Source organism: Glutamicibacter sp. AOP38-B1-38 (assembly GCF_052377485.1).
Taxonomy (GTDB): Bacteria; Actinomycetota; Actinomycetes; order Actinomycetales; family Micrococcaceae; genus Glutamicibacter.
The window spans coordinates 1-115,343 of record NZ_JBQSWU010000001.1; the positions used below are offsets into that span (position 1 = coordinate 1).

A 115,343-nucleotide genomic window follows, 5' to 3' on the forward strand; every position below is an offset into this window, starting at 1 on the left:
CGTGGTTTTGGCCCATCTATTGGCGCGATCTCATAGAAGAGTCGATTTGCCTGATTAATCAAGAATACGGGCGAGCCTGAGTGGCTTGAGGGTTCCCAACCTGCGGGCGCGGTTGGGGACCGCAGTCCGCGTCTCTCCATTGGGGCATTCAAACACCGTAGATGACCAGAATTTCTTCTCCGACTTCTCGCTGAACTTCTAGGGCGAGTTGCCTGCCGGTCTCGTTCCATTTGTTCTCGTCAAAGCCCTCAGGCCAACCATGTTCCCAATGAATATGCTTTTGGAAATCCTCGTTCCAAGTTGAGAGCTTGGAACTCAGTTCTTCTGACAATCCATAGTCCTCCGCGGATTGGAGCCCAAATTCCCACAAGGGCCACTCTGCGCCGTAGTCGCAGAAGATCCTCAAGACACGCTTCGACTCTCTTTCTTGTTCGGGCTTCATTTCCAAAGCTTACGATCCAGATGGTGGTCGGCAACAGAAGAGGAAGCCCGTTGTGCCTGTGGCAGCGCAGGCAGGAAGTTCGTAGGGGGAACCTTGTGCGGGACAGCTGACATGAGAAATTGATCCGCGTAATCATAGATGTGCACGTTCTCGGATTCAGCCAACATTTCTGGAGGCCTCTGACTCGGTCCTCCAAAAGATCGTTCCATCCGTTTCTCAGTTTCATTCCGGGATATTCAACAAAACACACCGATAGCATCGATCAGTACACCCTCATTCACCAGGTACACAGGAGTACACTGAGTACATAGCTATTCACAGGAGAAATCGTGACCAGTCAGCAAATAACTCAGAATCCTTTCCGTCCCACGGCAGGAGCCGAGCCACCACAGCTCATCGGTCGAACCGGACTACTGGACGAGTTCTCCTACGGTCTGCAGATCCGATCCGGTGCCCCTGGCTTGCTCACTATTTTCACTGGAGCCCGCGGTATCGGCAAGACTGTCATGCTCGGCGAGGCTGAAGATATCGCGCGCGCCCAAGGATGGCTGGTGGTCTCGGAGACTGCAACGACAGGTTTCTTGGGGCGAATAGGTGAAGCCATGCGTTCAGCGGCTGAAGAGCTGGGAGAAGGGCCGAAAGGCCGTCGGATTACGGGCATCGGAGCCGCAGGCTTCTCGATCACTGCTCAGTTGCCTCCGGCGCAGCAACTGGGATGGAGGCAATTGGGAGAACAACTGTTGCAATTGCTGGATGAGAAGCGCACCGGGCTGGCTATCACCCTAGACGAGATTCACGGCGCCAACCGTGATGAACTTGCTCAACTGGCCGCCTTCGTTCAGCACTTCATCCGCCAAGGACTGCCAATTGCTCTGTTATTTGCAGGCCTGCCCGCCGCCGTCTCCGATCTGCTCAATGAGGGCGTCGCAACATTCCTCCGCAGAGCCGACCGAATCGACTTACATGCCGCGGCAATCCGCGAGGTTGAGGACTCTTACCTAGAAACGTTTGCAAGCCTAGAACACCCAATTTCGTCGAAACTCATTCGGAAGGCAGCCGAATCAACCGGAGGCTACCCATTCCTCATACAACTGGTGGGGTACCACTTGTGGCAGATAGCGGAGTCCAAAGAAGCCCCGCTGACAGCAGCAGGCGTTGATCTGGCCTTAGCTGCCGCACACCGGAAAAACACTCGCGTAGTCCTAGCCGCGGCATTGGCCACGGCATCGCCCAAGGATATCGAGTTCTTACAGGCAATGTCTGAAGATGATGGGCCATCGAACACGGCTGATATCGGCAGGCGCCTCGGGGACGCAAAAAATACCATCGGGAACTACCGAGCCCGGCTCATCGACGCCGGGCTCGTCCAACCCGCAGGACGTGGACTGCTTAACTTCGCCATCCCCGGTCTGCGTGAGTATATCGCCGGGATTTGATGCTGAAAGTGTGCAAGTAATCAATCACAACCACCCTTTGCTCTCCAGGGAGAAGCACGAAAAGCCCGAAGATTAGGACTCAGTTCAGACCCACGATGAGTGCTTATTCCGAAAATTGCGGGCTTTGGTGGTCGAACAAGTATCGCTGTGTCGTTAGCGGAACCCTCTATGGCACACCACCTATCACTGACTGGAGAGCAGACTCGTTGTGCTCAGCAGTCGATCATCAATCGTTCGTTCGTTGCGACAACCTGATTGCAGAATCTAGCCATACCCAACCTCAGATATCGATGAGATCAGCAGGGTACAGCACAATCAGCGAAGGCCGTCCTCGAATGATTCAATGAACTGTTCCCGTTGTTTCGCGGTGTGTATGCCGCGTGCACGCATGAAAATACACCCTGAACGTTGGTATTAATTCTCAGTCCAACTTTCGGGGAGCATTTCACATATAGGAGTGGTTTTCGCCGTCCACTGATGCACAGTTCGTGCAAGCGTGTATTGATCCTTATTTGAGCAGACTATTCACAAGCTGCGTAGGAGTGGACTCTCCAAGGAGGGAGTGCAAGTAGATTTTCAACAGTAAGCTATCCATTTCCTCGGAAGCGATAAGGCAAGCTTCGGGGGCACGAAGCGAAACCATTATGGAAGCGACATTCACTCGCGCTCTTCGAAGAGCAGTGCGCTGGCCTCGGGGTTGCGTGCGGCGCTGCGGCGCAGCAGGGCCCCGATGGTGTTGTGCGAGTCCGCCACGGCGTCGGAACGCGGGCTCGGCCGTTCGCTGGCCGGCAGGGAACCGTTCACAAGCGGGAATCCCTAGTCGAGAAATCGTTGGCCCGGTCGAGGCCTAGAGCCGTTCGAGGATGGTGACGTTCGCTTGCCCGCCGCCTTCGCACATGGTCTGCAAACCCCAACGGGTATCGCTGCGTTCCAGCTCATGCAGCAACGAAGTCATCAGCCGGGCGCCGGTGGCGCCGATGGGGTGGCCCAGCGCGATGGCGCCGCCATTGACGTTGACCTTAGCCATATCCGCCTGCGTTTCTTGCTGCCAGGCGAGGACCACCGCGGCGAAGGCCTCGTTGATTTCGATGCGGTCCATATCTTCCAAGCTCATCCCGGCGCGGGCCAGCGCATGCCGTGTGGCGTTGATCGGTGCCGAGAGCATCATCACCGGGTCATCGGCGCGGGCCGAGATGTGGTGGATCCGGGCGCGCGGTTTCAGGCCGTAGCGTTTGACCGCGGCTGCCGAGGCGATCAGCAGCATCGCGGCGCCGTCGGACATCTGCGAGGCGCTGGCGGCGGTGTGCAGGCCGCCAGCGATAATCGGCGGCAGCGAGGCCATCTTCGCCCGGTCCGGTATGCGCGGTCCCTCATCCGCGCGCAATTCGGCCAGCGGCAGGATCTCCCGCTCGAAGTAGCCTTGCTCCTGGGCGTGCAGGGCCTTTTCATGGGAGGCGGCGGAGTAGTCCTCGAGCTGGGCACGGGTGAGTCCCCACTTCTGAACCATCATCTCCACCCCGCGGAATTGCGAGATCTCCTGGTCCCCATAGCGTTGGGTCCACCGGGCTGAACCGGTGAACGGGTCGGGGAAGCCGAACTGCGCGGCGGCCGTATTGGAGTAGGACAGCGGAATGCTGGACATCGATTGCACTCCACCGGCGACCACCAGGTCGCTGGTCCCGCTGAGCACCGCCTGAGCCGCGTAGGACACCGCCTGCTGCCCGGAGCCGCACTGGCGCTCGACGGTGGTTCCCGGAACTTGTTCCGAGAGGCCCGCAGCCAACCACGCGCTGCGGGCGATGTCCATGGCGTTGGGTCCTACCTGGTCGATGCAGCCGAGGATGATCTCGTCATATTGCGTCGAATCGATGCCGTTGCGGCGCACCAGTTCCGCCAGCGGCGCGGCCGCGAGATCCAGCGGGTGCAATGCCGCCAGGGACTTGCCGCGGCGCCCCACGGGCGTGCGCAGCGCATCGATAATGTAGGCCTCGGCCATGGGCTCTCCTCCAGAGATCGGTGGTTCGCGGACCGCTGATCACCGTGTTTTCAGTGGTGAAACCGCGTAATCGAATGATCATTGATGCTATGACTAGGATGTCGAACTAACCTTGCGTTGTCTAGATCACATTAGTCGGCCCGGAGTCACGAAGTGCCACGCCAGCGACCTGCGAGGGGACACAAGGCGATTTGCGCTTGAACACAAGGGCCGGGAAGCGCTAAGTTACGAATCAGTAGGCTGCGTGGTGCACCTGCCGGAGGAGGAGCAGCAATGGATTCGCAGAGCCCCGAGATGAACCAGCTTCCCTCCGCGCATTCCTTGAGCATCCGCCCATGGACGGGCATCGAAGAGGTCCCGGAACTGCTGGACGTGTGGCGATCCTCCGTCGAGGGGCGCCTCGATTTCCTCTCCGCCAGCGACTTGACCTCCGTTGCCTCGACCTTGGAAACCGTTTATGCGCAGCGTGCAGAAGTTTTCGTGGCGCACTTAGGCGCTCAGGTCGTTGGGTTCATGGCCATGGGCGATCGGCGCGTGGAGCTCTTGTGGGTCCACCATCAGCATCGCCAGCACGGCATTGGAAGGGCGTTGGCCGACTTCGCCCGCTCCCGGTGCGCGGAGATCGAGATGGTGCTCAATGCGCAAAATGCCGCCGGTTTGGAATTCTACAAGCACTGCGGATTCGAGCCGGCGGAACAGGCTCATGCCAGCGGCGCCGATGCCATGAACCCTAGCGTGTCACTGCGTCATGCGAAGGTCCGTGAGCAAGCCGTGGAACGATAGACGCATGACAGAAAAAACCCGATCCCTGCGTGAAGTATCCATCGAACGTCTGGCCTCGCGCCGTTACCAGGCGACCAGCTCCGAGAGCGGTGCGAGCATCGAATTCGGCCAAGGCGAGGGCCTGCTCTCCCCGGTCGAACTGCTGCTGGCGGCGATTGCCGGCTGCTCCTCGATTGATGTCGATGCCGCGACGACCAGGCGTGCCGAGCCAGAAAAATTCGAGGTCACCGCGACCGGCTACAAGGTCGAAGAAGGCGGCGCGAGCCAGATGGAAGACATAGATATGTCCTTCAACCTGAAGTTCCCCGACACCGCGGAAGGCCGCAAGGCAGCCGGAATGGTCCAGCGCATCGTGAAGCTCTCCCACGACAAATACTGCACGGTCTCGCGCACCGTCGAGCTGGGGTCCAAGGTCACCAGCACCATCGAGGGCACCGACTCGGCCTCCTGATCGGCCGGCGCTAGAGCCACGCGTTCCAAGAGCGCACTTGGAGACCAATTCCGCGGACCCGAACCAGGGCCGCGTTGATTCTGACCGGCCATGCCAGCTGCCGCGCTGGCATGGCCGGGATGATGAATTCTTGGTGTGCCTGTCCGCACGGGAAGTCGGGCGCATGTAACCGGGAATTCAGACTCTTACGCGTCATCCAAAGTCAAGCCCGGAAAAGCGAATTTGTGACCGGGGTCGAAACGAAAATATTCAAGTACAGTGGTTTCGTTTCAAATCTTGTGATCTACTGCTCTATCCGTTGAGTTTGCTCGTTTTAAGTGCGGATTTAGTTCCTCGATGTGGGTATTTGTCATCCTCTAGGGCTGCTAGTTCTCTCCTTGCCCTAGTCAGCACAAAATCCTCGTCGTAGTGTCTAAATTATCCCCACGTTGAAGGAGCAGAGATGCAAACTCAGAACGTTCTAGGAAACATTGACTGGGCGTCGATGCTGCAAAAAGTTGCCATCGCGCTTGTTATTCTCATCATCACCTGGCTGGTGGCCAAGGTTGTCAAATGGGCCGTCGCCAAACTCGTCACCAAGATCAAGTTCCTCCAGAAGGAGGGCACCGATGGCAAACAGATCGGTGATTCGCTAGGCAAGGTCGCGTCGCTGGTCGTTTGGCTCTTCGGCTTGATCGCTATTCTCCAGGTCTTCTCGCTGACCGAGGTGCTGACACCGGTGCAGGACTTGCTCGCCGGAATCATGGGCTTCCTGCCTAACCTCATCGGTGCGGCATTCATCTTCATCATCGGCTATGTGATCGCCAATGTGATCAAGCAGCTGATCCAGACCGGTTTGGGGACCGTCGATTTCAGTTCTGTTGTTCGCAAGCTGACTCCCGGCGACGGCGAAGAAGTTGACCCCGAGACCTCGCTGCGCACGCAGCGGACCATCGTGGATGTCATCGCAAATATCGTGTTTGCGCTGATCCTGCTGGTTGTGGCTATTTCGGCACTGCAGGTGCTGGGCATCGAGGCCATTTCGGTACCGGCTCAAGAGATGCTGCAGATCGTCCTGACCGCAATTCCGCAGGTGATCATGGCCCTGATCCTTCTGGCTGTGGGCTTCCTGATTGCCAAGTTTGTCGGCAAGCTGCTCGAATCAACGCTGCGCGGTGTGGGGACCGACCGGGTTGTGGCAGGCTGGGGAGTTGTTCCCGAGGGGCAGAGCGCATCGGGAATCATCGCCACCATCGTGAAGATCGCAATCATCCTGTTCTTCGCGGTCATGGCAGCAAGCATGCTGAACTTCCCGGCAATCACCAACATCCTCAACGAGGTCTTGGAATTGGGCGGCAAGGTCATCTTCGGTGGAGTCATCATCGCCATCGGCTTCGTGCTGGCAAGTGTGATCGGTCGACTGATGGGCGATACCACCGCCTCGAAGATCATCCGCTACACGGCCATCGCACTGTTCATCGCGATGGGCCTGAAGTACATGGGTCTGGCCGATTCGATTATCAACATGGCCTTCGGTGCCATCGTGATCGGTGCGGCTCTGGCAGCGGCCCTGGCCTTCGGCCTTGGCGGCCGTGATGCTGCGGCTCGCACGCTGGAGAAAATCGACATGAGCAAGATGGACGGTCCCGACACCACGGGCACCGCGCCAACCCGTCGGGCGCCGGCGACACCGCCGACGCCTCCAAATGAGTTCTAGTACTTAGAACCAGCACCAGCAAAGAGTGGGACCGGGCAACCGGTCCCACTTTTTGTCTTTCCGTTCCGCTGCGGCCCCGAGGAAATTCAGTCTCCCGCTGGTTCTGCGCGAAGCGCCAGCGGACTGATCGGCGGGATGGGATCGGTGGGCAACCGCGCATAGTTCAACACATCGATCCGCTGGCCATCGATCAGGAACTTGCCGCGTTCGCGTCCTTCGAGAATGAACCCGCAACGCTCGGCGACCTTTTTCGAGGCCGGATTGTTCACGCGTAAACCCAACTCCAGACGCTGCAAACGGTAGCTGGAGAATAGCTCCGCCGAGAGGGCGGCCAACGCCCGGCTGCTCAGCCCGCGGCCCCGATGCTCTGCGTGCAGCCAATACCAGACCCAGGCGCTCAGATTTGTTTCATCGATGGATCCGCACACCAGGCCAACGAGCGCAGAATTCTCGACGACGGCCAATGGCACCTGCCGGGCGGGGTCCTTGAGCAGCATTCGGACATAGGTTTCGGCCTCGGCAAGCGTACTCACCTCACCTTGCCGGGCCATATCCGGATTCGAGAGGAAGGCCGCTAAGACGTGCGGTGCATCCGTTGCGCGAAGCGGACGCAGAGATGCCGTCGTTTCGCTCACAGCGCCGAGCCGCCCGCCGCCGATCTGGGAGGAGGCGGCTTGGGCGGTGCCTTGATGGAAAAGCAATTGCCAGCCCTGGGCCGAGCGAACCCAGAGCGAGGTGCGCTGGCTTGGATTCTCCGGCTTGGTTCGCCACCGCAGCATCAGCAGCGAATCGCTGAGTCTGCGCACGCGCGGATCATGCACTTCGTCCCTAGACGATTCAACGACTGGTTCGGTGCACAGCTGCTCGATAATTTGCGCGCGGGAATAGCACCTGCCCGAGGCGCCAACCTCTTCGAAATCTTCGTGGAGCAGTCGCAATAAGGCCTGCCGATCCTGGCGGACGATGGGAGACAGGAGTTGCCGTTCGCCATCTATGACAACTTGTGCCTGCCGATGTTCGGTAGATAAATCCTCCGGACCACTGAATTCGCTCATGCCAACGAGTAAAACACAGGCAGAACCACACGGTGAAGTCATGAAGTTCGCCAAAGCGCGCCGAGGCATGCTTATAATCCAAGTACTCCGCGGGAGCCCAACAGTGAGATTGGGCTGAGAGGGCCTTGTGCCGACCGCTACACCTGATGCGGGTCATGCCGCCGTAGGAAGGAAATGCCTTCGTGCATATAGTCATTGTCGGCGCCGGAATCATCGGGCTTGCCACGGCCTTCGAACTGCGCGCCCGCGGGGCCGAAATCACATTAGTAGATCCTGCGCCTGGTATGGGCGCCAGCCACGCAGCGGCAGGAATGCTCGCACCGACAGCCGAAACCACCTGGGGCCAGGGCGCACTGCACCGCCTGATGGCCACCTCGGCCAAGGAATACCCCGCATTCATTGACCGCGTGGAAGACTCCATCGGCAACAAACCTGCGTACGTAGAAAACTCTACGCTGGTCGTCGCCGCGGAAACCGCGGATATGGACGCACTGCTTGCGCTCATGGAGCTCCAAGCCTCATTGGGGTTCAGCGCCGAACGGCTGCTGGGCAGCGCGGCCCGCAAACTCGAGCCGGCACTTGCCACCAGCATCGCCGGCGCCGTTCTCTGCGCCGAAGACCAGCAGCTGGACCCGCGGTCCCTGCTGCGCATCCTGATCGATGAGCTTGACCGGTCGATCGTGCGCGAAACGGCGGTGCGGCTGCTGCACCAGGGGTCACGGACCAGTGGGGTGATTACCTCAACCGGGCAAGAAATCCAGGGCGATCAGGTACTGCTTGCCAACGGGTTGGGCACGCTCGAAGGTGCGCCAGCTCTGCCCTTGCGCCCGGTCTACGGAGACATCCTCAGGCTCCAAGGTCCGCTGGGCGCGCCGCTGATCAAGCACACCGTGCGCGGAATCGTGCATCGGCAACCGGTCTACCTGGTGCCACGCACCGATGGAAGCCTCGTACTCGGTGCGTCGAGCCGCGAGGACGGCCAAGAGCAGGTGAACGTGGGAGAAATGCACGCCCTGCTGGACAATGCGCGCAGGCTCGTGCCGGGCATCGTCGACACCACCTTGAACGAGGCGATCGTGCGGGCCAGACCGGCAACACCCGATGACCGGCCGCTGATCGGACGCGTGGACGAGGGACTGGTGGTCTCCACCGGTTATTCGCGCCACGGGGTGCTGCTGACCCCGCTCGGCGCACGGCTGGGGACCGAGCTGCTGCTCGGGGACCCGGTGGATGCGCAAGAGCTGACCAGCGTTTCACTCGACAGGTTTGGCGCGCAACTCGCCAACAGCACACCATTCTAGGAGCCAGAGAAGATGCAACAGATCGAATTTTTCCTCAACACCGAGGCGGCCACCGTGCCGGCGGGAAGCACCGTGCGCGAGCTGCTCGCGGCGCACTTGGGCAAGAGCATCGGAACGGACGGGCGGGCCAGCGACGGGTCGCGTTTAGGCGTGGCCGTGGCCGTGGACTCGGCGGTTGTCCCGCGCAGCGGCTGGCATGATTTCGAGCTGAAGCCCGGCCACCGGGTTGAACTGGTCACCGCGGCTCAGGGAGGCTGAAGATGGAAGAGCTAACATTTGAAACCGATGGCTTCGAGGTCGCCGGGGAACGCTTCGACTCCCGGCTGATTCTCGGCACCGGCGGGGCGACCTCGATGCATACCCTCGAGCAGGCCCTGCGGGTTTCGGGCACCGCGCTGACCACCGTCGCCATACGCCATTTCGCCGCGGCCGGTTCCGGATCTGTGTACGAGCTTCTGGCGCGCAACGGGGTGCGCCCGCTGCCCAATACCGCCGGATGCTTCACCGCGCGAGATGCGGTGCTCACCGCCCAGCTGGCGCGCGAAGCGTTGGAAACCGACTGGATCAAGCTCGAGGTGATCGCCGATGAGCATACGCTGCTGCCGGATCCCATCGAATTGTTCGCCGCGGCTGAAGAACTCGTCGCCGACGGTTTTAAGGTGTTCGCCTACACCAACGATGATCCGGCCCTGGCCATGCGGCTCGAACAGCTCGGCGTGGCAGCGGTCATGCCGGCCGGATCCCCGATCGGCTCCGGAATGGGGATCCTGAATCCGCACAACATCTCAACGATTACCGCACGCGCCGGGGTTCCGGTGATCCTGGACGCCGGGGTGGGGACCGCCTCGGATGCGGCCAAGGCGATGGAGCTCGGCTGCGATGCGGTGCTGCTCGCCAGTGCGGTGACCCGAGCGCAAAACGCGCCCTTGATGGCCGCCGCGATGCGCGACGCCGTCCGGGCCGGGCGCGCGGCATACCTTGCCGGGCGCATTCCGCTACGAGATCTCGCGCTGGCCTCATCTCCGACGGCCGGAATGATGCAAAGACTCGTCGGAGAATTCTGATGACAATCAAGTCGGCTCCACCACGCGCACCGCGAAGCCCCGCACAACTTGCCCGGTACACCCGCCATCTGTCCCTGCCCGGGGTGGGTGTGGAAGGCCAAGAACGCATCGCGAACGCGAAGGTGCTGATCGTGGGCGCCGGGGGATTGGGAAGCCCTATCGCCAGCTACCTGATCGCGGCCGGCGTCGGAGAGCTGAGCGTGGTCGATCCGGACACCGTTGAACTCTCGAATCTGCAACGCCAGACCGTGCACCGTGAAACGGACCAGGGCCAACTTAAAGTTGAATCGGTGCGGCGGCTGGCCGAAGAGCTGAACAGCGAAGTTTCGGTGCGGCTCTACGCACAGCGACTGGACACCAGCAACGCGTTGGAACTTTTTGCCGAACACGATGTGGTGATTGACGGCAGCGATAACTTCGCCACCCGGTATCTGTCAAACGATGCCGCGGAGCTGACCCAGACGCCGCTGGTCTGGGGCACCATCTTCCAATTTTCCGGTCAGGTCTCGGTGTTCGACCCTCGGGTGGGCCCAATGCTCAGAGATATTTTTCCCGACCTGCCGGAGGCGGATTCGGTGCCTTCCTGCGCCGAGGGCGGAGTATTCGGAGCCCTTTGCGGAGTCGTCGGATCGCTGATGGCCACCGAGGCACTGAAACTGATCACTGGAGTCGGAGAACCTTTGAGCGGAAAGCTCTGGCTCTACGACGCGTTGGAAGCAAGCGTCCGCATCTTGACCTTTGCCCGGGATCCGGACCGTGCTGCGGTCACCGAGCTCGGTGAATATACCGTTGCGTCCTGTGCGGTTTCGGCCGCCGCTCCTGAGCTAAGCGCAAGTGAATTTGAACTGCTTCGGGCCGATCGGGAAGTCTTGCTGGTCGATGTCCGCCAGGGGTGGGAACGCGAGCTGGCGGTCATTCCCGGCAGTGTCCACCTCCCGCTGGAAAGGCTCGCCAACGAAGGATGGCGGGAGATTCAAAGGTTCCCTGCAACCGAGGTGGTTTTTGTGTGCAAAACGGGAGTTCGTTCGCTGCGCGCCGCCACGGAATTGAATCAGTCGCTTCCCCAAGGCAGAGCCCGGGTGCGCAGCCTGAGCGGGGGCACCTTGGGGTGGCTTGCCGAAATCCGCCATGAAATCGTGACTTACTAGCCGGTGCTGACATACTGAGGTTATGCAGCGTTCTACGAATCTAGTGATCAGAGAGCTTGTTCCGGATGATGAAAGGCAGGCTATCGCCGCTCATCACGACTTGCTGGACGATGACTTTGATTTTCTTCCGACGTGGTCCGCACGCCAAAACTGGGAGGCGTACATCGAGCGCATGGCCGAGGGGCGCAGCGGCGAGTTCGTTCCCGAGGGATGGGTGCGCAGCGGACTATTCGTTGCCGAACGGGACGGCCAACTCGTTGGCCGCGTTTCGGTGAGGTATGAACTCAACGATTTTCTCAGCGAAGTCGGCGGACACGTGGGATATGGTGTTGTCCCGAGATTCCGCGGACAGGGATTCGCCACCCCACTGTGCAGATTCGCCCTCGCCGAGTTGCAATCACACGGTGTCGACTCGGCTTTGGTAACCTGTGATAAGCAGAACGCCGCCTCGCGCGCAACGATTATCGCGTGCGGCGGCCAAATAGATCAAAACCGGCCCTCGGTTGAAGAAAACGGCGGAAATACGAAGCTCCGCTATTGGATTTCAACACGCGGCTAGATCCCGTTAATCAAGTAATTTCTGTATGTTGCGCCACAGATAAACAAAGCAATTGCATCAAGCGCGTAAAATAGTATGTTGGGTCGCCTGTGGCCCCGCCTCCGAGACCCTAAATTCTCTACACGAAGTGAGCCTTCCCGTATGTCAGATACAACTCTCATCCGTCGCGACGACCTGCGCAACGTAGCAATCGTTGCTCACGTTGACCACGGCAAGACCACCTTGGTCAACGCAATGCTCCAGCAGACTGGTGCATTCGACAGCCACGGTGAAACCGAAGATCGCGTGATGGACTCCGGCGAGTTGGAACGCGAGAAGGGCATCACCATTCTTGCTAAGAACACCACGGTGTTCTACAGCGGTCCAGCCGCCGAGGGCAAGAACATGACCATGAACATCATCGACACCCCGGGTCACGCTGACTTCGGTGGCGAGGTCGAGCGCGGCCTTTCCATGGTTGATGGCGTGGTTCTGCTGGTTGACGCTTCCGAAGGTCCACTGCCACAGACCCGTTTCGTGCTTCGCAAGGCCTTGAGCGCCAACCTTCCGGTGATCATCGTCGTGAACAAGACCGACCGTCCGGACTCGCGCATCGAAGGGGTCATCTCTGACTCCATGGATCTGCTGCTGGGTCTGGCCTCGGACCTGTCTGATGAAGCTCCGGATCTGGATCTGGACGCGATCTTGAACGTTCCTGTTGTCTTCGCTTCGGGCAAGGCCGGTTACGCTTCGAAGAACCAGCCAGAAGACGGCACCCTGCCAGACAATGAGGACCTCGAGCCATTGTTCGAGACCATCATCAAGCACGTGCCGGCGCCGACCTACAACGAGGGCGAAGTTCTCCAGGCCCACGTCACCAACCTCGACGCTTCGCCATTCCTTGGCCGTCTTGCCTTGCTGCGTATCTTCAACGGCACCCTGCGCAAGGGCCAGGTTGTCGCATGGGCCCGCCAGGATGGCACCATGAAGCAGGTCAAGATCACCGAGCTGCTGGCCACCAAGGGCCTGACCCGTGTTCCGGCCGAAGAAGCCGGTCCGGGCGAGATCGTCGCAGTCGCCGGCATCGAGGACATCATGATCGGTGAAACCCTCACCGACCTTGAGAACCCAAAGCCATTGCCGCTGATCACCGTTGATCCACCGGCCATCTCGATGACCATCGGTATCAACACCTCGCCGCTGGCCGGCAAGGTCAAGGGCGCCAAGGTGACCGCGCGCCAGGTCAAGGATCGCCTGGACAAGGAACTGATCGGTAACGTTTCGTTGAGCGTGCTGCCAACCGAGCGTCCGGATGCTTGGGAGGTTCAGGGCCGTGGCGAATTGGCACTGGCAATCCTCGTTGAGCAGATGCGCCGCGAAGGCTTCGAACTGACCGTTGGCAAGCCACAGGTTGTCACCAAGATGATCGACGGCAAGGTCAACGAGCCAATGGAGCACATGACCATTGACGTGCCTGAAGAGTACCTCGGCGCAATCACCCAGCTGATGGCTTCGCGCAAGGGCCGGATGACCAACATGGCCAACCACGGCACCGGCTGGGTCCGCATGGAATTCATGGTTCCTGCCCGTGGCCTGATCGGCTTCCGTACCCGCTTCATGACCGAAACCCGCGGCGCCGGTATCGCTGCCTCGTTGGCTGAAGGCTACGAGCCATGGGCCGGTCCGATCGAATACCGCATCAACGGTTCGATCGTGGCAGACCGCGCTGGCGTGGTCACTCCGTTCGCGATGATCAACCTCCAGGAGCGCATGAACTTCTTCGTGCGTCCAACCGAAGAGGTATACGAAGGCATGATTGTTGGTGAGAACTCGCGCGCCGATGACATGGACGTGAACATCACCAAGGAAAAGAAGCTCACCAACATGCGTGCGGCTTCCTCGGACTCCTTCGAGAACCTGACCCCACCGCGCAACCTGACTCTCGAAGAGTCGCTGGAATTCGCTCGTGAAGACGAGTGCGTTGAGGTGACCCCGGAAGCAATCCGTATCCGCAAGGTGCTGCTGAACGCCAATGACCGTGCCAAGGCAACTCGTGCACGAGCAAAGAGCTAACCAGCCGCTCACCGTCGGTGGCAACCTGGGCGCGCTGCTGCGTGGCCTGGTTGCCGCCGTCGTGGCAGGTTTGCTCGGTACGGCAATCCACGCTTCGCTGAGCTACGCGGGAGATATCCCGCTGGTCTGGGGAGTGCTGCTGGCTTGGCTGCTGCTGGGACTGCTCGTTTACTGGTCGGTGATTGCCTCGGGCAAGCTCTGGGCCGGAGCGATAGGATTCATCGGCTGCTACCTGGTCGTCGGCTCGATTTCCTATTACGGAAACGACACGCTGATCTTGCCGCTGCAATACCTCCAGTACCTGCCCGGTCCGACCATCGCGTCCCTGTTGTGGATGTATGGAATGATCGTACCCGCCGTGATCGCGTTGATCGCTGCACTGCGGGTGCTGCGCAAACGCCGGCGTTAAGCCAAAAAATCCCCAGCCAATGGCTGGGGATTTTTTCGTGCAAGAACTATTTATTGCCTGTCACATCGAGGTGGTGGGCCAGGAATAACGAAGTGGCAACGCCGTCAACCTCCGGTTCGCGCATCGCATAGTCTTCGATAACCGAGCGAATGCGACCCATCATCTCCTTCTGCGTAGCTTCGGATAGTTTCAGCCCCACGCGGATGACCTGAATTTCCTCAGGCTCCAGTCCGTTGATTTCCTGCAAGAACGTGTCCACAAGCAGGGGAGCGGCATCGGGAATGCGGGTACCCCACGATTGGCGGGTGCTGCGATACGGGACTTCCTTCGCCCCGCGGTTTCCCCGGCGGGGTTCCTCTGCACTGAGAAAACCGCTGCTCACCAGCGTGCGTACGTGATGCAACGAGGTAGCTGGGTTCAACTCGAGAATGTCAGCTATTTCCTTGTTGGTGCGAGGCTCATGCAGGCAAAGGCGCAGAATTCTAAGCCGCAACGGCGAGCTCAATGCTCGAGCGCGGGCTTGGACATGTTCGTCGGACGGCATATGGCCAGCATACGCGAAACTGGCCCAGTGATTGGTATCTTCAAATCACATGTCGCAAAGCCAGCGGTCTGCGGGCGGCGGCACCAACGCCTCAGATGCTCCTCGGGACTCTGCGGACTCTCTGCGGGCCTGCCGGAGCGTTGGCCTGCGCGGAGCGGTTACTTCAGGGTTGGCGGACGAGAACGGCGCACCGGTGGCGGGGGAACGCGCTTGGCATGGGTGATATTCTCACGCTCCACCTCGACCGGGCCGCGGCGAGTGCTGATGCGGATCCTGTCCGCATTCACCTCGATGACCTCTCCAAGCACGTCGCTGCTGGCGCGGTTGCCGGTGACCTCAGATGACTCGGTAAGCCGGTAGCGGACCACAATGCGGTCACCGGGAGTAAGATCTTCAAATTTGAGCATATTTTCCGTCATGTAAATGTAAGAAGAGTTCACTTTCGCAGTCGCGCCACGAAATGTGAATGGTCGATTACGTCACAGGATGAGTGTGCGAGATCGCTTGCATGGGTATCAGGACTAGACTGTAGCTAGAGCTTATTGCGGATTCAACGAGCAGTTGTTAAATCCGTGAAACTGAAGTGAAATCTTGAAATTGCGCTAGGAAAGGTCTCAGCACCCGTGACTTACATCATCGCCCAGCCGTGCGTCGACGTTAAAGACAAGGCGTGCGTCGAAGAGTGCCCGGTAGATTGCATTTACGAAGGCGAACGCTCGCTGTACATCCATCCTGATGAGTGCGTCGACTGTGGTGCCTGCGAACCGGTGTGCCCCGTCGAGGCCATCTACTACGAGGACGATGTTCCGGACGAGTGGGCCGACTATTACAAGGTCAATGTCGAGTTTTTCGACGAACTTGGTTCACCCGGCGGCGCCGCTAAGATTGGGAATACAGGAAATGATCACGCGCTGATCAGCGTCCTGCCTCCGCAAAACCAAGGCTAGGTTCCCCCTTTTATGCTTGAGCTCCCCGATTACCCCTGGAACCAGCTCGCACCGTACCGTGAGTTGGCTGCCGAATATCCAGGCGGTGTTGTCGATCTTTCCATCGGCACACCTGTCGATGACACGCCGCAGGTAATCCAGCAGGCTCTGGCAGAAGCCGCAAACTCCCATGGATACCCGACCACGCACGGAACACCCGCGGTGCGTCAGGCAATCGTCGACTGGTACGCCCGGCGGCGCAACGTCACCGGGCTCGGCATTGACGATGTCATGCCTACCGTCGGTTCCAAAGAGCTGGTGGCCTGGCTCCCGCTCTTGCTAGGCATGGGCGCAGACGACATCCTGGTGCGTCCGAAGATCGCTTACCCCACATACGATATCGGTGCTCGCTTGGTCGGAGCCACGGCCATCGCCGCGGACGACTTGAGCGAACTGACCGAGGCGGAACGCGCTCGCGTGAAGCTGGTCTGGGTTAATTCTCCGGGCAACCCCACCGGCAAGGTCCGCGACGTGGAATCACTGCGCCAACTGGTCGCCGAGGCGCGCGACCTCGGTGCGGTCGTGGCCTCCGACGAATGCTACGCCGAGCTGGGCTGGGATGAGTTCGACGGTCAGGTGCCCAGTGTTCTGGACCCGCGGGTCAACGGCGGAAACCTCGATAATTTACTCTCGCTGTACTCGCTGTCCAAGCAATCGAACCTCGCCGGCTACCGGGCCGCATTCGTTGCCGGTGCCCCGAATTTGATGCCAGCGTTGGTCAATAGCCGCAAACATGCCGGGATGATCGTCCCGGGTCCCATTCAGCATGCAATGGTCATCGCCCTGGGGGATGACGAGCATGTCGCCGCGCAGCGTGAGCTGTATCGGGCGCGCCGCGAAGCGCTGCGCCCGGCCCTGGAAAACTTCGGGTTGACCATCGAGGATTCGGTGGCCGGACTCTACCTCTGGTGCACGGAAGGACGCTCCAGCTGGCAGACGCTGCAGCGGCTGGCGGAGCTCGGAGTCGTCGCCGGCCCAGGTGCCTTCTACGGAACGGCCGGGCAGTCGCACGTACGCGTGGCCCTGACCGGTTCCGATGAACGGATCGCCACGGCCGTTGAGCGGTTGAATTCATCCGCCGCCCGGTAAAGATGACCGTCTAATTAGCGTGAACGGGTCAATTAGCGGTATGTTCTACCGTGACGACTGACCTTTCGGAACTAAAGCCTTTCCGGTTAGGAGATGCAATGACAGATACTAAATCTGCACAGCTACATTTTGGTGAATCCAACCTAGAGCTACCGGTTATCCCGGCTGCCGAGGGCAACGATGGTTTTAACGTAGCGCCACTATTGAAGACCACCGGGAACGTAACCTACGATCCCGGCTTCATGAATACCGCGGCCACTAAGTCCGCGATCACCTACATCGACGGCGACGCAGGCATCCTGCGTTACCGCGGTTACCCAATCGAGCAGCTGGCACAGCACTCGAGCTTCACCGAGGTCAGCTACCTGCTGATCAACGGCGAACTGCCTTCGGCGACCGAGCTGGAAACCTTCGATGGTTCCCTGCGTCGCCACACCCTGCTGCACGAAGAGCTCAAGGGCTTCTTCGGCGGCTTCCCCCGCGATGCACACCCAATGCCGGTGCTGTCCTCGGCCGTTTCGGCCCTGTCGACCTGGTACCAGGATTCACTGGATCCGACCGATGACGTGCAGGTCGAGCGTTCGACCCTGCGCCTGCTGGCAAAGCTGCCGGTCCTTGCCGCCTATGCGCACAAGAAGTCCATCGGCCAGGCATTGCTGTACCCGGATAACTCGATGAACATGGTCGAGAACTTCCTGCGCCTGTGCTTCGGCACTGCCGCTGAGCCTTACGAGCTGGACCCGGATATGGTCAAGGCCCTTGACCTGCTGCTGATCCTGCACGCAGACCACGAGCAGAACTGCTCGACCTCCACCGTGCGCCTGGTCGGCTCCTCGGATGCGAACATGTTCGCCTCGGTATCCGCAGGCATTCATGCCCTGTCCGGCCCAGCACATGGTGGCGCCAACGAGGCAGTGCTCAAGATGCTGCGCGAGATCCAGTCTTCGGGCATAACTCCTGAGGCCTTCATGGAGAAGGTCAAGAACAAGGAAGACGGCGTACGCCTGATGGGCTTCGGCCACCGCGTGTACAAGAACTACGATCCACGTGCACGCATCATCAAGCAGACCGCACACGATCTGCTGGCCAAGCAGGGCAACAACCAGCTGCTTGACATTGCGATGAAGCTGGAAGAAACGGCGCTGAACGATGAGTACTTCATCTCGCGCAAGCTCTACCCGAACGTGGACTTCTACACCGGCCTGATCTACACCGCGATGGGCTTCCCGGAGAAGATGTTCACCGTGCTCTTCGCCATCGGCCGCCTGCCGGGCTGGATTGCCCAGTGGCGCGAACTGATCAAGGACCCAGAAACCAAGATCGGCCGTCCACGTCAGTTGTACATGGGTGAGACCGAGCGTAACTACCCGGGCGTCTAAGCTGCGGAGAGACGATTGAGTCATGGCGAAACGGCCGGGCAAGCACGAAAGTGTTTGCCCGGCCGTTCCCTGTTTTAACGCGGAATTTCGGCGTATCCTAGGGTTCTAGGGCGCAATGATGCGTGGAAAAGTCAGGTGGTGCGCGTGTATTTTCGTCGTGGCAATAATTGGACTTTGGCCATAAATACAAATCCGAGCATGGTGCTGGCTCTTTACCTGCGCGAGTTGGGCGGGCTGGACCCGGACGAGGTGGGGCCGAACTCCGGACTTGCCCCTGGCATCAAAGCACGGGGCAATCGGCAAGTGGCGGCCGGGCAAATCAAGCAGGAATGGTCTTCCTGGTGGGATTCGCTCATTTCCCGGAATCCAACAAACGATGCCGACGGCACCGTGGATCTGCTGGCGGACCTAGGCGCCGGCTGCTATCCGGAATTAGCGAAGCTGGCCAGCGCGCACTACGGGCAGGCCACCTTGTACGCTCATCAACACCGTGCGAAATTCAGCGAGCAGTCCAAAGACTATATTCCGCAGCGCATGGACGAGGTCGAACGGATCCTCATCGACCACGGGGTAGAACATGCCCAAGAGGTGGAAGAAAGGCAGATTCAGGTCATCGACGTGCCGCTCACCGAGCCGCGGGCCTGGCTGATCGGCGGCGCGACGATCGTCGCGAGCACCTCGCTGTTGCGTGATGGGCGGGCCTTTCACGGTTACATACAACCTATGGTGACCATCATCTTCCCCTGAGCGCGGTACACAAAGGCCGAGGGGCGCACCAGCTGGTGCGCCCCTCGGCCTTTGCGTTGGGAGAGTTAGTTAGCGTGCAGCGCGCTGTTCAGCTCGACCTGCTGTCCGGCGCGGGCCAGTGCCTCCACGGCGCCGCTGACCGAATTGCGGCGGAAGAGCAGGTTCGGGACGCCGGAGAGTTCCAGGGCCTTGACCGACTTCTCACCGAGCTGCACTCGGGTGCCGGCGGTAACATACAGACCCGCTTCGACCACGCAGTCATCTCCGATGGAGATGCCCACCCCAGCGTTGGCTCCCAGCAGGACGCGCTCGCCAATGGTGATGCGTTCCTTGCCGCCGCCGGAAAGCGTGCCCATGATCGAGGCGCCACCGCCGACATCGGAGCCGTCACCGACAACCACGGAGGCCGAGATGCGCCCTTCGACCATCGAAGCGCCCAGGGTGCCGGCATTGAAGTTCACGAAGCCCTCGTGCATCACCGTGGTGCCTTCGGCCAGGTGCGCCCCGAGACGCACGCGGTCCGCATCGGCGATCCGCACGCCGGTGGGCAGCACGTAGTCGACCATGCGCGGGAACTTGTCGACACCGAAGACATCGACGTTGCCGCGGGCACGCAGCTTCAGTCGAGTCATTTCGAATCCCGCCACCTGGCAAGGGCCGAAGTTGGTCCACACCACGTTGGCCAGGTGTCCGAACACGCCGTCGAGGTTGATCGAATTCGGGGTGACCAAGCGGTGCGAAAGCAGGTGCAGGCGCAGCCACACATCGGCGGTGTCGGCAGGCGCCACATCGAGGTCGATGGTCAGCGAAATGACCTTCTGCGTGGTGCCACGCTGGGCGTCGTCAATCGCTGCGGCGGAAAGTTCGCCGGAAAGTTCTGGAGCCTCGGCGAGCACACCGAGAACGGGGGCCGGGTACCAGACATCAAGTACGGTGCCGTCGGTCGCGACGGTGGCCAAACCATGACCGGAGGCCAAACGCACTGAGGAGTCAAAAGAAGTTGCTGCAGGTTCAAAAGTCATTCTCTGATCGTAGCGTTTGCACTGCGAGTAATGTTGATAAATGACAGCGGTATGAACTCAAAAAGTGTAGAACGATGGGTATTGTGAACGAATTAGACCTTCGAGAAGACGTCGCCAGCTTGACCGAACGGATCATGAATATCGAATCCGTCTCCGGAAACGAAAAGGCGTTGGCAGATGCGGTCCATCAAGCGTTGCTGGTGCTGGAGCACCTGGAGGTGCACCGGGATGGGGACTCCATCGTCGCGCGCACCCGGCTCGGCCGCGAGCGACGGGTGGTACTGGCCGGTCACCTGGATACGGTGCCGTTGCCGCATACCCAAGGAGCGCGCGGCACGGTGCCGGCCACGGTAGTCGACGGGGTGCTCTACGGCCGCGGAGCGACTGATATGAAGGGCGGCGTCGCGGTCCAGCTGGCGCTTGCCGCCGAACTGACCGATCCACGCTATGACGTCACCTACATCTTCTACGACCACGAAGAGGTCGCCGCGGCGAAATCCGGGTTGGGGCGCCTGGCCCGGAACGCACCGGAGCTGCTGTCCGCAGACTTTGCGATTCTGCTTGAACCGACCAACGGCACGGTGGAGGGCGGCTGCAACGGCACAAGCCGTTTCCTGGTGCGCACCACCGGCGCCGCGGCGCATTCGGCTCGCGCCTGGATGGGGGAGAACGCCATCCACAAGGCCGCTCCGATCCTGGCGCGCTTGGCAGCCTATGAGCCGCAGACCGTCGATGTCGAAGGCCTGGCCTACCGGGAATCGATGAACGCGGTCCGGATCTCCGGCGGCATTGCCGGGAACGTGATTCCGGATTATTGCGAGGTGGAGGTCAATTACCGCTTCGCCCCGGACAAGGATCTGGCCCAGGCCGAAGCGGCCGTGCGCGCGCTGTTCGAGGGATTTGAGGTCGAACGCACCGATGGTGCCGAAGGCGCCCGCCCGGGTCTGGATCAGGCCATTGCGGCCTCGCTGGTCGAGATTCTTGGCCAGGAGCCCAAGCCGAAATACGGTTGGACCGATGTGTCGCGTTTTTCTGCGCTGGGAATCTCGGCGGTGAACTTTGGCCCGGGCGACGCCCTGCTGGCCCACACCGATGACGAGCATGTCACGCAGCAGGCCATCCGTGATTGCCTCGACACCTTGCGTGCCTGGTTGAGCGAAACCGAATAGTACCGGGACCTCGGACCCGGCGGTTAAAACAGTAGTTGCCTCCCCAAAAGGAGAGGCAACTACTGGCGAGGAGCAATCCGGCTAGCTCCGCGGATTCGGTTCGTCCTTGATGTTCGAAGTTGGTTCCACCGGCAGTACCGAGGGGGCTCCGATGACTGCAGCCTGCGGCGGCTGACCGCCGGTCTTGTCCTTCTTCTCCCTGCTGCCCAGACGGCGCGAGACGATCTCGGCAATCTTGCCCAGGGTGAAGTTGATCAGGATGAAGATCGCCGCGGCAACGATCAGTGCCTGCAGCACGTTGCCGTTGGGAGACGAGTAGGTGCGTGCGAAGAACAGCAGCTCGTTGAAGCTGATGATGTAGCCCAGCGCCGAGTCCTTCAAGATCACGATGAACTGCCCGATCAGGGCCGGCAGCATGGCCACCAACGCCTGGGGGATTTCAATGAATCGCAATGACTGCCCGCGGGTCAGGCCGATCGCAATGCCTGCCTCGCGTTGCCCCTTGGGCAGGTTGTGCACGCCGGAACGCACCAGCTCGGCGACTACCGAACCGTTGTAGAACACCAGGGCGGCGACCACAGCCCACAGCGCGGTATCTCCTGGCAGCTGCAGGGAACGGGAGAAGAACACGTTGAAGAACACGATCATCAGCAGCACCGGCACGGCGCGGAAGAATTCCACGACAACGGTGCTGAACCCGTTGATGAGCTTGTTCTGCGAAAGCCGTCCGACGCCGAAGATCAGGCCGAAGATCACCGAGCCGACGATGCCCAGCACGGCTGCCTTGAGCGTGTTCAGCAGGCCCGGCAGCAGATAATTGGCCCAGGTGCTGCCTTCGATGAAGTCATCCCATTGGGAAGGCTGCATCTGGTCCTTGTTGGCCAGGCCGAAGATGATCCAAGCCAGGAGTCCGGCCGCAATCAGCGCGCCGACGACGTTGATGGCCAGGATGTTTCGTCGGGCCTTAGGCCCTGGGGTATCAAAGAGAATCGAGGCGCTCATCGTGCCACCGCCAGTTTCTTGGAGAGCCAGGTTGTTAGCAGACCCACCGGGATCACGATGATCACAAAGCCGACGGCGAAGGTCAGGAAGATCGGAATCACGATGTCCGCGCGGAATTCGATCATGGTCTTCATGGTCGAGGAGGCCTCGGTTGCCACCGAGCCGACGGCTGCTACGGTCGAGTTCTTGATCAGCGCGATCAAGGTGTTGCCCAACGGGACGATGGCGCCGCGGAAGGCCTGCGGCAAGATGACCTCGCGGGCCGCTGGCAAGAAGCTCAGCCCGATGGCGCGAGCGGCCTCGGCCTGCCCCAGCGGCACGGTGTTCACGCCCGAGCGGATGGCCTCGCAGACGAATGCTGCGTGGTAGAGGGCAAGTCCCATGACCGCCAAGCGGAAGAAGTTCCCCTGGAAATCTCCACCCAGGTTGAAGCCCAATTGCCCGTAGAGCGCCAGCACTCCGAAGAGGATGATGATCGTCAGCGGAGTGTTCCTGATGAGGTTCACATAGCTGGCGCCTATCGCACGGAAGCTGGCGACCGGCGAAATGCGAAGGAGCGCAAGAACCGTGCCCAGGAGCAGGGCGCCCAGAGCGGCCCAGAAAGTTAATTGGATGTTGACCCAGAATGCTCCGGGTACGTCGTATTCAGTGAATATCGATAGATAGTTGTCCACTGCAAGCCTCTATCTCGATGGCCGCACCTGCGGCCAAGCGGCTATGGGTGTGGTGCCCGCTGCAAGGGGCACCGCGAAACATGAAGTTGTGCAAAGGGGCCAAGGGCAATGCGCTTGGCCCCTTTGCTACGGATGCTGCTAAGCGCAGGTATCCGAGAGTTCCGGTGGGTTGGTTTCCGAGTTCGGCGTGTAGCCGGTGCCCTCGGTGTTTGCCGTCAAGGCTTCTTGCCAGGCGCCGGATTCGATCATCTTGGTGATCGCCGCGTTGATGTCGCCGCACTTGTCGGTTCCGTCGGGAAGGCCCACTCCGTAGTTTTCCTCGGAGAATGGTGCACCGGCAACCTTGAACTTGCCCTGGTAGGCAGGCTGGGCCGCCAATCCGGCGAGGATGATGTCATCGGTGGTCACCGCGTCAATGGTGCCGCCGCCCATCTGGGTCACGCATTCTGCATAGCCCGGAAGCTCCTGCAGGTTGGTGTTCTCGGCGTAGTTGTCCTTCACCTTCTGGGCCGAGGTGGAACCCGTGACCGAGCACAGGTTCTTGCCGTTGAGGTCTTCAGGGCTGGCGATATCCGAATCCGTGGCCACCAGCAGATCCTGGCCTGCAACGAAGTATGGTCCGGCGAAGTCGACAACCTTATTGCGTTCCTCGGTGATCGAGTAGGTTGCGAAGATCATGTCGACCTGGTCATTCTGGAGCATGGTTTCGCGGTTCGCCGAAGGGGCCGAAACCCATTCGATGTTCTCCTCGGCGTAGCCCAGCTCGTTGGCAACGTACTTGGCGACATCTACGTCGAATCCGGTGTAGTTGTTGCCGTCCTTGAAGCCGAGGCCCGGCTGGTCGAACTTGATGCCGATGCGGATGCTCTCGGCATCGCCTTCGCCGCTCCCGCCGCCACATGATGTGAGGGCCAAAGCCGCCACGGCTGCCATTGCAGCGACAGCGCCTAAACGATTCTTACGCATGATTCCTCCTGATTTGCAGAATGCGGTGATGGAATTAGTGGTTGGTAATGAGCTTGCCCAGGAAGTCCTTGGCACGGTCGCTCTGCGGGTTGGTGAAGAACTCGTGCGGAGTGGCCTGCTCGACGATCTGGCCGTCGGCCATGAAAATCACTCGGTCGGCGGCCTTGCGGGCGAAGCCCATCTCGTGGGTCACCACCAGCATGGTCATGCCTTCCTTGGCCAACCCCACCATGGTGTCTAGCACCTCATTGATCATTTCCGGGTCCAGCGCACTGGTCGGCTCGTCAAACAGCATGACCTTCGGCCTCATGGCCAGCGCACGGGCAATTGCCACGCGCTGCTGCTGGCCGCCCGAAAGCTGCGCTGGCAACTTGCCGGCCTGGTTGGCGACGCCCACTCGCTCCAAGAGCTGCATGGCGAGCTTGTCCGCCGCGGCCTTCTTCAGCCCCTTGACCTTGATCGGGCCAAGAGTCACGTTCTCCAGGATGGATTTGTGCGCGAAGAGGTTGAAAGACTGGAAAACCATTCCCACATCCGCGCGAAGCGTCGCCAGTGCTTTGCCCTCTTCGGGCAGGATCTTGCCATCGATGCTGATTTTGCCGTCGTCAATCGTCTCCAGACGATTAATGGCGCGGCAGAGCGTCGACTTACCCGAACCGGAAGGTCCGAGAATGACTACAACCTCACCCTTGGTGACCTGAAGATTGATGTCGTTCAGTACATGGAGTGCCCCATAATGCTTGTTGACCCCAGTCAGTTCAACGATGGGGCCGTCTGAAGAAGCATGAGCCTGCTGATCGCTTTTCATAATCTAGACATTACTTCATGTGACGCACATAATGCGAGGCTACGAATGCGTCACAAAAAGTTGTTATCAAACTGTTCCGTAATCGTGCATCGGGCAATGCGCTGGATGCTGGGTGGTTACCGATAGAGTGAGGTCATGGTCCATAAGCGTAAAAGCGAAGAAAATGCGCATGCAGGGCGCAAGGTCCACGTTGAAGCGAACTGGCCGAATAAAGAGCCAGCCGAGCAACTTGACCGCTATCTGCTGGAGAGTCCGCAGGAAGACGTCACGCATAGCGATGTGTGGCGCGTGCTGCGCATCCAATCGGAATTCGTCTCCGGTTTCGGTTCGTTGGCAGGGCTGGGACCAGCGGTGTCGGTTTTCGGTTCGGCGCGCACCGATCCGGACAGCCTGTACTACAAGCAGGCCTATCGCATCGGGCAACGACTAGCCCAGTCCGGGGTCATCACCATCACCGGTGGCGGACCCGGCGCGATGGAGGCTGCCAACAAGGGTGCCAGCGATGCGGAAGGCTCCTCGGTGGGGTTGGGAATCGAATTGCCCTTTGAAACCGGGCTGAATTCCTGGGTGAACCGCGGCATCAACTTCCGCTATTTTTTCGTGCGCAAAACTATGTTCGTCAAGTACTCGCAGGGATTCATCGTGCTGCCTGGCGGTTTTGGCACCTTGGACGAACTTTTCGAGGCACTGACCTTGGTGCAGACGCAGAAGATCACCGGATTCCCGATTGTCTTGGTTGGCACCGAATATTGGGGTGGGCTGGTGGACTGGCTGACGGATGTGGTTGCCAAGGAACGTGCCATTTCACCGAAGGACCTGGATCTCTTCCACCTCACCGACGATCCCGACGAAGCCGTGGACATCGTGTTGCGTAATATGGTGGAGGACCTGGAAAAGAAGCAATCGAGCCGGAGCTAGCCATGCCATTTTTTCTCATAGCACTGGCAATCCTGGCCGTGGGCGGTGTGGCGTTGCTGATTTCGAGCCAACGGAAATCGGTTCCGGCCGGCCGGCATTTTGAATCCACGAGCGAGCCAATTGTGGGGCTCGTGGAGCATGAAGCGTCGTTGCCGCCGGTGTTGTTGCCGGAGCATCCGCGCGCCAACGATATTGACTCCGTGAAGTTCTCGCTGGGGCTGCGCGGCTACCGCTGCGATCAAGTAGACGACACCCTCGATGTGCTCGCTGCCGAGATCACCCGACTGGAAAATACAATTCGTGACATGGAGTCCCGGCGTGTGATTAGCGACACGACGCAAAATTAGCAATAATAGAAGATAAGTGTCCCTTATCAGCGACGAATCATCGCAGAAGGTGGACTTAGACATTGGGTTGTGCGCAAGGCAAAAAATGTTGCGCGCGTTAGCCACGGACGAAGGGAACAGCTCATATGGCTGCGATGAAGCCACGTACCGGTGACGGGCCGATGGAAGTCACCAAAGAGGGTCGAAGCCTGATTCTGCGACTGCCAATCGACGGCGGAGGTCGTCTGGTGGTGGAGCTGAACAGTGCGGAAGCAACTGAACTGCGTAACTGTCTAGTTGGGGTCACCGAATAATTCTTTAGCAAACCGAGGGCCGGCATATGCCGGCCCTCGGTTTTTCTACCCGCCGAACGCGCCGCTAGCGCGCTTTGTGTGCGGGCAGCACCGTGGCGACGAATAATCCCTGTTCGCTGGGGAAGAGGTGGGTCTGCAGTTTCGGGTCCTCGCGCAGCAGGCGGAGGGCATCGCGCGTGGCGACGGTTGATGCGCGGCGTACCGCGGGACGGGCCAGGCGGTGTTCATCGAATGCGTTGTTCAACACGATCACCCCGCCCGGACCCACCAGGCGCTTGGCTTCGGCGACGTAGTCCAGCAGCAGTTCCGCGCTGGCATCGATGAGCACCAGGTCATAGGCGTGGTCGGCCAAGCGGGAGAGCACGCTCTCGGCGCGCTCGTTGATGATGCGCACGCGAGCCGAGAGGATTCCGGCGTCGCGCAGGCCCTGGCGCATGGCGTTGGCATGCTCCAGATCCGATTCGATGGCCGTCAGCGTTCCGGTGGCGCCCATGGCTTCGAGCATCGCCATGGAGGCGACGCCTACTCCGGAGCCGATTTCGACGATGCTGTGCGGGGCGCGCAGGGTGCAGAGCAGGGCGAGCATCGAGCGCCCGGCCGGATCGATGCATCGAACACCAAGATCCGCGGCCCGCTCGCGTGCGGCAAGCACATGATCGCGCTCGGGCAGCTGGTTTTGGCTGAAGCCCCAGCTGGCGAGGAGTTCTGGATTCATCGAAGGCATGAGTGTGAGGTCCTTGGGATTGTCTGTCGGGTGGTCCGGAGACCATCGTACCTACCGAGTTGGGCCGATCTTGGACGAACTGCTGGCAGGTGCGCAGGCGATTCTTAGCTTCAGCTCAGCTTCCCGGGTCACAATTGAAGAGTGAACACTGCAAGTAGCCAGCTAATTGCCCCCGTGGACGGCCCCGAGACCGAGACCCCCTCATGGGACTCCATGGTGCACGACCATGGCGAACGGGTCTTCCGTTTGGCGTACCGCCTGACCGGCAACCGCCAGGATGCCGAGGACCTTTCGCAGGAAGCCTTCGTGCGGGCGTTCAACGCGTTGGAGAAGTACACGCCCGGCACCATGGGCGGATGGCTGCACCGCATCACCACCAACCTGTTCCTCGACCAGGCGCGGCGCAAGTCCAAAATCCGTTTTGACCGTTTTGCCGAAGGCGCCGAGGACCGCTTGCCGAGCAACGCGGTGACCCCCGAGCGGGACTTCGAATTCAATAATCTGGACGTCGACGTGGCCAAGGCGCTCAAGGCGCTCGCCCCCGACTTCAGGGCGGCGATCGTGTTGTGCGATATGGAGGGGTTCTCCTATGAGGAAGTCTCGCAGATCCTGAATGTGAAGCTGGGCACCGTGCGCTCGCGCATCCACCGTGGGCGCGCCATGCTGCGCGACGCGTTGGCGCACCGCAACCCGGCGAACCGCGCCCCGTTGACCGTGAGCCTGCCGCGCATCCCGTTGGGGCTGCGCACCGCCAAACAGGGCTGACGCATAAGTCATCCGCCGTGGCGCGGTGACTTCGACCATTCGAAGCCGACAAGGTAATCTTTCATACGTGGAGTTAATTGGAATCAATGGCGGAGAATTCATTATTCTCGCCATCCTCGCAGTGGTGATCTTGGGTCCCGAGAAGCTTCCGGAGTACGCCAAAAAACTGGCTAACCTGGTCAAGGAACTACGCCGCATGGCCAATGGCGCCAAGGAGCAGCTGCGTGAAGAGGTCGGCGACGAGGTCGCAGACATGGACTGGCGCAAGCTGGACCCGCGGCAGTACGACCCGCGGCGGATCATCAAGGAAGCACTCGTCGATGAATTCGACGAGGCGGTGAACGCGGCCAAAGCGCCGCCGCACCCCGCGCAGGCCCCGGTGCGAACGGCCGTTGAGACCGCCAAGCAGCAACCGCTGGCGGCCGACGAGCTGGCCCCCTTTGACACGGAAGCCACCTAGAACTTCTAGAAGGACATTGGCAGCGATCGCCCGGCAAGCCCGCGCGGTCGCTGTCCTAATTTCTGCGCCAGCTGGCGCAAGGAGCCTGCCACCGGCGAGTCCGGGGTACCCAGCACCACCGGGACCCCTTGATCCGAGCCCACCCGCACCGCCTCTTCCAGCGGCAGCTGGGCGAGCAGCTCCACCGGATATCCGAGCTGTTCGCTGAGCGATTCGCTCAGCCGCTGCCCGCCGCCGGTTCCGAAAATCTCCATCTTGCCGCCGTCGGGCAGGCTCAGGTAGCTCATATTCTCCACCACGCCGATGACCTGCTGCTTGGTTTGCAAGGCGATGGTTCCGGCGCGTTCGGCCACCGCGGTCGCGGTGGCCTGCGGGGTGGTGATCACCAGCAGTTCGCTATTGGGCAGCAGCTGTGAAACCGAGATCGCCATATCCCCGGTGCCCGGGGGCAGATCCAGCAGCAGCACGTCCAGATCCCCGAAGTACACGTCGGTCAAGAACTGTTCCAGCGCGCGGTGCAGCATCGGTCCGCGCCAGATCACCGGCTGGTTCGAGTCCAGGAACATGCCGATGGAAATGACCTTCACCCCGTGGGCCACCGGAGGCAGGATCATCTCGTCCACGCGGGTAGGTTTCGCGGTGATGCCCATCAGCGCCGGGATCGAAAAGCCGTGCACGTCGGCATCGATCAGTCCGACCTTCAGCCCGTCCGCGGCCATGGCGGCCGCCAGATTCGCGGTGATCGAGGACTTGCCGACCCCGCCCTTGCCGCTGGCCACCGCGATCACCCGGGTCAGCGAATCCGGGTCGGAGAATACGGTGCGCTTGGCTTGCAAGTTCTCGCGCAGCTCGGCGCGCTGGACCGGGGACATCACATCCAATACAACGTTCACCGCCGCCACCTCGGGCAGGGCTCCTACCGCCTTGGACACGTCGGCCTCGATGGTCGAACGCATCGGGCAGCCGGCGATGGTCAGCAGGATTCGCACCTGTGCGGTGCCCTCGACCAGTTCGGCGGAAGCCACCATGCCCAGCTCGGTGATGGGGCGGCGCAGCTCCGGGTCGATCACGGATTCAAGGGCGCGGTGCAGGTCCGCGGATTGGGTCACTTGGGGTTAGCCTTCCGATGCTGGGAACGGTTGGAATCAACCGTGTCGATTAATCCGGTGGCCGGATTGCTGTGCTTGTTCTTGCGCTTGGCGCGCAGATGCAGGTCCTCGCCATCGGTGGTTTCGAGCAGTTCTTCGAGCACATTGCGCAGCTCGGAACGCACATAGTCGCGGGTGGCGACATCGCGCATGGCCAGGCGCAGGGAGGCGAGCTCCCGGGTGAGGTATTCGGTGTCGTAGAGGTTGCGCTCGGCCCGGTTGCGGTCCTCGGTGAGCGAGACGCGGTCGCGGTCATCCTGCCGGTTCTGCGCGAGCAGCAGCAGCGGGGCGGCATAGGAGGCCTGCAAGGAGAGCATCAGGGTCAGCGCGGTGAAGCCGATGGCCGCGTCATCGAAGCGCCAGGCAGCCGGGGCGACGGTATTCCAGACGAGCCAGAAGGCGCAGAAGATCGTCATGTAGAACAGGAACTGCGGGGTGCCCATGAAGCGGGCGAATTTCTCCGTCGCCGAACCGAAGAGGTCCGGATCGGGGGAGAATTTCGGCCAGAAGCGGCTGCGTGCCGACAGGGGAGTATCCAGTCCGTTGCTCTTGCGCTGTTCGGCCATCCGGTGAACTCCTTTGCTGCTGATCGAAAATGCTGAAGCTTGCCGGCCTAATCCGCCGAGCGCCAGTCATCGGGAAGAATGTGGTCCAGGACGTCGTCGACGGTGATGGCTCCGACGAGCCGCCCCTCGTTGTTGACCACGCCCACCGAGGTGAGGTTGTAGGTGGCCAGATGGCGGACCACGTCGGTGATGCTCGACAGGTCCGACATCGGTTCAAGTTCCTTATCAAGAATATCGCCCAGCGGCTCCGGGGGAGCGGCGCGCAACAGCGCCTGAATGTGAACTTGGCCCAGGTAGCGGCCGGTGGGGGTCTCCAGCGGCGGGCGCACCACATAGACCGTGGAGGCCAGCGCCGGGCTGATCTCTTCGAAGCGGACCGAAGCCAGCGCCTCGGCCACCGTGGACTCCGGGGTGAGGATCACCGGCACCGGGGTCATCACCGAACCGGCGGTGCCTTCGGGATAGGCCAGCAGGCGGCGGACGTCCTCGGCCTCCTCCTCGTTCATCAGCTCCAGCAGCTGGTGCTTGGTCTCTTCTTCCACCTCGGCGAGCAGGTCGGCCGCGTCGTCCGGGTCCATCTCCTCGAGCACATCTGCGGCGCGTTCCAGGCTGAGCGCGGAGAGGATTTCGACCTGTTCGCGGTCCGGCAGCTCCTGCAAGACGTCGGCCAGCCGGTCATCTTGCAGATGCGCGGCGACTTCCAGCCGGCGTTTGCCGGTCATCTCATGCAGCGCGTCGGCGAAGTCGGCGGCCTTCATCTCATCGTGGGTGGCCACGAAATTATCCGCGGACTGCGGTTCGCTCTGCGCCCCCTGGCGGATCTCCGCCCAGGAGACCAGCACCTTGTTGCGGCGGCGGGTGCGCAGGCCCAGCAGGGTGCTGGTGGTCTCCAGGCGCTGGACGAAGTACTCGTTGATCTCCCAGTCCCCGCGCCGGGTCTGGGTCAGGCCCACGTCTTCGATCAAACCGCGTCCGGAGGCATCGAGGAAGGTGACCGTGCGGTCGAACATCTCGGCGACGACGAGCATTTCCTGCCCGCGCTGCTGGAAGCGGCGCATGTTGACCAGCCCGGAGCAGATGACCTGGGTGGATTCCATCGACTGGATCCGGGTCATCGGCACGAAGACGCGGCGTTTGCCCGGAACCTCGACGACCACGCCGACACAGGCCGGGGCCCGCTGCGGGCCGCGCGAAACGACGACGACGTCGCGGAGCCGGCCCAGGCGATCGCCCAGGGGGTCGAAGACGTCCAGCCCGAGCAGCCGGGCGACAAAGATTTTAGAAACGTGTGCGCTCACCGTTCTAGCCTAGCGTGCGAAGGGGCCGTTGGCGGTGTGCTGGGCCACGAAGCGGCACAGGATTCTTTCACCCTCAGCGATAGTGGGTGTACAACTGGGCGCACTCACAGTATTAGCGTGCACAATATAGGTATGACCTCGCCGCATGGAGTAAATTCAATCAGCCCCAACGGTTTGCCCCGTGGCGAACTGCTTGGGCGCTACACCAGCTATCTGGATGCCCAGAAACTGGTCGACTATCTTGCAGATAACAACTTCCCGGTCTCCGCCGTGAGCATCGTGGGCAACGACGTGCGCACCGTGGAACGGGTGACCGCGAAGCTTTCCTACCCGAAGGTGGCGCTGTCCGGCGCGGCGCAGGGCGGCATGATGGGCCTCTTCGTGGGCCTGCTGCTCTCGCTCTTCGGCGGCAGCGGAACCGGCCTGTACCAGATCCTCTCGGCCATCGGGCTGGGCATGGCGATCTGGATGATCGCCGGAGTCGTTTCCTACTCGATGCGCCGGGGCAAGCGCGACTTCGCCTCCTCGAGCAAGTTCGTGGCGACCAGCTTCGACGTGGTCGTGGACTTCGAGCATTCGCAGACCGCCCGGCAGCTGGCCGCCCAGCTGCCGATGCGTCCGCAGCCGGCACCGGGCACCGCGCCGGCAGCGCAGCCGGTACAGCCGCCCGCCGCTCCGGTGGCGCAGCCAGTACAGCCGCCTGCAGCCCCCGCTGCGACGCAGGCTCCGGCAGCTCCGGCAACGGAAGCAGCGCCCGCACCGACCAGCCAATTCGGCGACCTGCCAGATGGCCGCCCGCGCTACGGTGTGCGCGTGGACGAGCCAAAGCCCGCGGCGCCGGCGCAGCCCGAGGCGCAGGATGTGGCGCAGGCCGAGCCGACGGTGAAGCAGGATGCGGTGCAGCCGCCGTCCGGCGAAGCCGCCCCGGAGGCGGCGGACCAGCCACGGGCCGAAGCCAAGGAATCCGAAGAAGAGTCCAAGCAGCAGTAACCTAAGCAGTAACCTCAGCGCAGCAAGCCCGCCACGAAGTTTTCCGCACCGCGCGGAGCAGCGTGGCGGGTTTTTGCTTGCCCGCTGGTGCGCGAGAGGCAGCCGGCGAAGCAAAAACCAGGGGCAGCCGGCTTCCGAGATGGAAACCGGCTGCCCCTGGCAACTGTGCAATGACCGCTGGCGGATTAGCTGCGCAGCTTTGCCATCCATGCCTCGACCTCGTCGGGCTTGCGCGGCAGGGCCGCGGAGAGGTTCACCGCGCCATCGGCGGTGACCAGGATGTCGTCCTCGATGCGCACGCCCAGTCCGCGGTACTCCTCCGGGATGGCCAGATCCTCATTCTTGAAGTACAGGCCAGGTTCGATGGTGAACACCATGCCCTCGACGAGTTCCGCGTCCAGGTAGAGATCCGCACGCGCCTGGGCGCAATCGTGCACATCCAGGCCCAGGTGGTGGCTGGTGCCATGCGGCATCCAGCGGCGGTGGTGCTGGCCTTCGGGGGACAGCGCCTCCTCCAGGGAAACCGGGAGCAGTCCCCAATCCTGCAGGCGCTCGGCGAGCACGGTGGTGGCGATGAGGTGCAGGTCGCGGAACTTCAGCCCCGGGCGGACCGCGGCGTAGGTTGCATCGGCGGCGTCGAGCACGGCCTGGTAGACCTTGCGCTGCAGCTCGGTGTACTTCCCGGAGACCGGCAGGGAACGGGTGATGTCCGCGGTGTAGAGCGACTCGGCTTCCACTCCGGCATCCAGCAGCAGCACCTCGCCCTCGTTGACCTCACCGGTGTTGCGGATCCAGTGCAGGATCGTGGCGTTGTTGCCCGAGGCAGCGATGGTGTCATAGCCCAGCTCGTTGCCCTCCAGGCGGGCGCGGGCGAAGAAGGTGCCCTCCACGATGCGTTCCCCGCGCTGGTGGGCGATGGCGGCATCCAGGTTGCGCACGACATCCTCGAAGCCTGCGATCGTGGCATCCACGGACTTCTGCAGTTCGGCCAGTTCGTACTCGTCCTTGACCAGGCGCAGCTCGGAGACGAACTCGGCGAGTTCGTTATCCAGCGCATCGCTGGCCTCAAGGTCCTGTCCGGTGTTGATCCGCGAGGTATCGACCAGCGCCTCGACGTTCAGGTCGATTTCGCGCATCAGGCGGATGCGGATCCCGCCCAGGGCCTGTGGCCCCGAGTTCTTGGTCAGCGCATTTTCCAGCAGGTCCAGCGACTGCGTGGAGATGCCGGTGCGGGCGGACATGGTGCTCAGCGTGGGGCGCGGGCCCACCCAGAATTCGCCGGCGCGCGAGTCAAGGTAGAAGTCCGAGCTGTCCCGGCCTGCCATCGGCGCGAAGTACAAGGTTGCCGCGTGGTTGCCGCCCTGGTCCCCGGCCCCGTCGTCGGTTGGCTCCAGCACCAGGACCGCATCGGGTTCGTGGTCGACGCCCAGACCGGTCAGGTGCGCGAAGGCCGAATGCGGGCGGAAACGGTAGTCCGTATCATTCGAGCGGACCTTTGCCGGGCCGGCCGGAATGACCAGGCGTTCGCCCGGGTAGTGCGCGGAGAGGGCCGCACGGCGGGTGGCTGCAAAGCTTGCGGCAGGATCTGCTGCGGGAAGCTGGGAGGTGTCCGGCGCCCAAGAGGAAGCCATGAACTTCTTGAATGCTTCCGAGGTGGGACGCTGGGAACGGTTGTTGACGCGATCTTCGAGCGGCTGGTCGTTGCCCGAAGGCGAAGAAACTTGATTGGTCATACTACTTAGTGTGTCACCGATTCGGGTATCCGGGCAAAGTAGCAGTAGGCCAGCTAATCTAGGGATATGCGAATTGACCTGCACACCCATTCAAATGTTTCGGATGGGACGCAACCGCCTGCCGAACTGATCGCGGCCGCGCAGCACGCCGGATTGGATGTGGTGGCGCTGACCGATCACGATCAGACCGCCGGGTGGGTCCAGGCGCGGCAGGCCGCGGCGGAACTCGGGGTGGGTTTTGTCCCCGGGATGGAAATCACCTGCCAGGACCACCAGGGAATCAGCGTGCACCTGCTGTGCTATCTGCAGGACCCCGGCTACCAGCCGTTGCTCGATGAGCTGGATCTTTCGCGCAACTCCCGGGTAATCCGCGCCCAGCGCATCGTGGATCGGCTCGCCGAGGATTTTCCGATCAGCTGGGATCTGGTCTCCGAGCATTGCCAGCCGGGCGCCACGGTGGGACGCCCGCACATCGCCGACGCGTTGATCACCGCGGGGGTGGTGGAAAGCCGCAATGAGGCCTTCGCCAATATCCTCTCGGCGCGCTCGCGCTACTACGTGGGGCACCCGGCCATCGACCCGCGCGACGCGGTGCGCCTGGTCCTGGAAGCCGGGGGAGTGCCGGTCTTCGCGCACCCTGCGGCCGCCTTGCGCGGACGGGTGGTGCCGGAAGCGACCTTCCACGAGATGATCGATGTGGGACTGGCCGGGGTGGAGATCCACCACCGGGACAACAGCGCGGAAGGCAAGCGCTTCCTGGCCCGGCTGGCCAAGCAATACGACCTGATCGTGACCGGTTCTTCCGATTACCATGGGGCCGGAAAACTGAACCGGCTCGGTGAGAATCTCACCGAGCCGGACATGCTGGATCGAATTATTGCGGCGGGAACCGGAGCTCAGGCCTCTTTGTAGGCGGTGGTTTCCGGCAAGCGGGAACGCATCACCTCGATGGCCTCGGCGTTCTGGTCGATCAGCACGAAGCGCCGATTCAACTTCGCGGCCACCGCCCCGGTGGTCCCGGAACCGGCGAAGAAATCCAGCACCCAGTCGCCTTCGCGCGATGAGGCGGCGATGATCCGACGCAGGATCCCTTCGGGCTTCTGCGTCGGGTAGCCGGTCTTCTCCTTGCCGGTCGGAGAGACGATGGTATGCCACCAGACATCGGTGGGCAGTTTGCCCAGGGCGCGCTTTTCCGGAGTCACCAGACCGGGAGCCATATACGGTTCGCGGTCCACCTCGGCCGAATCGAAGTGGTACTTCTTCGGGTCCTTCACGTATACCAGGATGGTGTCGTGCTTCGCCGGCCAGCGGCTTTTGGCGCGGGCGCCGTAGTCGTAGGCCCAGATCAATTCGTTCAGGAAGTTCTCGCGCCCGAAAATCTGGTCCAGCAGCACCTTGACGTAGTGCACCTCGCGGTAGTCCAGGTGCACATAGAGTGTGCCGTCTTCGGCAAGCAACCGGTGGGCTTCGTGCAACCGGGGCTCGATGAAGCTGAGGTAGTCATCGAAGCTGTCGTGATAGGAGCGCGCGGCCCCCAGCTCGGTGTTGTAGGAAAGACCCTTGAAGCCCACCCGATCGCCTTCGCCCTCGGCGGCCCGCACCATGGTGCGTTGCGCCCGGGTTTGCTTCCGGCCGGTGTTAAACGGCGGGTCGACATAGATCAGGGTGAAACTCCCGTCGGGCAGTTCCGACAAAGCCTTCACATTGTCACCGTGCAGCACGGTATTTTCCTGCGCCGGAGCGCCCGCGGTGAGTGCGGGCGCTCCGGTTTCGGGCAGGGTGGAATCCTCTGGTTGAGCGAGCACCGTTGGTACTGGATCCTTTCGGAAGAAGAATGGAAACGGAGAACTAATTAGTCCTGCGTTCCACCTTCGGTGCTGCGGGTGCGGCGGCGGGGCCGGCGGCGCGCCCGCGATTCCTGCTCGGAGTCGGTGCCGGCAGATGGCTGCTCCTCGTGCTGGTGGGTTTGGCGGTGGCGTTCGCCCTCGCGCGCCGGGCGGTCCTGCTTGCCCTTGGAATGCCCGTGGCGGCTGGCGCCCTGGTCGCCGGACTGTTCGGACTCGACGGTGCGGGTACGGCTGCGGCCACCGGTGCTGCGCCTGCGCGGGGTGCGCTCGGTGCGCTCGGCTCGGTCGCGGCGCGGGGAACCGTCGCCCTCGGCCGGCGCGGTCTTCTTTGCACGCTGCAAGCGGCCCTTGGTGCCCTTGGGGATGTCCAGGTCGGCGAAGAAGTGCGGGGAGGAGGAATAGGTTTCCACCGGCTCGGGCACATTCAGGCCCAGCGCCTTGTTGATCAGCGACCAGCGAGGCACCGAATCCCAGTCCACGAAGGTCACCGCAATGCCGGTGTTGCCGGCGCGGCCGGTGCGTCCCACGCGGTGCAGGTAGGTCTTCTCGTCATCCGGGCACTGCAGGTTCACCACGTGGGTGACGTCGTCCACGTCGATGCCGCGGGCCGCGACGTCGGTGGCGACCAGGATCTCGACCTTCCCGGCGCGGAAGGCCTTCAGCGACTGCTCGCGGGCCCCCTGGCCGAGGTCGCCGTGCAGGGCGCCGGCATTAAAACCACGGTCGATCAGTTCGTCGGTGAGCTTGGCCGCCGAACGCTTGGTCTGGGTGAAGATGATGGTCTTGCCGCGGCCCTCGGCCTGCAGCAGGCGGGCCACCATCTCGTCCTTGTCCAGGTTGTGCGCGCGGTAGACCAGCTGGCGGATATTGCGCTTGGTCAGCGAATCGTCATCGCCCGGGTCGGTGGCGCGGATGTGGGTCGGGCGGGACATGTAGCGGCGGGCCATGGTGATCACGGCGCCGGGCATGGTCGCCGAGAACAGCATCGCCTGGCGCAGCGGCGGCAGGGCGGCCAGGATGCGCTCCACGTCGGGCAGGAAGCCCAGATCCAGCATTTCGTCGGCCTCGTCGAGGACCACGGTCTTGATCTGCTTCAGGTTCAGCACGCGCTGGCGGTTCAGGTCGATCAGGCGTCCCGGGGTGCCGACGATCACGTCGGTGCCGGCCTTGAGCGCGTTGATCTGCTCCTCGTAGGGACGGCCGCCGTAGATGGTGGTGATCGAGATGTTCGAGTGCTTGGAGGCCTGCGCCAGGTCGGCGCCGACCTGGATGGCCAGCTCACGGGTCGGAGCGACGATCAGCGCCTGCGGGGCGCCGGGGAATTCGAGCTTCTCGTAGCCCTTGTCGCCCTCGCGGATGACGCGCTGCAGCGCGGGGATGCCGAAGCCCAGGGTCTTGCCGGTACCGGTCTTCGCCTGGCCGATGATGTCGTTGCCACCGAGCGCCACCGGAAGGGTGAGCGACTGGATGGGGAATGGGTACTCAATACCTGCTTCGAGCAGCGAAGCGACGATGTCTTCGCGGACCTTGAGCTCGGCGAAGGTCTGCTTGGGAACCTCAACGTCGGCGGTATCAATTGGCTCGGGGAGTTCGACCTGTTCGGTCGATAGCGTCGTGTCGGTCACGATGTGTGTGTTCTCGTTTCATTTGTGGCACCGGATCTGGTGCTGCCAGCCCTGAGCTTCCAGGGGGCCGGCACCTGCCGGTGCGGGTCCAGCGGAGCCGATCGCGTCATACACGTCAACCGCCACACGGGCGGGTGTCGGAATGGTGACCGCTGGGAAGTCACCACGAAACTGTTCTCTTCGTTCAGCACGGTGCGACCGGGCATCCTAAATAGTGATAGCCCAAGCATAGCCTCTCCGCGCCGGATTCCCGTCGGCCGGGGGCGCTAGCCAACGATGTCGAACATGATCTTGCGCGTGACGGGGTCCGCCGAACGCAGTGTGACGGTGACCAGCGTGCCCGGTGCCGCGCTTCCGGTGAACTGCCCGGTGATCGGCTCGGTGACCAGTTGCAGGTTTCCGGGGCGGTCCTTGGCCTCGCTCGCGGAGGGATCGCCATTGTGCGCTCCGGTGGCCTCACGCAGCACAATGGCCTCAAAGGTCTCGCCGACCCGGTGCTGCAAGACGTAGGCCTCGATCAGGTTGATGGCCGCCCGGGAGATCTGATTCGCCGAAATCGAACTTTCCCGCATCAGCCCCGGCAGCTGCTCCAGCGCCTGGCTCAACTCGTTCGGGATGGGCTTGGCATTGGCTTGCAGGAAGCAGCACAGCAGCACGAAGCGGTCCACCAGACGGCGCAGCGGCGCGGTGGTGTGCGCATAGGGGGCGGCCAGCGCCGCCTGCTCCATCGCGTCTTCGTTTTGCCCGTTGATCACGTCGTAGTCCGCCCCGCGGAACAGCGAGGCGGCCCGGTGCATGATGACCAGCTGGCGCGGATCATTCACGTCCAAGGTGCGCAGGTACTGGCCGTAGTCGAGTTGTCCATCCCAGGGGTGTCCCAGCAGCTTGGTCTGCTCCTTGAATTCCGCCAGGTCCTTCTCATCCGGGGCCGGCATGGTGCGCAGAATTCCGGTGCCGTGATCGAGCATGATCCGGGCGGCGGCCATGCCGGTGAGCAGGGAAATCTGTGCGTTGTAGTCTTCCAGCGGCAGGGGCTGGCGGCTGACCAGTTTGTAGCCACCATTGTCGGGCTCGACTTCTTGATCCGGAAGGTTGAGCGAGGCACCGCCGCGCAGGCGTTCCTGCTCGATGCGCACCGCGCCGATTTGTGCCAAGAGCTCCAGCTGCTCCCCGCCGTGGCCGGAGTCCAGCTTTGCCTGCGCGGATGCATAGTTCAGCATTTCCCGGGATTTGATCGTGGTGTGGCGCAGCTGCACGGCGGTGATGGCCCCCGCGGCATCCAGCGTGATCAGCCACAGGAAGACCGGGCGGACCGCGCCGGGCAGCAGGGAACCGGCATCTTCTGAAATCAGCGGCGGGTGGAGGTTGATCTTGCGCTGGGGCAGATAGTAGGTCTGTCCGCGTTCCCTGGTGACCTCATCGAGCAATCCGTTCAAGGCGACGAATGACGGAACGTCGGCGATCGCATAGTGCACCAGGTATCCGCCGTCTTTTCGTTCCAGGTACATGGCCTGGTCGAGGTCTGTGGCGCCTTCGGGGTCGATCGTGAAAAACGGCAGCGCGGTGTCGTCGTTTTCCGGTGTCCGCAGGTTGTCGACTGCCTCTTGGGCGGCTTTGAGGGTTTGCTCATCGAAGGGCGCCGGGACCCCCAATTCGCTTTCCAAGGCGAGCAGCAGCTCGTCCAGATTGGCTGCGCCATGTTTGCGGGGGCTGTGGATTCGTGGATTGGTCACACACCTAGGATTATCACAGATGCGTGATTCAAACCACGATTAACGCATCGTGGCCGCCCCCGAATGCCGGGGCGGCCACGATAGCGCGGAAAAGTTTGCCTTACTGGGCGAAGCCCACGCGGCGGGCCTCTTCGGGACCAACCTCAACGTAGGCGATACCGGCCGCTGGGACCAGGACTTCACGGCCCTTGGGATCCTTCAGCGAGAGCATCGTTCCCTCGGAGATCGCCTTGGATAACAGCTCGTTCACTTCGGCGTTGCTCAGCTCGGACTCGAGCACGACTTCGCGGGCTACATTCTGAATGCCAATCCGGATTTCCATGATTGTCAATGATCCTCTCGAAAGAATTACGAGTCCCGTCAGGGGGCCTCTGAAACAAATCTAACTAGTTTTCCTTCGGGAACCGTGAAATTCCGCGCCAAGCTAAACGCGAGATCAGGTCGACTGCGGTTTCCTGGTCCACCGGTTCGCCGCTGGTGGCCCAATATCGTGCCGAAACCTGGGAAAGGCCGGCCAAGGCGCGCCCCACCAGCAACCCTTCGTCCTCGTCGAGGTCGGTGTCCTTGACCACAACCTTCGAAATCGAGGTTGCCAGCGCATTGTTGAATTCTTCAATGCGTGCGGCGACCAGCGGATCGGAGAGCACATCCGACTCGAAGATCAGCCGGTAGGCCTGCGATTCGCGTTTGATGTATTGGTAATAGGTGTTGATAGTTTCGAAGACGCGTTGGCGATTCTCGTTTGTCGAGGAAATTGCGTCATCCAGCAGCTTGGTGAAATCGGCCAAATGCGAATCGAGCAAGGCCAGATAAAGCTCTCGCTTGCCGGGGAAATGCTGGTAGAGCACCGGTTTGGAGACGAGTGCAACCTCGGCGATCTCGTCCATCGAGGCCCCGTGGTAGCCGTGGGCTACGAAGACCTGGTGGGCTGCCTGCAGCAGCTGGCGGCGGCGCGCTTCGCGAGGCATCCGCTGCGTGCGTGGATTCTTGATTTCCCCGAGTTCCGCCATGATGTAGACCTTTCAACCTGCTGCCTGTGGTGGTTGCCGGCGAATGCTCCGCCCGTAAAACCACCACCTACTTGCAAGTAGTATTCCATGTCGCGTCGAAAATTTCGCCAGCGACGGCGGGGTGTCTGAGGTGCTTAAGCGCTTTGCTCCACGGGAAGTACCGGGCAGGCGGCCTGATCTGCAGTTTCTGCGTCTGCACGCACCGGCTTGGCCGGCGCGGTGGCCGTGGAACCGGAGAGATCCAGCCCGTAAAGGGTTTCGAGGGCCGCCACATATTCGTCGGTACGGCCTTCGGCCGCCAACTCGCGGGCCCGCATAGTCGGGACGTGAAGCAGCTGGCGCATCATCCGGCGCATGGCTAGTTCTACTTCTTCGGCCGCGGCGGTGCATCCGTGCTGCGCACGGACCTTCGCTACTTCGGCGTCCAGTACGGTTTTGGTGTGGGCGCGCAGCGCCACAATGGCATGGTCCGCTTCGCGCTCGCGCTGCGCGGCGGAGAATTCGCGGGCGGCCTTGGTCACGATCCTGGTGGCGTCGTGCACGGCCAGGGCCTGATCGTTAGGCGCTGCCATCCGAACCGATTCGAGGGTGATGAGCTCAACGTCGGCCAACTGCGCCATCGTTGGATCAAAATCGTGGGTCAACGCCATATCAATGGCAATCAGCGGCTGGCCCTTCACCCGCAGTTCCTCCACGGTGCGGCTTTCCAAACGGTTTCCACCGCCGGAACAGCCCACGATGACGTCGGCTTCGCGCAGGGCCTGGGTCAGATGCTGCTCGCTCAGCGGGAAACCGCCGCGCTTATCGGTGAAATCGGTGGCCCGGCCCGAGTGGGAGTACACGCTGATGCGCTTGACGCCGCGTTCCTTCAGCAGCGCCATGGTGGCGCCTGCATAGGAGCCGGTCCCGAAAAGCACGATGTCCTGGTCTTGCCAGCTGCGGCTGCCATCCATCAGTTCTTCGGCGAGATCCAAGGCTACCGAAACGACGGATTTTCCCTGGGAGCCCAGATCGGTGCTGCTTCCCACGTCCTTCGCGGCGCGCGTGGCGTTCTGGAAGAGCCGGGTGAGGCTGCTGGTGGCTGTTTTCTCCTGCTGGGCCTGGGTCAATGCGCGACGCACCTGACCGGCAATTTCACGTTCGCCCACCACGGCGCTGTCCAGGCCGGCGCCCACGGAGAACAGGTGGTCGATTACCGGTTCGCCTTCCAAGGTGGTCAGCCGGCGGGCGAGGAAGTCCGCGGACAGCTCGGTGTTCGCGGAAAGTTCATTGACCAGATGCTCGGTGGCATCTTCGACGTTTTCCACATCCGCGTAGACTTCGAACCGGTTGCAGGTGGCCAGCACCACGGCACCGTTGATAGCCACCGAACCATTGATGGAAGCGGCGGCTAGCCCGCTGGCCGAAGCGCTCAGTTGCGCCACGGTCTCCAGGTCGAGCTGTGAATGCGATGCGACAAGAGATAAGAAAACCACAATGTTCCAAGAATAGGCCGAATTAGGGCAGCTAAACAACGCAGGCGAACCTAACTGATGGGGTTTTTGGGCCGTAATGTTGCTCACCTTCCCCTGAGGGTGAACGGCACAAATGGGCTTTTACCTGCAAGAGTTGGCATCATTGAATCATGACTCTGTCGCAGAACCATCCCTTCGTTGATGGACGTACCTCCGATTCCGCATTGATCCAGGCCCTGACCGGTCGCACACCGAGCCACCACCCGGTGTGGTTCATGCGCCAGGCAGGGCGCTCGCTGCCCGAATACCTCAAGCTCCGCGAAGGCGTGAGCATGCTTGACTCGTGCCTGGACCCTGCGATGGCCAGCGAAATCACCTTGCAGCCGGTGCGCCGGCACAAGGTCGACGCCGGCATCTTCTTCTCCGATATTGTGATTCCCTTGCGGCTGGCGGGCATCGGCGTGGACATCGTCCCCGGTGTCGGCCCGGTCCTGGACAAGCCGATCCGCACCGCGGAAGACGTGGCCAATCTGCCCGAGCTCACCGATGAATCCCTGGACCCGATCCGCGAAGCGGTGGCGCTGACCGTCGCCGAACTGGGCAGCACCCCGTTGATCGGTTTCGCCGGGGCACCGTTCACCGTGGCGGCCTACATGGTTGAGGGCAAGCCGAGCCGCGACCACCTGGGCCCACGCACCATGATGCATTCGGACCCCGAGGTCTGGGACAAGCTGATGAGCTGGGCCGCGGACGCGTCGGGCAAGTTCCTGCGCGCCCAGGTGGAGGCCGGCGCCTCCGCCGCGCAGCTATTCGACTCCTGGGCCGGTTCGCTGTCCCTTCCGGATTACCAGAAGTTCGTGGCCCCGTATTCTTCGCGTGCACTGGACTTCGTCCGCGACACCGGCGTGCCGCTGATCCACTTTGGCACCGGTACCGGCGAATTGCTGACCGCCATGCGCGACTCCGGGGTGGACACCGTGGGCGTGGACTACCGCATCCCGCTGGAAACCGCGATCGAGCGGCTGGGCCAGAGTGTGTCGGTGCAGGGGAATATCGACCCGGCCCTGCTTTCGGCCCCCTGGGAAGTGCTCGAAGCCCACGTCCGCCAGGTCGTAGCCAGCGGCGCCAAGGCTCGCGGGCATGTGCTGAACCTGGGGCACGGCGTGCCGCCAACCACGGATCCGACGGTGCTCACCCGAGTGGTTGAACTCATCCACTCGCTCTAGGCACACAGGGCTAGGCTAGGTTTCAAAGACAGATCTCCGCTTCCGGGACGCGCCGGCAATCCCGGCACGTCCCGTTCGGCGGGGAACATCGAGTTGAAGGTGGAAGGTGCAGCGCCCATGACCAAGAATCAGCGCAACGCCCCGGCGGCAGACAAACAAGGTGCACGTCCGGCGGCAAAAATCCGCCGTGATCTCGCCGGAGACACGGCAGCACATGCCCTGCGCCTGCTGGAAAAGGTCCGCGCGGCCGCGGAAACCCGGGCCTCGAAAGACAGCGCACCGCACGCTGCCGCACCGCACGCGATAGTTGTCGGCGGCGGTATCGCCGGATTGGTGGCCGCGCGTGAAATGAGCCAGACCGGATACCGGGTTACGGTCCTTGAAGCCTCGGACAATTTCGGTGGCTGCCTGCGCCGGGTTGAGGTCGCCGGCCTGGCCCTCGACGCCGGAGCCGAGTCTTTCGCGTTGCGCGGCGGCACCGTCAGCGCATACCTCGATGAGCTGGATCTGAGCGAAAAAATCGCCCAGACCTCCGGGGTCGGCGCCTGGCTGATCCAGGGGGACGCCGAAAACGTCGAGGCTAATCCGCTGCCGCCGAGCTCCTTGCTGGGGATCCCCTCGAATATCCGCAGCGATGAGGTGCGCCGAATCATCGGCCGGGCCGCCACCGTGCGTGCCGCGGCCGATCTGGTCACGCCGATGCCCAAGAAGTGGGCCACGGAAAAGCTTTCGCTCGCCGAGGTGGTGCGCCACCGCATGGGGCAGAGCGTGCTTGACGCTTTGGTCGCCCCGGTAGTCAACGGGGTGTATTCCACCGACCCGGCACGGATCGACATCGACGCGGCAGCCCCGGGGCTGCGCGAAGCAATGCAGCGAACCGGATCGCTGGCCAAGGCCGTGGCCCAGCTGCAGGGCGATGCCCCGGCAGGTTCGCGGGTCGCCGGCCTGGACGGCGGCATGTACACGCTGGTGACGACGCTGACCGAGCAGCTGCAGGAATCCTCGGTGGCGCTGGTGCGCAATTCGCCGGTGACCGAGATCCGCCGTCACGACGGGGCCGGGCAGCCGTACACCGTGCATACCCTGGGCCAGGAACTCGGCGCGGACCGGGTGGTCATTGCCACCGAGGCCCACGCCGCGCTCACGCTGCTCAACCCGCTGCTCGAAGAACAGCAGCGCATCAGCACCGACGCCGAGGCCAACTCCATCGCCTTGGTGGTGCTCGTGGTGGACAAGCCAGAACTCGACGAGGCGCCGCGCGGTTCCGGAGCGCTCGTGGCCAAGGAAGCGCCCCTGGTGGCCAAGGCCTTGACCCATGCCAGTGCCAAATGGCCGTGGCTGGCAGAGCAATCCGGTCCGGGCACCCACGTGCTGCGGCTGTCCTTCGGCCGGATCGGGCAGCATGAGCCGCTGGTCGAGTCCGGAGACGAGCAGGCGCTGCTAGCGCAGGCCGTCAAAGATGCTTCAAAGATTCTCGGTGTTGAATTGCATCAGGACGATGTGGTGGGCAGCGCCGTGTCGCGTTTCAACGACATGGTGCCGCTGCAGGGCGAGGCCGCCAGCGCACGCCGAGCGCAGGTGAGCTCGGCGGTGGAGAAGTTTGTTGGTTTGGATCTCGTGGGCGCATGGCTTGCCGGCACCGGGTTGGCCCGAGTCATCGGACACACCCGGCGGACAGTTGCCATCAGCGCCCGCTAACAAGTTTTAAAGCATGAGATAGATCAGATGATCAAGGAGAGCACTAAGTGAGCTACGAAGTACAGCACAATTCACCGGTCATGCGAGACCGCGACGCCGCTGGTGAAAACCCGACCATGTTCTACACTCTGTGGACCGTGTTCAAGCGCTCCGCCAACGTGGAACTGGGTGCGGCGGATGCTGCGGCCTTCGACTCGCTGGTCGCCGAACTGGCCGCATCCGGTGTGGCAGTGCGCGGCATCTACGACGTGTCGATGATGCGCGAAGAAGCCGACGTGATGCTCTGGATGCACGGACCTGCCGCCGAGCTGCTGCAGGCCTCGATGCGCCAGCTGCGCCGCAGCTCGCTGCTGGCCGGCACCGAGGTCGTGTACTCCACGATGGCCGTGCACCGCGAAGCCGAATTCGCCAAGGACCACTCGCCGGCCTTCGCCCGCGGCCTGGATGCCAAGGAATGGATGACCGTCTACCCCTTCGTGCGCACCACCGACTGGTACACCATGGACCCGGCGGACCGCGGCAAGATGCTGCGCGATCACGGCATGCTCGGCCGCGAATTCCCGAACGTGCTGGCCAATACCGTCGCCGCCTTCGCCTTCAGCGACTTCGAATGGCAGATCTGCCTCGAAGCCGACGACATGATCGACCTGGTCGACATGATGCGCCACCTGCGCTACACCGAAGCCCGCCACCACGTGCGCGAAGAGACGCCGTTCTACACCGGACGGCGCATCTCGGCCGCCGAGGTCATCGAGGTTTTGAAGTGACCCAGGATTTCGATCCACGCACCGGCTATGACGCCAACGGCAAGATGGCGCCGAAAGCCTACGACGCGATTCTGCTCTCCTCCTTCGGCGGTCCCGAAGGCCAGGAGGACGTGATCCCGTTCCTGCGCAATGTCACCGCAGGCCGGGGGATCCCCGACGAACGCCTCGAAGAGGTGGCGGTGCACTACCGCAAGAACGGCGGCGTCTCGCCGATCAACGCGCAGAACCGCGCGCTGCTTGCCGCCCTGCAGGCCGAACTGACCGCGCGTTCCATCGAGGTGCCGGTGTACTGGGGCAACCGCAACTGGCACCCGTTCGTCAACGACACGCTGAAGCAGATCGCCGAGGACGGGCACCGCAAGGTGCTGCTGCTGGGCACCGGCGCGTACACCGGCTACTCGGCCTGCCGCCAGTACCGCGAAGACCTCGGCATGGGGCTGCGCGATACCGGGCTGGAAGGCGTGCTGGAAGTTGACAAGCTGCGCCAGTTCTTCGACACTCCGGCCTTCGTGCAGCCCTTCATCGAGGGGCTGGGCGCCTCGCTGGCCGAGGTGCGCGAACAACTTGCGGCGAAGGACAATGCCGCGGACAAGATCAAGATCGTCTTCGTGACGCACTCGATTCCGCAGGCCGACGCGGACGCCGCGGGACCTGCTCAGCTGCGCGCGCAGGCGAGCGAGAATCTCTATACAGCCCAGCACCGTGCGGTCGCCGAGCATATTCTGGCCAACGTTCCCGAAGCCCAGGGTCTGGAGCACAGCCTGGTCTACCAGTCGCGTTCCGGGGCCCCGCACGTTCCGTGGCTGGAACCGGATATCAACGACGCGCTGGCCGAGGATGCCGCCGCGGGGGTGGCCGGGGTCGTGGTGGTGCCCATCGGGTTCATCTCCGACCACATGGAGGTCTTGTGGGATCTGGACACCGAAGCCAAGGACAGCTGCGCCGAACTGGGGTTGGCCTTTAGCCGGGTCGCAACTCCGGGAACGCACCGGGCTTTCGTCTCGGGCCTGGTTGATCTGCTCGAAGAGCGCCTGGCCGATGCCAACGGCCAAGCGCTGCGCGCCGGCCGGATGAGCGCCGTCGCCGGCGGACCATGGTTTGACGTGTGCCGCCCGAATTGTTGTGAAAAGCGCGCGCTGGACGGCTCCTTGCGTCCGACCATCGCCGCGGTCGATTCCGAAGTGGGGGTGCCCCAGGCATGAGTGAGAGCTTTCGTGTAGGCACGCGCGGCAGCGCGCTGGCGACCACGCAGACCGGGTGGGCCGCCACGCGCTTGGCCGAAGCCTCCGGGCTTCAGGTGGAGACGATTCTGGTCAAGACCGAGGGAGATGTGATCACCGGGCCGCTCTCGCAGCTTGGCGGTACCGGAGTCTTCGCCGCCGCCTTACGCCAGCGGTTGCTGGATTCGGGCTGCGATCTGGCGGTGCATTCGCTGAAGGATCTGCCCACCACGCAGCCCGAGGGCCTGGTGCTGGCCGCCATCCCGGAACGTGAAGATATGCGCGACGCCCTGTGCGCCCGCGACGGCCTGACGCTCGCCGAACTGCCCGAAGGGGCGAAGATCGGCACCGGTTCGCCGCGCCGCGCCGCGCAGCTGCTGGCCTTCCGCCAGGATCTGCAGATCGTCGATATCCGCGGCAACGTGCCCACCCGGCTCGGCCGGGTGAAAGGCACCGGCGCCACCCATGACGACGGAAGCGTGGGGCGCAGCGTGCAGGGTGACCTGGACGCCGTCATCCTCGCCGCCGCCGGCATGCGCCGGCTCGGCCTGGAAGCGCACATCACCGAGTACCTGGATCCGGCCATCATGCTGCCGGCCCCCGGGCAGGGGGCGCTGGCCTTGGAGGTGCGCGCCGCCGGCTCGGATCACCCGGCCCTGGATCGGGCGCTGGCCGAACTGGACCACCTGCCAACGCGCCTGCAGGTCGAGGCCGAACGTGCGCTGCTGGCGGCTTTGGAAGCCGGCTGCGCGGCGCCGATCGGAGCCCTGGCCCGGGTTCAGAGCGGCACGCTCGTCTTGGAGGCGGTCGCCTGCAACCCGGACGGCTCCGAAACCATGCGCCGCAGTGCCCGAGCAAGCGCGGCCACCGTAGCGGAGGCACGCGAGCTTGGACGCAGCCTGGCCGAATCGATGATCGCCGACGGCGCGGCGGTAGTCGCAGGCTTGGCCTAATTGCGACCATGACCTATCAGGCGTTGATCCTGCGCGACGCGGCGCGAGCCGCGGCTACCGTGCGGGAATTTGAGCAGCTGGGCATCGAATCTTGCTGTGCCCGGCTGATCGACACCGTCTGGCCCGCGGATCGCAGCGAGCTGTCCCGCGGCGTCGCGGCACTGGCGGCGGGCTCCTACCAGTGGCTGGTGCTCACCTCGGTGAATACCGTGGAGGTGATCGCCACCTTGCTGGCCGGACGCCCGCTTCCGCCGCGGCTGCGCGTGGCGGCGGTGGGAACGAAGACCGCCAAGGCCGCCCGCGCGCGGTTGGGCGTCGATGCGGATTTTGTGCCTACGGAGCAGTCCGCGGCCGGAATGGTGGCCCAGTGGCGGCTGGAACCGGGGCAGAAGATCTTCTATCCGCATGGGGACCTCGCCAGCTCGACGCTCTCGGCCGGGCTCGGCGCCCATGAAGTCCACGAGGTCCTGGCTTACCGCACGGTTGCCGCCGGCAGCGGGGGAGCACCGCTTACGGCGGTGCCCGCGCCACCGGGAATTCGCGTGCTCGCCCCGGAAGAGATAACCCGGCAGCTGGATCGGCTGGATCTGCTGGTGTTTAGCGCACCAAGCATCGTGCGCCGCTTCGTGCAGCTAGCCGGTGACCGGTTGCCCGAGCGGGTGAAAACCGTTGCCATCGGCCAGCCTACGGCCGCGGCCTTGCGCGCGGCCGGGTTGCGCGCCGACGCCATCGCCGCGGAACCGACGCCCGCCGGTTTAGCTCGCGCGGCCCAAGAACTTTTGCACAATGCGAATCATCAATTCTAGAAAGAAGTGACATGGCTTTCCCTCAGCACCGACCTCGCCGGCTCCGGCAGAATCCTGCAGTTCGCCGACTCGTCGCAGAGTACGAGCTGTCCTCGCGTCAGTTGATCCTGCCCGCCTTCGTCCGCGAGGGCATCGGCGAGCCGAACCCGATCAGCTCCATGCCCGGGGTCGTGCAGCACACCATGGATTCGCTCAAGGCCGCCGCGGCGGATGCCGCCGAGCGGGGCCTGGGCGGCATCATGCTCTTTGGCATCCCGGAGGACCGGGACGAAAACGGCAGCGCCGGAATCGACCCGAACGGCATCTTGAACCGGGGCATCGCGGCCGTTCGCGAAGAGGTCGGCGACGAGCTGGTCATCATGTCCGACGTGTGCCTGGACGAGTTCACGTCTCATGGCCACTGCGGCGTGCTTGATGCCCAGGGCCGGGTGGACAATGACCGGACCCTGGAAATCTATGCCGAGATGGCGGTAGTCCAGGCCGAGGCGGGGGCGCACATCCTGGGCCCTTCGGGCATGATGGACGGGCAGATCGCGGTGATCCGCGAGGCCTTGGACCAGGCCGGCCAGAAGGACGTGGCGGTGCTCGCCTATGCGGCGAAATACGCCAGCGCCTTCTACGGCCCATTCCGCGAGGCCGTCGACTCGCAGCTGCAGGGGGACCGCCGCAGCTACCAAATGGACGCCTCGAACCGCCGCGAGGCGCTGCTGGAAGTCGAACTGGACCTGGCCGAAGGCGCGGATATGGTCATGGTCAAGCCCGCCATGAGCTACCTGGACATCGTCTCGGATATCGCGCAGCTGTCCCCGGTCCCGGTCTCCGCCTATCAGATCTCCGGAGAATACGCGATGATCGAAGCCGCGTCGGCCAACGGCTGGATCGACCGCCGCGCCGCGGTGCTCGAATCCCTGCTTTCCATTCGCCGGGCCGGCGCCCAGCAAATCTTGACCTACTACGCAGCCGAAGTCGCCGGCTGGTTGAACGAAGGAAAAAAATAAATGTCGAATTCCGAGAAGCTTTTCACCGAGGCCCGTGACGTCATGCCCGGTGGCGTGAACTCGCCGGTTCGCGCCTTCGGCTCCGTCGGCGGCGTGCCGCCGTTCATGGTCGGCGCCAAGGGCGCTTATCTCACCGATGCCGATGGCAAGGAATACGTTGACCTGGTCTGTTCCTGGGGTCCGGCCCTGCTGGGGCATGCCCACCCGGAGATCCAGTCGGCGGTGCACGCCGCGGTCGACCGCGGGTTGTCCTTCGGCGCCTCCACCCCGGATGAGGCAAAGCTCGGCCGGCTGATCAAGGATCGCATGGGCGGGGTGGACCGCGTGCGCATGGTTTCCACCGGCACCGAGGCCACCATGACCGCCGTGCGCCTGGCCCGCGGCTTCACCGGCCGCGAATTGATCATCAAGTTCTCCGGCTGCTACCACGGCCACCTCGACAGCTTGCTTGCGGATGCCGGCTCGGGCGTCGCCACCTTGGCGCTGCCGGGTTCCGCCGGGGTCACCGCGGCCACCGCCGCCGAGACCCTGGTCCTGCCGTATAACGACCGTGCCGCCATTGACGCGGCGTTCGCCGCGCACGGGGCGAATATCGCGGCCGTGATCACCGAATCGGCACCCTGCAATATGGGCGTGGTGGTACCGGAGGAGGGGTTCAACAAGTTCCTGAAGGACACCACCGCCAAGCATGGCGCGCTGCTGATCCTCGACGAGGTACTGACCGGCTTCCGCGCCTCGTCCTCCGGGTACTGGGGCTTGACCGGCAAGGAAGAGGGCTGGAACGCGGATCTGTACACCTTCGGCAAGGTCATCGGCGGCGGCTTGCCGACCGCGGCCCTGGGCGGCCGCGCCGAGGTGATGGATTATCTGGCTCCCTTGGGCCCGGTCTACCAGGCGGGAACCCTCTCGGGTAACCCGGTCGCCATGGCGGCCGGCATCGCACAGCTGACCCACGCCACCGAGGAGGTCTACGCACACATCCTCAAGGCGTCCACCGCGCTGGAAGGCGCGCTGCGCGAGGCCTTTGACACCGCCGGGGTGGATCACTCGATCCAGCGCGTCGGTTCGCTGTTCTCGGTGGCCTTCGGCACCTCGGCCAAGGGCGTGCACAACTACGCCGACGCGCAGGGGCAGGAGGCATTCCGCTACGCGCCGTTCTTCCACTCGATGCTCGACTCTGGCATCTACCTGCCGCCAAGCGTGTTCGAGGCTTGGTTCCTCTCCGCGGCACACGACGACGCAGCCATGGAGAAGATCTTCGCGGCACTGCCAGCGGCCGCTCGGGCCGCCGCTGCGGCCACCGCATAGTAGCCACCAGCACCAAGAGGCCACGGTAGCCGCTCGTCCCATCCGGGTAGCGGCTACCGTGGCCTCTTTGCTTTCCTGGGCCGGGAACTGGGCAGCCGCCGGCGGTCCCTGATAGCTTGGCCCACAGCATCAGCAACGGCAGTGAAAACCAGAGGAGCGCCAGATGACCGAGACGATCGCCGAGCACATGATTCCCCTGACCGACGAGCAGATTCCGGATTTGTTGGACTATCTGGGCATACCCGGGTTGGCCGATATCCATGTGCACTTTCTGCCCGAGTCGATGCTGGAAAAGGTCTGGGCGTACTTCGATGAGGCGGAGCTACGTTATGGTCGTTGCTGGCCGATTACCTATCGCATGGCTGAGGATGCCCGAATCCAACGGCTCCGTGAGATCGGGTTGGCGGCTATCCCTGCGCTTTCGTACGCGCATAAGGCGGGCATGGCCAGTTGGCTCAATGATTGGGCGGCGCGCTTCGCCGAACGCGTCGACGGGGCACTGCATTGCGCAACCTTTTACCCGGAGCCCGGGGTAGGCAGCTACGTTCGGCAGGCCATCGATGCCGGGGCACAACTATTCAAGATCCACATCCAAGTCGGCGGGTTCGCGCCCCACGATGCGCTGCTCGACGAAGCATGGGAAGTCCTGGAGCAAAGCAGGATACCGGTGGTCATCCATGCCGGTTCGGCACCGTTGAGCGGCAACTACACTGGGCCGCAGAACGTTCGAATCCTGCTGGAGAAGTATCCGGACCTCGTGCTGGTCATAGCGCATATGGGGATGCCCGAGTATCACGAATTTGCCGATCTTGCCGAGGCGTTTTCAGGCGTTTATCTGGATACGACCATGGTGGGTACCGACTTCACCAACGAATTCGCGCCGATGCCGCAAAGCTATGTTTCCCGTTTGGCTTCACTCCAGGACAAAGTCATTCTCGGCTCGGATTACCCGAATATCCCTTATCCCTATGCGCATCAGCTGCAGGCATTGGCCCGGTTGGGGCACGGAAAATCCTGGATGCGAGCGGTGCTCTGGGAGAACGGGGCACGGCTGCTGGGGCTTTCCCGAGCCGGGGTTGCCTAGCTTAAGCGCGATAGGGGCGGTTAACGCAGTGGTGTCCTTGTCCCCGAATTCCCGGGACAAGGACACCACTGCGATGCTGCCTGGCGCTAGGAGGCTGGGATGACGTTTCCGTCGGTCCAGGTCTCTTCGATGTACTTGGCTACCTCGTCGGAGTGCAACAGTTCGTCGAGCTTCTCGATAGCTGGGGTGCTTTCGCCTGCACGCCAGGTCAGGAAGTTGGAGTTCGGGTTGTTCTCGGGGGATTCCTGAACGAGAACTTCCTCCAGGTTGAGCTCTGCCTGAACAATGTAGTTACCGTTGATCACGGCAAGGCCAATGTTGTCGTCCTGGGTGTAGTACTGCGGCACCTGCTCCGAGTTCACTTCCCGGAACGTCAGTTTCTTGGGGTTTTTGGCTTCGTCATCTTCAATGGTGAGGGCCGAATCTTCGTCGGTTAGCCCCGAAAGCAGTCCTGCGCTTTCCAGCACACGCAGTCCACGAAGCTGATTCACCGGGTCATTGTTCAGCAGAACCAGTGCGCCTTCGGTGACGTCTTCTGGCTTATCGAAATTCTTGGAGAAAACGGTCAATGGCTCCAGATGGATGCCCTTGCCGTGCTCGAACTCGTAGCCCTTGTCCGCAACCTGCTGGGCCAAGTAAGCCTCGGTCTGGAAGTAGTTTGCATCGATGGTGCCGTCTGCCAAAGCGATGTTCGGGGTCTGGTAGTCGTCGATTTCCTGAATCTCGAGATCGATGCCAGCATCCTTGGCCAAATTCTCATCGATGAATTCAAGAATCTGGGAGTGCGGGATCGGGCTTGCGCCAACTTTGACGATGGTTGGGTTTGCTGGGTCAAGCGTGGCCGCAGCGGTTGGCTCGGTGGATCCGGTGCTACCGCAGGCGGTCACCGCAAAGAGGGTTGCGACACCGGTGATTGCGAGTGCAAGCTTTTTACGCATTGTGAGTATTTCCTTTGAGTATGAACCGTTTCCGGTAACTAAGGGGAGTTTTGGTACGACATGCGTGCCGACCAGGCCCGCCGGAATTCCGGCGGAAGTTTTTGAGCTAACGATGATCGATCTTTCGCGCGACCAGGTCGCCGACGATCTGAACGAACTGCACCATGATAAGAATAATGACTATGGTTACCAGCATGATTCCCATGTCATAACGCTGGAAACCGTAGTTGTAGGCCAGCCGGCCAAGACCCCCACCGCCAACCAAACCGGCCATCGCCGAATAACCAATGAGCGTGACCACGGTTGTGGTCAACGCGGCAATGAGCCCGGGCATCGCTTCGGGAACGAGCACCTTGCGAATGACCTGCAATTTCGTCGATCCCATTACCAGCGCCGCATCAACCTTGCCCGATGAGACATCGCGCAGGGCGGTCTCAACTAGACGTGCGAAGAACGGAACCGTGCCGATGGTCAGCGAGACGGAAGCGGCCACCGGTCCGAGTGAGACACCCGTAATTGCCTTGGCTAGTGGAATCAAGGCAACCATCAGAATTGCGAATGGAATCGAACGGGTGATGTTGACAATGATCCCGGAGAGCACCACATTGAGCCAACGCACTGGCAGCAACCCGCCCTTACCGGTGTTGTGCAGCAAAATACCTAACGGCAAACCAATGACGATGGTGAAAACCGTTGCAATCAAAGTCATTTGCAGGGTTTCCACGGTGGCAGGCCACATGGCCTTGGTGATACCTGGATTGTTTAAGAGTTCAGCGAAGAAATCCATAACTTACTTGGCCTCCTTCACGGTCACTGCAATACCGGTGGACTTCAGATGTTCGATAATCGCAGCGATGTCCGCGTCTGGGGCGAACTGCACTCGCAGGTGCGCGAACTGCTGATCACCCAGATGCTCTACGGAGCCGGCCAAGACATTGACGTCGGTGTTGAACTTTCGCGCGATGCCGGAGATGACCGGCTCGGTGGCTTGTTCGCCCGTGTAGAGAAGATCAAGTACGCGACCTGCACCTTCTACCTGCGGGGCTTCTCCCGGCAGTGGTAGCAGCGTAGAAGCCAAACGTCCCGAAGGGTTGGTGATGACCGCTTCGATGTCGCCATGCTCCACGATCTTGCCGGCTTCGAGCAGCGAAACCGAATCGCAGGCATGCTTGACGACGTGCATTTCGTGGGTGATGATCAGCACCGTGATGTTCAACCGGTCGCGAAGTTTTTTTACCAGCTCAAGAATTTCATCGGTGGTGGCCGGGTCCAAAGCACTGGTTGGCTCATCGCAGAGCAGCACGTCGGGGTCTGTCGCTAATGCGCGGGCGATACCCACGCGCTGTCGCTGACCACCGGAAAGCTGCGATGGGTAGCCCTTGGCGAACTTCGTCAGCCCGACGAGTTCCAAAAGCTGCGCAACTTTCTCGGCGATTTCCTTCTTCGGTGTGCCCACCAATTCCAGTGGGTAGGCAACATTCTGTTCGGTGGTTCGGGAATCGAACAGATTGGCATGCTGGAAGACCATGCCGATACGGCGACGCGCGTTGCGCAACGCGTCGGAGTCGACATTCGTCAGTTCCTTGCCGTTAACCGCAACGGAGCCGGACGTAGGCTGGTCAAGCAACGTCAGGCAGCGGACAAGTGTTGATTTGCCAGCTCCGGAATGTCCAACGATGCCATGAATTTTCCCGGTCGGGACTTCAAGGCTGACACCATCCAGTGCAACAACGTCATTGCTGCCTTGACGATAAACCTTACGCAGGTCACTAACTGTGATCACTAGGCGCGTTCCTTCAATTCTCAAGGGGTATAGAGAGTACCCTCCATTGAATCACTATCGAACAATATCGCCCGAACCGCCCGCAAAACACATTCACTATTCTTCATATGCGGCCAAAATCGGGGACGAATCGAAGATGATTCGCAGATTTGTGACTGAAGATGAACTAATGACTTACCCGGAATCTCGCGGGAGCCAGTTTTTGGGATGTGAAGTGCCTAACATTCACTGGAAATGCATGGTTTAGCTGTCTTTTATCGGCCAAGCGCCATCGACGAGGGCCTGGGGATCGCGCTTGCGCAGGTATTCCTGGAAGCTCGCGGCTTGTTCGCGAGCCCACCCGATCTGCCAGCCGTGCAAATCCTGCGGATCAACTTGTAGCTGCGGGTACTTCTCGGCGATGGCTCGCGCTACCGCCACGCATGCCACCGAATCGGCGAAGGAGGTGTGGGCATTTTCCAGGACGACGCCGTAGTGTTCGCAGGCAGCTGCCAGCGTGCGCTTTCCCTTGCGGAACTTGTCGACCTGCTTGTCGATGATGAACGGGTCAATCACGTTTCCGGGGATGAACGGCACCAGGTCGTAGCGCAAGGCCTCGGCATGCAGGACGGAGAAGTCATAGGCGGCGTTGAACGCGACCACCGGGGACTGCTGGGCGGCGAACTGGAGCAGGTTGAGGATCTCGGCAACGCCCTGAGCGGCAGGAATGCCTTCCGCACGAGCTTTTTCGGTGGACACGCCGTGCACCGCGGCAGCAGCCTCGGGAATTTCAACGCCGGGATCAATCAGCCACTCCCGTTGGTTCACAACCTGACCTTGGGCATCAAGCAGAACCACCGACGCAGTGACGATGCGCGCCGTAGTGGTGTCGACGCCAGTGGTTTCCAAGTCAAAGCCAACTGCAAGGCCCTTATGCCATTCATTCATGAAATCAACGCTACCCGCTCACTCGGTCAACCATTGGGCTGACGCTCCGGTTGTGGATGAGGATGTCCAAGTTGGCACAATAGGGACATGAGCTCCGAATCAAGCCACTTGCCCCTCGATTATGCCGAGGCCGTCCATCGGCTGGCGGCACTTGTCCCGCCGGGGGCCGTACTCAGCTATGGCGACGTAGCAGAGCTCCTGGGGGTCGGCGGCGCTCGGCAGGCTGGCAAAGCGATGGGAAGTTCACCGGAGGGGACACCCTGGTGGCGCATTCTTCGGGCCGACGGCACCCTGACTCTGGCACTCGGCGAACGCGGAGAGGCCGAGTGGACGCGGGAGAACACTCCCCGCCGGGGTAGGCGCGTGAATATGGCCCAAGCACGCTGGAAACCGAACGATGCCCAATGGGCGCAAATTGATTCGCTCAAAGCGGCGTTGCAACCGGGCTACTTGTCCGAAGCGGATGATCAACTATGAACATGGAAGATATGACCGACCCGGCACAACTGGATACGTCTTCGCTGCTTGAGAGGCTGGCAACGGTAGCCAAACCTACCCTCGTGACCGGGGCCCCGGGGACCGGGAAAACCACGGCTCTGCTGGACACAGCCGTGGCGCATCTGGACGCTGGTTTGGATCCGCTGCAGCTGTTGATTATTGCGCCAACTCGTCTGACCGCTGCCGGCATTCGAGACGACCTCAGCCGCCGAGCGGATCAAACTTTTACCGAGCCGGTGGTGCGGACCTGGTCCGCATATGCCTTTGATCTCATCCGAAGGGCACGCTTGGAAGGCCTGCTGCCGAATTTGGAACGGGCTCCTCGGCTCCTTTCGGGACCTGAACAGGATACGCTCATCGGCAACCTCCTCGAAGGCCACCAGCAGGGATTGACCGCGGGCCCGGGGTGGCCCGAGGACTTGAACTTAGCGGTCGAAACACGCGGGTTCAGGAAAGAACTGCGTGAATTCTTTGACCGGGTTTCTGAGCTTGGACTTGAACCGGTAGATATTGCGCAGCTTGGGGAACAGGCCAAGCGCGCAGAGTGGGTGGCCGCGGCACGCTTCTATCAGGAATACCGCGACCTGCTGGACCTAGGCAGTGCCGAAGCTTTTGACCCGGCGGGTCTGATGACCCGTGCCGCCCAATTGTTCGAACAGCATCCAGAGTTCCTGGCCGAAGAGCACGAAAAACTGCAGCTGATCCTCGTCGATGACCTGCAAGAGGCGACCTTGTCGCAGCATCGGCTGCTGCGACTGATCGCGCGTGATCGCCGGCTCGTTGCCTTTGCGGCGCCAGATAATGTGGTCCAAGGATTTCGTGGTGCACGCCCCGATGAGCTGAACCGTTTCTCGCAAAATTACAGCAGCAACGATGAGGCTCAACTCTTCGAATTGGATACCAGCTTGCGCATGGCACCGGCCATTATGGATGCTTGGAAGCGCGTCGTGCGGCGAATCCCGCTAGCGGCCGGCCTGCGCGGACGAAAACTGGAAGCGCCAGCGGAAACCGAGGCCGGGCAGGTTCAAGCGCTGTGCTTTGAAAACTCCACCTTGGAAGAACGCTACATAGCCCAACGCATCGTCCAGATGGACCTCTACGAGGGATTCCCGCTCTCCGACATGGCCATCGTGGTCCGCAACGGTTCACAGGTACGGTCCTTCAGCCGCTTCCTCGAAGGCCAAGGGATCGCGGTCCAGGTTCCGCCGGCCGAAATCCCCTTGAAGGATGAGGGCGCGGTACGGCCCTTGCTCGACCTGATCCAGCTGGCTCTGGCCGGCGGCGTGAGCGATGATCCGCTGCTGATGCAGAACCTGCTGCTCTCGCGCTATGGAATGAGCACCGCCTTGGAAATTCGACGCCTGCGGCAGCTGCTGCGCCAACGCGAAAGCTCGCTGGGCGGACGGCGATCCAGCCAAGAGCTGCTCGAAGCGAGCCTTCATGAACCGGAACTGAGCCGTGACTTGGGGCCCGTAGCCTTTGGCTTGGAACGCCTGCTGAGCATGTTCGGTGCCTTGCGCACAGAACTTGCCACCGGGCAGGCAACCCCGGAAACGGCGCTGTGGGCGTTGTGGGAAGCCTCGGGCCGGGCCAACGCCTGGCGCAAGGAAGCGCTGGGCACCGGAAATACCGCCCGTCGTGCCGATCACGACCTGGACGCGGTCCTGTCGCTATTCCAAGCAGCCGAACGGTTTGTGGATCAGCTGCCCGGTGCCAGCGTGGAACTTTTCATCGATCACATTTTGCATCAGGAACTGCCGATGGACTCGCTGGCCTCGCGAGCCACCGGGACGAAAACGGTCACGGTGCTGACCACCGCGGCGGCCGCAGGCAAGCACTGGCCCGTCGTATTCATTCCGGGCCTGCAGGAAGGCAGCTGGCCGAACCTGCGGCTGCGCGGTGAGCTGCTGGGTTCCAACGCCCTGGCCGACGCGGTAGAACACGGCCTGGCCTTCCTGACCACACGCACCCCGACGCAGCTGGTGCGCGGAATCCGCGATGATGAAATGCGAAGCTTCAGCAACGCCGTTTCGCGCGCCTCGCGATTGTTGATCTGCACGGCGGTGGATAACGAGGACTCGCAACCCTCTTCGTTCTTGGATCTGGTCGATCCGAACGGCGGCGGGCAACGTGAACTCACCCCGGTCCCGCGAATCAGGGCCCTGCCCACCCTGGTGGCTGAACTGCGTTCGATGGCCGAACGCGCCAAGGCCGCGCAACTCGGTGCGGTCCCCGCTCCCGAGAACGTTTCGGCCGACGAGATCTACCACGATGCCATCACGGTGCTAGGGCAATTGGCCGACAGCGAATACCCGGTGCGTGGCGCTCACCCAAAGAGTTGGTGGGGATTGAAGCCACTGAGCACCAGCGCCCCGGTGGTTCCCGCCGATCAACCGCTGCGCGTGTCACCCTCAAAGGTCGAGACCCTGGTGAAGTCGCCGCTGAACTGGTTTGTGCAAAGCGCCGGGGGAGAAGCGGCGCATGACTTCGCCGCTTCCCTGGGCACCTTGATTCACTCCATCGCCGAAGAGCACCCGGAGGCCAGCGGAAGCGAATACTCGAAAATACTTGAACAGCGTTGGCCGGAGCTGGAAAAGCTCCCGAATTGGGAGGGGCAGCGCGACTTTGACCGAGCCGAAGAGATGCTCAAAAAACTCGCGCAATACAGCATCGCCATGCGCGCCTCCGGGCGTGAACTGCGAGCAAGAGAACTCTCCTTCGAGGTAGACGTTCCGCAGGAAGGCAAGAATATCCAGCTGCGTGGCGTCATCGACCGGGTGGAAGCCGACGCCCACGGCAAGGCCACGGTGGTGGATCTGAAAACCGGTGGCAAAGCGCCAACGCTCAAAGACACCGAAACCCACCCGCAGCTGGCCGTCTACCAGACCGCGGTGCAGCTCGGTGCATTGCAAAAACACGATGAAACCTCCGCGCTTTCCAGCGAACCAGCCGGAGCGTCGCTAGTCTACGTCGGCACCCCGACGAAGTCGGCAACCCTGCGGGATCAGCCGGCCATCGGCGAAGAAACCTGGGCGCGGGAGCTGATTCTCGAAGCGGCCGAGCTGATGGGCGAATCCGAATTCACCACCCGGCACACCATTGGCTCCGAAGGCCTGCGCGGATCATGCACGCTGCCCGAAATCTGCCCATTGTGCGAGCAAGGACGACAGGTCACCGAACCATGAGCAACATTCGATTCACCCCGCAGGAACTTTCCGAAGCCCTGGGGGAGCAGTTCCCGCCAACCGCGCAGCAGGCCGAGATCATCTGTGCCCCGCTGGAGCCCATGCTGGTCATTGCCGGCGCGGGTTCCGGCAAGACGAAGACCATGGCGGACAAGGTGGTGTGGCTCGTCGCCAACGGGCTAGTTCGCCCGGAAGAAATCCTCGGCGTGACGTTCACGCGCAAGGCAGCGGGCGAACTTTCCGCACGCATTCGAGCCAAGATCGCGCAGCTAGTGGCCACGGGGCTGCTCGGTGAAGAGGAAACCAGAGACTTCCTGGACCCGGCGGTATCCACCTACCATTCCTATGCCAATACCCTGGTGCAGGACTACGGACTTCGTCTGGGGATCGAAGAAGACACGGTCTTGCTCGGTGCGGCGCAATCCTGGCAACTGGCCCATCAGGTGTTGGAGAGCTATACCGGAAACTATGAGCATCTCGGCTCGGCGACCAGCACGCTGATCGACGCAATCGTCTCGTTCAGCTCAGAATCCTCGGAGCATCTGGTATCCCCGCCGCAGGCCCAGCAATGGCTCGACAACCTCATTGCCGAAGTTTCTGCCATACCGATGCAGGCGGACAAGGAAAAGAAGCGGACCGTTGCGGCGCAGAACATGATCGACCGGCTCGCCTCCCGCGCGACCATCGCCGAGCTGGCCCAGGAATACGCCCTGTCCAAGGCGAAGCTCGGGGTTATGGACTACGGCGATCTGGTCTCCCACGCGGCGCATATTGCGCAAGAAGTTCCGGCCGCGGCGCTCGCCGAGCGCACCAGCCACAAGGTGGTGCTGCTTGATGAATTCCAGGACACCTCGCATGCCCAGATGGTGCTGTTCTCGCAACTCTACGGGGACGGCCACCCGGTGACCGCGGTGGGGGACCCCAACCAATCCATCTACGGATTCCGCGGTGCCAGCGCCGGTCAGCTATTCCGCTTCCCCCAGGAATTCCCCCTTGTGCGCGAATCGGGCAGAGAAGTTGCCCATGTCAAGCACCTCACGGTGGCATGGCGGAATACCGTGAACGTCTTGGACGCGGCAAACCAGATTACCGCCGGCGGACAGGAACCGGCGATTGGACCGGTCTCCGTCAAGCCGCTTGAACCCTCGGCTTTTGCACAGCCTGGCCGGGTAGTGCTCAATCGCTGCGCGAGCGTCCGCGAGGAAGCCGAACGGATCGCAGACCTCATTGTGGCTGAAAATCGCCAGGGCATCGGCGCCGAGCACAAGACCAGCGCGGTGCTCAGCCGCAACCGGGCGAACCTCTCGGTGATGGGCGAGGTACTAGGCGAACGGGGCATCGCCTATCAGCTGGTGGGGCTTTCCGGGCTGCTGAGCACCCCGGAGCTCACCGACCTCGTGTCCTGCTTGCACGTGCTGGTGGATCCGCTGCGCTCGGAAAAGCTGATGCGCTTGCTTGCAGGCGCCAGATGGCGTCTGGGCGCCGCCGATCTCGCAGCATTCGCCGATTGGTCGCGTTCGCTGGCCCGGCGCCGGGAGCGCGGGCTGAATCCCGAACTGGACTCCGCCGAACCGCTCACCCAGAATCAAAGCACGGAGGAGGCGGCCCGCGCGGAGCTCAACGACGCTGCAAGCCTGATCGAGGCGCTGGATTATCTTCCGCCGGCCGGCTGGACGAGCTCCGATGGCCGGCGTTTGTCGAATACCGGCTATGAACGGCTCGAAGCGCTGCGGTCCGAACTGCGGCAATTGCGATTGATTGCCAACGATGATTTGGAAGCGTTGATTCGAGAAGTCGAACGCGCCATGAATCTGGACATCGAGGTGGCTGCCAGACCGTGGATTGCCGCGGACAAATATCGGGTGAATCTGGATGCCTTCGCCGATGTGGTGCGCGAATATTGCCGCAATGCCCCGCGCGTGGAGCTGGCGGGTTTCCTCATGTGGCTTGAACAGGCCGCCGAAAAGGAAAAGGGGCTCCCGCTGCCCTCCGATGACGCGGACCCGCTGGCGGTTCAGTTATTGACTATTCATGCCTCGAAGGGGCTCGAATGGGACATCGTCGCGGTGATGTCTTTGAACGAGGGGGTCTTTCCGGGAGCCAAATCCGATCGTTGGACCAGCGGCGATAAGGCGCTGCCTTGGCCGTTACGCGGAGATGCCGGCGATTTGCCGCAGTGGGATACCGACCAACCGGCGCTGAAGGAACTGATCGAAGCCGAATCGATCTTCAAAGATCGGGTGGACGACCATCATATTGCCGAAGAACGCCGCCTCGCCTACGTGGCAGTCACCAGGGCTAAATCATTGCTGATCTGTTCAAGCAGCATCTGGTCCGGATCGCGCTCCAAGCCTTGTGAACCTTCGGTCTTCATGAATGCGCTGCTGCCGCTGGCCGAAGGGGAGAAGCCCCGCGCCGAAATTGGAGTGTGGGTTGAAAACGATCAGGGGCCGGAGGAAAATCCGGTGCGCTCCCAACCGATGGAGGCACGCTGGCCGTATGATCCGCTTGACGGGCCGGTCATTACCGGCGCCGTGCAAAAGTCACCGCACCCCTATTCTCGTCGTGAGGTGCTCGCTGAGCTTGCCGAAGATGTTGTTGCCGCCAGGGCGAAGAGCCCAATGCTGACCGGCTTCGGGGAGCATTGGAAGGACGAATCCGAGAGGTTGTTGGCGCAACGCGAATTCCTCAACAACCGCGAACGAGTCATCGCGGCACCCGAGCATGTGCGGGCCTCATTATTCGTTGAACTTGCCGAAGACCCTGTGGAGGTGCTGGAGAACCTGCGCCGTCCCGTTCCGCGCCGCCCCGGCCTGGCTGCCCGGCGAGGTACCGCATTCCACGCCTGGATCGAGGAATTCTACGAACAAACACAGATGCTTGACCTCGGCGAGATCGTGGAGCCAGCGGACCGGTATATTGACGACGTGCTGGATCTTGCATCGATGAAGGAAGCGTTCCTGGCCAGCGAATGGGCCGAACGCCAACCGGCATATGTTGAGGTGCCGCTGGAAACACGTGTGGGCCCGGTGGCGGTGCGCGGGCGCATCGATGCCGTCTTCCAGCTTGAAGATGGCACCTGGTTGCTGCTGGACTGGAAAACCGGAAGGGTGCCCAGCGGCAAGGACCTGAAGAGCAAATTGGTCCAGCTTGCGGTCTACCGTCTGGGCTGGTCCCGCCTGCACGGGATCCCGCTGGAACGGATTCAGGCCGCGTTCTACTACGTTGGCGCTGGCATTACGATTCACGCCGAGTATCTGGCATCCGAAGAAGAACTTGAATCCATGATTGCCGGGGCATTCGAAAACCTGGCGGAGCAGGCCGAAGCGGAAGCTACGAAGTAGTTTCTTCCTTGGAGTCGGTGCCTTCAACGGGCGCCGACTCGCTTGGCTTCGCATCCGGTGCAGAGGTATTTCCCGAATCTTCCTTCGCCGCATCCGCGGGCGAAGCGCTGCCTGCGGCCGCCGCGTCGCCGGTGTGCTGCGCCGCGGTGGACTGCACGCCAGCTTCATCGGGAACGGCGGAGACTGCTGGAGGCTTGGGCGTGCTGTCGGCCGGTGCTGCATCGGTTTCCAGTTCGTCCTCAACGGAAAGCTGTGTAACCTTTGAAGAGTTAATTCCCGGAGCGCTCGCCTTCGGCGCTACGTCAGGTGTCGCAGCCGGAGCCGATACCGGAGCGGCCAGCGGGCGCGGAGCCTCCACCACGGACAGCGGCTCTCCGCCGTACTCGGCGATATTCGTATCCAGTTCCTGCAGCATTTCTTCGGCGTCCGCGATGCGTTCGGTGTCTTTGCTGTCCAGGGACTTGACCAGCCACTGGGCGAGCGCGAATTCCGCAGCCAGCGCAGCACGGCGCATGATGTGCGGATCCGCTGAGTTGCCGCGAGCCTCCACATAGGCGGCGAAAACTCGTTCGCTGAAGCTCTGGTCATCAATGGCGGAGAGCCAGGCGAAGTCGTCGGCGGGGTCGCCCACATGCAGGTCGGTCCAGCCTTTGACAGCGGTAATGCTTGAGTGTGAAACCTGCAGCTGCTCTTCATCGAAGTCACCATGGACCACCGTGGCGTTAAAGCGCCACAGCGACACATCTTCCATGGCGTGCTCCCAACGCCGCAGCAGGCCGCTGGGCACCCGGCCCGTCGCGGCGGCGGTGTCCAGCTCGTTGAGCTTGCGCTGGCGAACTTCATCGGCGGTGTAGGTCGGCAATCCGGCTACTTCGACCGAATCATCGGGAATCTGGTGGATCGCCGCCATGCACTGGCCCAGGGCCACCGCAAGCTTGCTTCCCTCCTCGACTAGTTCTTCGAGGGTGGGAACCCGTCCGGGAAGATCTTTATACACGAAGGTGCGCAAGGGGCCTTGACGCACCGTTCCGGCGACAGAGGGCAGGGCGAACGGAAGCGCGGCCCTGACCTTGGCCGAAAAAGCGCGCAAGGCGGAAAGCTCCGCTTCCAGACGCATACTCGCTTCGTCGTGGCGCGGCGAGCGTACGCGCCAGCGGTGTTTTTGGGAGTCTACGATGAGTGCCGAATCGAAGTTTTCTGCATCATCGGACAACGCGGCGAACCTTACCGGGGTCAATCCCGGCACGGCGGCGGTGGCAATTGCGGCGAGTTCCATGGCAGAGCGTTTCACATCCTCCACCGTATGCGAGAACCGGCGTTTCTTTCGTTAATGACGCACGGAAGATGGCTTGTTTCAACGCACATGACGGCAGATGCGATTTAGATCATTCGCAATTGTTTTCACCGTGGAGCCAAACCAAGCCAGTGCTCAGCGAATTGCACTAGGTTAGGAGTATGGCGTTGGCAGAAAAATATCGATTACCACTCACCTCATTGAGCTTCGCACGATCCGTGTATGAGCGTCCGGTGACCGAGCATGACCAGCCTGACCTGCTACCACAGGTCATGGCCAACCCGCAGAGTCGAGTGATGCTGCTTTCTGAACGTGGTGCAGCGCTCAACGGCGAATCGTTGTTTTTGATCCCGGGCCCGGACTATCAGGCGTCCGGGAAAGAAAAATTCGTCTACCTTGGCCGTGACAAGCAGCACTTATTTGTTCTGGCCATTGTCGACTCCTCGGTGCTTGACGAACAGACCGAGTCATCATGGACCTCGCTGCGAGACGCGTTTAATGTTCTTGATGCGGCTCAGGCCGAGTTGTTTGTTGAGGCCCAGGCAATAGCCAACTGGAGACGCAACGAAGTGTTCTGCCCCCGGTGCGGTTCCGAACTTCGTTCCTCCACCTCCGGGTGGGTGCAACGCTGCGTGGACAATGGCCATGAGCTGTTCCCGCGCACCGACCCGGCGGTGATCGCCGCCATCGTTGATTCCGAAGATCGTCTGCTGCTCGGTGCCAACAGCACGTTCAAATCCAAGATGTACTCGGTCCTAGCTGGTTTTGTCGAGGCAGGAGAGTCACTTGAGTCTGCGGTGCGTCGAGAGATCTTTGAGGAATCAGGGGTACACGTAGGCGATGTTGCCTACCGCGGATCCCAGCCGTGGCCAATGCCGCGCTCGCTCATGCTGGGCTTCACCGGCGAGGCGCTGAGCACGCAGCTGGTACCTGACGGCGCCGAAATACTTGACCTGCGCTGGTTCACCCGCGAACAACTCGGCTCTGAATTGAGCGCCGGCACCCTGCAAATTCCGCGCGGTATTTCCATCGCACACGCACTGATCCGTAACTGGTACGGAGAAGCCCTCCCGGAGGCCCCAAGCAAGTGACCGAGCAAGAAAATATACCGGCCCCCGATCTTTTGGCAGGGCTCGACGCCGAACAGCGGCTGGCGGCCGAGACTCTGAGCGGCCCAATATGCATCCTTGCCGGTGCCGGGACCGGCAAGACCCGAGCCATCACACACCGGATAGCCCACGGTGTGCATACCGGGGTCTACAACCCGACCAGCGTGCTGGCCCTGACCTTCACGACCCGTGCCGCATCCGAGATGCGCACCCGGCTTCGCCTGCTGGGGGCGCCAGGCGTCCAGACCCGGACATTCCACGCCGCTGCACTTCGACAGCTGCAGTACTTCTGGCCGCAGTCGGTCGGTGGGACGTTGCCGAACTTGGTGGAGCACAAGGCGCCGCTCATCGCTGAATCCGCGCGCCGACTTCGAATTTCGAGCGACCGCGCCATGGTGCGCGACCTTGCCTCCGAAATCGAATGGGCCAAGGTATCGATGCATTCTCCCGAAAGCTACGCCAAGGTCGCGGCCACCCGAGATCTGCCCAACGGTCTGGAACCGGTGAGCATGGCACGCATCTTCCAAACCTATGAGGAACTCAAAGACGACCGCAGCGTGATCGACTTTGAAGATGTTTTGCTGCTTACCAGCGCAATTCTTGAAGAAGACGAGAAAGTTGCCGCCAACGTCAGGTCCCAGTATCGACATTTCGTGGTGGATGAGTACCAGGATGTTTCGCCGCTGCAACAGCGGCTGCTCGATCTGTGGCTCGGTGGGCGTGACGAACTGTGTGTGGTGGGCGATGCCTCCCAGACGATCTATTCGTTCACCGGTGCCCGGCCTGACTACCTGTTGAACTTCGGAACGCGATTCCCCGAAGCAACTGTCGTCAAGCTCGTGCGTGACTACCGTTCGACACCCGAGGTGGTGAATCTGGCGAATAAGGTGTTGTCCACGCGCCGGATAGAAACTTCGATGCCTGATCCGACGGTCATTTGGCCAGAACCCTTGGAACTCATTGCCCAGCGCGAGCATGGACCTAGTCCTGAATTTTTCGAGGCTGCCGACGATGAACAGGAAGCGGATGAGGTTGCACAACGCATCAAGGCGCTAGTCAAAGACGGGCAAGACGTCTCTGAAATTTCGGTGCTGTACCGCACCAACGGTCAGTCTCAAGCGTTTGAACAAGCGCTCACGGCGCACGGAATTTCCTACGTCATGCGCGGCGCCGAACGTTTTTTCTCGAGGCGTGAAGTCAAGGAGGGAATGCTTGCACTCCGCGCTGCACTAAATGTTGCAGGGGACATATCGGTACCTCAGCTGGTGCGCGATGTGCTCTCCTCGCACGGGTATGCTCCGGAAGCGCCCACCGGCAGCACCGGTGCGGTACGCCAACGGTGGGAGTCGTTATCCGCCCTCGTGCGTCTGGCCGACGATCTGGTTGCAGGCAAAGGCGACCAGGGGCACGAAGTGACCTTGCACGATGTGGTCCGCGAACTTGAAGAACGCGCGGCGACACAACATGCGCCGACCTTGGACGGCGTCACGCTCGCGTCCTTCCACGCGGCGAAGGGCCTGGAATGGGACGTTGTTTTCTTGGCTGGCCTCAGCGAGGGACTTGTACCGATCACCTATGCCAAGGACCAGGCTGGCTACGATGAAGAACGCCGGCTGCTCTACGTAGGAATTACTCGTGCGCGCATACGTCTGTATCTGTCGTGGTCCTTAGCCCGGACTCCGGGTGGTCGGGCGCACCGATATCCGTCAAGATTCCTAGACGGGATTAAATCTGTGCGGCAGGCCAGCAGCCGGCAACAAGCACCGGTTCGCCGCAAGCAGCAGAAACTCACGCCTTCCGTTTGCGCCGGTTGCGGATCATTTTTGACCACTGCGAAGGAGCGGAAGCTCAAACGATGTTCCTCCTGCCCCGCCGCGTACGACGAAGCGCTCTTTGAGCAGCTGCGGAGCTGGCGAGCCTCGGTGGCCCAAAGCAATTCGATTCCCGCATTTGTGATTTTCACCGACGCGACGCTCATGGCGATCTCGGAGCACCGACCGACTTCGGTCCAAGGGCTGGCCAAAATCTCAGGAGTGGGGCGCAGCAAACTTGAACGCTACGGTGAAGCGGTGCTGGCTGTTTTGACGGATTATCAAGGCTAGTTGTCGACAGCTCGCAGGGAACGGAAAATCGGTGCACCTAAGGGGCTCTATGGTGAGCTCGTAACCGATAAACCATCGCAATCCTGTGAAGGATAGAAGTGGAGGCACCCGATGCCGGCATACCCTCAGACCGTTGATTTTATCGCTGCGGATGACATCCCGGTCCGTATCGTACGTTCGAGCAAACGAAAGAAGACCATCTCCTCGCAATGGCGCGAGGACCGGTTGGTCGTTCAGGTGCCCGCGGCACTTAATGAAAGCACGGAGCGCGCATTCGTGGACGAGATGCTCAAGAAATACCGCCAGCGTAAGAGCCGTCAATCGGCGGCCGCCACCGAGGAATCGTTGATGGAACGGGCCGCATATTTGGACCTAAAGTATCTGGATGGACTGGCTAATCCGGTATCGGTGCGTTGGGTCAATAATCAAAATAAACGGTGGGGTTCTGCCACCCCAATCCAGCGAACCATCCGACTTTCCGCCAAACTGAAGTATGCCCCGAATTGGGTGCAAGACTATGTTTTGGTCCATGAGCTAGTCCATTTGGCAACGCCGGGCCAAGGACACGGAAAAAGGTTCCAGGATCTGCTCGACCGGTTCGAAAGAAGAGCCGAAGCGGACCAGTATCTCGCCGGATTCAGTGCAGGTTTCCGCGCACATGCCAAAGAAAACGGAGAGTCCGATACCGAAACTGGCGGATTTGACGATCTCGACGACGAATGACCTGCGAGTTTGAGCTCCGCTCCAACGAAAAGTAAGGGGTCTAAGCAGCTCAAGCTGCTTAGACCCCTTACTTGCATCAGAACTTGTTGTTAGTTCTTCGGATCGTCTGGATTAGAATCCTCAGGGCTTTCGACTTCAGGTTCCGGATTATCGAATCCGCCATCGAGTAGCTTGCCTAGTGCGGCGTCAAACTCGTCATATTCAGATGCAGCCGACACTCGGCGCTTTGTAAAGCCCGCCGGATCGCTGAGATCTTCGGCCGTAGGCATCAAATCAGGGTGATCCCAAATAGCATCTCGGCCCTCGGTACCACGTTCCTCATGGAGGTGTTCCCAGAGGGCCGCAGCCTCGCGAAGCTTGCGCGGACGCAATTCCAAGCCGACCAGCGAAGCAAATGCTGATTCAGCAGGACCACCGGAGGCACGGCGACGGCGCATGGTTTCTCGAAGGTGAGCTGCGAATGGCAAGTTAGCGGCCGCGAGCGACACAACGTGGTCGACCCAACCTTCGATCAGTGCCAGCGTCAGTTCGAGATTTTCAAGTGCCTTTTCTTGCTGGCCTGTGCGCTCGGGCGTAAACAGCCCTTCGCCGAGCAGTTCTTGCAGGTTCTCCGGGTTTGACGGATCGATACCGCGAACTGCTTCTTCGACCCGTGACATATCGATGTGAATGCCACGTGAGTAAGACTCGACCGCACCGATGAGTTTAGAAGAAAGCCACGGAACCCGATTGAATAGCCGTGCGTGAGCGTGCTCGCGCAGAATAACGTAGAGCAGCACTTCCTGCTCGGGGATTTCCAACCCTTCGCCAAAGTTGGCGACGTTGGCGGCGACCAGGCCGGGTGTCGTTCCTGCCAGCGGCAACCCGATATCGGTGCCTCCAAGCACATCCTTGGCTAAGCCGCCCAGGGCAGTTCCGAGCTGCATTCCAAACATGCTGGAACCAAGATTCCGGAACATCGCATCGGAGTTGCCGAGCATGCCCTTCATCTCTTCGGGGATCTGGTCCTTCATTGCGCTGGTGATTGCACGGGTCACGGATTCGGCCACCGGTTCGGTGACTTTCTTCCAAACACCCAGAGTTTTGTCGTACCAGCGTTTGCGAGTCCAAACTTCGGTAGCTTCGCCCTTGGACTCAAAAGCCGTGGCGTTATTGAGCCACAGGTCGGCCAGATAGGAAGCGTCGACAATGGCGCTTTTGCGCGAGTCAGAAACTTCGGGGTCTTCGCCGGCATACGCCTGAAGCGCGGTATCCGAAGCGAGCTTCCAATTGACCGGCCCTTCGGAGGCATTGTTCTGCATCATTGCCGACATCATCGCTTGTGCCTGCTGCATCATTTGCTGCATAGCGGCGGGATCCTGGGAACCCATCGCTTCGCGAAGCTGAGGCGGGAGATCGTTTGGGTCGAAACTGCCACCGAAGAGCTGTGAGAACATCGCTGACATTGGATCCTGCGGATTGTTTTCGTCGTCGTCACCGTCGGGTCGGTTATTCGGAGGGTTCTGTGCCATGTCATTAAAAGTACCCCCTACGCCTGAGAGTTCACATCGATGCAAGCCTGAGTTCGCTTTCGGCACATCGAATACTCCTTATAGCTGATGAAGTTCTGCATGGGCATTCAGTAGGCTAGAGGGGGTGGCGTTTGTGAAAGCGCTCCTGAAATATTTTTGAGCGGCGGGAGCAAGATCAGTGCACGAACAGGAACCATCATCCACGAAGGATGCGAATCCGATTTCGGGCACGCAAGTTTCTGGTTCCAAGCCCGTGAAAACCACGATCGCAGGGACACTAGCCCTGCTGCTGGTCGGTCTGATCCTCTTCTTACCCACCAACTTTGTGGTGCGTACACCCGGACCCGTGCTGAACACGCTGGGGGAGTACGAAGGCAAGGAACTCATCACCATCGACGGTGCCAAGAGCTTTCAGTCCGACAGCATTTTGGACATGACGACCATTTACGTTCAGGGCGGTGGGCAGAATCGGGTGTCCACCCCGGTGATTCTCGAAGCGCTATTTAATCCGAACAAGGATATCGTCCCAGAAGAGACCATGATCCCGCGTGGAGTCACTAGCGAAGAACGTGGCGCGGCCAACGATTCGATGATGGTTTCTTCACAAGAATTGTCGGTTGCCGCAGCCATGAATGAGCTGGGGCACGAATATTCCACCTGGTTGGAAGTCGCGGATTTCTCTACAGATACCAATAGAGATTCATTAAAGCCAGGAGATAGGTTACTGGGCTTCGACGGGAAACCAGTTTCCAACTTGGAAGACTTGAAGGCAGACCTCAATGAGCGTGGAGATCAGCCAAGCACGATGACGGTTCGCAGGGCTACAGGTGAGGGTGAGCCGAAGGAGACTGAGGTCAGCGTCACTACTTCAGCCAATGCAGAGGGCTCGCGCCAGCTTGGGGTCTACTTGAGCACCGCCTTTGATTTTCCAATCGACGTGAAATTTGGCGTGGAAGAGGTCGGCGGCCCGAGTGCCGGCATGATGTTCGCATTGGCCATCATCGACCGGTTGACCGAAGGCTCACTGGCGGGAGAACACCATATTGCCGGGACCGGAGAGATTACCGCCGAGGGCGAAGTCGGGCCTATCGGAGGGATCGCCCAGAAGATGGTCGCCGCGAAGGCGGATGGTGCGACGGTCTTCCTTGCGCCGTCTGAGAATTGCTCGGATGTCAGGGGACGCGTGCCGATAGGGCTAAATGTCGTCAAGGTGGGCACGCTTCATGAAGCACGGCAGGCGTTGGCAAAAATTGAGCAAGGCGCGGACCCTACCACGTTGGAATCCTGCTCATAGATCCGCTCGACACCGTTCATACAACTAGGTGTCTGAAGCTTAGTAAGTACAGTGATAGATATACGAGTTCTGGCGTTAGCAAAGGCGTGCGGGACATTTAGGTAAGGAATGAATAGTGTCATACGGATCGGATAGTCCGTTCGGGGGTCCACCGAGACCCCAAGGGCCGCAACAACCTTCTAAGCCCGCAAATAAGAAGGCGTCTCCACTGACGCTGACGGTATTTGCGGTGGTCATCTTGGTGGCCGTGTTTGTCTTCCTCTCGAACTTCTACGCAGATATCCTCTGGTTCAACCAGCTGGGATTCTCGGAAGTCTATTGGACCGAGCGCATCGCCAAACTCATCATCTTCTTCATCGCGTTGGTCTTGATGGCGGTGCCGATGTGGTTCTCTATGCGCAGTGCGTACAAGCATCGTCCTGTCTACGCACCGGAGACGAGTCGTCCAGACTCCATGTCCCGTTACCAAGCGCAGCTTGAACCGGTTCGCCGTTTCCTCATGATCGGCATTCCTGCAGTGGTGGGTTTGTTCTCCGCCATCGCGGTAGCCGGACAATGGCAGACCATTATGTTGTTCCTCAACCGGGTTCCATTCGGATCCACCGATCCGCAGTTCAATATGGACCTGGGATTCTTTATCTTCACCCTGCCGTTCATCGGATTGATCACCGGATTCTTGATTTCGGTGGTTCTGCTCGGCGGTGTTGCAGGATTGCTGACTCATTACCTCTACGGTGGCATTCGCGTCGAAGAACGCGGCGGCATCACGGTGGGCAAGGCTGCCCGCGTGCATACCGCAGTGGTCGTGGCAGTGTTCCTGCTACTCCAGGCGGTCAACTTCTGGATTTCTCAATACGAGACGCTTAACAATCAGTCCGGGCGCGTAGCCGGTGCACTGTACAAAGACGTTCACGCGGTCATTCCTGCACGGATGATTCTGGCAATTGTCGCAATTCTGATCGCAGTTACCTTCGTGATTGCGGCGTTCAACGGTCGCTGGCGCTTGCCACTGATTGGTACTGCAATGCTCGTGGTGACGATGATCGTCGCCGGCGGCGTTTACCCATTCCTGGTACAGCAGTACCAAGTAGTTCCGTCGCAGCGTACGTTGGAACGCGACTATATTGATCGAAATATCCAGATGACGCGTGAGGCCTTTGGGTTGGACGATGTCGAAGTCACTCCGTACGACGCCAAGGTCAGCACCGAGAAGAACGCGCTGGCCCAGGAAACGGAAACTACGGCGAATATTCGCTTGTTGGATCCCAACTTGGTTTCTGCCGCGTTTGCGCAGCTGCAGCAGTTCCGTGGGTACTACACCTTCCCCGAAACTTTGAATGTCGACCGTTACGAGATCGACGGACAAGTCGAAGATACGGTCATTGCCGCACGTGAAGTCAACGTCAACCCCAATGACACCTGGGTGAACCAGCACATTACCTACACCCACGGTTACGGGCTGGTTGCTGCTTACGGTAACCGCGTAGCTGCCGGTGGCCGCCCCGACTTTATGCTCGGAGGCATTCCGTCCACCGGTGATTTGATCACCGAAGAGGATTACGAGCCGCGCATTTACTTCGGTGAGAGCTCACCTGAGTATTCGGTAGTTGGCGGCCCGGAAGGCTGGACCGATCAGGAGCTTGACCGTCCAAGCGCTGGTGGCGAGGGTGAAGACACCCGCTACACTTTCCAGGGAGAGGGCGGCCCTAACGTAGGCAACCTGTTCAACCGTGTTGTGTTCGCGTTGAAGTTCGCTTCTACGGACCTGTTGCTCTCCAACGCGGTCAACGATGAATCACAGATTCTGTACGACCGTAACCCGCGCGATCGCGTGAGCAAGGTTGCCCCGTACCTGACGCTCGATTCGAGTGCCTACCCGGCAATTATCGATGGACGAGTCAAATGGATCGTCGATGGTTACACCACCTCAAATGATTTCCCCTATGCACAGCAACAGCAGATCGAATCGGCTGTTTCCGACTCGCTGACTAACGCTTCAGATTTCGATCGGTTATCGGGTCGCGTGAACTATATGCGTAACTCGGTCAAGGCTACCGTTGACGCCTATGACGGCAAGGTTGATCTGTACGCGTGGGATACCGAAGATCCAATCTTGCAGGCTTGGCAAAAGGTCTTCCCTACTGCCGTCCAGCCGTTGGATAACATTTCCGGGGATCTGATGGAGCACGTGCGTTACCCGGAAGATATGTTCAAGGTTCAGCGCGAAGTCCTCACGACTTACCACGTTGATGATCCCGACGCGTTCTACGAGTCCAATGACGCGTGGGCGGTGCCAGATGATCCGACCTCTTCAACTCAGGGTGTGAAGCAGCCTCCGTACTTCCTGTCGTTGAAGATGCCAACTCAAGATGCGGCATCATTCTCGCTGACTTCCACCTTCATTCCACAGGCAGCAGCCAACGGGCAGCAGCGTAACGTGTTGTTCGGCTTCCTATCTGCGAACGCAGACGCGGGCAGTGAAGATGGCGTGAAGGCTGACGAGTACGGCAAGCTTCGCTTGTTGGAGCTGCCTCGCGATACGGCAGTACCTGGCCCAGGCCAGGCGCAGCAGAACTTCGATACCAATCCGCGTGTGACCACAGAGCTGAACCTGTTGCGCCAGGGCGCGTCCGAGGTGAAGAGCGGTAACCTGCTCTCGCTGCCAGTGGGTGGCGGCATCCTCTACGTTCAGCCGGTATATGTTCAGTCCTCGGGCCAGACCAGTTATCCAACCTTGCGTAAGGTGCTAGTTGCCTTCGGCGACCAGGTTGGCTTCGCGGATACGCTCTCAGAAGCTCTCGACGAGGTCTTTGGCGGCGATTCGGGTGCCGTCACCGGTGAGAACGGCGATGGTGCGACACCGGAAGAACAGCCGGGGGAGAGCGAACAGCCTTCGCAGTCTGAAACCCAGAAGCTAACGGATGCTCTGGATGCTGCCAATGCAGCGATCCAGAAGTCTGATGACGCTTTGAAGGCTGGCGACTTCGCAGCCTACGGCGAAGCGCAGAAGGAACTTCAGGATGCGCTGAGCCGTGCATTGGAAGCTGACGCTGCCATCAACGGCGAAGCTGCCCCGGAAGGTGAAGTCCAGACTAGCTCCGAAGCCCCGGAAGCTCCGAGCGAGTCCGCTGAGCCTAACGACGCCAATAACGGATAGCTATCTCCGTAGGCTGAGCCCCGATTTGCATTTCGCTCCGCGATGATGAAGAATAGTCTAGTCATCGCGGGGTGGAGCAGTTCGGTAGCTCGCCGGGCTCATAACCCGGAGGTCATAGGTTCAAATCCTATCCCCGCCACTTATGGGACAAGTCGAGAATGATTCGGCGATGACCAAGCGAAATCCCCCAGTCTGCGGACTGGGGGATTTTGCTTTTCAGCGGCTTAAATAAGGATCGTCTTGTAAACGCTTCGTACGCGCCCGAATGATGAATTTGAGTAGCCGGGCGCCCAGCGAGGCTAAGCGGGGTTCGGCGCCATGCTCACTGCCGCACAGCGGTGCGGTGACGCAGTATGCACGCGACTAAGGTAGCACCTCTGATAGGCCGCACTGGCCCTTGGCGGTTCGTGGCCACATCGATTCGGTTCATTGGTTGAAGTTGAGCCCTAGGGCAGGTAGGAATCCAGATGCTAGCTGTGCCACGCTATAGGCCTTCGACTTCAACGGATTGACTCTCCGAAGCGACCAGTCGGCAACAACGTTTTCCGTAATGTGCCTATTGCACGACCAAATGCGGTTCGGACGATCAGCGGTAACTACGAGCAAGAAGCAGAAGCTTTTAGTGCAACCTCCCGGACGTAGATTCGCCTTGTGACTAAGGACATGTCAGCTCAATTAGGCATGAGGTTTATGAGTTGGTAATGTTGTATTTACCGACGCGGGGTGGAGCAGTTCGGTAGCTCGCCGGGCTCATAACCCGGAGGTCATAGGTTCAAATCCTATCCCCGCCACAGAGAAAAAGTGGAGATCCGAATGGATCTCCACTTTTGTTTTAAATCATCAACTGGTGATCCTGCGCTATAGCCGGTCGGGTAGTTTCCCCAAGCCGCGGGCACTAGCGGCGCCGCCGCGTTCAGGCCTTCGAGGCGGACATGAGACGGACTTCGAAAGCAACCTGCATGGGGTCCAAAAACCTCGATCTCGCCTGATAGTGGGTTGATTTGTAAGCTCCTACAGAGAATTCCATACCGACGAAGATGGCCCGCGGGCCCTTGGGCCGACTAAGGCCTCACCTGCCGTCGCGACGAGATGAGCTGAGGAAATCAGTTTGGGATAGTGGCTGCTGAGTCGATTGAACTGTTCTGCGTTCTGGGATTATGGGACAGCTGATTGCGGCGGCCAAGTGCGATTCCTTGAAGCCTGCATTCAGCGATAGAAAAGTGCTGGGCTCGGCCACTTGGATTAACCCTCGTTCAATGAATTCCCATTTGGCAGTTGATCCGCCCCAGGACTTCCGCATTCAAATCAATTTTCCAGGCATGGAGACCCCTTTGATTTTCGCCCCTTCGGCCCACGTAGCACCCCTGTGATGCACGACATGCTCTCTCGATTCGCTATACGGTTTACGAGTTGGTAATGTTGTATTTACCGACGCGGGGTGGAGCAGTTCGGTAGCTCGCCGGGCTCATAACCCGGAGGTCATAGGTTCAAATCCTATCCCCGCCACAGAGAAAAAGTGGAGATCCGAATGGATCTCCACTTTTGTTTTAACTCTGTTTTAACTCACGGAACTGAACGAAAAGAAGGGCGCCGGAACGGAAATATTTCTGGCCCGGCGCCCTTTTGCATTCCGGTGAGCTTAGCTCTCCAAGGCTCCGGTCTGGTTGGCCTTCAGAGCCGCAAGGCGAGCCTCAACCTCGGTTTGCTCACCAAGATCCTCCAAGGACTCAAACTGAGCGTCCAGACTGGACGAGGCGAGTTCGGAAGCACCGATCACCTTGGCCTCTTCACGGCGGATCTTTTCCTCGAACCGGCTGATCTCGCTGGTCGGATCCATGAGATTCACGGACTTGACGGCTTCATTGACCTGGTTCTGTGCATGGGCAGCCTTGGAACGCGCGATCAACTCGTCGCGCTTGCTGACAAGCTCAATGCGCTTTTCCTTCATCTGGTTCAAGCCGGTCTTGAGCTTCTCAACGGTTTCACGCTGCGAGTTGATGGTCGGGTTAGCGGATTTCATCTCGCTTTCGGACTGCATCTGACGCTGGATCGCTACCTTGGCCAAATTATCAAATTTGGCGGCGTTGGTTGAGTCGGCAACTGCGCGGAATTCATCAGCCTTATTGGAAGCGGCGAGTGCTTTGGTGCCCCACTCACTGACCGCCTGTTCGTCTTCGCGGTAGTCATCTTCCAGCATGCGCAGGTTACCAATGGTCTGCGCCACAGCCTGTTCGGCTTCGGCAATGTTGTCGGTGTAATCGCGGACCATCTGGTCCATCATCTTCTCAGGATCTTCGGCTGAATCCAGAATGGCGTTGATGTTTGCTTTTGCCAGCTGGGCAACGCGTCCGAAAAGTGACTGCTTGGTCATGGTTTGACCTTTCTATACGAAATAGTTCTACTGAAATTTGAGTACTACTTGGGAAAACCGCGTAACTCTAGAAACTACCGCCGGCTCCGCCGCCGAATCCTCCACCACCTCCGCCGCCGAATCCGCCGCCGAATCCTCCGCCACCGCCGCCAAAACCGCCGAAGCCGCCGCCGCCGAAGAATCCGCCGTCACCACCGTGATTGCCTCCGCCACGGTTTCCGCCGCCGAGGATCGAATCGATCAAGATGCCGCCGAGAACGGCGCCACCGATCCCGTCAAACATGCCGCCACGACCACGGTTTCCGCCGCCGAAGCCGCCCATACCACCGTCGCCGCCGAATCCGTTGACATCCTGCTCAGCCATGCGTGCTGCCTGGTCTGCAAGCTGCACCGCCCGCTGCGCGGCAGCCACCGCCTCGGTGGGGCTCTGTGCCGCTTGGCTTAGTGCCTGGTCATAAGAGCGCTGCGCTTCGGCCAGACGAGTACGGGCCGAAGAACGCACGCCACCACGGCGGGCACGAATGTAATCTTCCGTGCCCTGAATGCGCGATGCCGCCGTATTCAACAGCGACTGAAGCTGATCTCGCGCCACGCGATCCTGCTCGGCCCGGTCGCGTAGCGTGCCCAAGGCGGTGGCTAGCGGTTTAGTCGATTCGTCGAGGGCCGAGATCAAGGCCAATGGGTTGTGCTTGCCACCGCGCAATGCCTGCTGGATGTTGCCTAGGGTACTCTCCACCCCGGCGATGGGACCTGCAAGATTCGGTTGAGTGCCGTTGGCAACGAGCGCCTTGGCCTGCGCCAGATCCCGGGCGGCCATGGCGACAGCTGATTCTAAATCAGCATCGGCTTGACGGAGCGAGGCGGCCGATTTGGTGATAGCTTCGAGGAGCACTTCGGCTTGGTCATGAGCCTCTTCAGCATTCTGGATGAGAAGTGCTGCGCCGGAGCGATCTGTTTCGAGCTTCTCGCGCGCTTGCTTCAGCACTGAGGCTGCGAAAGTTAGTCGTTCCGAAGCTTGCTCAGCGTTATCGGTAATCTGCGAGACGGCGCTTTCATCGTATTTCGAAGTCAGTCCCTCGAGTTCGGACACCCGCTGAGAAAGCCGCTGGGCTAGCGGTTCCTTTTCTGCAGCAACCTCATTGATTCGGGACTCTGCGTTCTGTTCCAACTGGCGAAGATTTTTGAATTCGGCGGCGTGCTCTTGCAAGGTGTCATTGACTTGGCCGCAACGATTGATAATTTCACCGAGCCATGAACGTTGCTCTTCTTCGGTGTCGGGGATGTGATCATCGAGCTGTTGCTGCAGTCGGAAGGACTCAACCAGATGGGTCTTGGCCTCGATGAGGTCCGTAGAAAAGACCTTGATGGCATCTGGGCCGTACTGAGCTTCAGCGAAACCGAGTTCTTGCTCAGAAGATCGAATGGAATCGTCTGCCGCGACCAGCAACTGGTCAGCCTGCAAACGTAGCTTTTCCAGCGACTCAAGCTGCTGGGGCTGATGACCGTTGAGATTGCCGTGGTTCTGCGGAAGCTGGTTGATCTTCTTCTTGCTGCGCCGCGATAGCATCACGTAGGCGCCCACTGCCACGCCGCCAACAAGCAACAGAACCCAGAAGATGCCGCCACCGGAGCCGGACGAGCCGCTAGCGCTTCCACCCTCGGTTACATTTGAGATGCCTTCAATTGCTCCTTCGGCGGCTCCTGCCCAATCTAGTTGGCCGAGAGTCGGAGAGATATGTTCTGCATAGATGTCTTGAGCCGAGGCATTCAGCGGTCCATTTTGATGGCCGGCAAACCGCGCTTGCCGCTGATCGGTGGCAACGACCAGAATGGCATCCGAGCTACCCATATTTTTCGTGCTCGCAACTTCTTGCATCCACTGGCTAGGATCCGAGGGATTGGTAAATTCATCGACGTAGACAACAAAGAGACTGATTCCAGTCTCGTCTCGAAGCTCTTTAATGTCGTTTTCGAGATTGCTTTCATCGCCACCGAGCACCTGCGCGTTGTCGACAACGAAGTCGCCAGGTGGAATGGTGACAGGGGGCTCTGCAAAAGCTGGTGCAGACGCTCCCAGCGATAATGCCGCCACCGTTAATGCTGCAGCAGTGACTCGCCGCGCTTTGGAAATCATTGTCGTCCTCACCTGAATTACCGAATCGAACTAATAATTTGACCACTCGTCCGACCACGTTTACCTGCGACTACTTTCACAGCTCAATTTGATTCTATTTGCACGGCAACACAGCGTCCATGCTATTCAGCTGCCAGAATAGTTAACTCACAGCTTGCGCAAAGTCATCCCTCGCAACTGCCACAGTTCGACCCTGAATAATAAGACTCAAGAGATCCGATATTCGAAAGAGGCATGAAGATGAGCCAGACACCGGATGAACCACGAAACAATAAAACGGGTGAACCAGAACAGCCGAAAGATATCGCCCAGACTCCGGGCCATGCTGAGGAACCTCGCGTGAATATTCCGGAACCCCGGTCGTCGTCGGATGCCGGCGAGACACGTAGCTATGACCGGGTATGCCCCGCGTCTAGCAAGGAGGAGCAGCCGACCGACGTCTATTCACGTGCCCAGTACTCCACCGAGGAGCAGCCGGAAACAGGGATCTACGGTCAAGGATCCACCGAGCACACTGCGCAGCCCGGACAATCCTATGCAGCCGGAGCATACGGCCATTCCGGACAGCAACATGAGAACTACCCGGTTCCGCCAGAGCGCGCACCGAAAAAGAAGTTCGCAGGCAGCACGCTGATCGCCGGCATGGTGGCTGCGGCACTTATCGGTGGCGTCACCGCGGCGGGCACCACCTACTTCATGGCCGGCGGGAATGATTTGGGCGGTTCCTCGGTGCAGACTCCACAAAATGGTGTGGTGATCAACAATCCGAACTCCGTCACAGAGGTTACTGCGGCGGCAGCGAAAGCTTCGCCTAGCGTGGTCACCATCGAAGCTTCCGGTAGTGGCTCAAGCGGTTCGGGTTCCGGAATTATTCTGGATACCGAAGGCCATATATTGACCAACACCCACGTGGTCACGCTGGGAGGAGAAACCGGCGACCCAACGCTTACCGTTCGCTTGAGCGATGGCAAGGTGCATCAGGCCACGCTCGTTGGCACCGATCCGCTCTCAGATCTTGCAGTCATCAAGGTTGATGCGCCGAACCTCGTGCCTGCGACCCTGGGGAAATCCTCCGAGCTAAACGTTGGCGACACCGCGGTAGCAATCGGTGCGCCTCTTGGTCTGAGCGGAACCGTCACCGACGGCATTGTCTCCACGCTTAACCGCACCATTTCGGTGGCATCTTCCGCAGTGCCGGAACAAAATGCGCAGCAAGAGGGCGAAGATGGCGGCGGAAGCCAGTTCAACTTCCAATTCCCAGGCATGCCCGAAGGGCAGGACCAGTCCAGGCAAGGCTCGATCTACATCAACGTGATGCAAACCGACGCAGCGATTAACCATGGCAACTCCGGCGGCGCGCTGGTAAACAACAAGGGCGAAATTATTGGCGTGAACGTCGCCATTGCTTCTGGCGGGGCCGGTGGTGAAGATTCCGGTTCGATTGGTGTAGGGTTCGCGATTCCTGTGGATTACGCACAGCGTATCGCTCAGGAACTGATCGCCAATGGCAAGGCCACCCATGGTCTGCTGGGCGCGACGGTACAAGCGCAGGGCGCTTCGACTGGTTCGAACGCTTCGCAGTTCAGCGTTGGTGCAGCGATCCGGGAGATCTCACCGAATTCGGCGGCCGAGGAAGCCGGTTTGAAATCCGGAGACATCATCACTGGCGTCAACGGACGAGCAATCCAGGATTCCCAGACCTTGACTGCCGCAATTCGAGAGGTGCCAGCTGGCGGCCAAGCCGAGATCACCTACACCCGGAATGGTGCCGAAAACAAAGTATCAGCGACGGTTGGGTCTCTGGAATAGGACGAATAGATGCAAGCAAAGTGACGTACCGCAGGATTCTGCGGTACGTCACTTTTGATTTGGGCCCAAAATCGAGGTACGCCGAGGATCTCGATACGATAGAGATCAACACTCCAGCCCGCGGTCAATGACCAATTTTCGGTCCGAAAACCAGAGGGCCACGAGACGCCTTGCCAATACCCTGCCCCGGCAGCCACAGAGATTTGACGATGCCAAGCATGATTGATCCGAACAACTTCATTAACTCAGCTACCCAGCGGGTGCTGGCTTTTGCAGCGCACCCTGACGATTTAGATTTCGGCGCAGCCGGAACCGTAGCCGCAATGACTTCCGCGGGGGTAGAGGTGCAGTACTGCATTATGACCGATGGCGACGCTGGCGGTTTTGACGACCGTGACCCTGCTGAGACGGTTCGCTTGCGCCACGAAGAGCAACGAGTTGCGGCAGCCCGAGTTGGTGTCAGCACCGTGCACTTCATGGGAGAGCGCGATGGATATCTGGAACCAAGCCACGATGTCATGCGTCAGGTGGTTCGACTGATCCGTCAGGTGCGCCCGCAAATAGTTATGGCCATGCACACGGAACGCAACTGGGACCGCATCCAGCGTTCGCACCCGGACCATCTTGCCTGCGGCGAAGCGGTAACCCGTGCTATCTACCCTGCAGTCGAAAACCCGTTCGCCTATCCTGAGCTGCTCGCGGAAGAAGGACTGGAGGCCTACAAGCTACCTTGGCTATGGTTATATGGGGCCCCCAAGGAACGCGAAAACGGTTTTGTGAACATCACCGAGTTCTTTGGGCAGAAGATGGATGCCTTGCGAGCCCATTTCACCCAGCACCCCGACGTCGAGGCGATGGAGAAATTTGTACTCGAGCAGTGCCGAGCGAATGGCGTACGCGCGAACATGCCTTCCGACGAGCTAGCGGAAGGTTTCCACCTGGTGGCCGTGAACGCCGATGACACGATCGCAGGATTCTGACTTAATTACGGGTTAAAGCAATTCGGTGCGGTTCCCCTTTTGGGGAACCGCACCGAATACGTCTGATGAATGCTAGTTTATCGACTGAGAACTCATCGCTAGCTGGTTAAGCTGCGGGTTCTTCCGATTGGCCTAGCGGCAGGTCCACCGAGGCCTCGGTGTCTTCCGACGGTGAAGCGGGTATCTCTGAACCTTCCACGGTGATATGTACCGCGAGAACATCGTCGATGGGTGAGAGCCCGCCCTTGGCGTCTTCTCCCGAGGTCTTGCTCACTACGCTGATGCCGCCTTCTTCATGCACGGCCCAAACAACGTACTGTTCAGAATCATCAAGTGGTGGCAGAGCGGTCAGTTCAACGCCTAGCGCATTCTCCTGCTTGGAAGTACTGATGGTCGCCTGACCGCCGCTATTGAGTTCAACAACCTCTGTGAGCACATCATCGGCCTTTGCGGCTTTAGAAGATTTCGTTTCGCTATTGAGCAAGGAAAACGTCACGAGGGCCAAGACGACCACGATTACCAAACCAATCACTGCGAAGATCCAGCGTTTTGGCCGTGCGCTCCGTTCCGCACGAGAGCTGTGGGCCACTTGACTGACTAGGTCCAGACCCAGATTTTCGTCCTGAGGCTCGTCGCGGTGCTGCGAAGGGCTACCGTTCATTGTTTTGGAATCTCCCGAGAAGTCGTCGGTTTTGTCGGATGCACGCCTGCGCGAACATACTCAAAAGCTTACTTTATAAAGATTGGGTAAAGCTGTGTACTTGGCCCAATTGGGCTGGTACTTTAGGCTCCGGCGAACCCATTTTGCCGCCAAGCCTCAAAGGCGACGACGGAAGCGGCATTGGCAAGGTTCAGCGATCGGCGTCCCGGCAACATCGGCAGACGGACCAGATCGGTCACCCGTTCGTGGGATTTATCTGCGGCACTAAGGCCCACCGATTCCTTGCCGAACATGAGAATGTCACCTGGGACATAGTCCAGCTCGGTATACAGCGTGTCGCCTTCGGAACTGAACGCAAAAACACGCCCCTCGCCTAGCGAAGCGAGGGCTTCGTCCAGGTTTTCGTGAACGGTGACCACCGCTAGATCGTGGTAGTCCAATCCCGCACGACGCAGGTTGGCGTCCTCAAAGTTGAAGCCCAAGGGCTTCACCAAATGAAGTTCGGCACCGGTGATTGCGGCTAGGCGGATGGCATTCCCGGAGTTGCCGGGAATTTCGGGAGCATTGAAAAGAATACGGAACACATCTAACAGTTTAAGCACTCGGAGCAGTAAAACTGGTAATCAGTACATTCCGCCTAAGACTCGGGCCAGTACCGAACGGTCAACAATGTTCGGGGAGGGGCCTGATCCGAGGAAAAGTTTCAGTTCGCGGATGAGCCCTGCCGCATTGAGCACGTTGGGCGTAGAGGCCAGCGTCGGATCGGCTCTGCGGTGATATTCGATGACCGGCTCATGGGGATTGCCCTGGCTGGAAAGGACCAACGTAAAGGCAACGACGTTCATCTGCATAAATGCGCGTTGCATCCCGGTGATGTTCAAGGCCGGGGGCTGAGTCATTTTATTTCCATGACGCAATACGTTCCCATCAAATGCGTAGTAGCCCTCGGGAAGCGTCATCGTGTTGACGATCGCCATACGATACCCGGCGGTCAGCACATGGTCGTAGTGTCCGCCGCCGGGTGCTTGCAAACCGTTGACCAGCCGGGCCGCAGGCAGCACATTGAGCACGTTTTTGCTGAGCATGCTGATCGTCTGTGCTTCTCGGGTAAGCCTGGAACGGGAATTGAACAGCCCGCGCTTTCGTGGCTCACCATGGCTTCGTTGAACCGAGTGGGCCCGATCCAGCAAATTAAAGGAGTCGTCATCGAGACGAGGGACGTATTCGGTAGCTAACTGGGCCTTGGGCTGTTGCGGTGAGGTGCGCAGCTTTTCATCGTACTGGCGGGCGGAAGCTCCGGCGCGTGGTGCTTGACCGGGGGACTGGAATGACCGATCAAAGCTTGAACGGCTTCGATCATCCGACAGTGTCTGAAATGCCTGTTGGACGTCTTTGAACTCATCAGCGCTGCCACCGAGGTCAGGGTGCGACGCGCGAGCAGCCTTCCGATAAGCAACCTTGATCTCTTCGAAAGTTGCCGTCCGGGGCACGCCAAGAATTTCGTAGGGACTTGGCGAACTCATGATACGGACGAATCCTCTCGGTTAAGGCAATTTCCCACGGCTGGTGCCGCGCGGTTCTGTGCCAATTAGAACATTTTACCTTCCATGATTGGGAGTTGGCTTTTCAAACCCGAGCGTTTGCTGGGTATTCTCTATCTTTATGGTGCCATCCGTGAAATATCAGCACATTCGCATAGTCTTCCATCCGAGCTCAGGCAGGGGATTGGCGATGCGACGTGTCGAAGAGCTGGAAGCTCGGCTCAAGGCGCACGGGCTTCACGCAGAGCGATTGAACACCGCGCATCTCCATGGGCGGGAATTCGGAGAAGCCTTGGCAGCAGCCGATGCCGTAGTAGTCATCGGCGGCGATGGATTAATACACCACGCCATCCAGGATCTTGCAGGGAAGAACATACCGATGGGGATCATTCCGGCAGGCAGCGGCAACGACACCTGGCGAATGTACGGCGCCCGATCGGTGGAGGAAACGATCCAGCAGGTGGTTCTCTTTCTGGCCGGAGGGGCAGCAGGGACCCCGATCGATTTGCTCCAGCTGCGATTTGCCAATGATCTGCCACGAACTACGCTTGCCGTGGGTGCGGTGTCGTGGGGAATTGAGGGACGTGTTAACGGACGAGCCAATGGTTTGCCACGTCGCTTAGGCGCGCTGCGCTATATTCTCGGACTGCTGCTGTGCATCCCCGAACTTCGCGCGTACCCCACCGAAATTCAGGCGCAAGGGCTTGACTACAAGGGGTCGGTCTTTGCAGCAAGTATTACGAATATCAAGTCGCTCGGCGGTGGGATTAAGCTTTTCCCGCAGGCAGACTACGCAGATGGATTCGCCGATATCGTGCTGGTGAAGGGCCCGCGATTGCTACCGGTGCTGCCTTTTATAGGACATATTCTGCGCGGAAAAACTCACCGGCACCAATTGTCCAGCCGGAGCACACGCGTAGCTGTGCGAACCAGGCAGGAAAGTTATGCGGATGGGGAACTTATTGGCCAGGGTGATTTTGAGCTGACCGTGCTCCACGGGGCGCTGAGCCTTATTCCAGGCGCCGATAATCGCAAAAAAGCATAGATTCTTCCTCGAACAGCGAATGGATTTTCATCGCTCGGGCCGCCTGCCGTGGACCATGCGCTATGCGCTGCCCAGACCCCGCCAACAGCATCGGCGAATAGCTCACGCACATCGAGTCGAGACAATCGGCGGCGATGAATTGGCCAAGCAAATGCGGGCCGCCCTCGGCATGAATGAAACCCAGCCCTCTGGATAGCAGCTCGGCAACGATTTCCTGCGGGTCGCAACCCCGATCTGCCTCGGCAACCTCAACCAATTCGACATGCGAAGCGAAGCGATTGCGGTGTTCCTCGGTGAGCTGAACGCTGGTGAAGACCAGCACCGGGACGGGGCTTAGCGTGAACACCTCGTCATCGGGCTCCAGATGAAGCCCGTGAGAAACGATCGCCAGGACCGGTTGCGCGGACAAGCCCCGGGCCTCACGCCAGGAAATGTCCTCATCGCCGATCAGCGCCCCCGCGTATCCTTCGGCGCGGACGGTGCCGGCACCGACCAGGATGACGTCTGCCAAGCGTCGCAACAAACCAAAGATCCGCCGATCGCCTGCGCTTCCCAACCCGCCGGACAGCCCATCGCGCTGGGCGCTGCCGTCAATACTTGAAACGAAGTTGAAACGCACAAAGGGGCGTTGCGACGCGGCGTAGCGCGCCAAGAGGTAGGTATCGTCAACTTCGGGTTTGTTGCTGGGTAGTAGTTCACGCATGGCTCGGTTCCTATCGGCTGGCTTCACGTTCTGGATGAGCTGGGGGATTGACTTCGCCCATGTTGTGGATCTGGTAGGCGGGGTCCCGCCACCCCTGTGCCGCTTCGATCAGCCGGACGGTTTGCACGGATTCGGCGATATTGTGCATCCGGATGATCCGCGCCCCTCCCAGCACGCACATGGTGGCCGCCACCATGGAACCGATGAGCCGCTCGGGTTTGGGCAGGTCCAAGGTTTCACCGATGAAATCCTTATTGGATACCGCCGCGAGGGCCGGGTATCCCAATGCGGCGATGGCCTCAAAATTCGCGGTCAGATCCAGAGTATGCCGGGTGTTCTTATTCAGGTCGTGTCCCGGATCAATGATGATCTTTGACGCGTGGATTCCTGAGTCCAGTGCCAGCTCGACCTTTTGCGCCAGATAGTCGCGCACTTCGGCAACCACATCCTGGTACTGCGGGCGGGGGTAGATGGTGCGTGGTTTCGCCAACGAATGAGTCAGCACCAGATGCACATTATTCCGGGCGACAACTTGAGCCATCTCGGGGTAGGCCAGCCCGGTGGTGTCGTTGATGACATCCGCTCCGGCATTGATCGCGGCTTGGGCAACTTCCGGGAGGAACGTGTCGGCGGAAATCACCACATCACTTTGCTTGCGTACCGCCTCGATCACCGGAACCACACGAGCCGCTTCTTCCTCCCAGGGGAGCTCCGGTCCAGGCGAAAACGGTACGCCGCCGATATCAATCCAGTCCGCGCCGGCCTGCACCGCACGCATCGCCGAGGAGACGGCGTCGTCTAATCCGAAAGTGGACCCGGCATCGTAGAAAGAATCCGGGGTGCGGTTGATCACTGCCATCACCGCGATGGTCCGCGAGAAATCTATGCTCCGACGCGAAAAGTGGTGCATCGGAACCTGCAACTCGGGTAAAAACATCGACCTGGTCTCCCTTGATTCGCGGTCGTGCCGCTGCACATTGCTTTGTTCATTCATATCACCCGCTCGCGAGCTGATGCGGGATATGTCTGGATGCTGGTTAGGCTTGTACTATGCAGTTTTCCCATGTCTCAGCCACCCAGGGCCAATGGATCATTGATTCCTGTGCCACCGCCGACCCGCTGACGGTAGTCGCGCAAGTGCCCGTGGGTTACGAACGCTACGCGCGGATCTTGCATCCGGCCTATGACGAGTTTGACCAGCCGGTGAAGTGGGGGACCGTGGCTAGCAGCCGCGACCATATCCTCACCGCAGCAGATCTCTTCGAAACTGTCGCCGGCTGGGATGCCCAGGGCAACCCGGCAGCCGAGGATGCCTGGGAAGAAACCGACCTGCCGGTAGACGAGTTGCCTGTAGAGCAGTGGCAGGCGCTGGTGAAGCAGCTCCGCGCGGCAACTGAGCAGGAAAAGTTCGTGGTCGGTCTTTGGGGAGGCTATGCCTTCATTGAAGGCGGCGAACGCATCCAGATCGAGAACGAACCCGATCCGAAGCTCAGCGACGAAGAAAACCAGGCCGCTCACGCCGCTGCGCTCGCCGAGGCACAACGTCCTGCCTTCGCCCCGGAGGTGCTCACGACGCCGGCGCTGGAATTAGGCGGAGGCTACCGAAACTACCGGCTCTTCGAAGTGGATGGCGAATTTCTGGCTCAGCCGCTTTGGGCGACGACGGTCGAAGGTCCGCAGCGTCAACGCCCGGCCTTGGCTTTTCCCGAAGACCGCAGCTGGTTGCTGTCTACCGAACCTTATGATGACTGCACGCTAATCGGTGGCTCGGCCGAGCTTATCGAGGCCATTTTGCGCGATCCGATGCTGGAAGCCATTGAAGTCGGGCAATTCACACGTATTGGCCATTCAAACTAGGCAGGGAAAGCTCGTACCATTAAGACGATGACTAATTCCGCCGTATACCTCGATCACGCGGCAACGACCGACCTCAATCCGGCGGCGTTGTCGGCCATGACCGAGCAATTCGCTAGCACCGGCAACCCCTCCTCGTTGCACGGTGCCGGTCGCCGCGCCAACCGCGTGGTCGACGAAGCACGCACGAAGATCGCCGGGGTGGCAGCGGCTCATCCAACCGAAGTGATCTTTACCTCCGGCGGAACCGAATCCGATAACTTGGCGCTCAAGGGCCTGTTCTGGAATCGGACAGAGAAGAACCCGGAAGCTCGCAGCATTTTGGTGGCTGGAATTGAACACCATGCGGTGCTGGACACCGTGGCCTGGCTCGAAACCCACGAAAACGCAACGCTTCTATGGATGCCGGTCGACGCCGACGGCGTGCTGGATCTGCAGGCGGCCGAAGAGCTCATCGAGGCGAACCATGAGCGGATCGCGTTGGGCACCCTCATGTGGGCCAACAACGAGGTGGGCACCATTGAGCCGATTGCCGCTTTCGTGGCCCTGGCCGCTAAGTACCAGATCCCGGTGCATTCGGACGCGGTACAGGCCTTCGGCACCGTATCTACTGATTTTGCGGCGAGCGGTCTGGCAACCATGGCCATCAGCGCCCATAAGCTAGGCGGCCCGGTAGGGATCGGTGGCTTGCTGGTACGCCGCGACATTGTCCTGATGCCCGTCCAGCACGGTGGTGGACATGAACGCAAACTCCGCTCTGGCACCTTGAATGCGGCGGCGGCGGCAGGGTTTGCGGCGGCGGCAACCGCAGTCCATGCCAATTTGGATGCCGAGAGCAAACGGCTCAGCGAACTTCGCGACTATGCGGTGCAGCAGATCGCGCAAAGCATCCCCGAAGCGATGCTCAACGGTCCACGCGATGCGCTGAATGAGGGCGCGCGGCTACCGGGAAACCTGCATTTCACCTTCCCAGAATGCGAGGGGGACTCCTTATTGTTCCTCTTGGACATGTTTGGGATTGCTTCCTCCACCGGTTCTGCCTGTACCGCGGGCGTGCCGCAACCCTCGCACGTATTGGTGTCCATGGGCAGGGATGCGCGGAGCGCACGAAGTGTGCAACGCTTCACGTTGGGGCATACATCCACGCGTGAAGACGTTGACATACTTTTAGAGGCGCTGCCCGAAGCCTATCAACGGGCAAAGAAGGCCGGCATGGCGGCAGACGAAAGCAGCATTCACACAGCAGGGACGGGTTTTACACGATGAAGGTACTAGCAGCGATGTCCGGCGGCGTCGATTCGGCAGTCGCCGCAGCACGTGCGGTTGAAGCCGGGCACGACGTAGTCGGAGTCCACCTGGCGCTCTCTCGCATGCCCGGGACCCTGCGCACCGGTTCGCGCGGCTGTTGCACGGTGGAGGACTCCAACGACGCATGGCGCGCCTGCGACAAACTGGGCATCCCATACTACGTCTGGGACTTCTCCGATCGGTTTGCCGAGGACGTGGTCCAGGACTTTGTCGATGAATATGAGGCCGGACGCACCCCCAACCCGTGCATGCGCTGCAACGAAAAGATCAAATTCGCCGCATTGCTGGAGAAAGCTTTGGCGCTGGGCTTCGACGCGGTCTGCACCGGCCACTACGCCAAGGTATTGCGCGACGAAACGGGCAATCCGGAATTGCACCGCGCGGCGGACTGGGCCAAGGATCAGTCCTACGTGCTCGGCGTGCTCACCCACCAGCAGCTGGAGCACTGCATGTTCCCGCTGGCGGAGACCCCGTCCAAGGCCGAGGTGCGCGCCGAGGCGGAAGCTCGCGGGCTCACCGTGGCCAATAAGCCAGATAGCTATGACATCTGCTTCATTCCCGATGGGGATACGCGTGGCTGGCTCGCCGAGCGTATCGAAATGAAGCCGGGCGACATCGTCGATCAAGACGGAAATCAGCTCGGCGAGCACGAGGGTGCGCAGGCATTCACCGTGGGCCAACGCAAGGGCCTGCGCTTGGGGCGCCCCGCATCCGACGGAAAGCCGCGCTTCGTTCTGGAAATCCGCCCGAAGGAGAACAAAGTGATCGTCGGGCCCGAGGCTTTGCTTGCAGTCGATGAGCTGCGCGGCATCCGGATATCCTGGGCCGGAGTGCCGATTCCGGAGGTGCTCACCGGCGAAGAATTCGATTGCATGGTGCAGGTTCGGGCACATGGTGATCCGGTGACCGCCAAGGCGCGCATGGAGCGTGCCGACGGGTCCGAGGTTTTGGTCGTTCAGCTTCCCGAGGGGATGCGAGGTGTCGCACCGGGCCAGACCATGGTGGTTTACCAAGAAACCCGTGTACTGGGCCAGGCTACGATCGATTCGGCCCGGTCTTCAGCATGGGACCCGGCTTCGGTGCTCTAGCGTTCCCAAAGCACCTCTCGGCGTCTACAAAAATTAGATAGGTCGGCCCGAGAATCCACAAGGATTCTCGGGCCGACCTATCTAATTTTGAGTTTCCGTCGGCTATTCGTTGCCTTCGTCGACAATGCCGAACATGCGTGCGGAAATGTCTTGGTATTCCACCCGGGTCTGTCCCGTCTCCAGTTTCGGAAGCTGGGCGGGGGAATGGATGGCGCAGTGCACGAAGTCGAAGTTCGGCCACCACTTCTTGGGGCGTTCGTATTCGTCTTGTCCGCACACGATACAGGTCAGGTGGACCCAAACCGGGCGGCTGCCGGCTTTACGATTGGCCCGCGACTGGACCAGCCAGGCCGGCGGGTTTGCATTGAGCTCGGCAAATTCTTTTTCGCTCATTCGCGAAGGGACGCCATGGCGCTTGGCCATTTCCATGGGAATATCCAACGCAATAGCTGCGTCTCTACGTGTCATCATCGTCTCCAAGCCTAGAGTACGGGGGCATTCTTAGGTATATGTCATTGCTCTCGCGGCATTAGAAAGCTTCCAATGGCGAAGTCCAGATCACTGGGGAATGCGGCATGGGTCTCACTTTCTGCGCCGAAACCGGAGAATTCATTCGCCTTTCGTGAGCTCCATCACTTAGGCTGTATGAAGCATGTGCTAACTATCACTCCGCATGTTCTACGACAGAGAAGGATTGCTCATGGCCAGCAAAAAGAACGGTATGCGACTCGCAGCTGCCGTTATCGGTATTTCCGCCATCGCGCTGACCGGTTGTACCGGTCCGTCATCAAATGACTCGGGCGGCGACGGATCCGGTGAAGCCAGCAGTGCCCCCATCACCTTGGGCACAACCGATAAAGTAACGTCGCTTGACCCAGCGGCCTCTTACGACAATGGCTCGTTTATGGTCATGAACCAGATCTACCCGTTTGTGCTGAACTCGGAACCGGGCAGCCCAGACCCATCCAACGACTTGGCCGAGTCGGCCGAGTACACCAGCCCTACCGAATTCACCGTTAAGTTGAAGCCGGGATTGAAGTGGGCCAACGGAAATGATCTCGATTCGAAGGATGTAAAGTTCTCCTTCGACCGCCAACTGGAGATCGCGGACCCCAACGGCCCATCATCACTGTTGGGAAACATGGAATCGGTTGAAGCTCCGGACGCCACCACCGTGGTCTTCAAGCTCAAGGTTGCCGAGGACCAGACCTTCCCGCAGGTGCTCACCTCGCCAGTTGGCCCCATCGTCGACGACGAGGTCTTCCCGGCCGACAAGGTTCTCGATGACCAGGAGATCGTGGATGCCAAAGCCTTTGGCGGCCAGTACATCATCGATTCCTACAACAAGAACAACCTGATCTCCTTCACGGAAAATGAAGCCTACCAGGGTGTGCTCGGTGCGCCGGCCAACTCGAAGGCAGCGATCAAGTACTACGCGGATGCCAACAACCTCAAGCTCGAGGTGCAGCAGAACAAGATTGACGTTGCCTGGCGCTCGCTGACCCCAACGGACATCGAAGACCTGGGCAACGAAGAGAGCCTCAGCGTCCACAAGGGCCCGGGTGGCGAACTTCGCTACGTCGTCTTCAACTTCGACTCGATGCCGTACGGTGCAAAGACCGACGACGCCGATAAGGCCAAGTCCCTGGCGGTACGCCAGGCAGCCGCGCATCTGGTAGACCGCCAGGCGATCGCCACAAACGTCTACAAGGACACCTTCACTCCTGCATATTCGTATGTTCCACAGGGATTCACCGGAGCTATCGAACCGCTGAAGGATATGTACGGCACCGATGGCAAGCCAGATGCTGCCAAGGCCAAGAAGGCCCTGGAAGACGCTGGTGTGGAGACCCCGGTGAAGCTCGCGCTGCAGTACAACCCTGATCACTACGGACCGAACTCGGGTGACGAGTACGCGCTGGTGGAAAAGCAGCTCGAAGCCGATGGCCTGTTCGACGTTGACTTGAAGTCGACCGAGTGGGTTACCTACCAGAAGCAGCGCGTCACCGACTATCCCGCCTACCAGCTGGGCTGGTTCCCGGACTACTCGGACGCCGACAACTACCTGTCCCCGTTCTTCGCCACCGAGAACTTCCTGTCGAACGGCTACGAGAACGCGGAGGTCGATTCGCTGATCTCCGAGCAGCGCGGCCAGTCCGATGTTGCAGAGCGTACCGCCTCGATCGAGGAGCTGCAGCGAATGGTCGCCGAAGACCTGTCCACCTTGCCACTCTTGCAAGGCTCGCAGGTTGCCGTGGCCGGTAAGGACGTTCAGGGTGTCGAAAAGACCCTGGACGCATCATTCAAGTTCCGCCTCGGTGTGCTGAGCAAGTAATCTCGGCGGCACCGTAAGTACACCGAAGACCAGGGGATCTACCTCAAGTGCAGAACTTCGTGCACCACAGGTAGATCCCCTTGGCATGTCCATTTCGGACCATGCGCCAAAATTCTGATCCTGATACTAAGGACAAAAGATGACAATCACGTCGCAAACGGGCGAAACTCACAGCCCGGCACCTGCGCGCAAGCCAGCGAAGCAGCAGGGCGGAGGATTCCTCCGCTATCTGATTACCCGCTTCCTGCTGATCATTCCCACCGTTTTCATCCTCATCACGGTGGTCTTCTTCCTCATGCGCGTAACCGGTGACCCGATTACCGCTGCCATGGGTGGACGTCTAACTCCAGACCAATTGGCCATACGAATTCATGAGGCCGGCTATGACCGCCCGGTCCTCATCCAGTACATCGAATACCTAGGCCAGGTGTTCACCGGAAATCTCGGACGCACCATGAGCGATAACCGTGCGGTCACCGAGGTCTTGGTGACCTATGGTGCAGCTACCCTAGAACTTGCGGTTAACGCGGTACTCGTCGCGTTGCTTGTGGGCATCCCCTTGGGCCTGGTCGCAGCGAAATTCCGTGACCGTTACCCGGATGCGGTCCTGCGCATCCTGGCAATCCTCTCCTATGCAACCCCGGTCTTCTTCGCCGGCCTGCTGCTCAAGCTGATCTTCGGGGTATGGCTGGATTGGCTCCCGATCAGTGGCCGTGCCGATTGGCAGACCGAACTTGCGCTGACCGGGCTGCAAAACCCTTCGGGCATTTATTGGCTGGATGCCCTGCGCAGCGGCAACCTGAACGCCTTCGGCGACGTAGCCGCCCACGCGGTGCTCCCGGCCTTGGCCTTGGGCCTGCTGACCGGTGGGGTGTTCTTGCGTCTGGTGCGCACCAACGCGATTGGCACACTGGGACGAGAATATGTTGAAGCCGGACGTTCACGCGGCGTCAGCGAATTCCGCCTGGTTACCAAGCACGCCTACCGCCCGGCATTGATTCCCATCATCACCGTGATGGGATTGCAGATCGCCATGCTGCTCGGTGGCGCGGTGCTCACCGAAACCACCTTCGAGTGGGCCGGGCTCGGCTTCAAGCTGGCCGAGTACCTCACCGCCCGAGACTTCGTCGCGGTACAGGGCATTGTGGTGGTGCTGGCCATTATCGTGGCGGTCACCAACTTCATTGTTGACGTCCTTGCGGCCCTGATCGACCCGAGAGTCAGGTACTAATCATGAGCATCCCTTCGATTGCCTCGGCCCGGAAGTCCTGGTTCGCCCGGCTTCCGGTCGTTTCACACCTGCGCATGTCCTCTGGCCTCCAGCGCGGCATGCTGATCGCCGGCCTTGCACTTTCGGCGCTGTTCATTATCTCGGCCCTCTTCGCGCCGTTGATTGCTCCCTTTGATTTCGCCCAATCAGCAGATACGTCCGGCGACTTCCCGCGCCAGGCGGCTCCCGATGACAAGTTCATTTGGGGGACCACCGTCACCGGCTACGATGTCTTCTCCCGCACCATGTACGGTGCGCGAACTGCGATTTGGGTGATTATCGCTGCGGTGCTGATGTCGCTGTTCGTCGGCGTGCTGTTGGGCCTGATCTCCGGTTACCTCGGTGGCTGGTTTGACCGCATCATGGTGGTGCTCGCCGACGCGATCTACGCATTCCCGTCGCTGCTGCTGGCCATCGTGATGTCCATCGTCATCTCACAGGGTCAATCGAGCCTCTGGGGCGGGATCATGGCGGCGGCGATATCGATTACCGTGGTCTTCATCCCGCAATACTTCCGCGTGGTGCGCGCCGAGGTGATGCGCCTGAAAGCCGAACCTTTCGTAGAATCGGCGCAGGTGATCGGCGCCAGTCCGTGGCGCGTGATGACCACGCACCTATTGCGCAACTCGACGCGCACCTTGCCGTTGATCTTCACCCTGAACGCCACCGAGGCGCTGTTGACTCTTGCCGGCCTGGGCTTCCTCGGATTTGGCATCGAACCGACCGCCGCGTCCGAATGGGGCTTCGACCTGAACCGAGCGATGTCCGACGCGACCAGTGGCATCTGGTGGACCGGGCTGTTCCCCGGTCTTGCCATCGTGCTCACGGTCATGGGCTTGACTCTGGTTGGCGAATCGATGAATGACCTCAACGATCCACGGCTGCGTCGCTTCAGCCGCAAGAAGGCACAACGCATCACGCAGGCAGGAGTCGCACGGTGAGTAATAATCTGGAAACTGACATGAACGCCCCAGACGATGTGTTGCGCATCGAGAACCTGAACGTCGACTTTGTCACGGATGCCGGGGCCGTCCCTGCGGTCCGCGGCGTGGATTTGTCGGTCAAGCCAGGGGAGATCCTGGCCATCGTCGGCGAATCCGGATCGGGCAAGTCGGTGACCGCACGTACCGCCTTGGGGATCCTGGCAGAAAATGGTGCCTCGCATGGTGCTGTCTACCTGAAGGGCCAGAATATGCTGACCCTCCAGGGGGCCGCCTTGCGGGCGGCTCGCGGACGAGACGTTTCGATGATCTTTCAGGAGCCATCCACCGCACTGAATCCGGTGTACACCGTTGGCTGGCAAATCATGGAGGGCATCCGCGCGCATACCAAGTTGTCGAAAAAGGAAGCCAAGGCGCGCACCGTCGAGGCGATGCGCCAGGTAGGCATTCCGGATCCGGAACAACGCGTGGATTACTATCCGCACCAGTTCTCCGGCGGGCAGAAGCAGCGAGTGGTGATCGCCGCGGCGCTGGCGCTGGAACCCGAGTTGATCGTGGCCGATGAGCCGACCACCGCGCTGGATGTCACGGTGCAGGCCGAAATCCTGGCTCTGCTGCGGAACCTGCGCGATGAGCTGGGGACCGCAATTGTGATCATCACCCACAATATGGGCGTGGTGGCGGACATCGCGGACCGGGTCATAGTGATGAACCAAGGACAGATTGTCGAACAAGCGACTTCGCGTGAGCTGTTCGAGAACCCGCAGGACCAGTACACCAGAACGCTGCTGGCGGCCGTACCGCATCTGGGACGCAATTCGGCCTCTGCCGGCCTGGAAGAACGGCCCCACGCCCAAGCTGAAGTGCTCGTGGAGGCCAAGGGGCTGCGGGTGCATTTCCCCGGACGTCTCGGAGCTCCTGGATTCACCGCGGTGGACGGAGTGGATCTGAAGATTCACGCCGGTGAGGTTTATGGGCTGGTGGGCGAGTCGGGTTCTGGAAAAACAACCATCGGGCGCAGCATCGCCGGGCTCAATAGGATCACCGATGGTTCGCTGCAGGTGCTCGGCTATGAAATGGCGCAGTTCAAGGAACGCAGCTTCAAGCCGCTGCGCAAGCAGATCGGTTTTGTGTTCCAGGATCCCGCGGCGAGCTTCAACCCGCATCTGACCGTGGGGGAGTGCGTGGCCGAACCGCTGAACGTGCACCGAGAGCTGAACCCCTCACAGACAAGGTCAAAGGTCGCTGCGCTCTTGGAATCCGTGCAGCTGCCCGGCGGCTTTGCCGATCGCTACCCGCATGAGCTCTCTGGCGGCCAACGTCAGCGAGCTTCCTTGGCGCGGGCCTTGGCGCTGGAACCCAAGCTGCTGATCGCCGATGAGCCCACCAGCGCGCTGGACGTGTCGGTGCAGGCGAAGGTACTGGAACTATTCCGTGAATTGCAGGCGGAACTCGGATTCGCCGCCTTGTTCGTCTCCCACGACCTCGCAGTGGTTGACCTGTTGGCTTCTTGGGTGGGCGTCTTGTTCCGGGGGTCGTTGATCGAGGAGGGGCTAGGCTCCAAGGTGCTTTCCGCGCCGCAAAATGCCTACACCCAGCGTTTGATCGCCTCGCTGCCGGTTCCGGATCCTCGCGAACAAGCCGTGCGACGAAAGATCATTGAAGAATTGAACGGCGCCTAGCCTGGATTCCGGATTTTGCCCCGACATCCTTTTTCAGGTTGTCGGGGCAACGTCACTTAATGGGAAATACACGAGATGACCACGTAAACTAAACATCATGAGCGAGCCGAACACTACTGCCCCCATCGAGGAATTCGACCCGCATGCAAGTTCTCTGCCAGGGGAAGTTGAGCAAGAAGTCCTCGACGAGCTGTACGCCATCCGTGGAAGCATCGATAACTTCGATGCCCAGCTGGTCTATCTGCTTGCCGAACGTTTTAAGGCCACGCAACGCGTGGGTCTGCTCAAAGCACGTCATGACCTGCCGCCCAGCGACCTCAATCGTGAAAAGGCGCAGATTCAGCGCTTGCGCACATTGGCCCACGAGGCACACCTTGATCCGGAGTTTGCCGAGAAGTTTTTGAACTTCATCATCTCCGAGGTCATTCGCCACCACCAGAACATTTCGGACGCGCATAAAAATGACTGAAGCAAGTGACGATTTCGCCCGTTCGGATGTCTTCGTCACCTCGTTCTGCCAATTCCCCGGTCAAGATCCGTTGGAGATTCACAAGGTTATCCGCGGGGAACTAGGCGAGCCGAATCTGGCGGTTTTCCCGCAATTAGTGGACCGCGGTATGGGTTCCGATTCTCTGGGTCGAAGCGCCAGCATGGTCAGCGACCTCGGCTTTGACCTGCAACCGCATGGTTGGCGCATCGGGGTCACCGATGGGATTGATGCCCGTCGGGCGCGGAGCTTGTTGCGCAGCGACGAAAACCTCTTGGCTGATGTCATTGGCGCAGAGAAGACACCGGCGACGCGACTGAAGATTTCGACCCTTGGCCCGTGGTCATTGGCAGCCGGGCTCTACCTGCAACACGGCGAACGGGTTCTGATTGATCACGGGGCACGCCGTGATGTCTTGGAAGCTTATGCCGACGGGGTGAAGCAGCAGCTCCTGCGGATGCGCGGGAGCACCACCATTCGAAGATTTACGGTGCAGCTCGATGAGCCGCAGCTGCCCGCTGTGCTCGACGGCGCCTTGCCCACCGCCAGTGGATATCGCACCTTGCGCTCCATTCCGCGACAGGAGGTGCGCGAGGTTTACGCCCGGTTCGTGCAGACGCTTGCCGAGGTCGAAGGCACGCAAATAGTCGTTAATCTGCCTAGCTCTGATGAGTTGTGGATCAAACGCGTGGACATCCTGCATCAGGCCGGTGTGCATGGGTATGTGATCGATCCGGCGCGAATGGATCACCGCTCATGGGAGCGCGTCGCAGCTTTGGTAGAAACTGGGGCGCAGATTTACCTTCAGCTACTTGAACCGGGCAAACGTGCCCCGGGAGTTGTCGACGGAGTGAACAAAGTGCTACGGCCCTGGCGGCAGCTTGGCTTGCCGTTGACGCAGTTAGGCCAGCTAACTCTGATGCCTGCAGGCACGTTTGCCAACGCGAGTGCAAATCAGGTGGTTGAATGCCTGCAACATTTAACCGGTTATGCCCAAGCCTTGGAGCAAACGCGGGTTGACGCGTAGCGGAATACTTGATTTGTGCGGTCACAGCATGAAAATGAGGGTGTGTCATGTATCTTAGGAAGAGTGGGGAAAGTAAAAGTACCCGTATAGGCGACGTGGGTGACGCCACCGTTTTCGGTTTCAGGGGGATGTTGTATGAAGTTTCGGATTTTAGTCGTCGATGATGACGAGGCGTTGTCGGAGATGATCGGCATCGTCTTGCAAAATGATGGCTTCGACGCATCATTTTGCTACGACGGATCCGGCGCAATCGAGGCATTCCGCGAAGCTAATCCCGACCTGGTTCTACTAGACCTGATGTTGCCTGGAATTGACGGCATCGAGGTCTGCAAGCAGATTCGTGCGGAGTCGGACGTTCCGGTGGTCATGCTGACCGCAAAATCTGATACCGCAGATGTTGTTCGTGGTTTGGAATCCGGGGCTGACGATTATGTGCCCAAGCCATTTAAGCCAGCAGAGCTAGTAGCGCGTGTTCGAGCCCGGTTGCGCCCGAATGAAACGCATGTGGCAGAAACTCTGACCGTGGGGGACGTGACAATCGATGTCGCCGGGCACCGCGTGACTCGTGCAGGTAATCAGGTATCCCTCACCCCACTTGAATTCGATCTGTTGGTCACCATGGCACGTAAGCCTTGGCAGGTCTTCAGCCGCGAGCAGCTCTTGGAAGCTGTATGGGGTTACCGCCACGCAGCCGATACGCGTCTGGTGAACGTTCACGTGCAGCGGTTGCGATCCAAGATTGAATTAGACCCTGAGAAACCACAGGTCATTCAGACCATTCGCGGTGTGGGTTACAAGGCTGGTACGGCAAGTTGAGTGAACACGCCACGACCGGAAGCGAGATTGCACCGGTCGAAGTGCGTGCTCAAATTCCTCCGGTAGCTCCTGCATTATTGAGGGTAAGACTTTGGGTCAAACGACCTATTGAATGGATTCGGCAGCGCTGGCAGCGCCACCTGATGTATCGCACGGTGATTTCGACCCTGCTCTTTACCTCCTTGGCGCTGTTGGCAGCCGGTGCTTTTTTGTCCAACCAGATTTCCTCCGCGCTATTCAGCGAACGGTTTAATCAGATTTCAAAAGAATCTGAACGTGGCCTGGCACAGGCGCGCTCAATTCTCGAATCCGCCTCCACCACCGACCGTGTTTCTACCCAGTCCTTGGTGAACTCGACCTTGGCGACACTAGAAGGCGACGGAGCCACGGTGATCCGTGACTTTGTGCTCAAGCCAATTCCGGTCGCCGGTGATGAAAACCTGTATGTAGGACCCACCGCTTCTGGCTCGTTGACTACCCGAGTAGTCCCAGATGACCTGGCCGAAAGCGTGCAGAGCGATTCAGGGATTTTTTGGCGCTCAATCGAACTTGGGGTTGGTTCGGAGATTCAGCCAGGCATTATCATTGGCACCAAGGTGCTGATCCCTCCCGGCCGTGAATATGGGCTGTACCTGGTCTATGACTTATCCAGCGTGCAGGACACTCTGGAATTCATCAACCGTGCCATGGCCTTTACCGGTCTGGTCTTACTGCTAGTCGTTGGCTTTATTTCCTGGTCTGTATCCCGCACCGTAGTGCGTCCTGTTGCGGACGCGGCATATGTATCTGAACGTATTGCCTCGGGCGATCTTGACCGGAGGATGAAGGTCGCTGGCAAGGATGAAGTTGCCAGACTTGGTACTGCCTTCAATCATATGGCGCACTCGCTGCAAGAACAGATCACCCAGCTCAATCACCTCTCGGCCATGCAGCAACGCTTCGTTTCTGACGTTTCCCACGAATTGCGCACCCCGCTGACCACGGTGCGTATGGCCGCTGAATTAATTCATGATGCTCGCGAGAACTTTGATCCGCTCACCGCCCGTTCAGCAGAGCTCATGTATGAGCAGATTGAACGTTTCCAGAACCTTCTCAATGACCTTTTGGAAGTTTCCAGATTCGACGCCGGTGTAGCGGTCCTTGATCGAGAGTCCACCGACCTGAACGTCATCGTACGAAAGGTGATCGACACCGCGACACCCGTGGCCGATGAATACGGATCGATTATCCGGTTCAACGCCCCGGCCGAGGGATGCGTGGCGGAATTCGACCCGCGCCGAGTTGAGCGTGTGGTGCGAAACCTCGTGTTAAACGCCGTAGAACATGGCGAACAGAACCCCATCGATATCGCCATCGGCCAGAACGAAAGTTCGGTCGCGGTGACCGTACGAGATTACGGCATCGGGATGAGTCCTGAGGCCTGCAAACATGTCTTCGATCGCTTCTGGCGTGCGGATCCTGCGCGCGCCCGGACTACCGGCGGTTCGGGGTTGGGCCTGTCCATTTCAATGGAAGATACCCGGCTGCATGACGGACGCCTGGAAGCCTGGGGAAAGAAGGGCGTGGGCTCGGCATTCCGCTTGACCTTGCCGCGGACCGCCCACGACGCGATTACCTCATCCCCACTTCCGCTGGAACCTCCGGTGACAGAAGAAATTCTCGGTCTGCTCGGTGATTCCTTCCCGTTGACCGGTGAGGTGCCGAAAATCGGCTACACGCCGCTGGTCTTGGACGACGAAGATATACTTATCGAGGACGAAATCTTCCCCAAGCCGGTGGATCCATCCGCGAATCCGGGGGAGGGCAAATAATGCGCTTACGGTTGCTGAGAGTTCTGACAATCGTATTTACCGGGCTGCTCATACTTTCAAGCTGCGCCGCCATCCCGCGTAATTCGACCGTGCAGAAGATTGAAGCCGAATCCGACCAGGGGGAATCGCAGCCTTTTCGCTTTGACGCCCAAGGGCCAACGGAAGGGGCAGATGCACGCCGCATCGTCGAAGGCTTCGTCGAAGCTGGCCGATCGGTCCTCGAAGATTATGCGCTATCGCGGGAATTCATGACCCCTGAGCTGGGAGCCGACTGGCGCGGAAATACCCGCACGCTGATCTATGAGGCGATGAACGTTCTGACCGGTGCGGAAAGTAACCGATACACGGTGCAACTGGAAATATCCGGCGAGGTTGACGCGATGGGTGTTTACACCCAAGAACCAGAGCATTCAACGCGCGCCGTTGACGTGGAACTGACCCAGGTGGACAACCAATGGCGGATTTCCAAGGCGCCGGACGGGATCATGCTGGAATCGAGTTCCTTCAGCAAGATCTTCGCACCGCAAACTATTTATTTCTACGACGCCAGCTACCAATATTTGGTGCCTGATGTCCGTTGGTTTACCTCGGGCGCGGGTACGACAACGTCTATGGTGGAAGCCTTGCTGGCTGGTCCGGCGCCATATCTGCAGAACGCCGTCGTTTCAGCCTTTTCTCCGGCAAGTACGCTCGTGCGTTCGGCTGTGCCGGTGCGCGATGGAACGGCGACGGTTGCTCTCAGCGCCGAGAGCATCAGCGAAGCCTCTGATCACTCGAAACAGCTCATGCAGCAACAACTTGAAAAAACGCTATCTCCATTGTCCTCTGTGAGTATCGTGCGCATGCTTCAAGATGAAACCGAAGTGACCTTGGGAGCGCCGTCGGCAAACTTTGTGCCTGCGCTGATCAACCCGAGTACCCCGGACACGCTGATCGCGATTTCCAATGAATCGCTGGTTTACGTCAAAGGGCGATCGATTATCCCCGTTGGCGGAGTCCCGGATATTTCAGCGTTCCACCCTCGCCATCCAGCCATGTCCGCGGTGGGCAATCGGTATGCCTTCCTCAATGGCAAGAGCACGCAATTGATGACGATCAGCGAGAGTGGAAGCGTCAGCGTGGCGGCCCAAGGCGGCGCCTTAATCCGACCCTCGATGGACATCGCGGGCTGGACCTGGACGGCGGACAACGCTGCGGAACATCCACTGCTGGTGGTGCCCGAAGATGTGGCCGGACAGGGCGAAGTGCGTCCGATCAGCGTCTCCTGGCTCGAAGACACCAAAGTCAGTTCCTTGGCTATCTCGCGTGATGGCGCACGTGCGTTGATCGTGGCCGAAGAAAATAACGAAGCTAAGGTGTACGTCGCCGGCATCGTGCGCGACGCCGATGGTGTGCCACGCGGACTGACCGATGAGCCAATGGAAATCTTCGCAAATGTGCCAGTCTCCGCGGCCGTGTGGGACTCTGATCGTTCAATCATCGTGGCCGAGCTGAGCGCTACCGAACAGGTTGCAGCGGAACAAATCACTTTCGAGCATGGATCTGAACGGTTGGGTTTGCTGCTTGGCATGAGCGGCATAACCTCTGGTGTCGGAGATCGCCGACCGGTGTATGCGGAAACGAGCGAGGAACTTTACACGCGAGTGGGCAATTCATGGCATGCCCTTGACGACTATGCCAAAGACGTTTCATACCCAGGCTGAATTCACAGTTGGCGACTAGTATTCGAGCGCAAGGAGTTGCAGCGACATCCTTGAAGCATGTCACCCCAACTCCATTTTGCTGGCTTACTTGATGCGCTCGTTCATGCGCGGAGCACTGGATGGATCATTCATTCGGTGCGCGAGACACTGAACCTACTTTTACCTACGACATGCGCAATTTGCGAGCGTGCGGATTTTAGGCTTTGCCCCGAATGCCGACACAAGATTCATCAGCAGCTGTTTTTGCCTCCATTGGGGGATCAGCTGCAGTTCTATATTGAGCTACCCAGTACGCAGTGGCAGATGCCGGTCAGCGCCAGCGGTATCTACAGCAACGAACTGGCACGAGCCATCTTGGCCTATAAGAATCAACAAAGACATTTCTTAGGCCAAGAGTTCGCACCTTTCCTGGCAGCCGCGATTAACACCGCCTGCCCTCCAAGATTATTAGGCCGGCCCACGCTGGTGGTGCCCATGCCCAGCTCCGTACGTGCCCTGAGCACTCGCGGATACCGTCCTGTAGAGGTCATGCTGAAAATGGCACAGCGCCGGGGGCTGCTAGGTGAGCACACCCGGACCTCAGCGGTGCTTCATTATCGTTTCAGCCAGCTTCTTGGCGGGCAGCAAAAGAGTAAAGCTGGGCCCGCCCGACGTAGCGGTGACTCACGGCTGATTGCGGAAATTCCGAAATATTCGAGACAGCCGATAATCCTCGTCGACGATGTGACGACTACCGGGTCTACGCTACGCAGGGCGGCACTTGCTTGTATTGAAGCGGGTTACGAGGTGATCGGCGCTGTGGTCCTGGCCTTCACAAAACCTCCTAGCGATAACGGGGACTAGCCAATTTCGCTGAACGCGATATGAAATCTGGCCGTTTGGTACTTGAATCCTGCCGGATGTGGCATAGGGTGAAGTATGGGTTGCATCACAGATGCAGCGAAGGCCCATCTTCAGCCTCTGGGGGAGGAAAACCCCGGGCTGTTGTGTCACCCGACTCCCTATTGGAGGACACCATGGAGCTGAATTACAGCGGACGTAATATCACCGTCTCGGATCGATTCCGTGAGTACGTTGACGAGAAAATCACCAAGGTCGACCAGCTGGCCAGCAAGATTCAGCGCATCGATGTGAAAGTCGTCAAGGAAGCACACGCCCGCAACCAGAGCACCGCGCTCAGCGTCGAACTGACGGTCGTTTCCCGGGGCCCCGCAATTCGGGCGGAAGCTCGCGGAGCAGATAAATTTGCGGCGTTCGACATCGCATTCGCAAAGCTCCTCGAACGATTGCGCAAAGCACGGGACAAGCGGAAGGTTCATCGTGGAAACCATGCGCCAATGGCTGTCCACGAGGCGACTAGCTCGCTACCCGTAGCGCCAAGCGACAAATCTTTGGTGCAGGAGACGCTCGAAGCCCAGGCAAATGCAGAAGCCGAGGCAAATGCGAAGGAAGCGGAATATTCGCCGGTCGTCATTCGCCGTAAGGTCTTCCCCGCTGAAGTCATGAGCGTTGATGACGCAGTTGATCGCATGGAACTCGTTGGTCACCCCTTCTATTTGTTCATCGATGAAGCTACCGGTGCTCATTCGGTCGTCTACGGACGTACCCAGTATCAGTACGGCGTCATCACCCTCGACCCTTCGTTGGGTGAAAACGACGAATTGCCAACCGAAGTTCGCGGCTACCGCGATAAGGCTCTGGCTAACGAGGGCTAATCATTAACATCTCGCACGACCTGGGCGGTCAACGCACTCTGGGCTTATCTCAAGCCCGAAGAATTGCGTTGGCCGCCCAAGGTCTGTCTCGACCACGCAAGCAGACCAAGGTATCCCAGCGCCACCTTGTAGGGGTTCTTGACGCAATCGGGCAATTGCAGATTGACTCCATCAACGTCGTCAGCAGGGCGCACTATGTCCCATTGTTCGCTCGACTTGGACACTACGACACCCAACTGCTGGATGCCTTGGTGTCGCAACGGCATGGACCGGCAACCGAATACTGGGCACATGAGGCAAGCTATGTGCGTAGCGAGCTCGTGGCGGATCTCGTGCCCTGGCAACGCCGTCGCTGGGTTGATCGTTCGGAGCAATTCGATGGCGAATTGAAGGACCTGAGCAGCCGGGTGATGGAACACCTCTCGTTGCACCCGGGTACTAGCGCACGCCAGCTGAGTGCCTCGCTGGGAGTCAACCCCATGAAGGAACGAAACCACTGGGGATGGAACTGGAATGACACCAAGATTGTCACCGAAGCACTATTTGCGCAGGGGCGGATTCTTGCATTGGGTCGCAACGCGCAGTTCGAGCGATTATTTGCACTGAGCCACGATGTCTTGCCGGAGCTGCCGGAGGTCGACCAAGAGCATAAATATCAGGCGCTACGTCGGCTAGTTGTAGAGTCGCTGACTGCTCAGGGCATTGGTACAAAGCATTGCGTTGCCGAATACTTCAGATTGCCAATTCGTGAGGTCAAAGCAGCGTTGGAATCCCTGGCTGAGGAGGGACTGGTGGAACGCGTGCAAGTTGAACGCTTGGCAGAGACGTGTTTCATGATTCCCGGTACGAAGATCCCTCGGAAGATCGCACCGGACCTGCGCTTATTGGCGCCATTTGATTCGATGGTATTCAACCGCAAGCGGCTAGAACGCTTCTTTGATTTCGAATACCGAGTCGAAATCTATGTTCCCAAAGAGAAACGTCGCTATGGTTATTATGTTTTTCCAATGCTTTACGGGGAGCGCTTCGTTGGTAGGGTCGATTTGAAAGCCGACCGCGCGAAGGGCGAATTGCAGGTAAATTCGGTGCATTATGAGGCGCACGCACCGAACGAAGTTGCTGCTGCCTTGGAAATTGAACTCGGACGAATGGCGCGCTGGCTCGCCTTGGACAGCGTGAAATACAGGCTGTGAACGGCCTGTTAGCGCAGTTCCTATTTACAGGCAGAACACCAAACCACCCCGGGAAATAGCAAGTTGTGCTGATTTCCTCACGTAGACTAAAGACGCCAGAATTTACTGTGCTTGAGATATTGGGAGCTACCACGTGGCATCATTGCTAGAACGTATTTTGCGTACCGGCGACAAGAAGATTCTAAAGACTCTTCGAGCTTACGCCGACACGATCAATACGTTGGAAGACGAATTTCGCGACATGTCGGACGAGGAGCTTAAAGCCGAGACCGATAAGTTCCGTGCTCGTTTAGCAGAAGGCGAAAGTCTTGAAGCATTGCTTCCGGAAGCTTTCGCGGCCGTTCGCGAGGCCTCAGACCGAGTTCTGGGCATGCGCCACTTCGACGTCCAGCTCATGGGTGGCGCCGCACTGCACCTGGGTAATATCGCAGAAATGCGTACCGGTGAAGGCAAGACCTTGGTTGCGACTGCGCCAGCTTATCTAAATGCCCTGTCCGGCAAGGGCGTGCACGTGGTGACCACCAACGACTTCCTCGCGCAGTACCAGTCGGATCTTATGGGACGTGTTTTCCGATTCCTCGGCCTGAGCTGTGGTTGCATCTTGTCCAATATGGATCCAGCCGCACGGCGCAAACAGTACGAGAACGACATTACATACGGAACGAACAACGAATTCGGATTCGATTATCTGCGCGACAACATGGCATGGAACAAGACCGAACTTGTTCAGCGCGGACACAACTTTGTGATCGTTGATGAGGTCGACTCGATTCTGATCGACGAGGCGCGTACGCCGTTGATCATTTCGGGCCAAGCATCAGGGGATGTGAACCGCTGGTACACCGAGTTCGCCAAGATCGTCAAACGCCTCGACCGTGAGGACGACTATGAAGTCGACGAAAAGAAGCGCACTATCGGTGTGCTCGAAGATGGTATCGAGAAGGTTGAAGACTATCTTGGCATCGACAACCTGTACGAATCGAATAACACCCCGCTGATCGGCTTCCTGAACAACGCAATCAAGGCCAAGGAACTGTTCAAAAAAGACAAGGACTACGTCGTTGTCAAGGACGAAGTCATGATTGTCGATGAACATACCGGACGTGCCCTTGAAGGCCGCCGCTATTCCGAAGGCATGCACCAGGCCATCGAAGCCAAGGAAGGTGTCAGCATCAAGGCTGAGAATCAGACCTTGGCGACCATCACCTTGCAGAACTACTTCCGCATGTACGACAAGATCTCCGGCATGACCGGTACCGCGCAGACTGAAGCCGCCGAATTTATGGGCACCTACAAACTCGGTGTCGTCGAAATTCCAACAAACCGCCCGGCCATACGAAACGATCAGGCCGACCTGATCTACAAGAATGAAGTTTCCAAATTCAATGCGGTCGTCGAAGACATCGCCGAACGCCACGGAAGCGGACAGCCCATCCTGGTGGGTACCACCAGCGTTGAAAAAAGCGAGTACTTGTCTAGGCTGCTCTCCAAGGGCGGTATTCGCCACGAGGTTCTGAACGCTAAACAGCACGCACGCGAAGCTGCCGTCGTTGCCATGGCGGGTCGTAAAAATGGCGTCACCGTCTCCACCAACATGGCCGGCCGTGGTACCGATATTATGCTCGGTGGCAACGCCGAGTTCCTGGCCGTCGCCGAGATGGAACGCCGGGGATTGGATCCGGAGAACCATCCGGAGGAATACAACAAGGTTTGGGATGAGGTCTTTGCGAAAGCCAAGGCCACCGTAGCAAGCGAAGCCGACGAGGTCACCGCGCTCGGTGGGCTGTACGTGCTTGGCACCGAACGCCACGAATCGCGGCGAATCGACAACCAGTTGCGTGGTCGTGCGGGCCGTCAGGGTGACCCGGGTGAGTCCCGGTTCTACCTCTCAATGACCGATGACCTGATGCGACGGTTCAACTCCGGTATGGCTGAGCGCATCATGAATAATCCGTCGATGCCAGACGATGTGGCCCTGGAATCCAAAATGGTCTCCAAAGCCATCGAATCCGCTCAGGCACAGGTCGAGGGCGTAAATGCCGAACAGCGCAAGAACGTGCTGAAATACGATGACGTGATGAACCGCCAGCGTGAAGCAATCTACGCCGATCGCCGCGCGATCCTAGAAGGCGAAAATATCGACGAGAAGGTCAACCACTTCCTCGAAGACGTCGTGAAATCCATGGTCAATGAGGTCACTCTGGTTGGTAACCCAGATGATTGGGACCTGAAGCAGCTATGGACAAACCTCAAGCAGCTTTACCCGATCGGTCTAACGATCGATGAAGTAGTCGAGGAAGTGCACGGCGTTGGGCATCTAACTCCGCAGTTCTTGGAAACCGAGATTCTCTCTGACGCAAAGTACCAGTATGAACTGCGCGAAAAGGCCATTGGCGCCGAAGTCCTAAGAGATCTCGAACGTCGCGTTGTGCTGTCCACGATCGGCCGAAAGTGGCAAGAGCACCTGTACGAGATGGACTATCTCAAGGAAGGCATCGGTCTGCGCGCCATGGCGCAGCGCGATCCGCTGGTTGAATACCAGCGCGAGGGATACACCATGTTCCAGACCATGATGGAGTCCATCCGCGAGGAAAGCATCGGAACCCTGTTCAACCTCGATGTGCCGTCCGGCTCGGAAACGACTCAGGAATCCTCCGGTGCAGTGGGCGAACCGGCAGCTCCGAAGAACTTGCAGTTCACCGGGCCTGACGAGGACGGCGAAGCCAGTACCCAGGCCAAGCAAGCTTCGAATCCGGCCAAAGCGGCCAAAAAGAACAAGAAGACTAAGCGCCGCTAAAGCATTTCAACACTGGTGATTTGCCATCGTCCGTGCCATGGCTCAATTCTGAGAGCTACGGCGCGGACGCGGTGTTTAAAGGCCACGATGACAGAGCATTCGTAGGCTCCGGATATCGTAGGCCACAGGTGCAGCGAACGTACCTCGCCGTGGCTGGTGCCCGGCATCGGCTGGACTGTGTAGCCGCCGGTTTGCAGAATTGCCTGCGAACGAAGTTTTTTTACACATTCGGGGTCCATCACAAAAGTCAATTGGCTTACCGAACGATATCCAGCGATGATCTCGAAGACCGCTCGGGACACCGCATGAGAGAGTTCGATGACGGTCTTGCGTTCGGATGGTGCAATCGCCGGTCGATGAAATATACGATCCATTGCCAACGAAATTTGCTGTGGTGATCTGTTGGCACTGAGCTGGCGATGATCTGCGGTGAAGCGTAGCGGTGTGTTTGGGCAGAGGCCTGCCCTAGTATTTCTTGTCCGGCTGACAAGTATTTCTGACTCGATGCTCACTGTGATTTCCTCCTTAGTCGGTTTTGGGCAGCTGCAGTTCGATACCAAGCCGCAGCAGATTCGGATCCTCCCCAATCACCTCGCGATTCAGCTCATATATTTGCGGCCAAAGCTCGGCAATTTCCGCAGCGGATCCGTGTTTGTCGAGCAAGTCGTTGGCGATGCTCCATAGGGTTTGCCCGGATGCGACGACTACATGATCCGATGGAGCAGAGGCACTTTTTCGGTTATTCCCGGATCCCAGAAGTCGGTTCATGGGAATGCTCAGTGAGCCAGGAAACCAGCCCGGTGTAGGGACTTCGGTAGCTGGCTGTGCTGAGGACGGTTCGGGCCCGTGCGGCAACGACGCCAGCTGCCCGGTTTGGTGGTGCGAAATATCCGTGGGAGGAGTCGTCGCGCCGTAGGCAATGCTGGTTCCGGACAGTGCCAACGTTGTTCCTAAGATCGATCCCACGGCACGGCGAGTCAAGCTAGGGGCCAAACGGGTCAACAATTCCAAGAAGCCGCTATGCCCGTGGCGTGCCGCGTAAATTGCTGCGCGCAGGAGAGCATAAAAAATTAGATACGCACCAAAGAGGACTCCGGTGCCAAGCAGAAATAACACCAGTAAGTTCTGCGACGGGTCGCCGGCTGGGTCGAAGTGAGGCCGCGAACGTACAGCCCATTCGGTCAAGGCCAACAGGATGACCAACGTTGCACCAACCAGCAGTCCAACCATGAAAGTCTTCCTTACGTGGAGCATCATTCTCGCCTCTTTTTATGTGATTTGATGCAATTTGATGTAGTTAGATATAGATGATGACACTTTATTTGAATTTATGGAAGAGGGTTCCCTGAAAAACTCTTCTCTCGTACAGTGGGCGCATGCGATGGGATTCCCTTTTCGAAGATCTTGAGGCGCAGGCCGAGGCCCAGCTGGCGGCACAGTTCCGCGAAGAGGTAGCGGAAGGTATTCGTATCGAACGAGCTACAGAGCAAATGCATGAGCGCTTGCTTCGGCTTCAAGGATCGGCAGTTGCCTTGAAGCTGGCCGGCGAATACGAAATTAACGCAAGGCTCGGCCCCATCGGTAAAGACTATTTCTGCCTTGAAAATGGAGGTAAGCGTTGGCTGGTGAAGAACTTCGCGCTGCGGTCACTGGAAATGTCGCAGATCGGGTCTAACCTCGAAGGGCGCTTGTCGCCAGTTAAATTCTCCACGGTGGTTCGCGGCGTGCTACGTGATCGCCAACGAACCTTGGCCTATGACATCAACGGCAAGCCAGTAGCCGAAGGAACCTTGTCGCAGGTAGGTAAAGACTTTCTCATCATGGCGATTCATCCCAGAGACGATTACGCGCGAGATCGAAGTATCACCGGCTATCAGCTCTTGCCTCTGGAAACGGTCGGCTGGGTCCAAGTCGTTGATATCTAATAATCCACAGGCCTCGGAATAGGTCTTCACACCAACCGAAACTTGTCGTAGGCTCTCGAAACAAGTAGCTAGCGCGGGCAAAGGACAGAGCATGAGCGGCGAACAGAACACCGGCACAACTCGTTCTGCCAGCGCACCGCGAGTAAAACGACCGACGTGGAAGGACCCGAGATTGGCCCTGGGCGCGGTCCTGGTAGTGGCGTCAGTGATTGGCACGGTCTATCTCGTGCGCGAATTGAACCACACCACAGAGGTTTATGTAGCCGGAGCAAACATCACTCTGGGTGAAGAACTCTCAATGCAAAATCTTCGAACTGAAAATGTGCAACTCGGAGAATCCGGTGTTCAGTACCTCGAAGCGAACCCGGAACTCATTACCAACGCCCGTGCCAATACCTTCATCGGAGCCGGTGAGTTCATCCCGAACAACTCCATTACGCACAACGATTTGGGCTCCCGCAGGCCAATCAATATTGATCTGCCCGCGGATCTTACACCGGCGATTACCCCGGGTAGTTTCGTCGACGTATGGATTGCCCAACGTGAAAAGGGCGGTTCGGCGTACGGAGTTCCAGAACAGCTGGCAAGTATGGTGGAAGTCTCTGCACGGGTAGCCCGCGCAGGGGGACTCGTGAATCAAAACGGTACCAATCTAGAGCTGCTCGTCGAACCCGACCATCTCGAGCCACTGCTTCAAGCCTTGGCCAACGAATCGAGAATTATAGTGATCTACAATCCAGCCGGTACCCAGCAATGAGTATCTCGGTGGTGGTGCTGGGAAATGGTGAACACGTTGTCCGCCAAATCGAAGGGTATCGCGGCGAATTGATGGTCACTCGCGTTTGTGAAGATATTGCCGAGGCCATTGCGGCCTGTGCGGTGGGCGTAGCAGATGTGCTGTTGGTGTCCGGTCGGGAGCTGCTGCCGCCACTGGAGCAGATCGACGCGGTGACTTCACAACAAATGGTGCTGGTGCTGCTGGACGAAAAACCTCGAAACGGTGGCACCACCCAAGGGATGATCGAAGTAAATGAGAGCGTTCCAATGCTGGAACTCGAACTACTCGTGGTGCAGGCGCTTCGTGAGTTGACGCATCCCGATGAGTTGGATGAAGCGCAAGTCAGCGAGGCCTCAGAGCAAGCGAAATTGTCGACCGGAAAAATTGTGTGCTTCTGGGGCGCAGCGGGCGCACCAGGCCGAAGCACGGTGGCGCTGAACTACGCTGTGGAAGCCGCTCTCTCAGGAAAAACCGTGGTGATACTGGACGCCGATACTTTTGCCGCGTCCATTTCCATACAGTTGGGTCTGCTCGATGAATCCGCATCCATCGCGCAGCTTTGTCGTGTGATTGACTCGGGGTCACTCGAACCTGCAAGGTTGGATGCAACCTGCTTGAGCGTCGAAGTTGGTACTGCGATACTCAAAGTCGCCACCGGGCTGCCCCGGTCCAGCAGGTGGCCGGAGGTGAGGGCCTCTGCGCTACGTCGTGCGACGAGTGTCTTGCGTGAACACAATGATTTGGTGGTGCTTGATGTCGCGTCCCAGGTGGAATTGGACGAACAACTGAGCTTTGACACGCAAGCGCCTCAGCGCAACGCAGTCACCGTGGAGATGCTTCGCTGTTCGGATGAAGTATTTATGGTTGTCGCCGCAGATAGCGTAGGGATCCCGCGTGCCCTTCGAGCGATCGATGAATTGGAAGATCAAATCCCTGGGGTGACTCTGCAGATTGTATTCAATAAAATCGGTGCTGCGAATACCGGGCATAGCCCCAAACGGCGTCTCTTGGAAACCTGGGATCGGTTCGGGCCCAACCATTGCATCGCTGGATACCTGCCCCAAGACGTGGTGAGCTGCAATGCGGCGCTACTGGCCGGATCGCCCTTGGCTGAAATCGCCCCTAGAAGTACATTGCGTACTGAAATACGAGGTTTGCTGGGCATTAAATCCACGGAAACGAGACGGAAGCGACTGAGTCGTCGAATCGGCTGAATCCTTGAACTTTGGTACACGAAAACACGGTAGTGTGGTTTCTATCGGAGATCCGCAAAGACGCGGATTAATTAGAACTTCGTTCTTGGAGGCGTTCACTTGAACTCGTCGGAATCCAGCATGTCAGAATCATTTATGGATGCGACACTCACCTCGCAGTTGGTGAGCGAATACTATGGCCAAATCGCTAGAGAAGATGTCGCGGCGTTTACGCCCGACGAGCTCGAGGCGCGAGTAGCCGCACACTTGGAAATCGGATATGGCCGCGACGTTGATACGGCCAACGTATCTATTACCCGCAACAATGGTGTTTCGGTGGTACATATCGTCACCGACGATATGCCGTTCTTGGTTGATTCGGTCACTGCGGAACTGGTCCGGCTTTCAGCCCCAATTCAGCTCGTCGTGCATCCGACTTTCGTGGTATCACGCGATCGAGACACTGGATTGATCAAAAAGCTGTCGCACACGGGGTTGCAGCACGTTGCCAGTGGCGATACGGCTGCCTTGTCGGATCTAAGCACGCTGACCTCGATTGACACGCACACCAAGGTTGAATCCTGGATTTCGGTAGAAGTCGCCCGCGACCTCTCCGACGCTGAAGCCGTGACGATCGTTGAAAATTTGCTGAAGGTCCTTGCCGACGTGCGTGTTGCCGTGCAGGACTGGCCCGCAATGCTGGATCGTGCAAAGAGCATTGCCCAGACGCTGCCGCAGACCGCAAATGCAGGCGAGATTGCCGATCTCGATCAGGCGGTAGAACTGCTGAACTGGATGTCGGACGGTCGTTTCACGTTCTTGGGCTACCGCGACTACTATCTGACGACGGAGCACGGAGAAGACGTACTCGTTGCCCGCGAAGGAAGCGGTCTAGGGCTCATGCGATCCTTGGAGGACCAGGGCCCACAGCACCTGACCAAGCGTGGCCGCGCAACGGCCCGCGACAAGCGCGCATTGATCATCACCAAAGCGAACTCGCGTTCCACCGTGCACCGCGGAGTCTACCTGGACTATGTTGGGGTCAAGAGCTTCGATGCCAACGGCGACGTCAACGGTGAGCGTCGCTTCATTGGGTTGTTTGCGACCAAGGTGTACACCTCGAGTGTGAAAACCGTACCGGTGGTGCGCGAAAAAATCGAAGCGGTCCTGAAAAATACCGGATTCGCCCGAGACTCGCACTCCGGCAAGGACATCGTCACGATCCTAGAGTCCTACCCGCGCGATGAAATGTTCCAGATCTCGGTAGACGACCTTACCGAAATTGCATTGGGCATTCTGCGTCTGCAAGAGCGTCGCCGCACCTCGGTCTTCCTGCGCACTGACTCCTACGGGCGCTTTGTGACCGCAATGGTGTATCTGCCACGCGACAGGTTCTCCACCGATGTGCGACAGCGTATCGAAAAAGAGCTGGATTCCAGCTTCAATCCGGTGTCCACCGAATATGAAGCGCAGCTCGGAGCCGGTGCATTGGTCCGGCTGTTCTATCGACTTCGCCTTCAGCACCATGGGCTGACCCCGGTGGTGGATCGCAAGGCATTGGAGAATCGAATCGCCAAGGCAGTTCGCTCCTGGAACGACGCGATTACCGACACCGCACGGAGTAGCCTCGAACCGGGCGAAGCGAATCACCTGGCCAATTCGTGGGCTGGCGCATTCCCCGCAGCGTACAAGGTGCAATTCGAGATTGAAGATGCACTGGCCGACATCGACCTGCTGGAAGAGCTTGATGCTCCGGATCAGCAAGGACCAGTCGTTTCCTTCTACGATGCTGCCAATGACGAAGATTCCGCCGTCACCAAGCGAATGAAAATCTTTGTAGACCGGCCACTGCTGCTTTCAGGGATCCTGCCCGTGCTGCAGGATTTGGGTCTTGATGTGGTTGATGAGCGCCCCTATGAGCTGAGCCCCGAAGGCATCGGCGAGCGATACATCTATGACATGGGTCTGAAGGTTGATCCAGAAATCGACTTCGACACAATCGAAACCAAACTTGCCGACGCCTACTCGGCCGTGGTTCGCAACGCCGCCGAATCGGACAAGCTCAATGCCCTGGTGCTGCATGAAGGGTTAAGCTGGCAGGAAGTCGCCATGCTTCGCGCCTACGCGCACTACCTTTTGCAGCTTGGCATTTCGAATTCCACCGGATTTATCGCATCGACCCTGGTCAACAACGCGGCGGTGACACACGGTATCGTCGATTTGTTCCATGCCACCTTCGATCCTTCGTTCTCTGCTGAGGCTTCAACTTCGGCACGGGATCAGGCCCTGGCACAGATCGACGAAGCACTTGAAAATGTGCCCACCTTAGACGCTGACACGCTGCTTCGCCGTTTCGTAAAGGTCATAGAGGCAACTAAACGGACGAACTACTACACCGAACGTCTCGCGCTGGCCTTCAAGCTCGCACCCGAAGAGATTGACTTCGCGCCATTCCCACGGCCGAGGCATGAAATGTGGGTCTACTCACCACGTGTTGAGGGTGTGCATTTCCGGTTTGGCGCAGTTGCCCGTGGTGGCCTGCGCTGGTCCGATCGTCGAGAGGACTTCCGCACCGAAGTGTTGGGTCTGGTCAAGGCTCAGATGGTCAAGAACTCGGTGATTGTGCCAACCGGCGCAAAGGGCGGTTTCTACGCCAAGCAACTACCCAACCCGGCCGTAGATCGGGCAGCTTGGATGGAAGAAGGCAAAGCCTCCTACCGGATCTTTATCCGGACCTTGCTGGATTTGACCGATAATCTGGTCACCGATGAAAATGGCGAGCACGTCGAGTCACCAGCTAATGTGGTCCGCCACGACGGGGACGACACCTATCTGGTAGTGGCCGCGGACAAGGGCACAGCAAGCTTCTCAGATATCGCTAACTCGATTTCTCAGGAGAAGGGCCACTGGCTGGGCGACGCCTTCGCCTCGGGAGGCTCTGTAGGCTATGACCATAAGGGCATGGGCATTACCGCCCGCGGTGCATGGGAATCGGTCAAGCGTCATTTCTTCGAACTTGGTCTGGATACTCAGCGTGAAGAATTCACCGCTGTAGGCGTTGGCGACATGTCCGGCGATGTCTTTGGCAATGGACTTCTGCGCACCCGTACCGTGAATCTGGTCGCTGCATTCGACCACCGCGATATTTTCCTAGATCCAAACCCGGCGCCGGAAGCCTCTTTTGTCGAGCGCCAGCGCCTATACGATCTTCCGCGCTCGAGCTGGGCAGACTACAACAAGGAACTGATTTCCGAAGGCGGCGGAGTCTACTCCCGCAGCTTGAAGTCGGTTCCGATTAGCGTGCAGGTACGCGAAGTCCTGGGCCTGGACTCCTCGGTCACCAAGCTGAGCCCAAATGAATTGCTCAAAGCAATTCTGTCGGCACCAGTTGACCTGCTCTACAACGGCGGCATCGGGACCTATGTGAAATCCAGCGCCGAAACGCACGCCCAGGTCGGCGATCGCGCCAACGACGCGATCCGTGTTGATGGCGGCGCAATTCGCGTCAAGGTCATCGGCGAGGGCGGAAACCTGGGCATGACGCAGCTTGGCCGCATCGAGGCAGCCCGCAATGGCGTTATCCTCAATACCGACGCCATCGATAACTCCGCCGGGGTAGATACTTCGGACCGCGAAGTAAACATCAAGATCTTCGTAGACCGACAGATCAAGGCGGGAAAGCTCACCGCCGAAGAACGCACCGATTTCTTGTTGTCGATGACGGACAATGTGGGCGACCTAGTGCTGCAGGCCAACTTTGACCAGAACGTGCTACTGCTGAACGAAAAGCATGCAGCCAAGGTCTGGGCTCCTGCCTACGAGCGACTGATGCAGTGGTTGGAAAAAAACGCTGACCTGAATCGCGAGCTGGAGTTCCTGCCGAATAGCGACGAGCTAGAACAGCGCAAGAACGCTGGCGAGATGATGACCGCCCCGGAGATTTCGGTGCTGGCCGCCTACGCCAAAATTCAGCTCGCGCTTGCGCTGGCCGAGTCCGATCTGGCAGATGATCCGTACTATGTAACGACATTGCGCCGCTACTTCCCGCAGCAGCTCGTCGATCGCTTCGGTGATCAGCTGGAAACTCACCCGTTGCGCCGGGAGATCATTGCGACCGTTGTCGCCAATGACATCATCAACATCGGTGGGGTCACTTATGTCTTCCGTGCCATGGAAGAAACCGGTGCAAGCGAAGTCCAGATCGCCAAGATGTTCACTGCATTGCGTGAAATCTATGGTTTCGACCGCCAATTCGCCGCGATCAACCTCCAACCCGCTGGTACGGAGGTGGCGTACTGGGGAAGGCAACATCACGACATGCGCCGCTTGTTGGATCGCACGACGCGTTGGTTCATCAACCGCGTCGATCAGCAGCAGCCGGTCGAAGAAATCGTGGGCAACTATGAACCGATCGTCAGCGAGTTGCGCCAGAGCCTGCCGGCGCTGCTGCGCGGGTCGGATCTCGAGCGCTACAACGCATGGCAGCTTGATGCCATCAGCAATGGGATCGACGAGCATCGAGCAAGCATGTGGGCCTCGCAGTTTGAGTCCTATACCTTGTT

General features: G+C 60.0%; 101 protein-coding genes, 3 tRNA genes and 1 riboswitch (1 of these 105 running past the window's edge). Of the genes, 66 read left to right on the forward strand and 38 right to left on the reverse strand.

All coding sequences use genetic code 11. The features are described from left to right. Nucleotides 1–148 precede the first annotated feature (148 nt). Nucleotides 149–442 carry a hypothetical protein gene (locus tag ACT3TP_RS00005; RefSeq protein ID WP_444618627.1) on the reverse strand — a complete coding sequence of 98 codons (294 nt, stop codon included), beginning with the start codon at nt 440–442 and terminating at the stop codon, nt 149–151. Nucleotides 443–771: 329 nt separating this feature from the next. On the opposite strand from ACT3TP_RS00005, the gene ACT3TP_RS00010 reads away from it, so the two are divergent. Continuing rightward, nucleotides 772–1,878, forward strand: a complete 1,107-nt coding sequence (locus ACT3TP_RS00010) for an AAA family ATPase (protein ID WP_444618629.1) — start codon at nt 772–774, stop codon at nt 1,876–1,878. A 657-nt stretch (nt 1,879–2,535) separates the two neighbouring features. On the opposite strand, the gene ACT3TP_RS00015 is transcribed toward ACT3TP_RS00010, so the two are convergent. Together ACT3TP_RS00015 and ACT3TP_RS00020 are read right to left on the reverse strand one after the other, a co-directional pair. Then, complete coding sequence (locus ACT3TP_RS00015) at nt 2,536–2,682, reverse strand: hypothetical protein (protein WP_444618631.1); 147 nt, start codon at nt 2,680–2,682, stop codon at nt 2,536–2,538. Nucleotides 2,683–2,725: 43 nt separating this feature from the next. Further along, nucleotides 2,726–3,874 carry an acetyl-CoA C-acetyltransferase gene (locus tag ACT3TP_RS00020; protein ID WP_444618633.1) on the reverse strand — a complete coding sequence of 383 codons (1,149 nt, stop codon included), beginning with the start codon at nt 3,872–3,874 and terminating at the stop codon, nt 2,726–2,728. 273 nt (nt 3,875–4,147) lie between these two features. Between ACT3TP_RS00020 and ACT3TP_RS00025 the strand changes: the two genes are divergently transcribed. From ACT3TP_RS00025 to ACT3TP_RS00035, 3 genes are all read left to right on the forward strand, one after another. After that, nucleotides 4,148–4,657, forward strand: coding sequence for a GNAT family N-acetyltransferase (locus tag ACT3TP_RS00025; RefSeq protein ID WP_444618635.1), 510 nt, complete (start codon nt 4,148–4,150; stop codon nt 4,655–4,657). Nucleotides 4,658–4,661: 4 nt separating this feature from the next. Continuing rightward, entirely contained in the window at nt 4,662–5,108 is a 447-nt protein-coding gene (locus tag ACT3TP_RS00030) for an OsmC family protein (protein WP_444618637.1), read from the forward strand. Between the two features lie 442 nt (nt 5,109–5,550). Beyond that, nucleotides 5,551–6,804, forward strand: a complete 1,254-nt coding sequence (locus tag ACT3TP_RS00035; protein WP_444618639.1) for a mechanosensitive ion channel — start codon at nt 5,551–5,553, stop codon at nt 6,802–6,804. A gap of 86 nt (nt 6,805–6,890) precedes the next feature. Here the strand turns inward: ACT3TP_RS00035 and ACT3TP_RS00040 are convergent, their stop codons facing one another. Next, entirely contained in the window at nt 6,891–7,859 is a 969-nt protein-coding gene (locus tag ACT3TP_RS00040; protein WP_444618641.1) for a GNAT family N-acetyltransferase, read from the reverse strand. 79 nt (nt 7,860–7,938) lie between these two features. Beyond that, nucleotides 7,939–8,046, forward strand: a riboswitch (TPP riboswitch). On the opposite strand from ACT3TP_RS00040, the gene thiO reads away from it, so the two are divergent. From thiO to ACT3TP_RS00075, 7 genes are all read left to right on the forward strand, one after another. Further along, the gene (thiO, locus tag ACT3TP_RS00045) at nt 8,042–9,160 is read left to right on the forward strand and encodes a glycine oxidase ThiO (protein WP_444618643.1); all 1,119 of its coding nucleotides are present in this window, start codon (nt 8,042–8,044) and stop codon (nt 9,158–9,160) included. It overlaps the preceding riboswitch by 5 nt. 12 nt (nt 9,161–9,172) lie before the next feature. Beyond that, nucleotides 9,173–9,418 carry a sulfur carrier protein ThiS gene (gene thiS, locus ACT3TP_RS00050; protein WP_444618644.1) on the forward strand — a complete coding sequence of 82 codons (246 nt, stop codon included), beginning with the start codon at nt 9,173–9,175 and terminating at the stop codon, nt 9,416–9,418. A 2-nt stretch (nt 9,419–9,420) separates the two neighbouring features. Beyond that, complete coding sequence (locus ACT3TP_RS00055; RefSeq protein WP_444618646.1) at nt 9,421–10,224, forward strand: thiazole synthase; 804 nt, start codon at nt 9,421–9,423, stop codon at nt 10,222–10,224. Next, on the forward strand, nt 10,224–11,372 hold the full coding sequence (gene moeB, locus ACT3TP_RS00060) for a molybdopterin-synthase adenylyltransferase MoeB (RefSeq protein WP_444618648.1): 1,149 nt from the start codon (nt 10,224–10,226) through the stop codon (nt 11,370–11,372). The genes ACT3TP_RS00055 and moeB overlap by 1 nt, the downstream gene beginning before the upstream one ends. 22 nt (nt 11,373–11,394) lie before the next feature. Next, nucleotides 11,395–11,931 (forward strand): GNAT family N-acetyltransferase, encoded by a 537-nt coding sequence (locus ACT3TP_RS00065; RefSeq protein WP_444618650.1) that lies wholly within the window; start codon nt 11,395–11,397, stop codon nt 11,929–11,931. 141 nt (nt 11,932–12,072) lie between these two features. Next, the gene (gene typA, locus ACT3TP_RS00070) at nt 12,073–13,983 is read left to right on the forward strand and encodes a translational GTPase TypA (RefSeq protein ID WP_444618652.1); all 1,911 of its coding nucleotides are present in this window, start codon (nt 12,073–12,075) and stop codon (nt 13,981–13,983) included. Beyond that, nucleotides 13,964–14,392, forward strand: coding sequence for a hypothetical protein (locus tag ACT3TP_RS00075; protein ID WP_444618654.1), 429 nt, complete (start codon nt 13,964–13,966; stop codon nt 14,390–14,392). Before typA ends, ACT3TP_RS00075 begins: the two co-directional genes overlap by 20 nt. A gap of 46 nt (nt 14,393–14,438) precedes the next feature. On the opposite strand, the gene ACT3TP_RS00080 is transcribed toward ACT3TP_RS00075, so the two are convergent. Beyond that, entirely contained in the window at nt 14,439–14,936 is a 498-nt protein-coding gene (locus ACT3TP_RS00080; protein WP_444618656.1) for a helix-turn-helix domain-containing protein, read from the reverse strand. Between the two features lie 158 nt (nt 14,937–15,094). Further along, entirely contained in the window at nt 15,095–15,376 is a 282-nt protein-coding gene (locus ACT3TP_RS00085; RefSeq protein ID WP_444618658.1) for a putative acetyltransferase, read from the reverse strand. Nucleotides 15,377–15,559: 183 nt separating this feature from the next. Here ACT3TP_RS00085 and fdxA point away from each other — a divergent pair, with 183 nt between their 5' ends. The 4 genes from fdxA (at nt 15,560) to ACT3TP_RS00105 (ending at nt 19,137) form a co-directional block, all read left to right on the forward strand. Next, complete coding sequence (gene fdxA, locus ACT3TP_RS00090; protein ID WP_444618660.1) at nt 15,560–15,883, forward strand: ferredoxin; 324 nt, start codon at nt 15,560–15,562, stop codon at nt 15,881–15,883. Between the two features lie 12 nt (nt 15,884–15,895). Beyond that, nucleotides 15,896–17,011 (forward strand): succinyldiaminopimelate transaminase, encoded by a 1,116-nt coding sequence (gene dapC, locus ACT3TP_RS00095; protein ID WP_444618662.1) that lies wholly within the window; start codon nt 15,896–15,898, stop codon nt 17,009–17,011. 98 nt (nt 17,012–17,109) lie between these two features. Further along, on the forward strand, nt 17,110–18,390 hold the full coding sequence (locus ACT3TP_RS00100) for a citrate synthase (RefSeq protein ID WP_444618664.1): 1,281 nt from the start codon (nt 17,110–17,112) through the stop codon (nt 18,388–18,390). A 174-nt stretch (nt 18,391–18,564) separates the two neighbouring features. Continuing rightward, nucleotides 18,565–19,137, forward strand: a complete 573-nt coding sequence (locus ACT3TP_RS00105; RefSeq protein WP_444618666.1) for a hypothetical protein — start codon at nt 18,565–18,567, stop codon at nt 19,135–19,137. A 65-nt stretch (nt 19,138–19,202) separates the two neighbouring features. On the opposite strand, the gene dapD is transcribed toward ACT3TP_RS00105, so the two are convergent. Continuing rightward, nucleotides 19,203–20,159, reverse strand: a complete 957-nt coding sequence (gene dapD / locus ACT3TP_RS00110; RefSeq protein ID WP_444618668.1) for a 2,3,4,5-tetrahydropyridine-2,6-dicarboxylate N-succinyltransferase — start codon at nt 20,157–20,159, stop codon at nt 19,203–19,205. Nucleotides 20,160–20,233: 74 nt separating this feature from the next. Between dapD and dapE the strand changes: the two genes are divergently transcribed. Further along, a complete protein-coding gene (dapE, locus tag ACT3TP_RS00115) occupies nt 20,234–21,328 on the forward strand; it encodes a succinyl-diaminopimelate desuccinylase (RefSeq protein ID WP_444618670.1) in 1,095 nt (364 codons plus the stop codon). Between the two features lie 81 nt (nt 21,329–21,409). Here the strand turns inward: dapE and ACT3TP_RS00120 are convergent, their stop codons facing one another. The 4 genes from ACT3TP_RS00120 to ACT3TP_RS00135 all read right to left on the reverse strand — a co-directional run bounded on the left by ACT3TP_RS00120 (nt 21,410) and on the right by ACT3TP_RS00135 (nt 24,736). Further along, a complete protein-coding gene (locus ACT3TP_RS00120; RefSeq protein ID WP_444618672.1) occupies nt 21,410–22,330 on the reverse strand; it encodes an amino acid ABC transporter permease in 921 nt (306 codons plus the stop codon). Continuing rightward, nucleotides 22,327–23,004, reverse strand: coding sequence for an amino acid ABC transporter permease (locus tag ACT3TP_RS00125; protein WP_096284546.1), 678 nt, complete (start codon nt 23,002–23,004; stop codon nt 22,327–22,329). The genes ACT3TP_RS00120 and ACT3TP_RS00125 overlap by 4 nt, the downstream gene beginning before the upstream one ends. A 138-nt stretch (nt 23,005–23,142) precedes the next feature. After that, nucleotides 23,143–23,970, reverse strand: a complete 828-nt coding sequence (locus tag ACT3TP_RS00130; protein WP_444618674.1) for a glutamate ABC transporter substrate-binding protein — start codon at nt 23,968–23,970, stop codon at nt 23,143–23,145. Nucleotides 23,971–24,004: 34 nt separating this feature from the next. Continuing rightward, nucleotides 24,005–24,736: an amino acid ABC transporter ATP-binding protein gene (locus tag ACT3TP_RS00135; RefSeq protein ID WP_219843920.1), complete on the reverse strand. Its 732-nt coding sequence runs from the start codon at nt 24,734–24,736 to the stop codon at nt 24,005–24,007. Between the two features lie 177 nt (nt 24,737–24,913). Between ACT3TP_RS00135 and ACT3TP_RS00140 the strand changes: the two genes are divergently transcribed. From ACT3TP_RS00140 to ACT3TP_RS00150, 3 genes are all read left to right on the forward strand, one after another. Beyond that, complete coding sequence (locus tag ACT3TP_RS00140; RefSeq protein WP_444618676.1) at nt 24,914–25,696, forward strand: LOG family protein; 783 nt, start codon at nt 24,914–24,916, stop codon at nt 25,694–25,696. A 2-nt stretch (nt 25,697–25,698) separates the two neighbouring features. Next, entirely contained in the window at nt 25,699–26,043 is a 345-nt protein-coding gene (locus tag ACT3TP_RS00145) for a DivIVA domain-containing protein (RefSeq protein ID WP_096284554.1), read from the forward strand. 125 nt (nt 26,044–26,168) lie between these two features. Then, the gene (locus ACT3TP_RS00150; RefSeq protein WP_096284556.1) at nt 26,169–26,336 is read left to right on the forward strand and encodes a DUF3117 domain-containing protein; all 168 of its coding nucleotides are present in this window, start codon (nt 26,169–26,171) and stop codon (nt 26,334–26,336) included. A 64-nt stretch (nt 26,337–26,400) separates the two neighbouring features. Here the strand turns inward: ACT3TP_RS00150 and ACT3TP_RS00155 are convergent, their stop codons facing one another. Further along, nucleotides 26,401–27,060: an O-methyltransferase gene (locus ACT3TP_RS00155; protein ID WP_444618678.1), complete on the reverse strand. Its 660-nt coding sequence runs from the start codon at nt 27,058–27,060 to the stop codon at nt 26,401–26,403. 141 nt (nt 27,061–27,201) lie between these two features. Here ACT3TP_RS00155 and sigE point away from each other — a divergent pair, with 141 nt between their 5' ends. Then, the gene (gene sigE, locus ACT3TP_RS00160) at nt 27,202–27,825 is read left to right on the forward strand and encodes an RNA polymerase sigma factor SigE (protein ID WP_444618680.1); all 624 of its coding nucleotides are present in this window, start codon (nt 27,202–27,204) and stop codon (nt 27,823–27,825) included. A 67-nt stretch (nt 27,826–27,892) separates the two neighbouring features. After that, entirely contained in the window at nt 27,893–28,285 is a 393-nt protein-coding gene (locus ACT3TP_RS00165) for a sec-independent translocase (protein WP_096284562.1), read from the forward strand. 5 nt (nt 28,286–28,290) lie between these two features. Here ACT3TP_RS00165 and ACT3TP_RS00170 read toward each other — a convergent pair whose 3' ends face one another. The 3 genes from ACT3TP_RS00170 to ACT3TP_RS00180 are packed head-to-tail and all read right to left on the reverse strand — an operon-like array spanning nt 28,291 to nt 31,297. Next, entirely contained in the window at nt 28,291–29,394 is a 1,104-nt protein-coding gene (locus ACT3TP_RS00170) for an Mrp/NBP35 family ATP-binding protein (protein ID WP_444618682.1), read from the reverse strand. Continuing rightward, entirely contained in the window at nt 29,391–29,999 is a 609-nt protein-coding gene (locus ACT3TP_RS00175; RefSeq protein WP_444618684.1) for a DUF1003 domain-containing protein, read from the reverse strand. Before ACT3TP_RS00175 ends, ACT3TP_RS00170 begins: the two co-directional genes overlap by 4 nt. Before the next feature lie 47 nt (nt 30,000–30,046). Continuing rightward, the gene (locus ACT3TP_RS00180; RefSeq protein WP_105553014.1) at nt 30,047–31,297 is read right to left on the reverse strand and encodes a magnesium transporter MgtE N-terminal domain-containing protein; all 1,251 of its coding nucleotides are present in this window, start codon (nt 31,295–31,297) and stop codon (nt 30,047–30,049) included. Nucleotides 31,298–31,429: 132 nt separating this feature from the next. On the opposite strand from ACT3TP_RS00180, the gene ACT3TP_RS00185 reads away from it, so the two are divergent. After that, a complete protein-coding gene (locus ACT3TP_RS00185; RefSeq protein ID WP_444618687.1) occupies nt 31,430–32,287 on the forward strand; it encodes a general stress protein in 858 nt (285 codons plus the stop codon). A gap of 185 nt (nt 32,288–32,472) precedes the next feature. Here ACT3TP_RS00185 and ACT3TP_RS00190 read toward each other — a convergent pair whose 3' ends face one another. Then, the gene (locus tag ACT3TP_RS00190; protein ID WP_444618689.1) at nt 32,473–34,020 is read right to left on the reverse strand and encodes an aminopeptidase P family protein; all 1,548 of its coding nucleotides are present in this window, start codon (nt 34,018–34,020) and stop codon (nt 32,473–32,475) included. Nucleotides 34,021–34,086: 66 nt separating this feature from the next. On the opposite strand from ACT3TP_RS00190, the gene ACT3TP_RS00195 reads away from it, so the two are divergent. Further along, complete coding sequence (locus tag ACT3TP_RS00195; protein ID WP_444618691.1) at nt 34,087–34,932, forward strand: PHP domain-containing protein; 846 nt, start codon at nt 34,087–34,089, stop codon at nt 34,930–34,932. On the opposite strand, the gene ACT3TP_RS00200 is transcribed toward ACT3TP_RS00195, so the two are convergent. The 6 genes from ACT3TP_RS00200 to ACT3TP_RS00225 all read right to left on the reverse strand — a co-directional run bounded on the left by ACT3TP_RS00200 (nt 34,917) and on the right by ACT3TP_RS00225 (nt 41,710). Further along, complete coding sequence (locus tag ACT3TP_RS00200; protein WP_096284652.1) at nt 34,917–35,798, reverse strand: DNA-methyltransferase; 882 nt, start codon at nt 35,796–35,798, stop codon at nt 34,917–34,919. The two genes, ACT3TP_RS00195 and ACT3TP_RS00200, sit on opposite strands and share 16 nt — an antisense overlap. Before the next feature lie 74 nt (nt 35,799–35,872). Beyond that, nucleotides 35,873–37,492 carry a DEAD/DEAH box helicase gene (locus tag ACT3TP_RS00205; protein WP_444618693.1) on the reverse strand — a complete coding sequence of 540 codons (1,620 nt, stop codon included), beginning with the start codon at nt 37,490–37,492 and terminating at the stop codon, nt 35,873–35,875. A 266-nt stretch (nt 37,493–37,758) separates the two neighbouring features. Further along, a complete protein-coding gene (locus ACT3TP_RS00210; protein WP_444618695.1) occupies nt 37,759–39,225 on the reverse strand; it encodes an RNB domain-containing ribonuclease in 1,467 nt (488 codons plus the stop codon). Between the two features lie 100 nt (nt 39,226–39,325). After that, nucleotides 39,326–39,547, reverse strand: coding sequence for a DUF3107 domain-containing protein (locus ACT3TP_RS00215; protein WP_096284576.1), 222 nt, complete (start codon nt 39,545–39,547; stop codon nt 39,326–39,328). A 64-nt stretch (nt 39,548–39,611) separates the two neighbouring features. Continuing rightward, a complete protein-coding gene (locus ACT3TP_RS00220; protein ID WP_096284578.1) occupies nt 39,612–40,235 on the reverse strand; it encodes a TetR/AcrR family transcriptional regulator in 624 nt (207 codons plus the stop codon). 134 nt (nt 40,236–40,369) lie between these two features. Then, entirely contained in the window at nt 40,370–41,710 is a 1,341-nt protein-coding gene (locus ACT3TP_RS00225) for a glutamyl-tRNA reductase (protein WP_444618697.1), read from the reverse strand. 149 nt (nt 41,711–41,859) lie between these two features. On the opposite strand from ACT3TP_RS00225, the gene hemE reads away from it, so the two are divergent. The 9 genes from hemE (at nt 41,860) to ACT3TP_RS00270 (ending at nt 51,749) form a co-directional block, all read left to right on the forward strand. Further along, nucleotides 41,860–42,915 (forward strand): uroporphyrinogen decarboxylase, encoded by a 1,056-nt coding sequence (gene hemE, locus ACT3TP_RS00230; protein WP_444618699.1) that lies wholly within the window; start codon nt 41,860–41,862, stop codon nt 42,913–42,915. A gap of 117 nt (nt 42,916–43,032) precedes the next feature. After that, the gene (hemG, locus tag ACT3TP_RS00235; RefSeq protein ID WP_444618701.1) at nt 43,033–44,613 is read left to right on the forward strand and encodes a protoporphyrinogen oxidase; all 1,581 of its coding nucleotides are present in this window, start codon (nt 43,033–43,035) and stop codon (nt 44,611–44,613) included. An 80-nt stretch (nt 44,614–44,693) separates the two neighbouring features. Then, nucleotides 44,694–45,380, forward strand: coding sequence for a hydrogen peroxide-dependent heme synthase (hemQ, locus tag ACT3TP_RS00240; protein WP_444618872.1), 687 nt, complete (start codon nt 44,694–44,696; stop codon nt 45,378–45,380). Beyond that, nucleotides 45,377–46,582: a ferrochelatase gene (locus ACT3TP_RS00245; RefSeq protein WP_255248373.1), complete on the forward strand. Its 1,206-nt coding sequence runs from the start codon at nt 45,377–45,379 to the stop codon at nt 46,580–46,582. The genes hemQ and ACT3TP_RS00245 overlap by 4 nt, the downstream gene beginning before the upstream one ends. Beyond that, complete coding sequence (gene hemC, locus ACT3TP_RS00250; protein ID WP_444618703.1) at nt 46,579–47,553, forward strand: hydroxymethylbilane synthase; 975 nt, start codon at nt 46,579–46,581, stop codon at nt 47,551–47,553. Before ACT3TP_RS00245 ends, hemC begins: the two co-directional genes overlap by 4 nt. An 8-nt stretch (nt 47,554–47,561) precedes the next feature. Beyond that, on the forward strand, nt 47,562–48,359 hold the full coding sequence (locus ACT3TP_RS00255) for a uroporphyrinogen-III synthase (RefSeq protein WP_444618705.1): 798 nt from the start codon (nt 47,562–47,564) through the stop codon (nt 48,357–48,359). Between the two features lie 11 nt (nt 48,360–48,370). Then, nucleotides 48,371–49,357 (forward strand): porphobilinogen synthase, encoded by a 987-nt coding sequence (gene hemB / locus ACT3TP_RS00260; protein WP_444618707.1) that lies wholly within the window; start codon nt 48,371–48,373, stop codon nt 49,355–49,357. Next, the gene (gene hemL / locus ACT3TP_RS00265) at nt 49,358–50,665 is read left to right on the forward strand and encodes a glutamate-1-semialdehyde 2,1-aminomutase (protein WP_096284592.1); all 1,308 of its coding nucleotides are present in this window, start codon (nt 49,358–49,360) and stop codon (nt 50,663–50,665) included. It begins immediately after the preceding gene. 163 nt (nt 50,666–50,828) lie between these two features. After that, nucleotides 50,829–51,749, forward strand: a complete 921-nt coding sequence (locus ACT3TP_RS00270; protein WP_444618709.1) for an amidohydrolase family protein — start codon at nt 50,829–50,831, stop codon at nt 51,747–51,749. Between the two features lie 86 nt (nt 51,750–51,835). Here ACT3TP_RS00270 and ACT3TP_RS00275 read toward each other — a convergent pair whose 3' ends face one another. The 4 genes from ACT3TP_RS00275 to ACT3TP_RS00290 all read right to left on the reverse strand — a co-directional run bounded on the left by ACT3TP_RS00275 (nt 51,836) and on the right by ACT3TP_RS00290 (nt 55,397). Then, on the reverse strand, nt 51,836–52,687 hold the full coding sequence (locus ACT3TP_RS00275; protein ID WP_096284595.1) for a MetQ/NlpA family ABC transporter substrate-binding protein: 852 nt from the start codon (nt 52,685–52,687) through the stop codon (nt 51,836–51,838). A gap of 106 nt (nt 52,688–52,793) precedes the next feature. Then, nucleotides 52,794–53,474, reverse strand: a complete 681-nt coding sequence (locus ACT3TP_RS00280; RefSeq protein WP_096284597.1) for a methionine ABC transporter permease — start codon at nt 53,472–53,474, stop codon at nt 52,794–52,796. A gap of 3 nt (nt 53,475–53,477) precedes the next feature. Next, nucleotides 53,478–54,470: a methionine ABC transporter ATP-binding protein gene (locus ACT3TP_RS00285; protein WP_096284599.1), complete on the reverse strand. Its 993-nt coding sequence runs from the start codon at nt 54,468–54,470 to the stop codon at nt 53,478–53,480. A gap of 243 nt (nt 54,471–54,713) precedes the next feature. Beyond that, nucleotides 54,714–55,397: a 3'-5' exonuclease gene (locus ACT3TP_RS00290; RefSeq protein WP_096284601.1), complete on the reverse strand. Its 684-nt coding sequence runs from the start codon at nt 55,395–55,397 to the stop codon at nt 54,714–54,716. Nucleotides 55,398–55,484: 87 nt separating this feature from the next. Here ACT3TP_RS00290 and ACT3TP_RS00295 point away from each other — a divergent pair, with 87 nt between their 5' ends. The 3 genes from ACT3TP_RS00295 to ACT3TP_RS00305 are packed head-to-tail and all read left to right on the forward strand — an operon-like array spanning nt 55,485 to nt 62,424. Then, on the forward strand, nt 55,485–55,874 hold the full coding sequence (locus ACT3TP_RS00295; protein ID WP_096284603.1) for an MGMT family protein: 390 nt from the start codon (nt 55,485–55,487) through the stop codon (nt 55,872–55,874). Beyond that, nucleotides 55,871–59,080: an ATP-dependent helicase gene (locus ACT3TP_RS00300; protein WP_444618711.1), complete on the forward strand. Its 3,210-nt coding sequence runs from the start codon at nt 55,871–55,873 to the stop codon at nt 59,078–59,080. Before ACT3TP_RS00295 ends, ACT3TP_RS00300 begins: the two co-directional genes overlap by 4 nt. Next, on the forward strand, nt 59,077–62,424 hold the full coding sequence (locus ACT3TP_RS00305) for an ATP-dependent helicase (RefSeq protein WP_444618713.1): 3,348 nt from the start codon (nt 59,077–59,079) through the stop codon (nt 62,422–62,424). Before ACT3TP_RS00300 ends, ACT3TP_RS00305 begins: the two co-directional genes overlap by 4 nt. On the opposite strand, the gene ACT3TP_RS00310 is transcribed toward ACT3TP_RS00305, so the two are convergent. Next, nucleotides 62,414–63,715: a phosphotransferase gene (locus ACT3TP_RS00310; RefSeq protein ID WP_444618715.1), complete on the reverse strand. Its 1,302-nt coding sequence runs from the start codon at nt 63,713–63,715 to the stop codon at nt 62,414–62,416. The genes ACT3TP_RS00305 and ACT3TP_RS00310 overlap by 11 nt on opposite strands. A 203-nt stretch (nt 63,716–63,918) precedes the next feature. On the opposite strand from ACT3TP_RS00310, the gene nudC reads away from it, so the two are divergent. The 3 genes from nudC to ACT3TP_RS00325 all read left to right on the forward strand — a co-directional run bounded on the left by nudC (nt 63,919) and on the right by ACT3TP_RS00325 (nt 67,652). Next, nucleotides 63,919–64,809 (forward strand): NAD(+) diphosphatase, encoded by an 891-nt coding sequence (nudC, locus tag ACT3TP_RS00315; protein WP_444618717.1) that lies wholly within the window; start codon nt 63,919–63,921, stop codon nt 64,807–64,809. Continuing rightward, entirely contained in the window at nt 64,806–66,929 is a 2,124-nt protein-coding gene (locus ACT3TP_RS00320; RefSeq protein ID WP_444618719.1) for an ATP-dependent DNA helicase UvrD2, read from the forward strand. Before nudC ends, ACT3TP_RS00320 begins: the two co-directional genes overlap by 4 nt. A gap of 111 nt (nt 66,930–67,040) precedes the next feature. Further along, nucleotides 67,041–67,652 carry a M48 metallopeptidase family protein gene (locus tag ACT3TP_RS00325; protein WP_444618721.1) on the forward strand — a complete coding sequence of 204 codons (612 nt, stop codon included), beginning with the start codon at nt 67,041–67,043 and terminating at the stop codon, nt 67,650–67,652. Nucleotides 67,653–67,741: 89 nt separating this feature from the next. Here the strand turns inward: ACT3TP_RS00325 and ACT3TP_RS00330 are convergent, their stop codons facing one another. Further along, a complete protein-coding gene (locus ACT3TP_RS00330) occupies nt 67,742–69,163 on the reverse strand; it encodes a zinc-dependent metalloprotease (protein ID WP_444618723.1) in 1,422 nt (473 codons plus the stop codon). 253 nt (nt 69,164–69,416) lie between these two features. Here ACT3TP_RS00330 and ACT3TP_RS00335 point away from each other — a divergent pair, with 253 nt between their 5' ends. The 5 genes from ACT3TP_RS00335 (at nt 69,417) to ACT3TP_RS00355 (ending at nt 75,120) form a co-directional block, all read left to right on the forward strand. Then, the gene (locus tag ACT3TP_RS00335) at nt 69,417–70,457 is read left to right on the forward strand and encodes a YlbL family protein (protein WP_444618725.1); all 1,041 of its coding nucleotides are present in this window, start codon (nt 69,417–69,419) and stop codon (nt 70,455–70,457) included. A gap of 115 nt (nt 70,458–70,572) precedes the next feature. After that, nucleotides 70,573–73,614 carry a UPF0182 family membrane protein gene (locus ACT3TP_RS00340; RefSeq protein WP_444618727.1) on the forward strand — a complete coding sequence of 1,014 codons (3,042 nt, stop codon included), beginning with the start codon at nt 70,573–70,575 and terminating at the stop codon, nt 73,612–73,614. Between the two features lie 65 nt (nt 73,615–73,679). After that, nucleotides 73,680–73,753 (forward strand) — tRNA-Met (locus ACT3TP_RS00345). A gap of 578 nt (nt 73,754–74,331) precedes the next feature. Further along, a tRNA-Met gene (locus ACT3TP_RS00350) sits at nt 74,332–74,405 on the forward strand. Between the two features lie 641 nt (nt 74,406–75,046). Further along, nucleotides 75,047–75,120: transfer RNA gene (locus ACT3TP_RS00355), tRNA-Met, on the forward strand. Nucleotides 75,121–75,253: 133 nt separating this feature from the next. Here the strand turns inward: ACT3TP_RS00355 and ACT3TP_RS00360 are convergent. Continuing rightward, nucleotides 75,254–75,985, reverse strand: a complete 732-nt coding sequence (locus tag ACT3TP_RS00360; protein ID WP_444618729.1) for a PspA/IM30 family protein — start codon at nt 75,983–75,985, stop codon at nt 75,254–75,256. A gap of 67 nt (nt 75,986–76,052) precedes the next feature. Beyond that, nucleotides 76,053–78,119 (reverse strand): TPM domain-containing protein, encoded by a 2,067-nt coding sequence (locus tag ACT3TP_RS00365; protein WP_444618731.1) that lies wholly within the window; start codon nt 78,117–78,119, stop codon nt 76,053–76,055. 240 nt (nt 78,120–78,359) lie between these two features. Here ACT3TP_RS00365 and ACT3TP_RS00370 point away from each other — a divergent pair, with 240 nt between their 5' ends. Then, on the forward strand, nt 78,360–79,928 hold the full coding sequence (locus ACT3TP_RS00370; protein ID WP_444618733.1) for a S1C family serine protease: 1,569 nt from the start codon (nt 78,360–78,362) through the stop codon (nt 79,926–79,928). A gap of 218 nt (nt 79,929–80,146) precedes the next feature. Then, a complete protein-coding gene (locus tag ACT3TP_RS00375; RefSeq protein ID WP_444618735.1) occupies nt 80,147–80,908 on the forward strand; it encodes a PIG-L deacetylase family protein in 762 nt (253 codons plus the stop codon). Nucleotides 80,909–81,014: 106 nt separating this feature from the next. Here ACT3TP_RS00375 and ACT3TP_RS00380 read toward each other — a convergent pair whose 3' ends face one another. From ACT3TP_RS00380 to ACT3TP_RS00390, 3 genes are all read right to left on the reverse strand, one after another. Next, complete coding sequence (locus ACT3TP_RS00380) at nt 81,015–81,569, reverse strand: anti-sigma factor (RefSeq protein ID WP_444618737.1); 555 nt, start codon at nt 81,567–81,569, stop codon at nt 81,015–81,017. Nucleotides 81,570–81,691: 122 nt separating this feature from the next. Beyond that, on the reverse strand, nt 81,692–82,153 hold the full coding sequence (locus ACT3TP_RS00385) for a tRNA (cytidine(34)-2'-O)-methyltransferase (protein WP_444618739.1): 462 nt from the start codon (nt 82,151–82,153) through the stop codon (nt 81,692–81,694). A gap of 39 nt (nt 82,154–82,192) precedes the next feature. Then, nucleotides 82,193–83,092 carry a J domain-containing protein gene (locus ACT3TP_RS00390; RefSeq protein ID WP_444618741.1) on the reverse strand — a complete coding sequence of 300 codons (900 nt, stop codon included), beginning with the start codon at nt 83,090–83,092 and terminating at the stop codon, nt 82,193–82,195. A 139-nt stretch (nt 83,093–83,231) separates the two neighbouring features. Here ACT3TP_RS00390 and ACT3TP_RS00395 point away from each other — a divergent pair, with 139 nt between their 5' ends. Further along, the gene (locus ACT3TP_RS00395) at nt 83,232–84,155 is read left to right on the forward strand and encodes a diacylglycerol/lipid kinase family protein (protein WP_444618743.1); all 924 of its coding nucleotides are present in this window, start codon (nt 83,232–83,234) and stop codon (nt 84,153–84,155) included. Here ACT3TP_RS00395 and ACT3TP_RS00400 read toward each other — a convergent pair. Together ACT3TP_RS00400 and folP are read right to left on the reverse strand one after the other, a co-directional pair. Then, on the reverse strand, nt 84,121–84,858 hold the full coding sequence (locus ACT3TP_RS00400) for a dihydrofolate reductase family protein (protein ID WP_444618745.1): 738 nt from the start codon (nt 84,856–84,858) through the stop codon (nt 84,121–84,123). The genes ACT3TP_RS00395 and ACT3TP_RS00400 overlap by 35 nt on opposite strands. Nucleotides 84,859–84,868: 10 nt before the next feature. Next, the gene (gene folP, locus ACT3TP_RS00405) at nt 84,869–85,795 is read right to left on the reverse strand and encodes a dihydropteroate synthase (protein WP_444618747.1); all 927 of its coding nucleotides are present in this window, start codon (nt 85,793–85,795) and stop codon (nt 84,869–84,871) included. Nucleotides 85,796–85,908: 113 nt separating this feature from the next. On the opposite strand from folP, the gene ACT3TP_RS00410 reads away from it, so the two are divergent. Genes ACT3TP_RS00410 through mnmA form a run of 3 tightly spaced genes read left to right on the forward strand, consistent with a single transcriptional unit; the run spans nt 85,909 to nt 89,108 of the window. Then, entirely contained in the window at nt 85,909–86,715 is an 807-nt protein-coding gene (locus ACT3TP_RS00410; protein ID WP_444618749.1) for a hypothetical protein, read from the forward strand. A gap of 27 nt (nt 86,716–86,742) precedes the next feature. Further along, nucleotides 86,743–87,978 carry a cysteine desulfurase family protein gene (locus ACT3TP_RS00415; protein ID WP_444618751.1) on the forward strand — a complete coding sequence of 412 codons (1,236 nt, stop codon included), beginning with the start codon at nt 86,743–86,745 and terminating at the stop codon, nt 87,976–87,978. After that, nucleotides 87,975–89,108, forward strand: a complete 1,134-nt coding sequence (mnmA, locus tag ACT3TP_RS00420) for a tRNA 2-thiouridine(34) synthase MnmA (RefSeq protein ID WP_444618753.1) — start codon at nt 87,975–87,977, stop codon at nt 89,106–89,108. Before ACT3TP_RS00415 ends, mnmA begins: the two co-directional genes overlap by 4 nt. 102 nt (nt 89,109–89,210) lie before the next feature. On the opposite strand, the gene ACT3TP_RS00425 is transcribed toward mnmA, so the two are convergent. Further along, on the reverse strand, nt 89,211–89,579 hold the full coding sequence (locus tag ACT3TP_RS00425; RefSeq protein ID WP_444618755.1) for a hypothetical protein: 369 nt from the start codon (nt 89,577–89,579) through the stop codon (nt 89,211–89,213). A 229-nt stretch (nt 89,580–89,808) separates the two neighbouring features. Between ACT3TP_RS00425 and ACT3TP_RS00430 the strand changes: the two genes are divergently transcribed. The 13 genes from ACT3TP_RS00430 (at nt 89,809) to secA (ending at nt 106,885) form a co-directional block, all read left to right on the forward strand. Next, nucleotides 89,809–91,443, forward strand: coding sequence for an ABC transporter substrate-binding protein (locus ACT3TP_RS00430; RefSeq protein ID WP_444618757.1), 1,635 nt, complete (start codon nt 89,809–89,811; stop codon nt 91,441–91,443). 139 nt (nt 91,444–91,582) lie between these two features. Then, entirely contained in the window at nt 91,583–92,674 is a 1,092-nt protein-coding gene (locus tag ACT3TP_RS00435) for an ABC transporter permease (RefSeq protein WP_096286611.1), read from the forward strand. A gap of 2 nt (nt 92,675–92,676) precedes the next feature. Then, nucleotides 92,677–93,654, forward strand: a complete 978-nt coding sequence (locus tag ACT3TP_RS00440) for an ABC transporter permease (RefSeq protein WP_096286608.1) — start codon at nt 92,677–92,679, stop codon at nt 93,652–93,654. 20 nt (nt 93,655–93,674) lie between these two features. Continuing rightward, a complete protein-coding gene (locus ACT3TP_RS00445) occupies nt 93,675–95,336 on the forward strand; it encodes an ABC transporter ATP-binding protein (protein WP_096286606.1) in 1,662 nt (553 codons plus the stop codon). 97 nt (nt 95,337–95,433) lie between these two features. After that, on the forward strand, nt 95,434–95,805 hold the full coding sequence (locus ACT3TP_RS00450) for a chorismate mutase (RefSeq protein ID WP_096286604.1): 372 nt from the start codon (nt 95,434–95,436) through the stop codon (nt 95,803–95,805). Then, nucleotides 95,798–96,850: a hypothetical protein gene (locus tag ACT3TP_RS00455; RefSeq protein WP_444618759.1), complete on the forward strand. Its 1,053-nt coding sequence runs from the start codon at nt 95,798–95,800 to the stop codon at nt 96,848–96,850. Before ACT3TP_RS00450 ends, ACT3TP_RS00455 begins: the two co-directional genes overlap by 8 nt. 135 nt (nt 96,851–96,985) lie before the next feature. Further along, the gene (mtrA, locus tag ACT3TP_RS00460; protein ID WP_096286600.1) at nt 96,986–97,666 is read left to right on the forward strand and encodes an MtrAB system response regulator MtrA; all 681 of its coding nucleotides are present in this window, start codon (nt 96,986–96,988) and stop codon (nt 97,664–97,666) included. Between the two features lie 41 nt (nt 97,667–97,707). Continuing rightward, on the forward strand, nt 97,708–99,477 hold the full coding sequence (mtrB, locus tag ACT3TP_RS00465) for an MtrAB system histidine kinase MtrB (protein ID WP_255248446.1): 1,770 nt from the start codon (nt 97,708–97,710) through the stop codon (nt 99,475–99,477). Nucleotides 99,478–99,566: 89 nt separating this feature from the next. After that, on the forward strand, nt 99,567–101,180 hold the full coding sequence (locus tag ACT3TP_RS00470; RefSeq protein ID WP_176484187.1) for an LpqB family beta-propeller domain-containing protein: 1,614 nt from the start codon (nt 99,567–99,569) through the stop codon (nt 101,178–101,180). A gap of 57 nt (nt 101,181–101,237) precedes the next feature. Next, entirely contained in the window at nt 101,238–102,023 is a 786-nt protein-coding gene (locus ACT3TP_RS00475; protein ID WP_096286594.1) for a ComF family protein, read from the forward strand. A gap of 173 nt (nt 102,024–102,196) precedes the next feature. Further along, the gene (hpf, locus tag ACT3TP_RS00480; protein ID WP_096286591.1) at nt 102,197–102,895 is read left to right on the forward strand and encodes a ribosome hibernation-promoting factor, HPF/YfiA family; all 699 of its coding nucleotides are present in this window, start codon (nt 102,197–102,199) and stop codon (nt 102,893–102,895) included. Nucleotides 102,896–102,963: 68 nt separating this feature from the next. Then, nucleotides 102,964–104,088 carry a winged helix-turn-helix domain-containing protein gene (locus ACT3TP_RS00485; protein WP_176484186.1) on the forward strand — a complete coding sequence of 375 codons (1,125 nt, stop codon included), beginning with the start codon at nt 102,964–102,966 and terminating at the stop codon, nt 104,086–104,088. 133 nt (nt 104,089–104,221) lie between these two features. Next, a complete protein-coding gene (gene secA / locus ACT3TP_RS00490; RefSeq protein ID WP_096286587.1) occupies nt 104,222–106,885 on the forward strand; it encodes a preprotein translocase subunit SecA in 2,664 nt (887 codons plus the stop codon). On the opposite strand, the gene ACT3TP_RS00495 is transcribed toward secA, so the two are convergent. Together ACT3TP_RS00495 and ACT3TP_RS00500 are read right to left on the reverse strand one after the other, a co-directional pair. After that, complete coding sequence (locus ACT3TP_RS00495) at nt 106,882–107,397, reverse strand: Rv3235 family protein (protein WP_444618761.1); 516 nt, start codon at nt 107,395–107,397, stop codon at nt 106,882–106,884. The two genes, secA and ACT3TP_RS00495, sit on opposite strands and share 4 nt — an antisense overlap. A 13-nt stretch (nt 107,398–107,410) precedes the next feature. Next, nucleotides 107,411–108,115, reverse strand: a complete 705-nt coding sequence (locus ACT3TP_RS00500; protein WP_444618763.1) for a LysM peptidoglycan-binding domain-containing protein — start codon at nt 108,113–108,115, stop codon at nt 107,411–107,413. 146 nt (nt 108,116–108,261) lie between these two features. Here ACT3TP_RS00500 and ACT3TP_RS00505 point away from each other — a divergent pair, with 146 nt between their 5' ends. The 4 genes from ACT3TP_RS00505 to ACT3TP_RS00520 form a co-directional block, all read left to right on the forward strand. Beyond that, nucleotides 108,262–108,810, forward strand: a complete 549-nt coding sequence (locus tag ACT3TP_RS00505) for a hypothetical protein (protein ID WP_444618765.1) — start codon at nt 108,262–108,264, stop codon at nt 108,808–108,810. A gap of 91 nt (nt 108,811–108,901) precedes the next feature. Beyond that, the gene (locus tag ACT3TP_RS00510) at nt 108,902–109,567 is read left to right on the forward strand and encodes a hypothetical protein (protein WP_141393540.1); all 666 of its coding nucleotides are present in this window, start codon (nt 108,902–108,904) and stop codon (nt 109,565–109,567) included. Beyond that, on the forward strand, nt 109,564–110,802 hold the full coding sequence (locus tag ACT3TP_RS00515) for an AAA family ATPase (RefSeq protein ID WP_444618767.1): 1,239 nt from the start codon (nt 109,564–109,566) through the stop codon (nt 110,800–110,802). Before ACT3TP_RS00510 ends, ACT3TP_RS00515 begins: the two co-directional genes overlap by 4 nt. Before the next feature lie 120 nt (nt 110,803–110,922). Beyond that, on the forward strand, nt 110,923–115,343 hold the 5' portion of the coding sequence (locus ACT3TP_RS00520) for an NAD-glutamate dehydrogenase (RefSeq protein WP_444618769.1). Its footprint extends 385 nt past the window's final position; only the first 4,421 of its 4,806 coding nucleotides appear in the window; its start codon is at nt 110,923–110,925; its stop codon lies beyond the right edge, outside the window.

Bases quoted from the DNA above. Each gene is read 5' to 3' on its own strand.
- ACT3TP_RS00505 (WP_444618765.1), top strand. From the start codon at position 108,262: ATGCGATGGGATTCCCTTTTCGAAGATCTTGAGGCGCAGGCCGAGGCC.
- ACT3TP_RS00255 (WP_444618705.1), top strand. From the start codon at position 47,562: ATGACCTATCAGGCGTTGATCCTGCGCGACGCGGCGCGAGCCGCGGCT.
- hpf (WP_096286591.1), top strand. From the start codon at position 102,197: ATGGAGCTGAATTACAGCGGACGTAATATCACCGTCTCGGATCGATTC.
- hemB (WP_444618707.1), top strand. From the start codon at position 48,371: ATGGCTTTCCCTCAGCACCGACCTCGCCGGCTCCGGCAGAATCCTGCA.
- ACT3TP_RS00425 (WP_444618755.1), bottom strand. From the start codon at position 89,579: ATGATGACACGTAGAGACGCAGCTATTGCGTTGGATATTCCCATGGAA.
- ACT3TP_RS00280 (WP_096284597.1), bottom strand. From the start codon at position 53,474: ATGGATTTCTTCGCTGAACTCTTAAACAATCCAGGTATCACCAAGGCC.
- ACT3TP_RS00035 (WP_444618639.1), top strand. From the start codon at position 5,551: ATGCAAACTCAGAACGTTCTAGGAAACATTGACTGGGCGTCGATGCTG.
- ACT3TP_RS00190 (WP_444618689.1), bottom strand. From the start codon at position 34,020: ATGACCAATCAAGTTTCTTCGCCTTCGGGCAACGACCAGCCGCTCGAA.
- ACT3TP_RS00080 (WP_444618656.1), bottom strand. From the start codon at position 14,936: ATGCCGTCCGACGAACATGTCCAAGCCCGCGCTCGAGCATTGAGCTCG.
- ACT3TP_RS00040 (WP_444618641.1), bottom strand. From the start codon at position 7,859: ATGAGCGAATTCAGTGGTCCGGAGGATTTATCTACCGAACATCGGCAG.
- mnmA (WP_444618753.1), top strand. From the start codon at position 87,975: ATGAAGGTACTAGCAGCGATGTCCGGCGGCGTCGATTCGGCAGTCGCC.
- typA (WP_444618652.1), top strand. From the start codon at position 12,073: ATGTCAGATACAACTCTCATCCGTCGCGACGACCTGCGCAACGTAGCA.
- ACT3TP_RS00290 (WP_096284601.1), bottom strand. From the start codon at position 55,397: ATGAATGAATGGCATAAGGGCCTTGCAGTTGGCTTTGACTTGGAAACC.
- thiS (WP_444618644.1), top strand. From the start codon at position 9,173: ATGCAACAGATCGAATTTTTCCTCAACACCGAGGCGGCCACCGTGCCG.
- ACT3TP_RS00395 (WP_444618743.1), top strand. From the start codon at position 83,232: ATGGTGCCATCCGTGAAATATCAGCACATTCGCATAGTCTTCCATCCG.
- ACT3TP_RS00065 (WP_444618650.1), top strand. From the start codon at position 11,395: ATGCAGCGTTCTACGAATCTAGTGATCAGAGAGCTTGTTCCGGATGAT.
- ACT3TP_RS00175 (WP_444618684.1), bottom strand. From the start codon at position 29,999: ATGGCCGAACAGCGCAAGAGCAACGGACTGGATACTCCCCTGTCGGCA.
- ACT3TP_RS00270 (WP_444618709.1), top strand. From the start codon at position 50,829: ATGACCGAGACGATCGCCGAGCACATGATTCCCCTGACCGACGAGCAG.
- folP (WP_444618747.1), bottom strand. From the start codon at position 85,795: ATGTTTTTACCCGAGTTGCAGGTTCCGATGCACCACTTTTCGCGTCGG.
- dapD (WP_444618668.1), bottom strand. From the start codon at position 20,159: ATGACTTTTGAACCTGCAGCAACTTCTTTTGACTCCTCAGTGCGTTTG.
- ACT3TP_RS00390 (WP_444618741.1), bottom strand. From the start codon at position 83,092: ATGAGTTCGCCAAGTCCCTACGAAATTCTTGGCGTGCCCCGGACGGCA.
- dapC (WP_444618662.1), top strand. From the start codon at position 15,896: ATGCTTGAGCTCCCCGATTACCCCTGGAACCAGCTCGCACCGTACCGT.
- ACT3TP_RS00195 (WP_444618691.1), top strand. From the start codon at position 34,087: ATGCGAATTGACCTGCACACCCATTCAAATGTTTCGGATGGGACGCAA.
- ACT3TP_RS00145 (WP_096284554.1), top strand. From the start codon at position 25,699: ATGCCATTTTTTCTCATAGCACTGGCAATCCTGGCCGTGGGCGGTGTG.
- hemL (WP_096284592.1), top strand. From the start codon at position 49,358: ATGTCGAATTCCGAGAAGCTTTTCACCGAGGCCCGTGACGTCATGCCC.
- ACT3TP_RS00305 (WP_444618713.1), top strand. From the start codon at position 59,077: ATGAGCAACATTCGATTCACCCCGCAGGAACTTTCCGAAGCCCTGGGG.
- ACT3TP_RS00025 (WP_444618635.1), top strand. From the start codon at position 4,148: ATGGATTCGCAGAGCCCCGAGATGAACCAGCTTCCCTCCGCGCATTCC.
- ACT3TP_RS00055 (WP_444618646.1), top strand. From the start codon at position 9,421: ATGGAAGAGCTAACATTTGAAACCGATGGCTTCGAGGTCGCCGGGGAA.
- ACT3TP_RS00220 (WP_096284578.1), bottom strand. From the start codon at position 40,235: ATGGCGGAACTCGGGGAAATCAAGAATCCACGCACGCAGCGGATGCCT.
- ACT3TP_RS00295 (WP_096284603.1), top strand. From the start codon at position 55,485: ATGAGCTCCGAATCAAGCCACTTGCCCCTCGATTATGCCGAGGCCGTC.
- ACT3TP_RS00380 (WP_444618737.1), bottom strand. From the start codon at position 81,569: ATGAACGGTAGCCCTTCGCAGCACCGCGACGAGCCTCAGGACGAAAAT.
- ACT3TP_RS00510 (WP_141393540.1), top strand. From the start codon at position 108,902: ATGAGCGGCGAACAGAACACCGGCACAACTCGTTCTGCCAGCGCACCG.
- ACT3TP_RS00375 (WP_444618735.1), top strand. From the start codon at position 80,147: ATGATTGATCCGAACAACTTCATTAACTCAGCTACCCAGCGGGTGCTG.
- ACT3TP_RS00435 (WP_096286611.1), top strand. From the start codon at position 91,583: ATGACAATCACGTCGCAAACGGGCGAAACTCACAGCCCGGCACCTGCG.
- ACT3TP_RS00455 (WP_444618759.1), top strand. From the start codon at position 95,798: ATGACTGAAGCAAGTGACGATTTCGCCCGTTCGGATGTCTTCGTCACC.
- ACT3TP_RS00360 (WP_444618729.1), bottom strand. From the start codon at position 75,985: ATGACCAAGCAGTCACTTTTCGGACGCGTTGCCCAGCTGGCAAAAGCA.
- moeB (WP_444618648.1), top strand. From the start codon at position 10,224: ATGACAATCAAGTCGGCTCCACCACGCGCACCGCGAAGCCCCGCACAA.
- ACT3TP_RS00130 (WP_444618674.1), bottom strand. From the start codon at position 23,970: ATGCGTAAGAATCGTTTAGGCGCTGTCGCTGCAATGGCAGCCGTGGCG.
- hemC (WP_444618703.1), top strand. From the start codon at position 46,579: ATGAGTGAGAGCTTTCGTGTAGGCACGCGCGGCAGCGCGCTGGCGACC.
- ACT3TP_RS00445 (WP_096286606.1), top strand. From the start codon at position 93,675: ATGAACGCCCCAGACGATGTGTTGCGCATCGAGAACCTGAACGTCGAC.
- ACT3TP_RS00275 (WP_096284595.1), bottom strand. From the start codon at position 52,687: ATGCGTAAAAAGCTTGCACTCGCAATCACCGGTGTCGCAACCCTCTTT.
- ACT3TP_RS00430 (WP_444618757.1), top strand. From the start codon at position 89,809: ATGGCCAGCAAAAAGAACGGTATGCGACTCGCAGCTGCCGTTATCGGT.
- ACT3TP_RS00325 (WP_444618721.1), top strand. From the start codon at position 67,041: ATGCCGGCATACCCTCAGACCGTTGATTTTATCGCTGCGGATGACATC.
- ACT3TP_RS00370 (WP_444618733.1), top strand. From the start codon at position 78,360: ATGAGCCAGACACCGGATGAACCACGAAACAATAAAACGGGTGAACCA.
- ACT3TP_RS00475 (WP_096286594.1), top strand. From the start codon at position 101,238: ATGTCACCCCAACTCCATTTTGCTGGCTTACTTGATGCGCTCGTTCAT.
- dapE (WP_444618670.1), top strand. From the start codon at position 20,234: ATGGGTATTGTGAACGAATTAGACCTTCGAGAAGACGTCGCCAGCTTG.
- ACT3TP_RS00120 (WP_444618672.1), bottom strand. From the start codon at position 22,330: ATGAGCGCCTCGATTCTCTTTGATACCCCAGGGCCTAAGGCCCGACGA.
- ACT3TP_RS00140 (WP_444618676.1), top strand. From the start codon at position 24,914: ATGGTCCATAAGCGTAAAAGCGAAGAAAATGCGCATGCAGGGCGCAAG.
- ACT3TP_RS00030 (WP_444618637.1), top strand. From the start codon at position 4,662: ATGACAGAAAAAACCCGATCCCTGCGTGAAGTATCCATCGAACGTCTG.
- ACT3TP_RS00365 (WP_444618731.1), bottom strand. From the start codon at position 78,119: ATGATTTCCAAAGCGCGGCGAGTCACTGCTGCAGCATTAACGGTGGCG.
- ACT3TP_RS00185 (WP_444618687.1), top strand. From the start codon at position 31,430: ATGACCTCGCCGCATGGAGTAAATTCAATCAGCCCCAACGGTTTGCCC.
- ACT3TP_RS00400 (WP_444618745.1), bottom strand. From the start codon at position 84,858: ATGCGTGAACTACTACCCAGCAACAAACCCGAAGTTGACGATACCTAC.
- ACT3TP_RS00330 (WP_444618723.1), bottom strand. From the start codon at position 69,163: ATGGCACAGAACCCTCCGAATAACCGACCCGACGGTGACGACGACGAA.
- ACT3TP_RS00410 (WP_444618749.1), top strand. From the start codon at position 85,909: ATGCAGTTTTCCCATGTCTCAGCCACCCAGGGCCAATGGATCATTGAT.
- ACT3TP_RS00415 (WP_444618751.1), top strand. From the start codon at position 86,743: ATGACTAATTCCGCCGTATACCTCGATCACGCGGCAACGACCGACCTC.
- ACT3TP_RS00155 (WP_444618678.1), bottom strand. From the start codon at position 27,060: ATGCCTTCGATGAATCCAGAACTCCTCGCCAGCTGGGGCTTCAGCCAA.
- hemQ (WP_444618872.1), top strand. From the start codon at position 44,694: ATGCGAGACCGCGACGCCGCTGGTGAAAACCCGACCATGTTCTACACT.
- ACT3TP_RS00215 (WP_096284576.1), bottom strand. From the start codon at position 39,547: ATGGAAATCCGGATTGGCATTCAGAATGTAGCCCGCGAAGTCGTGCTC.
- ACT3TP_RS00300 (WP_444618711.1), top strand. From the start codon at position 55,871: ATGAACATGGAAGATATGACCGACCCGGCACAACTGGATACGTCTTCG.
- hemG (WP_444618701.1), top strand. From the start codon at position 43,033: ATGACCAAGAATCAGCGCAACGCCCCGGCGGCAGACAAACAAGGTGCA.
- ACT3TP_RS00100 (WP_444618664.1), top strand. From the start codon at position 17,110: ATGACAGATACTAAATCTGCACAGCTACATTTTGGTGAATCCAACCTA.
- ACT3TP_RS00020 (WP_444618633.1), bottom strand. From the start codon at position 3,874: ATGGCCGAGGCCTACATTATCGATGCGCTGCGCACGCCCGTGGGGCGC.
- ACT3TP_RS00515 (WP_444618767.1), top strand. From the start codon at position 109,564: ATGAGTATCTCGGTGGTGGTGCTGGGAAATGGTGAACACGTTGTCCGC.
- ACT3TP_RS00150 (WP_096284556.1), top strand. From the start codon at position 26,169: ATGGCTGCGATGAAGCCACGTACCGGTGACGGGCCGATGGAAGTCACC.
- ACT3TP_RS00450 (WP_096286604.1), top strand. From the start codon at position 95,434: ATGAGCGAGCCGAACACTACTGCCCCCATCGAGGAATTCGACCCGCAT.
- ACT3TP_RS00440 (WP_096286608.1), top strand. From the start codon at position 92,677: ATGAGCATCCCTTCGATTGCCTCGGCCCGGAAGTCCTGGTTCGCCCGG.
- hemE (WP_444618699.1), top strand. From the start codon at position 41,860: ATGACTCTGTCGCAGAACCATCCCTTCGTTGATGGACGTACCTCCGAT.
- mtrA (WP_096286600.1), top strand. From the start codon at position 96,986: ATGAAGTTTCGGATTTTAGTCGTCGATGATGACGAGGCGTTGTCGGAG.
- ACT3TP_RS00500 (WP_444618763.1), bottom strand. From the start codon at position 108,115: ATGGTTGGACTGCTGGTTGGTGCAACGTTGGTCATCCTGTTGGCCTTG.
- ACT3TP_RS00005 (WP_444618627.1), bottom strand. From the start codon at position 442: ATGAAGCCCGAACAAGAAAGAGAGTCGAAGCGTGTCTTGAGGATCTTC.